The sequence below is a fragment of the Sphaerospermopsis sp. LEGE 08334 genome (genome assembly GCF_015207205.1).
In the GTDB taxonomy this organism is placed as follows: Bacteria; Cyanobacteriota; Cyanobacteriia; order Cyanobacteriales; family Nostocaceae; genus Sphaerospermopsis.
This window is the reverse complement of the sequence record NZ_JADEXH010000015.1, coordinates 1-109,718: the sequence shown is the minus strand read 5'-3', so window position 1 is coordinate 109,718 and position 109,718 is coordinate 1. Positions and strand designations below refer to the sequence as shown.

The 109,718-nt window shown below is 38.0% G+C and carries 91 protein-coding genes and 1 pseudogene; 40 read left to right on the top strand and 52 right to left on the bottom strand.

Going from position 1 to position 109,718, the window contains the following annotated elements; genetic code table 11:
- Positions 1 to 81: 81 nt before the first annotated feature.
- The 9 genes from IQ237_RS10815 to tig all read right to left on the bottom strand — a co-directional run bounded on the left by IQ237_RS10815 (position 82) and on the right by tig (position 7,303).
- On the bottom strand, positions 82 to 342 hold the full coding sequence (locus IQ237_RS10815; RefSeq protein WP_194054941.1) for a hypothetical protein: 261 nt from the start codon (positions 340 to 342) through the stop codon (positions 82 to 84).
- 180 nt (positions 343 to 522) lie between these two features.
- Positions 523 to 978, bottom strand: a complete 456-nt coding sequence (locus tag IQ237_RS10810; protein ID WP_194054938.1) for a DUF29 domain-containing protein — start codon at positions 976 to 978, stop codon at positions 523 to 525.
- A gap of 57 nt (positions 979 to 1,035) precedes the next feature.
- Positions 1,036 to 1,491: a DUF29 domain-containing protein gene (locus IQ237_RS10805; RefSeq protein WP_194054937.1), complete on the bottom strand. Its 456-nt coding sequence runs from the start codon at positions 1,489 to 1,491 to the stop codon at positions 1,036 to 1,038.
- Between the two features lie 57 nt (positions 1,492 to 1,548).
- Complete coding sequence (locus tag IQ237_RS10800) at positions 1,549 to 2,004, bottom strand: DUF29 domain-containing protein (protein WP_194054935.1); 456 nt, start codon at positions 2,002 to 2,004, stop codon at positions 1,549 to 1,551.
- 57 nt (positions 2,005 to 2,061) lie between these two features.
- Positions 2,062 to 2,517, bottom strand: a complete 456-nt coding sequence (locus IQ237_RS10795) for a DUF29 domain-containing protein (RefSeq protein ID WP_194054933.1) — start codon at positions 2,515 to 2,517, stop codon at positions 2,062 to 2,064.
- 41 nt (positions 2,518 to 2,558) lie between these two features.
- A complete protein-coding gene (locus IQ237_RS10790; RefSeq protein ID WP_194054931.1) occupies positions 2,559 to 3,398 on the bottom strand; it encodes an alpha/beta fold hydrolase in 840 nt (279 codons plus the stop codon).
- 187 nt (positions 3,399 to 3,585) lie between these two features.
- On the bottom strand, positions 3,586 to 4,926 hold the full coding sequence (clpX, locus tag IQ237_RS10785; RefSeq protein ID WP_194054929.1) for an ATP-dependent protease ATP-binding subunit ClpX: 1,341 nt from the start codon (positions 4,924 to 4,926) through the stop codon (positions 3,586 to 3,588).
- A 10-nt stretch (positions 4,927 to 4,936) separates the two neighbouring features.
- Entirely contained in the window at positions 4,937 to 5,635 is a 699-nt protein-coding gene (gene clpP / locus IQ237_RS10780) for an ATP-dependent Clp endopeptidase proteolytic subunit ClpP (protein WP_194054927.1), read from the bottom strand.
- A gap of 267 nt (positions 5,636 to 5,902) precedes the next feature.
- Positions 5,903 to 7,303 (bottom strand): trigger factor, encoded by a 1,401-nt coding sequence (tig, locus tag IQ237_RS10775; RefSeq protein ID WP_194054925.1) that lies wholly within the window; start codon positions 7,301 to 7,303, stop codon positions 5,903 to 5,905.
- A 966-nt stretch (positions 7,304 to 8,269) separates the two neighbouring features.
- Here tig and IQ237_RS10770 point away from each other — a divergent pair.
- The 4 genes from IQ237_RS10770 (at position 8,270) to IQ237_RS10755 (ending at position 13,252) form a co-directional block, all read left to right on the top strand.
- Complete coding sequence (locus tag IQ237_RS10770; protein WP_194054923.1) at positions 8,270 to 9,295, top strand: aspartate-semialdehyde dehydrogenase; 1,026 nt, start codon at positions 8,270 to 8,272, stop codon at positions 9,293 to 9,295.
- An 83-nt stretch (positions 9,296 to 9,378) separates the two neighbouring features.
- Complete coding sequence (gene dapA / locus IQ237_RS10765; RefSeq protein WP_194054913.1) at positions 9,379 to 10,263, top strand: 4-hydroxy-tetrahydrodipicolinate synthase; 885 nt, start codon at positions 9,379 to 9,381, stop codon at positions 10,261 to 10,263.
- 304 nt (positions 10,264 to 10,567) lie between these two features.
- The gene (locus IQ237_RS10760; RefSeq protein WP_194054911.1) at positions 10,568 to 12,340 is read left to right on the top strand and encodes a ribonuclease J; all 1,773 of its coding nucleotides are present in this window, start codon (positions 10,568 to 10,570) and stop codon (positions 12,338 to 12,340) included.
- A gap of 531 nt (positions 12,341 to 12,871) precedes the next feature.
- A complete protein-coding gene (locus IQ237_RS10755; protein ID WP_194054909.1) occupies positions 12,872 to 13,252 on the top strand; it encodes a Mo-dependent nitrogenase C-terminal domain-containing protein in 381 nt (126 codons plus the stop codon).
- Between the two features lie 125 nt (positions 13,253 to 13,377).
- Here the strand turns inward: IQ237_RS10755 and IQ237_RS10750 are convergent, their stop codons facing one another.
- Complete coding sequence (locus IQ237_RS10750) at positions 13,378 to 15,258, bottom strand: caspase family protein (RefSeq protein ID WP_194054955.1); 1,881 nt, start codon at positions 15,256 to 15,258, stop codon at positions 13,378 to 13,380.
- A gap of 123 nt (positions 15,259 to 15,381) precedes the next feature.
- On the opposite strand from IQ237_RS10750, the gene IQ237_RS10745 reads away from it, so the two are divergent.
- From IQ237_RS10745 to IQ237_RS10735, 3 genes are all read left to right on the top strand, one after another.
- The gene (locus tag IQ237_RS10745) at positions 15,382 to 15,861 is read left to right on the top strand and encodes a hypothetical protein (protein WP_194054907.1); all 480 of its coding nucleotides are present in this window, start codon (positions 15,382 to 15,384) and stop codon (positions 15,859 to 15,861) included.
- Positions 15,862 to 16,032: 171 nt separating this feature from the next.
- Positions 16,033 to 16,203, top strand: coding sequence for a 50S ribosomal protein L32 (gene rpmF / locus IQ237_RS10740; RefSeq protein ID WP_194054905.1), 171 nt, complete (start codon positions 16,033 to 16,035; stop codon positions 16,201 to 16,203).
- A 247-nt stretch (positions 16,204 to 16,450) separates the two neighbouring features.
- Complete coding sequence (locus tag IQ237_RS10735) at positions 16,451 to 17,038, top strand: sulfite oxidase-like oxidoreductase (RefSeq protein WP_194054903.1); 588 nt, start codon at positions 16,451 to 16,453, stop codon at positions 17,036 to 17,038.
- A gap of 114 nt (positions 17,039 to 17,152) precedes the next feature.
- Here IQ237_RS10735 and IQ237_RS10730 read toward each other — a convergent pair whose 3' ends face one another.
- Together IQ237_RS10730 and IQ237_RS10725 are read right to left on the bottom strand one after the other, a co-directional pair.
- Positions 17,153 to 18,535 (bottom strand): aldehyde dehydrogenase, encoded by a 1,383-nt coding sequence (locus tag IQ237_RS10730; RefSeq protein WP_194054901.1) that lies wholly within the window; start codon positions 18,533 to 18,535, stop codon positions 17,153 to 17,155.
- 321 nt (positions 18,536 to 18,856) lie between these two features.
- Positions 18,857 to 20,023, bottom strand: coding sequence for a hypothetical protein (locus tag IQ237_RS10725; RefSeq protein WP_194054953.1), 1,167 nt, complete (start codon positions 20,021 to 20,023; stop codon positions 18,857 to 18,859).
- Between the two features lie 298 nt (positions 20,024 to 20,321).
- On the opposite strand from IQ237_RS10725, the gene IQ237_RS26905 reads away from it, so the two are divergent.
- On the top strand, positions 20,322 to 20,495 hold the full coding sequence (locus tag IQ237_RS26905) for a hypothetical protein (protein WP_309225752.1): 174 nt from the start codon (positions 20,322 to 20,324) through the stop codon (positions 20,493 to 20,495).
- On the opposite strand, the gene IQ237_RS10720 is transcribed toward IQ237_RS26905, so the two are convergent.
- The 5 genes from IQ237_RS10720 to topA form a co-directional block, all read right to left on the bottom strand.
- Positions 20,479 to 23,130 (bottom strand): HD family phosphohydrolase, encoded by a 2,652-nt coding sequence (locus IQ237_RS10720; protein WP_194054899.1) that lies wholly within the window; start codon positions 23,128 to 23,130, stop codon positions 20,479 to 20,481. The genes IQ237_RS26905 and IQ237_RS10720 overlap by 17 nt on opposite strands.
- A gap of 41 nt (positions 23,131 to 23,171) precedes the next feature.
- A complete protein-coding gene (locus IQ237_RS10715; RefSeq protein ID WP_194054897.1) occupies positions 23,172 to 24,086 on the bottom strand; it encodes an ADP-ribosylglycohydrolase family protein in 915 nt (304 codons plus the stop codon).
- 68 nt (positions 24,087 to 24,154) lie between these two features.
- Positions 24,155 to 24,652: a type II 3-dehydroquinate dehydratase gene (gene aroQ / locus IQ237_RS10710; protein ID WP_194054895.1), complete on the bottom strand. Its 498-nt coding sequence runs from the start codon at positions 24,650 to 24,652 to the stop codon at positions 24,155 to 24,157.
- Positions 24,630 to 24,767: a hypothetical protein gene (locus tag IQ237_RS10705; protein ID WP_187040763.1), complete on the bottom strand. Its 138-nt coding sequence runs from the start codon at positions 24,765 to 24,767 to the stop codon at positions 24,630 to 24,632. The genes aroQ and IQ237_RS10705 overlap by 23 nt, the downstream gene beginning before the upstream one ends.
- A 225-nt stretch (positions 24,768 to 24,992) precedes the next feature.
- Positions 24,993 to 27,668, bottom strand: coding sequence for a type I DNA topoisomerase (topA, locus tag IQ237_RS10700; RefSeq protein ID WP_194054893.1), 2,676 nt, complete (start codon positions 27,666 to 27,668; stop codon positions 24,993 to 24,995).
- A 505-nt stretch (positions 27,669 to 28,173) separates the two neighbouring features.
- On the opposite strand from topA, the gene IQ237_RS10695 reads away from it, so the two are divergent.
- Together IQ237_RS10695 and IQ237_RS10690 are read left to right on the top strand one after the other, a co-directional pair.
- A complete protein-coding gene (locus tag IQ237_RS10695) occupies positions 28,174 to 28,431 on the top strand; it encodes an RNA-binding protein (protein ID WP_194054891.1) in 258 nt (85 codons plus the stop codon).
- A 258-nt stretch (positions 28,432 to 28,689) separates the two neighbouring features.
- Positions 28,690 to 30,252, top strand: coding sequence for an NAD(P)H-quinone oxidoreductase subunit N (locus IQ237_RS10690; RefSeq protein ID WP_194054889.1), 1,563 nt, complete (start codon positions 28,690 to 28,692; stop codon positions 30,250 to 30,252).
- Positions 30,253 to 30,674: 422 nt separating this feature from the next.
- On the opposite strand, the gene IQ237_RS10685 is transcribed toward IQ237_RS10690, so the two are convergent.
- Entirely contained in the window at positions 30,675 to 30,929 is a 255-nt protein-coding gene (locus IQ237_RS10685) for a DUF6761 family protein (protein ID WP_096570112.1), read from the bottom strand.
- A gap of 475 nt (positions 30,930 to 31,404) precedes the next feature.
- Here IQ237_RS10685 and IQ237_RS10680 point away from each other — a divergent pair, with 475 nt between their 5' ends.
- Positions 31,405 to 32,175 (top strand): response regulator transcription factor, encoded by a 771-nt coding sequence (locus IQ237_RS10680; RefSeq protein ID WP_194054887.1) that lies wholly within the window; start codon positions 31,405 to 31,407, stop codon positions 32,173 to 32,175.
- A gap of 83 nt (positions 32,176 to 32,258) precedes the next feature.
- Here IQ237_RS10680 and IQ237_RS10675 read toward each other — a convergent pair whose 3' ends face one another.
- Both IQ237_RS10675 and IQ237_RS10670 read right to left on the bottom strand, forming a co-directional pair.
- Positions 32,259 to 33,020 (bottom strand): energy-coupling factor ABC transporter ATP-binding protein, encoded by a 762-nt coding sequence (locus IQ237_RS10675; RefSeq protein WP_194054884.1) that lies wholly within the window; start codon positions 33,018 to 33,020, stop codon positions 32,259 to 32,261.
- A gap of 76 nt (positions 33,021 to 33,096) precedes the next feature.
- A complete protein-coding gene (locus IQ237_RS10670; protein WP_194054876.1) occupies positions 33,097 to 33,657 on the bottom strand; it encodes a hypothetical protein in 561 nt (186 codons plus the stop codon).
- A gap of 781 nt (positions 33,658 to 34,438) precedes the next feature.
- Here IQ237_RS10670 and IQ237_RS10665 point away from each other — a divergent pair.
- Entirely contained in the window at positions 34,439 to 35,539 is a 1,101-nt protein-coding gene (locus IQ237_RS10665) for a cysteine synthase family protein (RefSeq protein ID WP_194054874.1), read from the top strand.
- A 44-nt stretch (positions 35,540 to 35,583) separates the two neighbouring features.
- Entirely contained in the window at positions 35,584 to 36,888 is a 1,305-nt protein-coding gene (locus tag IQ237_RS10660) for a hypothetical protein (protein WP_194054872.1), read from the top strand.
- Here the strand turns inward: IQ237_RS10660 and rppB are convergent.
- From rppB to IQ237_RS10640, 4 genes are all read right to left on the bottom strand, one after another.
- A complete protein-coding gene (rppB, locus tag IQ237_RS10655; RefSeq protein ID WP_228019994.1) occupies positions 36,848 to 38,266 on the bottom strand; it encodes a two-component system sensor histidine kinase RppB in 1,419 nt (472 codons plus the stop codon). The genes IQ237_RS10660 and rppB overlap by 41 nt on opposite strands.
- Positions 38,267 to 38,361: 95 nt before the next feature.
- Positions 38,362 to 39,063: a two-component system response regulator RppA gene (gene rppA, locus IQ237_RS10650; protein WP_194054870.1), complete on the bottom strand. Its 702-nt coding sequence runs from the start codon at positions 39,061 to 39,063 to the stop codon at positions 38,362 to 38,364.
- Positions 39,064 to 39,215: 152 nt separating this feature from the next.
- The gene (locus IQ237_RS10645; RefSeq protein WP_194054857.1) at positions 39,216 to 39,677 is read right to left on the bottom strand and encodes a DUF4079 domain-containing protein; all 462 of its coding nucleotides are present in this window, start codon (positions 39,675 to 39,677) and stop codon (positions 39,216 to 39,218) included.
- A gap of 667 nt (positions 39,678 to 40,344) precedes the next feature.
- Positions 40,345 to 40,779: a DUF1830 domain-containing protein gene (locus IQ237_RS10640; RefSeq protein WP_194054855.1), complete on the bottom strand. Its 435-nt coding sequence runs from the start codon at positions 40,777 to 40,779 to the stop codon at positions 40,345 to 40,347.
- 601 nt (positions 40,780 to 41,380) lie between these two features.
- Between IQ237_RS10640 and IQ237_RS10635 the strand changes: the two genes are divergently transcribed.
- The 4 genes from IQ237_RS10635 (at position 41,381) to IQ237_RS10620 (ending at position 45,891) form a co-directional block, all read left to right on the top strand.
- A complete protein-coding gene (locus IQ237_RS10635) occupies positions 41,381 to 42,976 on the top strand; it encodes a photosystem II high light acclimation radical SAM protein (RefSeq protein ID WP_194054853.1) in 1,596 nt (531 codons plus the stop codon).
- A gap of 171 nt (positions 42,977 to 43,147) precedes the next feature.
- Positions 43,148 to 44,515: a DICT sensory domain-containing protein gene (locus tag IQ237_RS10630; RefSeq protein ID WP_194054949.1), complete on the top strand. Its 1,368-nt coding sequence runs from the start codon at positions 43,148 to 43,150 to the stop codon at positions 44,513 to 44,515.
- Positions 44,516 to 44,539: 24 nt separating this feature from the next.
- Entirely contained in the window at positions 44,540 to 45,181 is a 642-nt protein-coding gene (locus IQ237_RS10625; RefSeq protein ID WP_194054851.1) for a pentapeptide repeat-containing protein, read from the top strand.
- Positions 45,182 to 45,453: 272 nt separating this feature from the next.
- Positions 45,454 to 45,891: a DUF6918 family protein gene (locus IQ237_RS10620; protein ID WP_194054849.1), complete on the top strand. Its 438-nt coding sequence runs from the start codon at positions 45,454 to 45,456 to the stop codon at positions 45,889 to 45,891.
- Between the two features lie 56 nt (positions 45,892 to 45,947).
- On the opposite strand, the gene IQ237_RS10615 is transcribed toward IQ237_RS10620, so the two are convergent.
- The 3 genes from IQ237_RS10615 to clpS form a co-directional block, all read right to left on the bottom strand.
- Positions 45,948 to 46,247 carry a hypothetical protein gene (locus IQ237_RS10615; RefSeq protein WP_194054847.1) on the bottom strand — a complete coding sequence of 100 codons (300 nt, stop codon included), beginning with the start codon at positions 46,245 to 46,247 and terminating at the stop codon, positions 45,948 to 45,950.
- Between the two features lie 24 nt (positions 46,248 to 46,271).
- On the bottom strand, positions 46,272 to 47,087 hold the full coding sequence (locus IQ237_RS10610) for a CPBP family intramembrane glutamic endopeptidase (RefSeq protein WP_194054844.1): 816 nt from the start codon (positions 47,085 to 47,087) through the stop codon (positions 46,272 to 46,274).
- A gap of 71 nt (positions 47,088 to 47,158) precedes the next feature.
- The gene (gene clpS, locus IQ237_RS10605; protein WP_194054842.1) at positions 47,159 to 47,440 is read right to left on the bottom strand and encodes an ATP-dependent Clp protease adapter ClpS; all 282 of its coding nucleotides are present in this window, start codon (positions 47,438 to 47,440) and stop codon (positions 47,159 to 47,161) included.
- Positions 47,441 to 47,688: 248 nt separating this feature from the next.
- Between clpS and IQ237_RS10600 the strand changes: the two genes are divergently transcribed.
- A complete protein-coding gene (locus IQ237_RS10600; protein WP_194054840.1) occupies positions 47,689 to 48,045 on the top strand; it encodes a hypothetical protein in 357 nt (118 codons plus the stop codon).
- A gap of 25 nt (positions 48,046 to 48,070) precedes the next feature.
- On the opposite strand, the gene IQ237_RS10595 is transcribed toward IQ237_RS10600, so the two are convergent.
- On the bottom strand, positions 48,071 to 48,268 hold the full coding sequence (locus tag IQ237_RS10595) for a hypothetical protein (protein WP_096570148.1): 198 nt from the start codon (positions 48,266 to 48,268) through the stop codon (positions 48,071 to 48,073).
- Between the two features lie 576 nt (positions 48,269 to 48,844).
- On the opposite strand from IQ237_RS10595, the gene IQ237_RS10590 reads away from it, so the two are divergent.
- The 3 genes from IQ237_RS10590 (at position 48,845) to IQ237_RS10580 (ending at position 55,043) form a co-directional block, all read left to right on the top strand.
- On the top strand, positions 48,845 to 51,604 hold the full coding sequence (locus tag IQ237_RS10590) for a TIGR03936 family radical SAM-associated protein (protein WP_194054838.1): 2,760 nt from the start codon (positions 48,845 to 48,847) through the stop codon (positions 51,602 to 51,604).
- Positions 51,605 to 52,236: 632 nt separating this feature from the next.
- Positions 52,237 to 54,357, top strand: a complete 2,121-nt coding sequence (locus IQ237_RS10585; protein ID WP_194054837.1) for an Rne/Rng family ribonuclease — start codon at positions 52,237 to 52,239, stop codon at positions 54,355 to 54,357.
- An 8-nt stretch (positions 54,358 to 54,365) separates the two neighbouring features.
- On the top strand, positions 54,366 to 55,043 hold the full coding sequence (locus IQ237_RS10580; protein ID WP_194054836.1) for a ribonuclease HII: 678 nt from the start codon (positions 54,366 to 54,368) through the stop codon (positions 55,041 to 55,043).
- A gap of 67 nt (positions 55,044 to 55,110) precedes the next feature.
- On the opposite strand, the gene IQ237_RS10575 is transcribed toward IQ237_RS10580, so the two are convergent.
- Positions 55,111 to 55,698 carry a DUF1997 domain-containing protein gene (locus IQ237_RS10575; RefSeq protein ID WP_194054835.1) on the bottom strand — a complete coding sequence of 196 codons (588 nt, stop codon included), beginning with the start codon at positions 55,696 to 55,698 and terminating at the stop codon, positions 55,111 to 55,113.
- A 219-nt stretch (positions 55,699 to 55,917) separates the two neighbouring features.
- Here IQ237_RS10575 and pheA point away from each other — a divergent pair, with 219 nt between their 5' ends.
- Positions 55,918 to 56,787, top strand: coding sequence for a prephenate dehydratase (gene pheA, locus IQ237_RS10570; protein WP_194054834.1), 870 nt, complete (start codon positions 55,918 to 55,920; stop codon positions 56,785 to 56,787).
- A gap of 410 nt (positions 56,788 to 57,197) precedes the next feature.
- Here pheA and IQ237_RS10565 read toward each other — a convergent pair whose 3' ends face one another.
- The 4 genes from IQ237_RS10565 to IQ237_RS10550 all read right to left on the bottom strand — a co-directional run bounded on the left by IQ237_RS10565 (position 57,198) and on the right by IQ237_RS10550 (position 60,589).
- A complete protein-coding gene (locus tag IQ237_RS10565) occupies positions 57,198 to 57,476 on the bottom strand; it encodes a CAP domain-containing protein (RefSeq protein WP_194054833.1) in 279 nt (92 codons plus the stop codon).
- Positions 57,477 to 57,594: 118 nt separating this feature from the next.
- Complete coding sequence (locus IQ237_RS10560) at positions 57,595 to 57,738, bottom strand: DUF5320 domain-containing protein (RefSeq protein ID WP_194054832.1); 144 nt, start codon at positions 57,736 to 57,738, stop codon at positions 57,595 to 57,597.
- Between the two features lie 210 nt (positions 57,739 to 57,948).
- The gene (locus IQ237_RS10555) at positions 57,949 to 59,067 is read right to left on the bottom strand and encodes a transglutaminase domain-containing protein (RefSeq protein WP_194054831.1); all 1,119 of its coding nucleotides are present in this window, start codon (positions 59,065 to 59,067) and stop codon (positions 57,949 to 57,951) included.
- Between the two features lie 850 nt (positions 59,068 to 59,917).
- Positions 59,918 to 60,589 carry a hypothetical protein gene (locus IQ237_RS10550; RefSeq protein WP_194054830.1) on the bottom strand — a complete coding sequence of 224 codons (672 nt, stop codon included), beginning with the start codon at positions 60,587 to 60,589 and terminating at the stop codon, positions 59,918 to 59,920.
- Between the two features lie 965 nt (positions 60,590 to 61,554).
- Here IQ237_RS10550 and IQ237_RS10545 point away from each other — a divergent pair.
- The 3 genes from IQ237_RS10545 to IQ237_RS10535 all read left to right on the top strand — a co-directional run bounded on the left by IQ237_RS10545 (position 61,555) and on the right by IQ237_RS10535 (position 66,829).
- Positions 61,555 to 63,156, top strand: a complete 1,602-nt coding sequence (locus IQ237_RS10545; protein ID WP_194054828.1) for a hypothetical protein — start codon at positions 61,555 to 61,557, stop codon at positions 63,154 to 63,156.
- A 65-nt stretch (positions 63,157 to 63,221) separates the two neighbouring features.
- On the top strand, positions 63,222 to 64,805 hold the full coding sequence (locus tag IQ237_RS10540; protein WP_194054826.1) for a DUF1822 family protein: 1,584 nt from the start codon (positions 63,222 to 63,224) through the stop codon (positions 64,803 to 64,805).
- Positions 64,806 to 64,924: 119 nt separating this feature from the next.
- Positions 64,925 to 66,829: a CHAT domain-containing protein gene (locus IQ237_RS10535; protein WP_194054824.1), complete on the top strand. Its 1,905-nt coding sequence runs from the start codon at positions 64,925 to 64,927 to the stop codon at positions 66,827 to 66,829.
- A 102-nt stretch (positions 66,830 to 66,931) separates the two neighbouring features.
- Here IQ237_RS10535 and IQ237_RS10530 read toward each other — a convergent pair whose 3' ends face one another.
- The gene (locus tag IQ237_RS10530) at positions 66,932 to 68,422 is read right to left on the bottom strand and encodes an extracellular solute-binding protein (RefSeq protein ID WP_194054821.1); all 1,491 of its coding nucleotides are present in this window, start codon (positions 68,420 to 68,422) and stop codon (positions 66,932 to 66,934) included.
- A 14-nt stretch (positions 68,423 to 68,436) separates the two neighbouring features.
- On the opposite strand from IQ237_RS10530, the gene IQ237_RS10525 reads away from it, so the two are divergent.
- The 4 genes from IQ237_RS10525 to IQ237_RS10510 are packed head-to-tail and all read left to right on the top strand — an operon-like array spanning position 68,437 to position 72,720.
- Positions 68,437 to 69,768: an ABC transporter substrate-binding protein gene (locus tag IQ237_RS10525; RefSeq protein WP_228019991.1), complete on the top strand. Its 1,332-nt coding sequence runs from the start codon at positions 68,437 to 68,439 to the stop codon at positions 69,766 to 69,768.
- Positions 69,769 to 69,790: 22 nt separating this feature from the next.
- On the top strand, positions 69,791 to 70,693 hold the full coding sequence (locus IQ237_RS10520) for a carbohydrate ABC transporter permease (protein ID WP_194054819.1): 903 nt from the start codon (positions 69,791 to 69,793) through the stop codon (positions 70,691 to 70,693).
- A gap of 31 nt (positions 70,694 to 70,724) precedes the next feature.
- Complete coding sequence (locus IQ237_RS10515) at positions 70,725 to 71,585, top strand: carbohydrate ABC transporter permease (protein ID WP_194054818.1); 861 nt, start codon at positions 70,725 to 70,727, stop codon at positions 71,583 to 71,585.
- Positions 71,586 to 71,640: 55 nt separating this feature from the next.
- Positions 71,641 to 72,720, top strand: a complete 1,080-nt coding sequence (locus tag IQ237_RS10510) for an ABC transporter ATP-binding protein (protein WP_194054816.1) — start codon at positions 71,641 to 71,643, stop codon at positions 72,718 to 72,720.
- A 708-nt stretch (positions 72,721 to 73,428) separates the two neighbouring features.
- Here the strand turns inward: IQ237_RS10510 and IQ237_RS10505 are convergent.
- The 9 genes from IQ237_RS10505 to IQ237_RS10465 form a co-directional block, all read right to left on the bottom strand.
- Positions 73,429 to 74,079 carry an LON peptidase substrate-binding domain-containing protein gene (locus IQ237_RS10505; protein ID WP_194054814.1) on the bottom strand — a complete coding sequence of 217 codons (651 nt, stop codon included), beginning with the start codon at positions 74,077 to 74,079 and terminating at the stop codon, positions 73,429 to 73,431.
- Positions 74,080 to 74,375: 296 nt separating this feature from the next.
- Positions 74,376 to 74,693 carry a 30S ribosomal protein S10 gene (rpsJ, locus tag IQ237_RS10500; protein WP_010998474.1) on the bottom strand — a complete coding sequence of 106 codons (318 nt, stop codon included), beginning with the start codon at positions 74,691 to 74,693 and terminating at the stop codon, positions 74,376 to 74,378.
- A 186-nt stretch (positions 74,694 to 74,879) separates the two neighbouring features.
- Positions 74,880 to 76,109, bottom strand: a complete 1,230-nt coding sequence (tuf, locus tag IQ237_RS10495; RefSeq protein WP_194054811.1) for an elongation factor Tu — start codon at positions 76,107 to 76,109, stop codon at positions 74,880 to 74,882.
- Between the two features lie 22 nt (positions 76,110 to 76,131).
- A complete protein-coding gene (gene fusA, locus IQ237_RS10490; RefSeq protein ID WP_096570165.1) occupies positions 76,132 to 78,210 on the bottom strand; it encodes an elongation factor G in 2,079 nt (692 codons plus the stop codon).
- A gap of 138 nt (positions 78,211 to 78,348) precedes the next feature.
- Complete coding sequence (gene rpsG, locus IQ237_RS10485) at positions 78,349 to 78,819, bottom strand: 30S ribosomal protein S7 (protein WP_194054809.1); 471 nt, start codon at positions 78,817 to 78,819, stop codon at positions 78,349 to 78,351.
- Positions 78,820 to 79,484: 665 nt separating this feature from the next.
- Positions 79,485 to 79,868, bottom strand: coding sequence for a 30S ribosomal protein S12 (gene rpsL, locus IQ237_RS10480; RefSeq protein ID WP_096570169.1), 384 nt, complete (start codon positions 79,866 to 79,868; stop codon positions 79,485 to 79,487).
- Between the two features lie 243 nt (positions 79,869 to 80,111).
- Positions 80,112 to 80,435 (bottom strand): iron-sulfur cluster assembly accessory protein, encoded by a 324-nt coding sequence (locus IQ237_RS10475; RefSeq protein ID WP_194054807.1) that lies wholly within the window; start codon positions 80,433 to 80,435, stop codon positions 80,112 to 80,114.
- A gap of 142 nt (positions 80,436 to 80,577) precedes the next feature.
- Positions 80,578 to 80,997 carry a cupin domain-containing protein gene (locus IQ237_RS10470; protein WP_194054805.1) on the bottom strand — a complete coding sequence of 140 codons (420 nt, stop codon included), beginning with the start codon at positions 80,995 to 80,997 and terminating at the stop codon, positions 80,578 to 80,580.
- A gap of 655 nt (positions 80,998 to 81,652) precedes the next feature.
- Positions 81,653 to 83,584, bottom strand: coding sequence for a phosphodiester glycosidase family protein (locus IQ237_RS10465; protein ID WP_194054803.1), 1,932 nt, complete (start codon positions 83,582 to 83,584; stop codon positions 81,653 to 81,655).
- Between the two features lie 767 nt (positions 83,585 to 84,351).
- Here IQ237_RS10465 and IQ237_RS10460 point away from each other — a divergent pair.
- Entirely contained in the window at positions 84,352 to 89,052 is a 4,701-nt protein-coding gene (locus tag IQ237_RS10460) for a glutamate synthase-related protein (RefSeq protein ID WP_194054801.1), read from the top strand.
- Positions 89,053 to 89,173: 121 nt separating this feature from the next.
- Here IQ237_RS10460 and IQ237_RS10455 read toward each other — a convergent pair whose 3' ends face one another.
- The 3 genes from IQ237_RS10455 to IQ237_RS10445 form a co-directional block, all read right to left on the bottom strand.
- The gene (locus tag IQ237_RS10455) at positions 89,174 to 90,088 is read right to left on the bottom strand and encodes a polysaccharide deacetylase family protein (RefSeq protein WP_309225750.1); all 915 of its coding nucleotides are present in this window, start codon (positions 90,086 to 90,088) and stop codon (positions 89,174 to 89,176) included.
- Between the two features lie 693 nt (positions 90,089 to 90,781).
- On the bottom strand, positions 90,782 to 91,150 hold the full coding sequence (locus IQ237_RS10450; RefSeq protein ID WP_194054799.1) for an EamA family transporter: 369 nt from the start codon (positions 91,148 to 91,150) through the stop codon (positions 90,782 to 90,784).
- 90 nt (positions 91,151 to 91,240) lie between these two features.
- On the bottom strand, positions 91,241 to 92,185 hold the full coding sequence (locus tag IQ237_RS10445) for a glycosyltransferase family 2 protein (protein WP_194054797.1): 945 nt from the start codon (positions 92,183 to 92,185) through the stop codon (positions 91,241 to 91,243).
- A 166-nt stretch (positions 92,186 to 92,351) separates the two neighbouring features.
- Here IQ237_RS10445 and IQ237_RS10440 point away from each other — a divergent pair, with 166 nt between their 5' ends.
- On the top strand, positions 92,352 to 92,615 hold the full coding sequence (locus IQ237_RS10440; RefSeq protein ID WP_194054795.1) for a type II toxin-antitoxin system Phd/YefM family antitoxin: 264 nt from the start codon (positions 92,352 to 92,354) through the stop codon (positions 92,613 to 92,615).
- Complete coding sequence (locus IQ237_RS10435; protein ID WP_194054793.1) at positions 92,599 to 92,985, top strand: type II toxin-antitoxin system VapC family toxin; 387 nt, start codon at positions 92,599 to 92,601, stop codon at positions 92,983 to 92,985. Before IQ237_RS10440 ends, IQ237_RS10435 begins: the two co-directional genes overlap by 17 nt.
- A gap of 156 nt (positions 92,986 to 93,141) precedes the next feature.
- Here the strand turns inward: IQ237_RS10435 and IQ237_RS10430 are convergent, their stop codons facing one another.
- Entirely contained in the window at positions 93,142 to 94,527 is a 1,386-nt protein-coding gene (locus tag IQ237_RS10430) for a mannosyltransferase (RefSeq protein WP_194054791.1), read from the bottom strand.
- A gap of 245 nt (positions 94,528 to 94,772) precedes the next feature.
- Between IQ237_RS10430 and IQ237_RS10425 the strand changes: the two genes are divergently transcribed.
- The 6 genes from IQ237_RS10425 (at position 94,773) to IQ237_RS10400 (ending at position 101,001) form a co-directional block, all read left to right on the top strand.
- Positions 94,773 to 96,437: a glycosyltransferase family 39 protein gene (locus IQ237_RS10425; RefSeq protein WP_194054789.1), complete on the top strand. Its 1,665-nt coding sequence runs from the start codon at positions 94,773 to 94,775 to the stop codon at positions 96,435 to 96,437.
- 11 nt (positions 96,438 to 96,448) lie between these two features.
- On the top strand, positions 96,449 to 97,909 hold the full coding sequence (locus IQ237_RS10420; RefSeq protein WP_194054786.1) for a glycosyltransferase: 1,461 nt from the start codon (positions 96,449 to 96,451) through the stop codon (positions 97,907 to 97,909).
- Between the two features lie 299 nt (positions 97,910 to 98,208).
- Entirely contained in the window at positions 98,209 to 98,814 is a 606-nt protein-coding gene (locus IQ237_RS10415) for a Uma2 family endonuclease (RefSeq protein ID WP_194054784.1), read from the top strand.
- Positions 98,815 to 98,982: 168 nt separating this feature from the next.
- Positions 98,983 to 100,179, top strand: coding sequence for a 1-deoxy-D-xylulose-5-phosphate reductoisomerase (gene dxr / locus IQ237_RS10410; protein WP_194054782.1), 1,197 nt, complete (start codon positions 98,983 to 98,985; stop codon positions 100,177 to 100,179).
- A gap of 193 nt (positions 100,180 to 100,372) precedes the next feature.
- Positions 100,373 to 100,618: a type II toxin-antitoxin system Phd/YefM family antitoxin gene (locus IQ237_RS10405; RefSeq protein WP_194054780.1), complete on the top strand. Its 246-nt coding sequence runs from the start codon at positions 100,373 to 100,375 to the stop codon at positions 100,616 to 100,618.
- Positions 100,615 to 101,001: a type II toxin-antitoxin system VapC family toxin gene (locus IQ237_RS10400; protein WP_194054778.1), complete on the top strand. Its 387-nt coding sequence runs from the start codon at positions 100,615 to 100,617 to the stop codon at positions 100,999 to 101,001. The genes IQ237_RS10405 and IQ237_RS10400 overlap by 4 nt, the downstream gene beginning before the upstream one ends.
- A gap of 2 nt (positions 101,002 to 101,003) precedes the next feature.
- Here the strand turns inward: IQ237_RS10400 and IQ237_RS10395 are convergent, their stop codons facing one another.
- A complete protein-coding gene (locus tag IQ237_RS10395; RefSeq protein ID WP_194054776.1) occupies positions 101,004 to 104,960 on the bottom strand; it encodes an Eco57I restriction-modification methylase domain-containing protein in 3,957 nt (1,318 codons plus the stop codon).
- 68 nt (positions 104,961 to 105,028) lie between these two features.
- Here IQ237_RS10395 and IQ237_RS10390 point away from each other — a divergent pair.
- Positions 105,029 to 105,232: pseudogene (locus tag IQ237_RS10390) on the top strand (BREX system Lon protease-like protein BrxL); the annotation flags it as partial.
- A 108-nt stretch (positions 105,233 to 105,340) separates the two neighbouring features.
- Positions 105,341 to 105,538, top strand: coding sequence for a hypothetical protein (locus IQ237_RS10385; protein ID WP_194054773.1), 198 nt, complete (start codon positions 105,341 to 105,343; stop codon positions 105,536 to 105,538).
- Between the two features lie 101 nt (positions 105,539 to 105,639).
- Here IQ237_RS10385 and IQ237_RS10380 read toward each other — a convergent pair whose 3' ends face one another.
- The 4 genes from IQ237_RS10380 to IQ237_RS10365 all read right to left on the bottom strand — a co-directional run bounded on the left by IQ237_RS10380 (position 105,640) and on the right by IQ237_RS10365 (position 109,523).
- Positions 105,640 to 106,137 carry a thioesterase family protein gene (locus tag IQ237_RS10380; RefSeq protein ID WP_194054771.1) on the bottom strand — a complete coding sequence of 166 codons (498 nt, stop codon included), beginning with the start codon at positions 106,135 to 106,137 and terminating at the stop codon, positions 105,640 to 105,642.
- 305 nt (positions 106,138 to 106,442) lie between these two features.
- Entirely contained in the window at positions 106,443 to 106,784 is a 342-nt protein-coding gene (locus tag IQ237_RS10375; protein WP_194054768.1) for a DUF1815 family protein, read from the bottom strand.
- 806 nt (positions 106,785 to 107,590) lie between these two features.
- Positions 107,591 to 107,806 carry a DUF2839 domain-containing protein gene (locus IQ237_RS10370; protein ID WP_096570208.1) on the bottom strand — a complete coding sequence of 72 codons (216 nt, stop codon included), beginning with the start codon at positions 107,804 to 107,806 and terminating at the stop codon, positions 107,591 to 107,593.
- 121 nt (positions 107,807 to 107,927) lie between these two features.
- A complete protein-coding gene (locus IQ237_RS10365; RefSeq protein WP_194054766.1) occupies positions 107,928 to 109,523 on the bottom strand; it encodes a helicase C-terminal domain-containing protein in 1,596 nt (531 codons plus the stop codon).
- Positions 109,524 to 109,718: the final 195 nt, after the last annotated feature.

Sequence of the window (109,718 nt, the reverse complement as noted above, 5' to 3'; positions counted from 1 at the left end):
TTGTATGTGTCAACAAATTAGTTATGTTCATTGGATGGAAGATATCATGAGATGTTAACATTTTCACCCTTAATAGGACTACTATAACTGAATATGTAAACTTTTGTAACGACATTCAACATTTCTGGGTAAAATCCCATTTTCAGCCACACAATGATAAACAATTAAACCGCGTTTTTGGGCAACAGCTTCTAAAGTATATTCTAAAGTAGAATTTTCCTCATCTACCGATAAATAAATAGGGAAAATATCAGCATAATCCCAACCTAACTCTTCAATAAATAAAGATGTAAAATCAGAAGATTGCAGATATTTTTTAACTTGATTGCGGTTGAACTTCATAATATTTTTACCAGGTATATATACAGAAAATACAGGTATCTAACCTGTGGTAACAATTGTAGCATATACCAGTAACAAAGATTATGTACTGATTATTTAAGTTTTATTAAAATTATTAATATATTTAAACAATTACTTTAAACCATCTGCGTTTATCTGCGTTCATCTGCGTTTAAAGACTCACCCCAAAAAATCCACATCTAATAATTGTTCCAAATTATAAGGACATTCTTGGGGAAAATCTACTTTAAACTTAGTTTTTACCCGCACAAATTTTAAAGCATCAGCATAAATATCTAACATTTCCTCAGATAAATAATTGCGTAAATTACCCGTTAAACGTCGTTTTAATTGGTTTCTAAAACTGACAATTTCCGCTTGCCAATGATGTCCATTTCTTTCTGTTTCTTCCGTCCAATACTGATATAATAATAAATGTCTAATAATTTGTTCTAAAAGACTAGCAACTGCATTTTTCTTTTCATTCCCCAAATCTGCCAACTCCTCAATTAAATTTACTAAATCCACATCATTAAATTTACCTTGTTTTAATAATTCAATATTAGCTAACAACCATTCATAATCATCACTTTCATAGAGTTTTTGTAAATATTCCAAATTACTAATCACACTCATAAAATCACCTCTTAATTTTGGTAGGGGTAATTCATGAATTACCCCTACAATTGAATATTAACCCAAAAAATCCACATCTAACAACTGTTCCAAAGTGTAAGAACATTCTAAAGGAAAATCTACTTGATAATTAGTTTTTCTTTGCACATATCCTAGCGCCCGTTGATAAATTTTTAATCTTTGTTCAGCTAAATGATTACGTAAATTAGTAGTTAATTTAGCATTTAATTGATCTCGAAAACTATAAATTTCAGCTTGCCAATGTCCCGAATTTCTCTCACTTTCAGCAATCCAATATTGATATAATAATAAATGTCTAATTATTTGCTGTAATAAACTTTCTACAGCATTTTTCTTTTCATTACCCAAATCTGCCAACTCCTCAATTAAATTTTCTAAATCCACATCATTAAATTTACCTTGTTTTAATAATTCAATGTTAGTTAACAACCATTCATAATCATCACTTTCATAGAGTTTTTGTAAATATTCCAAATTACTAATCACACTCATAAAATCACCTCTTAATTTTGGTAGGGGTAATTCATGAATTACCCCTAAAATTGAATATTAACCCAAAAAATCCACATCTAACAACTGTTCCAAAGTATGAGGACATTCTGAAGGAAAACTCACAGTAAACCCAGTTTTTTCCTGTACATAACCCAAAGCATCATGATAAATATCAGCCAAAATAGAACTTAGATAATTAGATAAATTAGTAGTTAATCTATCTTTTAATTGTATCCTAAAACTTCTAATTTCCGCCCGCCAATGATTTTTATTTTTTTCATATTCACTTTTCCAAAAATTTAATAGTAACAGATGTCTAATAATTTGTTCTAACAGACTTTTAACCTGGTGTTTATCTCGCTTGGCCAATGACTCCAACTCCTCAATTAAATTCTCTAAATCCACATCATTAAATTTACGTTGTTTCAATAATTCAATATTAGCTAATAACCATTCATGATCATCAATTTCATAGAGTTGTTGTAAATACTCTAAATTACTAATTACACTCATAAAATCACCTCTTAATTTTGGTATTGGTAATTCATGAATTACCCCTACAATTGAATATTAACCCAAAAAATCCCCATCTAACAACTGTTCCAAACTGTAAGGACATTTTTGAGGAAAATCTACTTTAAACTTAGTTTTTACCTGCACATATTTTAACGCTCTCTGATAAATATGACCAAGTTCATCAGCTAGGAAATTACGTAAATTAGTAGTTAATCTATCCTCCAGTTGATAACGAAAACCTAAAATTTCTGATTGCCAATGATGACCATTATTTTCTATTTCTTCCGTCCAATATTGCAGTAATAAAAGATGTCTAATAACTTGTTCTAATAAACTTTTAACCGCATTTTTCTTTTCATTACCCAAATCTGCCAACTCCTCAATTAAATTCTCTAAATCCACATCATTAAATTTACGTTGTTTTAATAATTCAATATTCGTTAACAACCATTCATAATCATCAATTTCATAGAGTTTTTGTAAATACTCCAAATTACTAATTACACTCATAAAATCACCTCTGATTTATTTCACCAATTACCCATTACCAATTACCAATTACCCAAAAAATCCCGCACCTTCTGTAAATAAGTTTCTGCATCTTCTAACATCGGAAAATGGGCAGTATTAGGAATAATAGAAAACTCAACTTTGTCACTTAATGATGCTGCTTTTCGTCCCATTTCCGCAGGAATAATAATGTCATATTCTCCCGCTACTAGCAAAGTTGGTACAGTCAATTTAGCAAATTCTAAAGGCATTGTTTCCGCTTGTTCTTTACTTACAGAAGTAAAAATTGTCCCTATTGCCGAATCATAATCAGCGTCAATAAAATCTTGTAAAAAAGCTTGTCTTTCAGCTTTCGGAATCGGACGATGTAAAAACCTCGCCATAAACATCCTATCCGCTAAAGGTATTTTCCCCAACCATTGAGGACGAAATTTAACTACCAAACCACCAAATTTATAAAATGCCTCAAAGGCTTTTTTATCATATTCAAAAATACCGCTACAAGTTAAAATTCCCTTGATAACTCTTTGGGGATAACGGTTAAAAAATAACGTAGCAATAGAAGCACCCATAGAATGGGCATTAATATAAACACGCTCCAGATTTAATTCATTTAATAATACTGCTAAATCTTCCGCATATTCTGTTAATTCATAACTCAATTTACTGCCATCTTGGGCTTGACATTGAGAACGCCCAAAACCGCGCATATCATATAATAAACAATCAAAATTATCTGCTACAGCCTCAGCCGTACTGCGCCAATATCTACACGAACCCGCCCACCCATGCAAAAAAACCATCACAGGTTTTACCACATCTGATGGTTTCGTGATCCACTCGTAATAATGCTCAACCCCGCGAACTTTTATATAAGTCATAATTTTTAGAGATAGGTGACAGGTGACAGGTGACAGGTAACAGTAAGAAGGGAATAGGGAACAGGTGACTGGGGACTGGGAAAGATTTTATACTTCTCTCCCCATGTGCCTTCCTTCTCTTCTCTTTCTTCTTCGTGTCCTTCGTGTCTTCGTGGTTCATTAAAACTTCCTGCCTCCTGCCTCCTTCCTATGCTGACTCCGGTTTCGGTAATGAAGAAGGATGTACCAACAGTTCCGCAGTAGAGCGTTTCTCTACCATTTCCCGCGTTACTGTGCAACGAGTTACATCTTTACGAGATGGCAACTCATACATCACATCCAGCATTAATTCTTCCACAATACCCCGTAATGCCCGCGCTCCAGTTTTCCGACGGTAAGCTTCTTGGGCGATCGCCTTCAAAGCATCTGGTTTAAAATCTAACTGGACGTTATCCATCTTCAGCAGTTTTTGATACTGCTTAACTAAAGCACTGCGCGGTTGAGTCAAAATCGCCATCAATGCTTCCTCATCCAAAGGATCAACCACAGCCACCATTGGCATCCGCCCAATAAATTCGGGAATCATGCCAAATTTCACCAAATCATCTGGTTCTAAATGACGTAGTGTATCCGCAGCCCGTTTTTCTTTAGATATCCCTTCTCCAGACTGCACAAAGCCAATTGACTTTTTACCCACTCTCTGATCTACGACTTTTTCTAAACCAACAAAAGCCCCACCACAAATAAACAAGATGTTGCTAGTGTCAATCTGAATACAATCTTGATAGGGATGTTTGCGTCCGCCTTGGGGTGGTACATTAGCAATCGTACCCTCTAACATTTTCAGTAAAGCTTGCTGTACCCCTTCCCCGGAAACATCTCTAGTAATGGATGTGTTTTCACTCTTGCGGGCAATTTTATCAATTTCATCAATATAGATAATTCCCCGCTGTGCTTCCTCTACATCCAAATCTGCCACTTGCAAAAGTCGCAATAAGATATTTTCCACATCTTCCCCTACATAACCCGCTTCTGTCAGAGTTGTGGCATCTGCGACAGCAAAAGGTACATCGAGAATTTTGGCCAGAGTTTGCGCTAACAGGGTTTTACCGCAACCTGTCGGTCCCATTAATAAAATATTCGACTTTTGTAGTTCTACAGCATCATCATGTCCACCTTTGCCATTACCTTTAGACTGAGCAATGGCTAACCGCTTGTAGTGATTGTAAACAGCAACAGACAAAACTTTTTTAGCTTCGTCTTGACCAATTACGTGTTCATCTAAATATTTTTTAATTTCTCTCGGTTTAGGGATTTGGTTAAAAGAGAGATTGGCAGAACTGGTACGGCGTTTTTGAGGTTGTTCTGAACGTGGTGCTGGTTGGGAGGCAGCACTACTGGTATCCAGCAGTTCTTCATCTAGGATTTCATTACACAAGTCAACGCATTCATCGCAGATGTAGACTCCCGGACCTGCGATTAATTTACGCACCTGCTCCTGAGACTTGCCACAAAATGAACATTTTAAATGGGAGTCGTATTTAGACATACCAAGCCTCTTATTTCAGAATGGTGACGTTTTCCCCTGCTGTGGGGAGATTTTGTCTAGAAATAACCTGATCTATTAAACCGTAGTTTTTTGCCTCTTCTGCTGACATAAAAAAGTCGCGTTCCGTATCAGCTTCGATCCTTTCTAAAGGTTGACCAGTGTGCGTGGACATTAATTGATTCAACTTGCCCTTAATGTAAAGAATTTCTCGCGCTTGAATTTCAATATCAATCGCTTGTCCTTGAGCGCCACCAAGGGGCTGGTGAATCATAATCCGGGAGTCAGGTAAAGACATACGCTTCCCTGCTGTTCCCGCAGTTAATAAAAACGCCCCCATGCTGGCAGCTAGACCAAAACAAATGGTAACAACATCAGGACGTATTTGTTGAATTGTATCATAAATTGCCATTCCTGCGTAAACAGATCCGCCTGGTGAATTTATGTAAAGTTGAATATCTTTTTCTGGGTCTTCAGCATCCAAAAACAGCAATTGAGCAACTATGGAATTAGCTACAGTATCATCTATTGGCGTTCCTAAAAAAATAATCCGCTCTCGCAATAGACGGGAGTAGATGTCAAAAGCCCTTTCTCCCATACCGGACTGTTCTACCACCATCGGTACAATGTTGTTAGGGCTGTTGTAGTTACAGCTAATGCTGATGGGATTCAAGCTACTGATTGGGTAATTTCCCGACTGCGATACAAGCATACAAAAATATTTAACAATAAGTGGGACAGATGTTTACAGCCATAAAGGCTGATTTTTCGAGAATTTGAATTTGTATTTGAACTATGTTTTAACCATTATGCCTTATCTTCAGTTGTTCTCGCAGGAGATCAAGGAGTCAGGAGGCAGGGAAGGCAGGAGTTTTTTATTTTGGATTTTGGATTTTGGATTTTGGATTGTTTTTGTGATCTCCAATCTAAAATCTAAAATCTAAAATCTAAAATTTTCCTCCCCAGTCCCCAGTCACCTTTACTCAGGACTGGTGGTTTCTGCTTCTGTAGCCGGTTCTGCTTCTGAATCAGTTTCCTCTTTTTTGCTCAAAGAACCTTCGGGAACAAGTTCTATGGATGAGTTAGCCAGCAACCAATCCATTATTTTCTCATTTACTAGCTGTGCTTCTACCAAAGATTGCAGTCTGACTGCATCTATATCTTCATCAGCGTACTCTTCTAAGAGTTCTTTAACTTTAGCGTTGACTTCCTCAACTGCGACTGTGAGTGATTCCCGTTTACCGATTTCTTCTACAGCTAAAGAACGTTTAAGGCGTTCTATTGCGTCTGGTTCTGAACGATCGCGCAATTGATTCAGAATTTCTTGGGTGAGAAACTTTCTCACATCCATTCCCTGCTCTGACAATTTCATGATTGTCTGTTTGATCATGGCATCAACTTCGTTATCTATCAAAGTTTTTGGCAAATCAATTTCTACGTGCTTGAGCAGTTCCGCTAATAAAGCTTCTTGCTGATTGGCTTTAGTTTGCTCTTGGGCTTCTTTTTGATAACGTTCTTCTAAGGATGTCCGTAATTCTGCTAAAGTCTCAAAATCACTGACTTCTTGAGCGAAGTCGTCATCTAATGGTGGTAATTCTTTTTCTTTGATTTCTTTGAGTGTGACTGTGAATATTGCAGGTTTACCGGCTAATTCTTCACTAGCATAAGGATCTGGGAACTGGGCGGAAATTTCTCTGGTTTCTCCAGGGTTCATTCCTACCATACCGACTACAAAACCAGGGATAAATTTATCTTCCTGCAACTCGACTTGAAAATCTGCTGCTTCTCCTCCCGGAATGGGTGTAGGTTCTGCTGCCTCGTCTTCACCTTCGGCTTTAGCTAACACACCTTTAAAATCTACTACTGCCACATCTCCTATTTGGGCTGCTCTTCCTTCTACGGGAATTAATGTGGACATTTTCTGCCTTTCCTGATCTAACACTGTATCCACCCGTGTTGGATCATGTTTGATTTCTTCAGCTTTGACTTGGAATCCTGTATACTGCTCGATCTTGATTTCTGGTTCTACATCCACCGCCGCAGCAAAGGTCAAGGGTTCTCCAGGTTTATAATTATTAATCAAATCATCAAAGGATGACACTAATCTCGGTTGGCCAATAGCCTTAATGTCTTCCTGTTTGACTGCTTGCTCTACAACTTCGGGAATTAGTTCTTCTAGTACCGATGCTTTGATGCGACTGCTTCCCAGGCGCTGTAATAATACCTGCCGGGGTGCTTTGCCTTTGCGAAACCCAGGAAGATTTACAGTAGCACTTAAATTTTTGATTACCTGTTCGTATTTTTGTTGGGTAACTTCCGCTGTAATTTCTATTTCTAGTCCAATTTGGCTTTTTTCAAGTTTTTCCTGGGTTACTTTCATGCTTTGTCTCAGTTTTTTGGTGTTGTCATTTTTGATAGTACACACAAGCAGCGTTTATCTCGCTTATTAACTTGATGTGCAACACAAAACTTATACCAATCGCTCATATCTAGATTAATAGAGGATTTTTAGGTTATATATCAGTTTTGTGCAGTTGGTGGATTTTTTGACGCAATAAGACAAAATAATTTAGATAACTAGCTATCCAGTAATCGTCTTTTAAGCATCCTCAACTCCGGGCTTGGGGGCGGCGCTCTTCAGCAGATATCTAGTTTACTGCCAATGGCACAGAAATTCACAGATACTTCCAGTTTTTCTGCCATATCTTTAACTGATTAGGATATCTCAGTCAATTTTTCAGAATTTCTCATTTAAACGTTGTTTAGTCATAAAAAATCTGCTTAATTATCTTTAATTGATGGCTGTTGCTGCGGTCATGATAGGTTAAACGCAAAATGGTACTCAGATTGTTCAGGTTGTGATATCCTGTCAACATGGTAGATTCTCATGGTAGCACTGTTGCCTACCCATACTTGTCTGCTCTAAAAAGAGCAGGTAAGAACAAACCCCCAAACTCAAACCCAGTAACCGCTTCCCAAACCTACTCACTATTTTGAGATGCTTAACTAAGCAGTCTGGTGTTGCCAAGGTTGTACTATTGATTCTATCAACCTGATTAATGGTTGACCTATTCATTTTACCCTTAGTTTGGAGTTTGTTGTATGGTAGTGTATAATTCAAAGTAATTCAGGTTAAATAGTAATTATTGTCAAATAAAATCAAAATATAAATAAAATATCCTAAAATCCAAATTCTTTAGATATTATAGATATCTACTAACTTAGAAAGAAGTTCATCACGTATTTAAATTTCTTTGATTGCTAAATATTGCCAGTTTATAGATATTTTGAGTTTTAGAAAAAAAAAGTGAGTAACCCTAGTAACCTCTTAAAGGAGGAGTCGAATTTGTCTAAATCCTATCGTGTAGCTATTTTGGGTGCAACTGGTGCTGTAGGTACAGAGTTGCTGGAATTACTAGAAAGTCGAAATTTCCCCCTGGCTGATTTAAAATTGTTAGCATCAGAACGCAGTGCGGGAAAGACACTCCAATTTAAAGGCGAAAATATTGTCATTGAGGCAGTCAGCGATCGCTCTTTTGATAATGTTGATATCGTCTTAGCTAGTGCTGGCGGTGGAACATCTAAAACTTGGGCTGGGGTAGCTGTAGACAAAGGAGCAGTGGTAATAGATAACTCTAGCGCCTTCCGTATGAACCCGGATGTACCTTTGATAGTTCCAGAGGTGAATCCTCAAGCCGCAGCCCAACATAAAGGCATTATCGCCAATCCTAACTGCACTACCATTTTAATGACCTTGGCAGTTTGGCCACTGCATCAAGTAAAACCAGTAAAAAGGATTGTAGCGTCAACTTATCAATCAGCTAGTGGCGCTGGTGCAAAAGCAATGGAAGAAGTAAAAATTCAATCCAGTGCTATATTACAAGGACAACAACCAGTAGCTGAAGTGTTACCTTATCCGCTGGCGTTTAATTTATTTCCCCATAATTCCCCAATGACTGATATAGGATATTGTGAGGAAGAACTAAAAATGGTCAACGAAACGCGGAAAATATTTGGTAATCAAGACATCAGAATCACTGCCACTTGTGTACGGGTTCCCGTACTCCGCGCCCATTCCGAAGCAATTAACCTAGAGTTTGAAACGCCTTTTAGTCCAGATGAAGCAAGAGCAATTTTAAGCAATGCGCCTGGTGTTAAATTGGTGGAAGATTGGCATAAAAATTATTTTCCCATGCCCATAGAAGCTAGTGGTAAAGATGAGGTTTTAGTCGGCAGAATTAGACAAGACATTTCTCATCCTTGTGGCTTAGAATTATGGTTATGTGGCGATCAAATCCGTAAAGGTGCGGCTTTAAATGCGGTACAAATCGCCGAATTATTAGTAGAAAAAAACCTACTTCAGAATTGGTGATTGGTGATTGGTGATTGGGTAAAATGACTAATGACTAATGACTAATAACTAATAACTAATGACAAATCAGGAGTAAAAAACGGGTGGTAGATTTTGGTACAGTGATAACGGCAATGATCACGCCGTTTAAAGCAGATGGTAGTGTTAACTATGAAGTAGCTGGAAAATTAGCAGCAAATTTAGTTGACAATGGTACAGATACATTAGTGATATGTGGAACAACAGGTGAATCTCCCACGTTAAGCTGGGATGAAGAGTATCAACTGTTTGTGGAAGTGCTGCAAGCTGTAGCAGGGAAAGCAAAAGTAATTGCTGGGTGTGGTTCAAATTCTACCAAAGAAGCGATCGCAGCAACCGAAAAAGCAGCTAGAATAGGAGTACATGGTTCTTTACAAGTTGTACCTTATTACAACAAACCACCCCAAGCGGGACTATACAAACACTTTCAGGCTATAGCCCAAGCCTGTCCCGATTTACCGATGTTGTTATATAATATCCCAGGTAGAACTGGTCAAAACCTGAGTCCAGAAACAGTTGTACAATTAGCACAAATCGACAACATTGTGGGAATTAAAGAAGCCAGTGGTAACTTAGATCAAGCTAGTGAAATTCGCCGCTTGACACCACAGGAATTTCAGATTTACGCTGGAGATGATTCTTTAACCTTGCCTCTGTTAGCGGTTGGGGCTAGAGGTGTGGTAAGTGTGGCTTCTCATCTGGTAGGTAATCAACTAAAACAGATGATAGAGTCCTTTAATGTGGGCAAAATTCAAATTGCTACTGATATTCATCTACAACTATTTCCGTTGTTTAAAAGTTTATTTTTAACAACAAATCCCATTCCTGTTAAACAAGCATTAAAACTTCAAGGTTGGGAAGTTGGTTCAGTTCGTCCACCGCTGTGCGAAGCTGACTCAGAAATCTGTCAGAAGTTAGAGGACGTGTTGCATCAACTCGGCTTAATCTGAGCGCCAATATGTTGGATACTAGCCAGATGCTGGTTTCCCAGATACTTATAAATAAAAAGTAACAATTGCTGCTAGGTTGCAATTTAAACATCTGTGCTACAACTGAACGATATAAGAATCTTTTTTGATAAGAAGCTACAGGAACAGGGTTAATTGCTTTTATTTATTCAATACCAAATTGATTGAATATCAGAAGTCGAAATTGGCTGTTTTGACATTGAATTATATAGACATTTGATGTTGTCTTTCATACAAGAACGCTAACTATCAACTGATTAACAACTCACACAAGATACAGGAGAAAATGGCTAGAAACGAAGCTAACTCAGCCCTGAAAATTATTCCATTGGGCGGTTTACATGAAATAGGAAAAAATACCTGTGTTTTTGAATACGAGGATGAAATTGTCCTCTTAGATGCAGGTTTGGCTTTTCCCACCGAGGCCATGCACGGAGTAAATATTGTACTACCTGATACAACTTATTTACGGGAAAATCGCCATAAAATCAAAGGCATGATCGTTACTCACGGTCATGAAGACCATATTGGTGGTATTGCTTTTCACCTGAAACAATTTGACATCCCCGTAATTTATGGACCAAGATTAGCAATGGCCATGTTAGAGGGGAAATTGGAAGAAGCAGGAGTGCGCGATCGCACAGAGCTAAGAACTGTTCTTCCCCGTGATGTAGTCAGAATTGGCAAAGCCTTTTTTGTCGAATACATCCGCAACACCCACTCTATCGCTGATAGTTTTACTGTTGCTATTCATACTCCATTAGGTGTAGTTATCCATACTGGGGACTTTAAAATTGACCATACCCCTGTGGATGGCGAAAAGTTTGATTTACAGCGCCTAGCGGAACATGGTGAAAAAGGTGTACTTTGCTTGTTAAGTGATTCCACCAACTCAGAAGTACCAGGATTTACACCTTCTGAACGTTCAGTTTATCCTAACCTTGACCGGGTATTCTCCCAAGCTAAAGGGCGTTTATTTGTTACTACCTTTGCTTCCAGTGTGCATCGGATCAATATAGTGTTGCAACTGGCCAAGAAACACAACCGAGTAGTGACAGTTGTGGGACGTTCAATGCTAAATTTGATTGCCCATGCCCGGAATTTAGGTTATATCAAATGTGAAGATAGCCTATTTCAACCCTTGCATACTGTCCGGGGTTTACCGGATGAGAACGTACTGATTTTAACAACAGGTTCTCAGGGTGAGACAATGGCGGCCATGACTCGCATTGCTAACAAAGAACACCCCCATATTAAAATTAGGGAAGGAGATACAGTTGTTTTCTCCGCTAACCCCATTCCTGGTAATACCATTGCGGTGGTAAACACCATTGATAAATTGATGATCCAAGGCGCTCATGTGGTCTATGGACGGGATAAGGGCGTTCACGTTTCTGGCCACGGTTGTCAAGAAGAACAAAAACTCATGCTGGCTTTAACTCGTCCTAAATTCTTTGTCCCTGTTCATGGTGAACATCGGATGTTGGTGAAGCACTCGGAAACTGCTCAAAGTATGGGCATTCCCAAAGAAAATATGGTGATTATTCAGAATGGAGATGTGATAGAACTCACAGAAGAATCTATCCGTGTCGCTGCTAAAGTACCTTCGGGTATTGAACTGGTGGATACAACGAGTTCTGGAATGGTAAGTGCCAAAGTGTTGCAAGAACGGCAAACTATGGCTTCTGAAGGACTGGCGACTATTGCGGCTGCTGTTGATTGGAATGGTAAACTGTTGGCTAGACCAGAAATTCACCTGCGGGGTGTGGTGACAAGTATTGAGCGATCGCTGTTATTGAAATGGGTACAGCAACGCATTGAGGAAATTTTGCGGGTTCGTTGGTCTGAGTTTGTGACGGGAAATGAACCTAATGATATAGACTGGGGCGGTTTACAAGGCACTTTAGAGAAGGAGTTAGCCCGTTCTCTACGTCGAGAGTTACAATGTCAGGCTTCTGTAACTTTGTTGTTGCAAGTTCCTGAAAATCCGCCTGAACCTGCTGTAAAGGTTTCTGATGGTAGAAGACGGCGGACTCGTTCTACTGCTGTGGCTTCTTAAGAGTTAGCTCACGCAAAGACGCAAAGGCGCAAAGGTGTTATTGAACATCTTTGCGTTTTTTCTTAGTTTCAGTAAATCAATATCTATTGAAATGGGAAAATAGCTAAAATAAAAATAGCAACATTACATAATAAGTAAATGCTTATGCGCAGTCGAAGTAAGCGTGGCGTTAGCCATACTCCTGGCCTCTCACAGATAACTTTTTCAGCAAACCCTACTTAGGGCTTGCGGAATAATTGATAGTTATGTTAAGTTTTGTAATAGTTACAGCCGAACCCGTCCAAAGATAGAGGTCTTCATTAAAATTTAAAATGTGTCAAGTCAAGTTATGAAAAAGATTGGCTAAGTTGAGTAGACATTTTAAGGAAATTGAGTTTAACTTGACGTAGTAATACACAGATTCTGATTTTCAGTAGCTACCCGCACTTTTTCCGGAATTTACGTCAAAATACTATTCTCCCGGGCAGAGTAATTGTCATATTGTATATTCATCAGTAAGGTGAATACCCTCATAAAAAGAGATGAGTAACCATGAAGGCATCTGAAGGTACAACAAAAAAAATTTTTTTCGTAAGTTGGATATCACTCCATCCAACACATACTGTTCACCAGACTCAAGTAAGTCATTTACAACCTCTTCATAGTCATTCAGGTTGGGATTTTCTGCGTCCTTTGCGAAATTGGTTGGATACTTTTAAAGTAGACGATCGCCAATTTGCTCATCGGGTGTGTAGATTAATTCCGCCTCAATGTCCTTTTGAACGTGATGTTAAATTATTTGGGAAAGTCTTGTTTCACATTCCCCCAATGTGTAAACTCAATCCTTTATATGAAGAAGTTGTAGGTTTAAGATTTCGCGCCCTGTGCTATCTAGCTGATGAATGTGGCGAAGATATTTCACAATATTGTTAAGTCATGCAACAGGAGTCAGGAGTCAGGAATCAGGAGAATTTTAGATTTTAGATTTTAGATTTTAGATTTGATTCATGAAATACAATCCAAAATCCAAAATCCAAAATCCAAAATAGAATCACCAATCACCTAGTATACTGACTGCGCCATTTTTCAATCGCATCCTGAGCGTCTTCATAAGCGATGGTTTGCTTAGGAACTAAAGTAGCAGTTGCAATGGCAGTGTTAAAATCTCCTTGTGCAGCGCGGTTTTTAGCTAATTCTAAAATTTGTTCACTCCATTGATTAATAGATGTTTGGGCAATTTCAAACCCTGGTTGTCCTGGTGGTACTTTTTTTGCTACTTCAATCGCTCGGTTATAAGTAGAAGCTTGTCCTGGTAGAATTAAAGCCTTAGCAGCATCCAACAAAGTTTGATTACTTAAATACTGCTTGGCTTCTAATTTCCATTTTGTAATTAATGTTTTTGCTTGGGGATAAAAGGCTGTATTTTTATTAATTAATTCCGCAGTAGCTATAGCATCAATATATTCTCTCTTGTTAGCCTTTTCCTGGGCTAAATCTAAAATCATTTGACTCCAAACCTGAATATTTTTTTGTGCTTTTTGATCAAGCGATTCACCGGGTGGAATTTTTTGAGCAGAGGCGATCGCTTGACTCAAATCACTAGGTTTATTCGGACTCAGAGACATTTTCTCTAGTTCCAAAATTGCTTGATTACGCTGTTGGGAATCAAAATTGGAAACTACAGAATTTGCGGGTGATTGAATTGTTTCCACCTTAGCAGGAATAGGAGGTAAATTCTGGGAAAATTCCTGGTTATTAGTAGTATTATTTAGGGATGCTGATAATTTATGGAAGCGAAAACTCGCCTGATTGCGAAGAACAAAAGTTGTAATTAAAGCGACCATAGTCATGCTACTGCCCCCCCACAAAATAAATTGTTTCCAAATGGGGGTTTCTGACTGAATAGCAGGTTTAGCGTAGTCTTTAGCAGCAGCGGGAATAAATCTAGATCCGGTGTTTAATTCTGGGGAAGTTGCCAAGATTTGATTAGTATCTACAGTTGAATTAGTAACAGATTCCTCTGAATTTGTAGACTGATCTAACTGTGAAGAAGTTTTGTTGAGGGTAGTTTCTACAGTTTTATTTTCTGTCAACCAAGCTTTTTCTGTAGTGGAATTTTTAGACTCTTTCTGTGTCACTGAGGAGGTAGCAACGGCAAAGTTTTCTTCAGGAAAAATCAGTGGCTCGGTTTGGGAATCATCATCTAATGTCAAGATGGGAATCATGACTGGCGGACTGTCAGGGATGAAAGTGACAGGATTTTGAATAGGCCGCCAATGATGTTGACATAGTTCTGGGGTGAGATAACTCAGATAGGTGTCTAAATCTGTTAAACTGCTACCTTTACCAGAAAATAAAGCTTCTAATAATGCTGCTGTAAATAAGCCGTGACCTAGTTCGCTAATTTCGTGGGAAAATTGCTCTGGTTGACAAGAAAGCATGACAGAAATTTGCAGTTCTTTGGCGGTGTCAATAATTTCTTGACCTACGGGAGCATCAGCTTGTGTACCAAAGGCGCGGTTAATATCAAATATTAGTAATACATTCAACTTGGCAGCATGGAAACTTTGCATCAGTTGTTTCACAGCTATGCCAGTTTCTAACACTTGTTCGGGATTTCCATCAGCGGGCATTAAATAATCTTTGTCGTTATAGTTGACACCATAACCACTGAAGAAAAACCATAGATAGTCCTCTGGTTGCCAAGATTTTGCTGCTAATTCCTCCAATAAAACTACAATATTGTCTTGGATTGGGTAAGAGGATCTTTCCTCTATCGGTGGTGAAGTATTTGTCATCAGTAGGCAATTTTGGGGTAAAAAACCTACTTCTGTCACCAAAAAATCCTTTAGTGCCTCCGCATCGTTTTGAGCGCAACTTAAAGGTTGAAATAACTCATATTGATTGATGCCAATAGCGATCGCCCAGTAATTTGCCATCCCGCTCATTGTCGGTTTTTGTTTACTTGTTGAAAGTAGTTCTTATGACGTTAAGATATCGGAAAATACCAGCAAAGCATTAGATTAAAATGCTCTGTCATACTTCAGAAGTAGCTCAAGTTTATGAACAGGATTTACAGCTTGTCACCATCATCAATCATCCCCTTTTCATTTATTGGCCAATTTGGCAGGAAAATCCGGATCATTCAAGCTGGATGTTGGCTTTTACTGGCTTTTCCTCTCTGGTTAGCTACGGAGGCGATCACCCCCCAAATTGTGCAAGCTTACACCGCTAGAGTTGACTTAGCTATTGATCGTTTACCAGAGGAAACCTACGAAACGGTTTTACGAAGGGCAGAAATGGTAGCTAGGGCTGCGGCTCAACGCAGTTTTGACCAGGATATTTTAGTTACAGAAGTTTCTATCATTGTCACGGCACAAAATCAGGGAATGATCGCCCCAGTTTTGGCGTTAGATGTCAGTCGTATCCAATGGAGACAACGGCCTGATCCCCAACGGTGGGCGACTTACTTCAAAACAGCGCGATCGCTGCTATTTTTTGATCAACCAACCACAGATGATGCTGCTCAACCAAAACAATAATAGTGTGTGGGGTGATGGGGAGGCTGGGGAAGCAGGGGAAGAAAAATACTTCTTCACTGTCACCTGTCACCTGTCACCTGTCACCAATCCCCTTTGTTTTTGAGAAAGGCGAAAATTGTCAACTGATCGCTTAGAATAAAAAGGTTGTCAAGAATCACGATATCCGCTATCATGGCTGTTCCTAAGAAGAAAACATCCAAATCTAAACGAGACAAGCGCCGCGCTACTTGGAGACATAAGGCTGCTGTTGAAGCTCAAAAAGCTCTTTCTTTGGGCAAATCTATTTTGTCTGGACGTTCTAATTTCGTCTATCCCACTGCTGAAGAAGAAGAAGAAGAGTAATCATCTCTTGCTCAGGAAAAGCACTAACCGCGCAGTTATGGGAGTGCTTTTTCTTTGCTTTGCTGATAGCATCAACTACTACCCGCTAGACGCTGCGCGTTAATAGCGGATGTTTCCAGGAGGGAATACCATTTTGGATTTTGGATTTTAGATTTTGGATTTTAGATTTTAGATTGTAAAAGCCTTGCTATGTAAGCTTTTGTGCTTTCCATCTATCATCTTCATTTTTTGTCAGTGATATAAACTAATGAAATTTTTTCAGAAACCAAGTCCAGAAGAAAGTGCAAAAGTTCCTCCTGGCCAACATTTAGCTAAAGGTTTTCCGGTTTTAACTTATGGTGCAACTCCCCAAGTCAGTATTGAGGAATGGGAGTTTCGCGTTTGGGGTTTGGTAAAACCGACTGTGTTTAAATGGTCAGATTTTCTAGCATTACCCCAATATGAATTTACAGCCGATTTCCATTGTGTCACCCATTGGACAAAACTTGATGTTAAATGGACTGGGATTAAGGTGACAGATTTTATGAGTTTGCTGGAAGTAGATCCCAAAGCTGCTCATATTATGGAACATTGTTATGGTGGTTATACCACAAATATTAGTATTCAAGATTTTGTCAGAGAAGAAAATTTCTTTGCTATTAAATTATTTGATGAACCATTACCCGCAGAACATGGTGGACCGATGCGGCTAGTTGTTCCCCATCTTTATGCTTGGAAAAGTGCAAAGTGGATCAATGGTTTAGATTTTTTAGAACATGAAGAATTAGGTTTTTGGGAACAAACCGGTTATCACCGTCGCGGTGAACCTTGGGCGCAAGAAAGGTATAGTAATTAGGGGTGACTGGGGATACAATTTTAGATTTTAGATTTTAGATTTTAGATTGGAGTTGACAAAAACAATCCAAAATCCAAAATCCAAAATCCAAAATTGAGTGACTTCTGCTATAGTTCAGAATTTTAAAAGTTGCTTTAATATTGACAACTTGCCTTTGTAGGGAGCGTATCTTAATTTTATATCTAACCAAAAGGGATTTTTAAGAACACTCTTGTAATGGGAAAAAGTGTCAAAACTAGCTTTACCATGATAACTACCAATCCCACTATTACCTACACCTCCAAATGGTAAAGATGGTACGCTACAATGAATGACTGTTTCATTCAGACAAACTGCACCAGATGAAGTTGTTTGTAAAATTTTCTGTTGTAGGTTTTTGTTTTGAGAAAATAAGTATAAAGTTAAGGGTTTTGGTTGAGAATTAATCCAAGTGATAGCTTCTTCAATGCCTGTATATTCAATTATTGGCAGGATAGGTCCAAAAATTTCTTCCTGCATGATCGGATCTGTAAAGGAAACATTATTAATAATTGTGGGAGCAATATATAATTCACTTGCTTTGGTTTCTCCACCAATGAGAATTTCACCATCTTGCAATAAATTAACCAATCTTTCAAAGTTAGTTTGATTAATTATTCTAGCATAATCTGGGCTGGTTTCTGGATGATCACCATAAAATTCTTTGAGGCATTTTTCTAAATTCACTAATAATTTATCTTTGATTTTTTGATTCACTAAGATATAATTGGGAGCAATACAAGTTTGTCCAGCATTGATAAATTTACCCCAAATAATTCGTCTGGCTGTATGTTCTAAATGAATATCAACATCGACGATACAGGGATTTTTACCCCCTAATTCTAATGTTACGGGTGTGAGATTTTTGGCAGCAGCAACCATGATTATTTTCCCTACATGAGTGCTACCTGTAAAAAAGATATGATCGAATTTTTCTGTGAGTAGTTTTTGACTGGTTTCTATACCTCCTTCCACTACAGCAATATATTCTTCAGGAAAATATTTAGGAATCAGTTCAGCTATGAGTTTAGAGGTATGGGTGGCAATTTCTGAAGGTTTGAGAATGGCACAATTTCCCGCAGCGATCGCACCAATTAAAGGTACAATTACTAATTGAAAAGGATAATTCCACGCCCCAATAATTAACACTATTCCCAAGGGTTCTGGTTGAATTTTGGCTGAAGCTGGTAATAGTTGCCAAGGAACTCCTACTTTTTTGGGTTTAGTCCATTTTTTCAGGTTCTTGATCGCAAATTCAATTTCTTTAATTGCTAAAATAATTTCGCCAGTAACAGCTTCTAATTCTGGTTTATGTAAGTCCGCTTGTAATGCTTGAATAATTGCTGTTTCATAATCAATTATCAATTGCTTGAGGATGACAAGTTGTTGCCTCCGAAAATCAATTTCTTTAGTTTGATTGGTAGCAAAATATTCACGTTGTTGTTTGATGATTTCTCTAATTGAATATTCGTTTATCATGGTAATTATCGGGATTATCTAAAATGTGTAAGTTGGTTTTTATATAATAATAGAAAATTATACCATAGCTTCATATTATTGAACCGCAAAGAACGCAAAGTACACAAAGGAAAGAGAGTTTCAGAGAGTTTTTGGTGTGGCTGCGGTTATTTTGCCTGTGCGCGGAGATTTTGCTGTCATAGGATAGCTATCAGGGTAAATTTAACCTTTCTTAGATTACCTGTATTTGTACCGATAAACAATATAGATCCCCAACTTCTTAAAGAAGTCGGGGATCTGAGTATTACCTTTTCTAAGGTTGAATTACTTAGTATGCCTACTTTAATATCTCAAAATTGCCGCCACTTTTGCCCCATTTGGCATTTCTTCAGATTTTAAAGTGTAAACTCGACCACCATTTACAAGTGTATGCACAGCCGCAAAATCTAACATATCTTGATCATCTGGTTCTGGTTCTGTGTGCAAATCCACAGTCGTATTTTCAGGATCAAATTTTCCCCATTTCTGCTCATCTATAGATACTAATAAAGAATCAACTCGGTGATAAAAAGCCGCCGGAATAATTTCTTTAATATCACTCACAGCTTTTCCCGTTTCTTCACCAGCTAATTGTTCATAAAGTTCTATGGCTGCTTTTTTATCTTGTTGAAATGAAGGTGCAACAATTCGCCAAGCTTCATCATGTAATTGTTGTAAATTGAGAAGTTCTGGATTGCCATTAATGCTTTCGTCTAACAAATAGGGATAGGTATTTGCAGCTTGGTAAATCGGGAATAAATATTCTACTCCTGCTAACACTAATGGCGCTTTTTCATCTTTTAATTTTTCATGTAATGCTTCATCAACAGCGTAAAAAAATTGTAAAATATCATCTTCATGTTTCTCTCTATCAGGGCTACCTTGTCCATGAAATGAACCTGGATGTTGAGCAGCAGAAGTTCTTCCTCTGGGTGTACCAATTCTGTGCTGAACACCTTTTTGTAACTCGTCTTCTAGAAGAGTTTCTTCTAGACGATGTGGCATATTTTCTACTTCCACTTCTTTCAAACTATGCCCTGTACCTGCAAACAATTTTACATCTTTTTGACTCAAAGCCAAAACATAAAATTTTCCATCATTGTTAATAAAATGCAGTAAAGGTTTGAGGTGCAATTGTTCATCAACTACAACTAATTCTGGAAATTCCATTGGTAAACAATAGTAGCGAAATAAGTTTTGGGAAATAAAAATTACTAATCCTTGATTTTGGTGTTCCCAAAAATCACCTCTGTCTAATTCTCTAGCAGGTTGCAGAAAATCAAGAACTTCAGTATGTCTTATCCCCATTGCTTCTAACCTTTCTTCCGCTTCCCGCATTAAATTTTTGAAACGAATGGGATTTTGGCGAATTTCTGCCCCTGCTTTTTGCGTAGGCATATATATAGATACAGATGGAGATTGGGGATTTTCTACTAATATTTTGAGTTCATCAATAGATAAAAATGCCATATGATTATTCATTCCACGTCAATACTTAGGGTTTGCTGAGAAAGTCTTTTCATTAGGGGATAGGAGTCAGGAGTCAGGAGTCAGGAGGAGGTTTGAAAATTTCTTTCCCATCTCTCGAAATACTAAAAAATAGACAAAAACATACTTTCAACTTTTTCACCTGTCACCTGTCACCTGTCACCTGTTACCTGTCACCTGCTATATATCTTTATTTCAACCTCTGACGCATTATTTCTGCATCTTTCTTTTGATAAGGAATTATCTATTTTTTTTATTTTTTATGTCTTTCTTTTGATAGATTTTTAATACCAATTACCAATTATCAATTACCAATTATCAATTACCCATTACCAATTACCAATTACCCATTACCCATTACCAATTACCCATTACCAATTACCAATTACCCATTACCAATTACCAATTACCCATTATCAATTATCAATTATCAATTATCAATTATCATTACTAGCTTTTGACTTAGGATATGCAATCCGTTTATGATGAAATTGTTGCCAAACTTCCACAAAGATTAAGGCAATTTTTGACATTTCCTCTCTAGTCAAACCAGAATCTACTAATTGCCCTTCTTGCCATTTACCACGAATAATATTATTCAACATATTTAATGCTTGTTCTGGTGTCGCATCTTTGAGACTTCTTAATGCAGCTTCACAGGAATCTGCTAACATGACAATTCCTGTTTCTCTAGATTGAGGAATTGGTCCATCATAGCAAAAATCGGCTTTATCTACTATAATATTAGGGTCATCTTTAGCCATTTGTTGAGCTTGGTGATAAAAATAGGCGATCGCCATTGTTCCTTGATGTTCAGGAATAAAAGCTTGAATCGCTGTCGGTAAACTATGCTTTTTCGCCATCATTAAACCCTCAGTTACGTGCTTTTTAATAATTGCTGCACTTTGCCAAGGATCTTTAATTTCTGTCTCATGTTTATTGGGTCCACCCATTTGATTTTCAATAAATCCTAAAGGGTCGTGCATTTTGCCAATATCATGGTATAATGTACCAGCCCTGACCAATTCAACATTACAGCGTAGTTTTTTTGCCGCAGTTTCCGCCAAAGTGGCCACAAATAAAGTATGTTGAAACGTTCCCGGAGTTTCCGTAGCTAGACGCTTTAACAAAGAACGGTTAGGGTTAGCCAGTTCTGCCAAGCGGATAGGTGTAATTAAATCAAACAATTTCTCCAAATACGGACTTAAACCCAAGGCGATAATACTCCAAGCCAAACCAGATAAACCAAATAACAGCGCATCTTGCAGAACCGTATACCAAGCAGAAACGAATGCAGCACCAGCCAGTAAATTCAGGATTAAATAAATACTACCTTGAGTTAAAGCAATAACTATACCTAATAATGCCAATTCTTCGCGGGATTTGAACCTTTGAGCTAAATAACTGCTTAAAATTCCCCCTGAAGCACCAGCTACCAGACCAATTTTACTAATTTCTATGCTGATTGGTAGTATCAGCGACAACAAACCCACAACTGTCACTCCCAAAGCACCGCCGTAAAAGCTTCCTAGCAATAAACCTATGGCTATCCAGGTAGTATAAGGCACATCAATTGCCAAGACACTAGGAATACTCAGAGTCAGCAGTAATATTAACAGGCGATCGCTGGCTCGCAAATGACTGCCAACCCGCCTTTCTACCCAAACAAAAACACCTATAGCCGCACTCACCAAACCGGCTAAACCCATCAAACCCAGCCAATTCACTTCGCGGCGATTCAGGTGATAATAATCCAGGACATCAAATGTCCATTGTGTAATCTTTTCACCTTTCTTGACAATCACTTCTCCTCGTCGCACCTTTTTGATCACAGATGGAACTTGCTCTGCTGCAAGTTGTGCCTGTTGTTGGGTTTTTTCTGCATCTGTTTGCAGATTTGATCCTAATACAGCCAATAATACTTTAGTGGCTAAGGATTCAGCTTCACCTGGTACAGAAATTTGTACTTGTAGACTCACTGCATCCTGTAAAATACTGGGGGGTAATCCTGGAGCTATACCTTGAGCAAGTATCCTTTCTGCACTTTGTTCGATTCCCGTTTTTGTTATTTTCCAGTCGTCATCTGACAGATCCAAAAACCCAGTTTCCCCATATACTGGTTTTTTGCGTTCCGCCTCCATCTGTAATAATTTAGCAATAGCTTGACCATATTTTTCTCTCACTTGAGATATTTGGGCAACCAGTAAAGACAGATTTTTTTCTGAGTTAGTGACACTGTAAGCTTTTAGTTCTGCTAATGTCTGGTCAAAATTATTTTTGCTAGTCTTGCTTTCCTTAGTAGTTGTATTTGTTGATAATGTTGATCCAGGACTAGGCACAGACCGAGAAAATTGATGTCTGTCTGCTGTCCTCAACTTAGACATTGACTTATTTTCTTTTTGATGCTTTTCTAAAGCTTGTTTTAGCTGTTCCCATTCCGATTCTAAACAAGAACGAAGATATTGCTGGGTAGGAATAGGCAAGATAGAAACATCGAAAAAAGGAAAAGGTTCAGTAATATCACGAATTTCATCCCCATCTTCCAGCAGTTGGCGCAAATTTTCTTTAATTTGCTCATTTTTCTGGGTATTGATCATCAATACAGGGTGAGATTTTTCCTGTGCTGCTTTGCGTTCAGTTTCTGTTTGTTCTCGGTCTTCAATACTGGCAGAATAGGGAGCAATAAATGTTTGTGGTGCAAAAGTCCCGATTTTCATCTGGGGCTGGTTGTATAATTCATGACCTATCACACCTGTTAAAGATACTACAGCAATGACTAAAATCACCGTATAACGCTGTTGATGTACCCAGTTGAAAACAACGGCATAAATACCATGATTACGTTTCCAGGATTTTGGTGTTGATTGAGGAGCTTTTCTACCTTGTAGATGTCCACCTTCCTCACTGGTAGGTAATAAATACAGCAGTATATTTTTGATAATGGTCTTGAAAAGTTTTTGATGACGGCTTTGATTTTGGGAACTGCTCACCGAACCAAGCCACTTTCTTTTCCGGCATAACACTTTGTACTGTCGCCGCCATTGTCTCAATTGCTTGGCCAAGGACTGCAAAAATCGCTGCGTTTTCATTGTGAGTGATTTTTTGACAAATACCTTTTACTTTTGATTTTTCAACGCGGGCGAATTACACGAGGTGCTGCAAAAACGGAAAGTGGAACTAATTCCCAATTGATCTTACATCCTTCTTTTGTCAATTCCTGGATATTTAGACTAATATTATACGCACCTGACCAGACTGCTACAAGTTCATCAGCTAATTCTAGCATCACAGAACCGCTACTCATTCCCCATACTGGCTGATTAAAGGCTGATAATACAACTTGCCAATTAATAGGAATCCCCTCTATGCTGTTATATGCCCCTGATAAAGCTCCTGTCAAAGCACAAAACCAAGAGTTTTGCTCTCTTAAATTGTTCTTATCTCGCAAAACTGTCAATCGGAAATCTTCTAAGGTACTCAAAAAACAGTAAAAGGCTAAGGCAATATTGTTACTGAATTTGTCTTGCTTACTGAATTCAGTTTGCGCTTGTGCTAATCCTGCGCCTTGCTCTAATAAATTATTTACTTTTAATAATTTTTGTGGTATTGATGTTTTACTTTCTCCCACAAAATCAATCGTTTCGGGAATGAGGGTGAAAGGATCAAGTGTTTCTGTGAGAGATTTGGCGATCGCATATCCTAAAACAAAAGCTGCATCTATCACTACTGGGTTAGCATCCCAAATTTGTAATAACTGCCATAGATTATATTTGAGTTTAACAGGATCTTCGTGGAAAAAAATCGCTACTGGCAAGGTGGCTAAAATTATTTTTCCCCAAGCATGATCAGTATCTCCTACATCCAAGGATGCTTGTTTGTAACACTTTAACCAGTCTTCTCCATCTAATTTACCCAATTTAATTAAACTTTTACTACCCAGAATCGCAATTTCCCCTAAATCACTAACATTCTGAGTAGCTAAAATTTCTCCTAACAATGCTCCCAGGAAAATACCTCTAACCCGATTTACGAGAGAATAACGCATAATTGGTGATTGGTGACTGGTGATTGGTGATTGGGAAGAGAAAAAAGAAATTCCGCTTCTAACTCCTGTTAATTGTTGAGTCTTAAATGATTCACCAATGCCTGTAAACCTAACAAATAACTTTGGACACCAAAGCCACTAATTTGGCCAATTACCACTGTGGCAATGTAAGAATGATGACGAAAATCCTCTCGGCGGTAAATGTTGCTTAGATGTACCTCTACTGTTGGTAAGTTTACAGCAGCGATCGCATCTCGTAAAGCTACACTGGTATGGGTATATGCCCCGGCATTAATTATAATTCCCTCGTGTTGTCCTAATGCCCGATGAATCGTATCTATCAAAACACCTTCATGATTTGACTGCAAAGGCGTAACTTTCGCCTCTAATTTCTGGGCTTCTGCTGCTAATAGGCGGTTAATTTCCTCTAGGGTGAGAGAACCGTAAATACCCGGTTCTCGTTGTCCTAACAAATTGAGGTTTGGACCGTGCAGAACTAAAATACTTAAAGGCAGCAAAGTTAACTCCAATATCTTCAGGTCATTAGCGACGACGGGAGCGTTCATTCACAGGAATCGGAATTAGTTCCGGTTCGGGTTCAGCTTCGGGACCTAGTAACGCTTCAACTAGCTTCCGCGCTAATTCTTTCAGCTTTTCCAGTACCTTATCTATATAGTCCATTTAACTGAACGCTCCTGAGATACTACCTCAAATTTAACTAACAGGATCATAGAAACTGGCTATTTGTAGCTTTTTTTGTTTCTTATCAAGTTGATAGATTCCTGTGTTTCCAGACTTAAACCAAGTGAAAATTTGGTTTTGTGTCCTTCCTTACTTATTAGATTATCACAATGATCAGGGAATGGGTAAGAGGTAAAATTTCGTAATTTCCCATCTCCCTCATCCCTAATTTGATGCTTCTTTTTTCTTGCTGCTACTGGTAGATGATTTCGTAGTAGTTGCCTTAGTTTTAGAAGTAGTTGTTTTACTGGTTTTACTGGTGGTTTTGCTAGTGGTTTTACGTGTAGATTTAGTAGATGCTTTAGCTTGCAGCAATTCTAATGCATCTGACAGTGTAATATTTTCTACTGTCTTGCCTTCCGGTAGACCCACATTAGTTTTGCCGTGCTTAATATAATGACCATAAGGACCTTCGTAAATATTTACAGGTGCATCATCATCGGGATGTGTACCCAATTCTCTTAAAGCGGCTTTAGATTTACTGCTGCTAGAACTGCGCCCCTTTTTTGGTTCTGCGAATAACTCCAATGCACGTTCCAGGGAAATTGTCAATACATCATCAGTTGCTTTTAAAGAACGGTAGTCTTTACCTTCTTTACCCTGATCATGAACTACATAAGGTCCAAATCTTCCTAAACTAGCTTTAATTTTTGCTCCTGTTTGTGGATGTTCACCCAAGAGTCGGGGAAGTGCCAACAAACCCACAGCCATCTCTAAAGTCAGATTTTCTGGTGTGACTCCTTTGGGGAGGGAAGCTTGTTTAGGTTTGGGGTTTTCCTCGGTTTTGTCTCCCAACTGTACATAAGGTCCATAAGTGCCAATCTTTACATAAATTGGTTCACCTGTTTCGGGATGTCGTCCCACTTGATCAGGTCCTACTGTTTTTTGTCTGAGTAGGACTTCTACCTGTTTGGGATCTAAATCAGCGGGTGTGAGGTCTTTAGGAATGGAAGCTGTCACCACTCCATCACCATTTTCTACTTCTATGTAAGGTCCAAATTTACCAATGCGAACTTTAGCATCTAAGTTTTCTAATTCTACTGTTTTGGCTTTAGTGGGATCAATTTGATTTTCCTGTTCTTTCACCAAGGTTTCTAAACCTTGTTCTCCGAGATAAAATTTCTGGAGATAGGGTAGCCATTGAGCTTCACCTGTAGCAATATCATCCAGGGTTTGCTCCATTTTTGAGGTAAAGCCTGGATCTACAATATCAGGGAAATGTTTTTCTAGTAAGTCGGTGACAGCAAAGGCGGTAAAAGTAGGAATTAAAGCATTGTTCACCAACTGAGCATAACCTTTGTCGATGATTGTACCAATAATGCTGGCGTAGGTACTAGGACGACCAATACCTTCACTTTCTAAGGTTTTTACCAAACTTGCTTCAGTATATCTAGCGGGGGGTTGGGTTTCATGTCCTATTGCTTCTAGTTCTGCACAGGTAGGATGATCGCCAACTTTCAGGGCTGGTAAAATTACTTCTTGGTCTTCTAATGCGGCTTCTGGATCATCGGACCCTTCCACGTAGGCACGGAGATATCCAGGAAAATCTATCCGCTTACCAGAGGAACGAAAACCCGCATCTTCAACTTGCAATTGTACAGTAATTTGGGTTTGGCGAGAGTCAGCCATTTGTGAAGCTACTGTACGCTTCCAAATTAAATCATAAACTGCAAATTCTCGTCCGCTTAAACCAGTTTCTTGGGGAGTGCGGAAAGTGCTACCAGCAGGGCGGATGGCTTCGTGTGCTTCTTGTGCGCCTTTAGATTTGGTAGTGTATTGTCGGGGTTGGGGACTGAGATATTCTTTACCGTACTTTTGTTCTACACAACTGCGAGCAGCGGCGATCGCCTGATCTGACAAATGCACGGAATCTGTCCGCATATAGGTAATATACCCTTGCTCGTACAAATTTTGAGCAATTCGCATAGTATCCCGTGCTGACAGCCGCAGTTTACGGTTAGATTCTTGTTGTAGCGTCGAAGTAGTAAAGGGTGGTGCTGGTTTGCGAGTTACTGGACGTTCTTCCATATCGGCCACAGTCCAGGTTTTGCCCTGCAAACGCTCCTGAAGTGCTAAAGCTTGCTCCTCATTTAACAACACCACATTCCGCCCAGCGGCTATTTGTCCGGTTGCGGGGTCAAAATCGCTACCTGTGGCAATTTTCGTGCCTCCCAGGGCAATTAACTGGGCGCTAAATGATGTTTTTTCATGTAAGAGACTGGCTTTTAAATCCCAATAACTACCTTCATGAAAAGCTCGGCGTTGACGTTCCTTATTTACCAACAACCGCACCGCCACAGACTGCACTCGACCTGCAGAAAGTCCCCAAGCGATTTTTTTCCACAGCAAAGGTGATAGGGTATATCCGACCAGTCGATCTAAAATGCGTCTGGTTTCTTGGGCGCGAACTACTTGTTCATCAATTTCGCGGCATTGTTTTAAAGCTTTTTTAATCGCGTCCTGGGTAATTTCATGAAACACCATGCGCTTTGTCGGCACTTTGGGTTTCAGCAATTGGTATAAGTGCCAACTGATGCTTTCGCCTTCCCGGTCTTCGTCAGTTGCCAATATTAATTCATCGGCATTTTTGAGGGCATCTTTTAACTGGGTGACAACTTTCTTTTTATCTTTGGGGACAACATACACCGGTTCAAAGTCGGCTTCTATATTTACCCCAAGCTGCGCCCATTTTTCCCCTTTGACAGCAGCAGGAATTTCACTAGCTGACTGGGGTAGGTCGCGCACATGACCCATTGAAGCTTCTACCTGATAGTCTTTTGGCAGGTAGTTGCGAATGGTGCGAGCTTTGGTTGGAGATTCGACAATGACGAGAGTTGACATGGAAATTTCAAAAAAAAGAATAGCTGTGAAGCTAAACAGTCAAGTTGAGATAATTTTGGCGAAATGTCAAGATCAAATATCACGCCTAAGCAGTGATTTTATCCTGACACAAATTGCCCCAAAAGGGGGAAATTGCTCTCAACTTCAGGTGCAGTGCTGCTTTGGAGATTTAAACAAGCAACTGCCAAAAATCAATTACCTGGTATTTCCATCTTTAACTTATCTGAGGCATAATTGGCGAATCAGTACCATCAATTCACCGTTGAAGTTTTAAAAGCCCCAGTCTGTTACAAACTTTATTGATTATCATAAGTGCTTGTGATATTTACCATATTTCATCATAAATAACGACAATAGCCAGATTTTGCCTTGCCTATCTGGCAAATATGTTAGCATAGGGAAGAATTAGAGAAGTAAGTTCGACGATACGGTGCTTGTTGTTAGTAATAATTTCAAGCGGCTCGACGGATCAACATCTCTGCATCAATGGATTCTGGAGATTTTCATGTCAATCTACGTAGGGAACTTATCCTACAGCGTCAAAGAAGAAGACCTGACTAAAGTATTTGCTGAATACGGTGCTGTTAAACGAGTTCAGTTACCTAAAGATCGGGAAACTGGTCGTGTTCGAGGTTTTGGTTTTGTGGAAATGGAAACCGCTGCTGAGGAAGAAGCAGCTATTCAAGCTTTAGACGGTGCTGAATGGATGGGGCGTGTAATGAAAGTTAATAAGGCTCGACCAAAAGACTCACAAGGCTATTAACAGTTAACAGTTAACAGTTCTATATCTATCACAATTTTGGCAGTTCAGTAGATTACTGGACTGTTTGTTTTTATGGGTTAGGACTGACATTTTTTTTCTTTTTTTACCCGGGAAGGGGAGAGGTTTTAAACCTGGAATGAAACAATTGTTAATTGTCAATTGTCAATTATCAATTGATAAATGCAATTTTGGTGAAGAACTATAGATAGAATGAACTCAGTTAGCCTTAATCTCTAATCACCAAAACCTATACATCTCATGGATTTTGCTAATATTGCATCCCAGTTGAATGCGGGAACTATTCTACCAGAGGGAATTGTGATTCTCACCCTCTTGGGGGTTTTGATTGTGGATTTGATATTGGGGCGCACATCTTCTCGCTGGATCGGATATCTGGCGATCGCTGGTTTATTCGCGGCGATTGTCGCCCTATACTTTCAATGGGATTCTACCAATCCTATCGGTTTTACTGGTGGTTTTAATAGTGATGACCTCAGTATTATCTTTCGCGGTATCATTGCTCTATCTGCCGCTGTCACCGTCTTGATGTCTATTCGCTATGTAGAGCAAAGTGGTACGGCTTTAGCGGAATTTATCGCTATTTTATTAACAGCTACCTTGGGAGGAATGTTTGTCTCTGGTGCTAGTGAGTTGGTGATGATTTTCATCTCCCTAGAAACCCTGAGTATTTCCTCTTATTTGTTAACAGGTTATACTAAACGTGACCCCCGTTCTAATGAAGCGGCGCTGAAATACCTGTTAATTGGAGCTTCCAGCACAGCCGTATTTTTATACGGTGTATCATTGTTATATGGTTTATCTGGTGGACAAACGGAACTAAGTGCGATCGCCAACGGTATCGCTACAGCCAATGTAGGTCAATCTCTAGGTTTAGTCATTGCTCTTGTTTTCGTTATTGCTGGTGTGGGTTTCAAAATCTCCGCTGCACCCTTCCACCAATGGACACCAGACGTTTATGAAGGCGCTCCCACCCCTGTAATCGCTTTTCTATCCGTCGGTTCTAAAGCCGCAGGTTTTGCTTTAGCTATCCGGTTATTAACGGTAGTTTTCCCCGTCGTTGCAGACGAGTGGAGATTTGTTTTCACCGCCCTGGCAGTCTTGAGTATGATTTTGGGTAACGTGGTTGCCCTCGCTCAAACCAGTATGAAACGGATGTTAGCTTATTCATCTATTGCCCAAGCTGGCTTTGTGATGATTGGCTTAATCGCTGGTACAGATGCAGGTTATTCCAGTATTATTTTTTACTTGCTCGTTTACCTGTTCATGAACCTGTGCGGTTTTACCTGTATCATTCTCTTCTCCCTGCGGACAGGTACAGATCAAATTGCTGAATATTCAGGTTTATATCAAAAAGACCCATTGCTTACACTAGGTTTAAGTATTTCTCTCTTATCCTTGGGTGGTATTCCCCCATTAGCAGGGTTTTTTGGGAAGATTTACTTATTTTGGGCAGGTTGGCAAGCTGGCCTTTATTGGTTAGTATTGCTAGGTTTAGTGACTAGCGTTGTTTCCATTTATTACTACATTCGTGTAGTGAAAATGATGGTAGTCAAAGAACCACAAGAAATGTCTGACGTAGTGAAGAATTATCCTCAAGTACGTTGGAACTTACCAGGTTTTAGACCTTTACAAGTTGGGTTGATAGTAACTTTAATTGCTACAACTATCTCCGGTATTTTGTCAAATCCGCTGTTTACTTTGGCTAATAATTCTGTTGCTAATACTCCGATTTTGCAAGCAGCAAAAGTTGCGAGTACACAAGCAAGCGTAATTGTTACTGAGGCAGCAGAGAAATTGTAGATTGATTAATGGGTGATGGGTGATTAACTCATTGCCCATTTTTTTAAGGAGTTCAGAAGTTCAGAATTATGATTGTTTAATTTTCTGACAAAAAAATTATAAAAATTAACTCGCTTTTGGTTCTAATTCTTCAATTTCAGAGATATCCAATATAAGGTTTTAGGTAGGGCTTGCTGAATAAATCTGAAAACTTTATAGGTAAAGGATTATTAAAAACCTACCCCTGTGAGGAACCCCTACCCCCTGCCTCTTACCAAAAATCCCCTTAGCCTCATCATGCCAAGGGGATAAACTTTTTTAATACAGTCAATAAATTATTTACAACAAATATCATACCATCGGATACTGTTGACCAAGGCAAAAATTATGCTATGATCAGCGACGGTAATGTAGGTAATTAACTAAAAACCTGCTAGGGTGGTTTAGTAATACCCGTGCTGTCGCTCTGGTTCTGGTTGCACCATTGCAAAGTTTGAGCCATCGTATAAGTAACGGTTTGCTTCTTCCTCTAAACGGTGAATCAGATAGGGTTCTATAGCGTTACTTTGTCGCAGTGCGGCTAAAAATCCATCCAAATACATCCGCATATCATCCATACGATAACCGCGATTCCATAACTCGACGAAGGCGTCAGTCAGTTTTTGGTAATAGCGAATGGTTTGTGTGTCCTGGAGCATAACTGCCGTGTTAATCTCTAAAAAATGAGAATTGTATATGATTCACGCTTGAAAGAGAAGTATGACTTCCTTCTTTAGTATTAACCCAAAGTTAATATTTAGACGTTGGGTCAGACCCCCCAAAGCTGTAAGCATGAACAAATCCTATTTACAAAATTTGATGATAGGATTTTTATCTAAAACTGTCCTTGTAACTTAGCCTCTCACTCAATAGATAGATTTTTAAGGTTTGTTTTTCTAGTTTACTATACTTTTTAAGTTGGATGGTCAAGCCAACAAAATTTTGGTTAATTCTCAGACATAAGCATAAACAGGATCTTTATAACCACGTCCAAAATTAAATTTATCTAAATTTCTTGCAAGGTTTTCTTTGAGCAAATGTAAAGATAATATCAACTGAAGTAACAAAAACTACAAAACCTTGAGCCTGAGATTGTTAATTTGAAAATCATCGACGCTAAGGGGTCTTGCAACTGTGGGATCGGTTTGTATTGAAATTGTTGAGGGGAATCCCCATCTGAGGTCGTTGCTGGGTTGGCACTTGCAACAACTGGAATACAGAGTACATCAAGCCGCCAGTATTTATCAAGCAAGGGAAGTGTTTTTAAGCCATCAGCCAACCTTGGTTATTCTCGATGCGGATTTATCAGATGGTGACGGTATCGAATTTTGCCGTTGGTTAAATCGTCAGGATCAGCCTTTAATTCTCATGTTATCTGCTCGCAATAATGAAGCGGATATTGTCGCTGGTTTAAAAGCGGGAGCAGATGATTATTTAAGCAAACCTTTTGGAATGCAGGAATTTTTGGCGCGGGTAGAAGCACTAATTCGCCGTAAACGCATACCAACTGCACCAGCTTATTTGGATTATGGCAGTTTACAAATTGATTTAGTACAGCGCCGAGTCCGTTTTCAAGGTGAATTTATTGATTTAACACCCCAGGAATTTAGTTTACTTTATGTTTTAGCCCAGGCGGGTGGAGTACCTTTGAGTAGATCGGAGTTACTGCGTCGTGCTTGGCCAGATGCTATTGATAATCCCCGGACTATTGATACTCACGTTTTATCATTGCGGAAAAAGGTGGAACTTGATCCGCGTCAACCCAGTTTAATCCAAACCATCCGTAATGTTGGCTACAGATTTAACATGGAAATTTTAAACGCTACTGTTCCACTTGCACAACCTAAGTTAACGAAAGAGAGATTTACCAATCCGCGTTCTACCCTTGCAACTCAAAGCACTTAGGATGAGGTGACAGGTGACAGGTGACAGGTGACAGTTTATTCTTACCCATTACCCATTACCCATTACCCATTACCCATTACCCATTACCAATCATCTTGATTTTGTGCTGCTATCAAGTTGGTTTTTAGGTCTTCCCAGTTGACTTGTGATGTTGGTAAGTTCGCTAAAATTTGACCTTGCTGAAGATGCAATACACGGTTGCTAAATTCTTGGGCAATGTCAAGTTGATTATTTACCATCAATATCACGGTTTTAAGGGGTTGGGAAGGGTCTTGAACTGGTTGGTTCAGGTGGTTTGACAAAAGAGAAGTTTGTGCGGGGTCTAGGGCGGAAAAAGGCTCATCTAGCAGTAAAATTTGGGGTTGGATGACTAAAGCACGGGCGATCGCAACTAATTGTTTTTGACCTGCTGAAAGTTGTACTTCGGTACGTCCTAACCAATTTTCAGGAATTTGCAGTTGTTCTCTCCAATAACTGACTTTTTCCTGAATTTGCTGCTGCGGCCACTTTCGCAAAACTAAAGGATAAGCTATGGCTTCCCCAACTGTCATCCCCAAAAGTTTAGTTTCTTGGTGTACTAATGTTACTTGTTGACGTAGCTGGATAATGGGAATTTGGTGATATTCCTGATTTTCCAGATAAATTTTACCACTGGTGGGTTCGGTTAAGCGGTTGAGGAGTCGCAGGAGGGAAGTTTTACCAGCACCGGAATGGCCGATAATTGTCATGCGATCGCCACTAAAAACTTCAAAGGAAATATCCTGTAAAATTGGATATCCTGGTAAATTGTTCCTAGCTTGACTTTTGAGTTTTGTAGATAGATTAATTTGCTCTAATTTGAGCATAGGTGATTCATAATTGATAATTGACAATTGATAATTGATAATGGGTAATTGGGAAAAATTAACTAATGACTAATGACTAATGACCAATGACTAATGCTGTATTAATAGTCCAAGCATCTACTAATAATAATAAGATAGTACAAAAAAATAAAATCATATACATCCAAGGTTGAGATAAAGGACGAACATCGGTAGTATCAATACCTGTTTTTGCTTGGACAAAATTCACCAAACGGTTAAAACCAGCAACACGCATAGGTAATAAATATGCTTTTCCATCGTGACTGAGGAAATAATAAACTAAACCTCCTTGACCGGTGCTGCGGGGTTTTAAACTTTTAATATCGGACCAAGATAGAGACCAACCTTTACGAAAGAAGGAAGAAACCCATACAGGGTAACTAACTTTTATTTCCTGATCATTTACAGTTACTCTTTCGGTTAATACTGCATATAATCCCACAAAACCTATCACAATTCCTACCCATAATAATGTCGGTGGTGTGGGTGCTTTTGTCACTTCTGCTAAAAATGGTAGGGGAACTGTTAACGCTATATATAATGTTAACAATGTAATTCTAATCAGGGGAGAAAGACGAAAGGTGGTGGTTGTATTGTTGGGTAAGTTGGTTGTCATTGTTCGATTTTCATAGCATTTCTTTTTTATTATACAGCATTTAGGAGTCAGAAGTCAGGAGTCAGAAGTTCAGAAGTTGCGATTTTTCAGAAGTTTGATTTTTGGGAAGTTCAGATTTTCAGAAGTTCGATTTTTTGAAGGTGCAGATTTTAGGAAGTTCAGATTTTCAGAAGTTCGATTTTTTGAAGGTGCAGTTTTTAGGAAGTTCAGATTTTCAGAAGTTCGATTTTTTGAAGGTGCAGTTTTTAGGAAGTTCGGTTTTTGGGAAGTTGGGATTTTCAGAAGTTCGGTTTTTGGGAAGTTGCGATTTTTAGGAAAGTTCGATTTTCAGAAGTTGGGATTTTCGGAAGTTGCGATTTTTCAGAAGTTGGGATTTTCGGAAGTTGCGATTTTTCGGAAGTTGCAATTTTTCAGAAGTTCAGATTTTCAGAAGTTCGGTTTTTTGAAGTTGCAGTTTTTAGGAAGTTGCGATTTTTAGGAAGTTCGGTTTTTGGGAAGTGCGGTTTTTAGGAAGTTCGGTTTTTGGGAAGTTGCAGTTTTTAGGAAGTTGCGATTTTTAGGAAGTTCGGTTTTTGGGAAGTTTGGTTTTCAGAAGTTGGGATTTTCGGAAGTTCAGATTTTCAGAAGTTCGGTTTTTGGGAAGTTCAGAATTTCATCAGTTTTTTATTAAATCACCCCTTACCCATTATCAATTATCAATTGTCAATTATCAATTATAAATTTCATCTTCATTTCATCTAAGGTTGACATATTGAGAGATGAACAGTATTTAGCTCCTGAAATGCTTACATACTCTCAAAACCCAAACATAAAAAATAGTTTAACATCATCCTTGCTGTCTGCAAACGTGACCGAAGCATTGGGTAAAGTTCCCATTGTGCGGTTAAATAAAATCCATCCCCATTGTCAACATCATCATCTATATTTAAAACTAGAATCTTGTAATCCAGGTGGAAGTATTAAAGAAAAAAACGCCGCTTACCTGGTTCAAGAAGCAGAAAAACAAGGTTTACTGCGTCCTGGTGGTACAATTGTTGAATCTAGTTCTGGTAACTTTGGTATTGGTTTAGCTATTGTCGGTGCAACTAAAGGTTATCGGGTGATGATTGTTATTGATGCAAAAACACCTATAACTATGCGGCGAATGCTTACTGCTTATGGTGCAGAACTCGTTGAAGTACCTTTAAATGCTGCCGATGATCAAGGTTCAATGCAGGTAGCGAGAATGACCAAAGCACAGGAATTAGCCGCAAATATACTTAGTGCTTGGTATCCTTGTCAACATAAAAACCCTATTAATACTGATGCCCATGAAATTTGGACAGCGCGGGAAATTGTTGACGCTTTTGGAGGTGCGCCTGATGCTATAGTTATAGGTGTGAGTACAGCCGGTCAATTAGGGGGTATTAGTCGCTACTTTAAAACATATTATCCCCAAACCAGAATTATTGGTGTTGATGTGGCTGGATCGGCTATTTTTGGTACTCCCAGACACCCCTATAAGATGACTGGACTGGGTTTATCCTTCGTTCCCCCCAATTTTGACCCCCAGGTGTTAGACGCTGCTTATAGCGTCAATGATGCTTTGGCTTTTTCTGTCTGTCATGCTTTAGCTAAGTATGAGGGTATGCTTTTAGGCGCTTCTACAGGGGCGATTGTGGCCGCAGCTTTAGCTAATACCCAAAGATTTTCTCAACCGCAAACTATGTTGTTGCTAAATCCTGATCGGGGCGATCGCTATCTAGAAACAGTTTACAATACTGATTGGTTAACTGCACAAAATATTCACATTTTACAAAGTGACGATCTGGTAACAGCTATTTCTCAGCTTTATTCTGTACCTTTGGATCTTGTTAAATCGCAGGTTAGTTTTAAAAGTTAAATATTTTTTCTCACGCAAAGACGCAAAGACGCAAAGAGTAAAAGATGAAGTTAGAAGAATATACATCTAAAAATATAAGTTTAGGGACTTTATGGCGGGAATTTTTGCCTTTATCCCTGAGTGATGTGACTATGGCCTGTGGTGATCCGATGATGACTACTACTTTAGCTTATCTTCCTGATGCTCAGGTAAATATAGCGGCTGTAGGTGCAGCTAAGTCTTTGGCAATATTTTTTGAAAGTCCTATTATTATGATCCTACACGCTGCTAATGCTTTAGCTGTATCACAAAAATCGAGGGCAGCATTATGGCGTTTTACTTTGTTTGCAGGTGTAGGATTAACTTTTTTATTAGGTTTGTTGGGAATACCTGTCATATTTAATTCTGTTGGTGTGAGTTTGTTAGGTATTCCTTTGGCAATGTTAGCTACAGTCAGTCAAGTATTATTAATAGCTTGTGGTTGGCCGTTTGCGATCGCATGGCGGCGTTATTTCCAAGGTTTATTAATTTACCACGGTAAACCCCGTGCGTTAGCTATAGCTAGTATTTTCAGGCTTTTAACATTGGCTTTAGTTTTAGCAAGTGGTTTTTTTATACAAATATCTGGGGGTATTTTAGCGGGAATAGCTCTGATCAGTGGGGTGATAGTGGAAGCGATGGCTGTAACATTTTTTGCTTATCGCAGTGGAGCAACCATACCCCCGGAAATAGAAACCAAACCTGGTTTACCCCAGAACTTAGCACAGGTATGGAAATTTTACTTCCCCCTCGCAAATACAATGATGGTAGTTTGGGGAGGGAGAGCGATATTAATTAGTATTCTTGCTCGCGCTCAAGATGCTACAATTGCTATTGCTGCTTGGTCTGCTGCGTGGGGTTTAGTATTAGTAATTGCTAATTCTACTCGCATGGTACAACAAATGGTGATTAAATATCGCCATCAAGTAAGCGATCGCCAACTTTTAACATTTGCTATTAGCGTCGGTGCAGTTTGTTCCACATTATTATTATTGATGAGTATAACACCCATAGGCGATCGCATAGTTCAAACTTTTATCGGTAATGATCTTACCCTTGCAAATAGCATTAAACCTGTACTTTTAATATGTGCCATTGTGCCATTATTTGTAGCTTTGCAAAATGCTACACAAGGCTTTTTAGTCAGTGAAAATCGCACAGGTCATGTTAATCTATCCACATGGTTAGCAACAGGAACTTTATTAATAATAGCCAGTTTAGCTATTAATAAAGGAATGAATGGAGCAATAGCCGCAGCTATAGCTATGATCACATCAATGATAGTAGAAATTACTTGTTTACTGTGGAAACGAGTGGTAAAGACAGCGTAAAAGTAGAACCATGATCAACCCGACTTTCTACTTCTAATTTACCTTTATGAGTTTGGGTAATGGCCAAAGCAATAGCTAAACCCAAACCCGAACCCCCAGTATTTCGAGAACGATCAGCATTAACACGATAAAAGCGATCAAAAATATGAGGAATATCCGCAGCAGGAATACCAATTCCTGTATCTATCACATTAATAATAGTATAATTATTATTAGCTAAAAGATTAATTTTTACCTCCCCACCAACAGGAGTATATTTAATTCCATTACTAACCAAATTTAATAATAAACGATAAATTTGACCTTCATTACCTTGAATATAAAAATCAGAATTTTTAGGAATATGACTAGATAATAAAACATCTGCTTTCATCGCTAAAGGTAACAACTCCTCCTCTACATCTGCAACCACATCATTTAAACAAATGTGCTGTAAATTTAAGCTTAATTTTCCTGCTTGTAAACCATTTTCCAACCTAGATAATAATAACAAATCTTGAGTTAAAGAACTTAATCTTTTCACCTGTCGTTGTAGAGCTTGTTTAGTTTCCTGAGTGATAGAATTAGTATCTAGAATAGTTTGTAGAGAAGCAATAGGAGTAAGTAACTCATGAGCAGCATCACCCGTAAATTGTTGTAATTGTTGATATGATTTTTCAATAGGTTGCATAGCGAAACCAGCTAACCACCAACTCGCACCCCCAATAATAAACATAGAAAAAGGAACACCAAAAATTAACAACAAATGTAAACCATTCATATAATGATTTAAACGTTGAACCGATCTTCCCACTTGTAAATAACCCCATAATTGATGATCATTAATAAATAAAGGCATTAAATGTAAATGATATAACTCACCCTGAAGATTTCTGATATCATAGGAATAATTGAGAGCAAGATTATCAGGAAACTGATCAGGAGAATTATAAAAAGCAGCAATAGATTCACCCTTTAAATTTAAAAATCTCACATAATGACCATCCAACAAAAGACTCATCACCGCAGATTCAGATTTTAAAATAGGACAAGATTGTTTTTTAAAACAAATTTCCGGTAAAGAATTTCTAATATTAATAGGTAAAACACCAGGACTTTTTAACCGTGGTTGTAACTTATCTTCAAAAATTCTTCCAAAAACCTCCAACTCACGATCAATAGTGCGAGTAAAAGCTTTAACCATAACCACATGAGCAAAATAACCACATATTAATAAAGTCGCACCCATTACCCCTGCATAAGTAATAGCTAACTTAAAACGAGAATAATGAAAAAGAGAATTATGAAAAATCCCACTTGGGATCTTACCCCTCTTCCTCTCTTCTTTCTTTCCTCTCTTCGTGTTCTTCGTGTCTACCCTTCGGGAAATGCTTCGCATAACGTGGTTCATTAAAAAAAAGAAATAAATGATAATTTTAAAATCATTACTTGTGGATAAAAAAATATTCTGATTCCTGACTCCTTAGAAAATAATTATTTTCCACTTCCCAAAACAGAAAACCGATAACCAAAACCCCGGATAGTTTCAATAACATCAGGAAAACCACATTCAGACAACTTACGTCTTAACAACCTTACTTGAGCAGCAACAACATTACTAACATTATCACTTGCAAAATCCCAAAGTCGAGCGCGGATTTGATCATGAGTTAAAACTTGTTGATAATGCTGCATCAAATATTCTAAAAGTTGAAATTCCTTAGCAGTGAGAACAACAGATAAACAACCTTTAGCAGATAAATTCACCACCGAAAAATTCCCATAATCTAACACTAAATCACCCATTTGTAACTGTGGAGGTTGAAAATTAGGAATCCTTCTTTGTAAAGCTCTTACCCTTGCTAATAACTCCTCCATCCCAAAAGGTTTAACCAAATAATCATCAGCACCCGCATCCAAACCAGTAACCCGATCAATCATACTATCTCTAGCAGTTAAAATCATCACAGGTAAAGGATTTTTTTGTCGTCTCAACTTTTGGCAAATTTCCAAACCTGATAACTTAGGTAACATCCAATCTAAAATAGCAATTTCATATCTTTGGGGTACAGTATTCAAATATTCCCAAGCAGTAACACCATCTTCTACCCAATCTACAATATAATCACGCTGAGTCAGAGCATGATGAATACTACTACCTAAATCTTTTTCATCTTCAACTAATATTAATCGCATATAAATTAAAAGCTAAAAATTAAAAATCCTGAAAACCAAAAGAATATAAAATAAACATAGCCTTCCGAAAAACTCTCTGTAAAACTCTTACCTTTGCGTCCTTTGCGTCCTTCGCGGTTCAATCATATCAAGCCTAGCATAATTTTTTATGGTCATAGTAAATACTTTTGTACAACACTCCAACCAGTCAAAGAAACCCAAGCAAAACCCAAGAAAAGAATCATATTCAAAGTAATATGTAAAGGTCTAGCCCAAAATTGACCTGTACTAATTTGAGTTGCACTAAAAGCAGAAATTAAAACCAAAATTACCACAGATAAACCCGCGAATAAATGTGAAGAATGACCCAAAGAACCAAAATGTCCTAAAGTCCCCACAATACCAATAAATAACAATAATAATACCAAACTTACCATAGTGAAGCCAATAACAAAATGAAAGTTTTTGACTATATTATTCACCCTGGGTAAAACCACACCAATGGGAGAACGTCCAGTATTTCTAACTTGCCATAACCAAAAACCAGACATTGCTAAAATAACATAAGCGAGAATTGCTAAACCCATAGACCAAGCTGCTATTTTCCACAACCATAAAAAAGAAGGTAAGTTCATAGTAAAAAATTAAAAGTCAAAAAACAAGAAACAGGGAACAGGAAGATATGGAGATGGGTAATAAATTTTCATTAGATTGGAGTTGACACAAACAATCCAAAATCCAAAATCCAAAATAAATAAATCCTGCCTCCTAAATATAAAATACCACAGATTGATGAGGAAGTGTACACTCTGTGCATTTGTGATCATTGTTTGTATTTTAGCCTTGAAAGCTGACGGTAAAATTCTTAACTTATTCCCAATTCTCCAATAAAATAAAAAAGGCTGCTGAGTTCAGCAACCCTCAAATTTAATAAACGTGCTTTTTTTTAATCAAAGGATATTAATCCAGGGATTTTTAAAACTTTTGACATTAACTAACCTTCTGCTATATAAAACCTAGACAAAGCTAGACTTTACTTTCTACTTCAACGGGAGCATGGGAGCGGTTATCCCTCTGTAGACCTTCACGCTGTAGCCCAACGCGATTGTGTTCCAATTAAGTTTCTGAAAAAGACTACCACCATCATTGCTTGGTTTTCGCGTCGGCAATAGTCTCAATTCAATACTTGATATCACCGTATTATATATCAAGTAGTTGATTTTTTCCGGAAAATATATTGATTTTTGTCAATATAAGTATAGTTTTGTCTATGAAATTGTCAACTTAGGACAAGCTCAGATGTCACACTCCCAGATTCAGTAAAAACTCATGTTGTGACTGGTAGGTTTTCATGGAGACTGTGGTATTTTGTAAAGGTTTTGTGGTATCTTCAATTTTTGTATTCATTTCCGACACCATCGCATTGGTGTTTGCAACTTCTATTCCTGGATCTGAGTCTTGATCACTCTCATCACTACTAGGTTCACTGAGTGCCAAGCGATCGCACGGTATGGTATCCGACAAAATCGCACTCGCCATCATTCCTGTATGAATTTCCATTTGCGCTTTTTTCGGCGCTTCAAAAACTAGCCTTTGTCCAGGAAACACAACCCTTTCAAAGTACCAGTTAGCAACATTGGAAATACGCGCCACCTGTATTTTACTTGTAGCATTGACGTAGCAGCAGAGAATTTTCCCCGATTGCTCCGGTGGTAGAGAATCTAATATTTGAGCCATAACTGCTGAGGAGCTTTTACGCCACAATTTTACATTACACAACCAAAACTAACATCGGATGATCCCCATTTGCTGTAACTGCGACTACCAACTGAAATTTTCTGCATTATTTCTATCCAAAGTCATGCCAAAGTCATGTTTCTTAGAAAAAACCTACGAATATATCTTAATTTTTGCATTATTATACATTTTCAACTCAATTTCTTCAGTTTTGCTGTTCCCCATCTGTGAACTTAACAACCCTCAAAGCTTGTCAGACAAGGCTACAATCCCCCTGGCTTGTTGAGAAGTTGGTTTTTCAATTTTATCTATCTGCTGATTTACATCTGCTAATTTACAAGCGAAAATCATCGCTGAATTAATAAACTCAATGTTATGGTAAAGATATATGAAATTTTCTTCATAAACTTTATCTATTGCTCACCATCAATAATTTTGATGCCCAGCAATTTTACCTTTTCTCACTCTTCCTGAAAGTAAATTTGCCAATATCAAAAACTGGCTCAAATGTCAAGCAAAATATTGGTAAATTAAGATTAACACCACAAACCCACAGGTTCAGACCAGATATTTCCCTAGTTTTCCCCTACAAATTGGCAAGATGGCAGTCGAAACAACTATGATGGAAAATCGAATCCTTTACGTTCGCCTTCCTTGTAACCCCATCTTTCCCATTGGGGTTGTTTACCTGAGTGATCACGTCCACAAGCAGTTTCCCAACATCGAACAGCGAATTTTTGATTTAGGTACAGTTCCACCCCTTGACTACAGCAGCGCCCTAGATCGGTGTATTGACGAATTTAAACCCACACTTCTAGTCTTTTCTTGGCGAGATATTCAAATCTATGCACCAGTAGGAGGCCGTGGAGGCAACCCCCTACAAAACGCCTTTGAATTTTACTATGCTAAAAACCCCTTGATTAAACTCAGGGGTGCATTAGGCGGTTTACGGATCTTCATCGCTTACTATGTCGAACTATGGCGCAACTTGGGCTTAATCAAACGCGGGCTAAAACGCGCCCAAAGATATCATAACCAAGCCCGTGCAGTGGTTGGTGGTGGTGCAGTCAGCGTATTTTATGAACAGTTAGGAAAAAGCCTACCTTCAGGAACAATAATTTCCGTAGGTGAAGGGGAAACCCTACTCACAAAATACCTCAGTGGCCAAGAATTTCGGGATGAACGTTGTTATGTAGTGGGTGAAAACCAACCCCGTCAACGCCTGATCCATGAACAACCCACACCCCTAGAAAAAACAGCTTGTAACTACGACTACATAGAAACCATCTGGCCAGAAATTAACTACTACCTGCAAGATAAAGATTTCTATATCGGCGTACAAACCAAGCGCGGTTGTCCCCATAACTGCTGTTATTGTGTGTACACCGTAGTTGAAGGTAAGCAGGTACGCATTAATCCCGCCGATGAAGTCGTAGCCGAGATCCGCCAATTATATAATCGCGGTGTCCGTAACTTCTGGTTTACCGATGCTCAATTTATCCCCGCCCGCAGATATATTGATGATGCCATAGAACTATTGCAAAAAATTGTTGATTCTGGCATGACAGATATTAACTGGGCGGCCTATATTAGAGCAGACAACTTAACACCAGAACTGTGTGAGTTGATGGCCAAAACCGGGATGAATTATTTTGAAATCGGCATTACTAGCGGTTCTCAAGAACTGGTACGGAAAATGCGGATGGGTTACAACCTGCGGACTGTACTGCAAAACTGCCGTGACTTGAAAGCAGCAGGTTTTAATGATATGGTTTCCGTCAATTACTCATTTAACGTCATTGATGAGCGTCCCGAAACCATCCGCCAAACCATTGCGTATCATCGAGAACTAGAACGGATTTTTGGCGCGGATAAAGTTGAACCTGCTATCTTCTTCATTGGACTGCAACCCCATACCCACCTGGAAGAATATGCTTTTAAAGAAGGTATCCTCAAACCAGGGTATAATCCTATGAGTCTAATGCCCTGGACTGCCAAAAAACTACTTTGGAATCCAGAACCATTAGGATCATTTTTCGGAGAAGTCTGTTTACAAGCTTGGCAACAAAACCCCAACGACTTCGGTAGGGAAGTAATGAAAATCTTAGAAGCAAGATTAGGTTGCGCTGAGTTGGAAACAGCACTTACAGCCCCAATTGTGGAAAAAACCGAGAAACAATTGGCTAGTGTAAACTGAGTGTGTATAAGGTGACAGGTGAGAGGTGACAGGTGACAGGTGACAGGTGACAGTAAGAAGGCAAAAGGCAAGAGGCAAAAGGCAAGAGTTTATTCTTACCAACTACCAGTCACCAATCCCCAGTCACCAATCCCCAGTCACCAATCACCAATCCCCAATCACCAAAATTCCATGTTACAAGGTTCAATTCTCCAACAATTAGAAACAGCCTATCGTCATAGCACTAGACCTATTCGCTTTGGCGTGTATTATAAAAATACCTTAGTGGCTTTATGTCATGCTTTAGAAGACCATATTTTAAGTAAAGAAGATCAACCAATAGTAATTACCTGCTTTCAAAGAGGCAAATGGTATCTGCAAGAAGCCCAAAGATATGCAGATATTGCCAAGTGCAGCCGGGAAATTGCAATTATGGCTACCAGTGATGCCGGTTTTGCTGAACATCCCACCAGTCAACTAGCAAATGTAGATTTAGTACCACTACAAACATCTGATCCAGTATCCCAAGAATGGCACTTGATGATTCTGTCTCCACAATACACATCAATGGTAATTTGTCAAGAATTATCAGATGAAGATTATGGAGTTACAGGACTACCGGGGTCAGATTTAGAGCGCAAATTCTATGGAATGTGGACATTTGAGCCGGATGTAGTTCTGAAAGCCGCCGAGATAGCGATCGCTCACATCGAAAAATACAACCCAGAACTAGCCCAAAAACTGACCCAGCATAAACAAGCAATCAAGGCAGAAATAGCTTCACCAGAGGAGATTGGTAAAGTCGTTTCCCTGGTTATTGACTACCTAAAAAGTGGTGAAAATACTTTATCCTATCCCACAGCCACACGCCAAAACACTTTGAGTTCCAACCTGGTTTCTAACGAAGTCCAGGCATTTTTGCGGATGGCACAATTAATAGACATAGCAGATATTCAAAATCCCATGGCAGCCGCCGAAGTAGCTGCGATCGCCGAAATCATGGGACAATTACTAGACCTACCCGCATGGCAAATTAAAAGATTACGTCTAGCTGGGTTACTACACCGAATCGATCCACTGCAACAAACCGAAAGCATCCTCACATCCCCCAAAAAGCCCACAGAACAAGTAGCCGGACCAATTTGTCCCTTAGTTCCAGGAGCGCAAGTATTACGCACCATGCCCCAACTCAGAGCGATCGCCCAAATTATTACCCATCAAACCGAATGGTGGAATGGCACAGGAGAACCAGCAGGTTTAACAGGTGAAGAAATTTCTTTAGAATCAAGAATATTAGCCATAGCAGCAGACTTTCAATGGCGAGTTAGTCAGCAAAAATACTCAGCCCAAAGTGACAAAAATATCTTTACTCAGGCATTGGAGCAATGCCGACAACAACAATCTACCCGTTTTGACCCTAAACTAATAGATACCCTCACTTTGTTAGTTATGGGTTTACAACAGGGACTGGACTTACCCATTATGACACCCAAATTCAGCAGCAGTATGTGGTTACTTGATTCTCGCTGGAACAGTCAAGAATTAAAAATTAAAAATTAAAAATTAAAAATTAAAAATTCACCCATGAACATAGAAACCATTAGATTAGGAAAAATTAAACACCTTCCCGGAGCAGACTTAGAAGACGAGGATCTGTCCCAACTCGATTTAAGCCGCATTAACTTAGCCGGTTCCACCCTCGTTGGTACTAACTTTACAGGTTCTCAACTCGAAGGCGCACATTTTGAAGGTGCAAATTTAATGGGTGCAAGCTTGCTAGAAACTGATTTACGGGCTAACTTAATGGGAGCTAACTTAATGCAAGCAGACTTAACCAGCGCCGATTTGCGAGGCAGCAACTTGCGTGGTGCTAACTTAATGGGTGCTACACTTAATGATGCTTCCTTAGTCGGTGCTTTTTTAAGTGGTGCTAATTTGATGAGTGTAAACTTACAAGGTGTTGACTTACGCAGTGCTGACTTACGTGGTGCAAACCTCACAGGTGCAAATCTCAAAGGTGCAGATTTGAGTCGCGCTGATTTGCAAGGGGCAACATTAAGTCAAGCCAATCTGGAAGAAGCCGATTTACGGGGAGCTAACTTAGCAGGGGCAAATTTAACCGGGGCAAATTTACTTTGTGCAGAATTAGAAGCTGCAAATTTAATCGGTGTAAATTTAGATCAGACTTGTTTAGTGGGTACAATCCTAGAAATTCTTCCTGAATAATTTTATTTGCCAAGGAATTTAATTTCAAGTAAACTTCAACTCTAACTCACCAATGACTAGCCAAAAAAGATATTTTCTTATATATTATGAATGATTCATTTAGTCGCCTTCAAGAATGGCTCACAGTATTTGCCTATTTAGGATTTACTTTATTTATTATTTGGCGAATTTTTACGGCACAAAATAAATAATAAATCAGTCCCTAGTTTCCTAATTACGAGATAAACTACCTGAAATATAAACTCAACACATTGATACTAAGGAACATAACAATGGCGCTGATTGATGGTCTTGCTGATGATAATAAAAGACAGACACTAGTAGCTGATTTGACAAATTTATTAGATACTCAAGTTTCTTCCATAGGTGGTGTTTCTGGGATGGCCATCAAAGCTGGATATGCAGCTATTAAAGGAATTAGTCCCAAATATTGTGCTGGAGCAATCGAGCGTCTTTTACCAGAATCTTTCGCTACACTAGAACCTATCTGGGAAGAAGGTTTAAATACAGGTGATGCTGTCGGATATCTTAGTCAAAATCGTTCTCGTACAGCAGATTTATTACTGAGTATTACTGATATTCGGATTCAGAAAAGCAGTAACTCTACTATCAAAGGTGTCTATAATAAACTTCGCAGTTCAGTTAAAAAGCACGTGGAAGAAGCTGTACCTGGTTTAGCTCAAGTTATTGATAAATACACTAAAAACTAAGCTACAACTATTGTGGGGTAGGCATCTGCCCCCACATTTATTAAGAAAATACGCTATCATTTATTAAAAAAACTACAAATCATTTCACCAGGACTATTTCCCTTAAATTGAGTTACATTCCCATCTTTATTTACCTTAAATTTACCCCGACAGTTATAAACTTCCATCGGTGTTTTTTTACCATTAATACTTACAGATGCTCGATATTCCCAATATTTTTTAGCACTGCGTTTAATACTTAAAATACAAATTTCTTGCCCTTGATAATTCCTACATACTGTTGCTAAAGCGGGAGATGTAAAAGAAAAAGAACAAGCAAAAATGAAAACCAGCAGCATCACAAAATATTTAATCATTATTAAATTATCAACTATCAATTATCAATTCTTCCTCATCCACAAAGCTAGTCCACCCATAAATAATACCCCCATTATTCCCTGTAAAGGATTATTATTTACACCAGTCACCCAGTCAGGAACAACTCCCGAATATTTCGTTAATTCTCCCACGTTAATAATATAATAACCCCAAACCAAACCACCATGTAAACCAATCGGTAAACCTAAACGCCCTCTTTTACCAAGCTTTCCCCATACTTGCGTTAACCCTAATAATACTAAAGCCGGAAATTGTGGTAAAGTATGAATGATCGCTTCTAATGGTTTAATAAAATGTGCCACAGCAAATAAAATTGCATTTGTCCACGCTGCTAAATTTAAATTGTAATCTCGCTCTAACTCATCCAATAACCAACCCCGAAATAATAATTCTTCTGCAAAACCAACACCGAAACCTACTAATAAACCTTCTAAAATTATTTTCAATAAAAAAACTTTCGGTTGTTGCCATACCAACCAACCTAACAAACCTTGTAAACTAAATACTATTAAAATACTAATTAATCCAATACTTAAACCCTGTACAAAATCTACACCATTGAGGCGAGAAAATTCCAAACCATAATCACTTAATATTTCCGGTTTTTGATAAACTCGTTTACCCCATAACTTGAGCAGAAAAATAAATTCTGCATATAATATCACCATTGTCAAGATACTTTCTAAATTAGAATCTTCTAAAATTAAATAGATAGGTACTGCAAAAGGCAACCATAAAACCAATAAACACAAGATAAAACAACCCACCCTAACAGGGGCGGGACTTTGGGAAATTTGAGATAGATTAATTTTTTTCATTAATTAGTCAAATATCATTAGTCAACAATATACTACTAATTAACTAATGACCAATAACTAATGACCAATAACTATTCATCTGGTTCAATGGTACTGCTCAAACCATGATTTTTCAAAGTTTCACAATAAAATTCAGCGTGTTCTAAAGCACAGGTAATAACTAGAGCTAACCCATTGTGATGGGCTTCCATCATGATGCTAACAGCTTGAGGCTGAGTAATGCTCGGTACGGTAGTCATGAGAACTTGAACTACATACTCCATAGAGTTGAAATCGTCATTATGGAGCAGAACGCGATACCGAGGCGCGAGCTTGCGAGTTGTGGAAGGCTTTTGAATAGTTTCTACTGACACTGCTCTTTGCTCTTTGATCGTTAATTTACTACAATATTATTTCTGTTAAACATTAGCTTAACAGTTTTTTATTTACATCTTATAACTATTTTATAACATTTTCGTGTTGATGCCACCCAGAAACACCCGACTGGATAGTCATTACTAATGGTTAAAACTAGAAATTTCTGAGCATAATCATAATACTACACCAGTGTTACTTTTAAAATTAAGAACAATACTACTAAATCCTTGCTTCTGCTGCTGCTATGGATATTAGCTTCAACTTTCAACCAGGACAAATAGTGTCTTTAGATTATGGTAACAGAAATCTTTATGCTGAAGTCATTCAAGTTGTGACTGAACGTAATTTGTGCTGGGTACGTCCTTTACTACTAGCTAACTTCACCCACGAACTACCCCTGATAACTGATCTGCGAGATGCGTCTGACTTGTTATGGCCTGTCAATTTATTTCGGACTGCTTTAGATACAGAAGTGATTAGTCTACTGAGTCAACTTTTACCCAAAGAACCAAAAGCTGACACAGATACGGTTGCCCAACAGCAACTAAATCAGTTTATCCACCAGCTTTGGCAAGCGTGCCAAGATGCTCAAGAATTGTGAATTTATTCAGAAAAACTAACAGTTACTAGCCCCAGCGTGGAACTAACTGCACTCGTCCAGCGTCCATCTCTGCCATTAACAATTCTAGAGCTTCGTAGTCCACGTCAGATATATAACCTAATTGAGTCAGTTCTGAGTTAATTTCATTTTCGATTTCTGGCGTTAATTTTTTGATGTGCAACGCTTTCTCTACCAGTTGACGAATGGCATATTGTGTGTTCATAAAAAATCACTCACCTTTAATTGTTACCCATTATCCAAGATTGGTATCGGTATAAAAAGTGATCTAGCTATCTATAAATTAGTGATCTAGATCACGAGCAAACGGTAATTTTGACTTAAATCCACAGAGTTATAGCTATTCCCAGGTTTAGTATCATGACGACAGAAGATTAATCTGCATTTTGGCTGTCTATGTAGATTGTTTTTTAACCCAAAGAAAAAAAATGTATTTATATATACATTTTGCCTTGTAGTTATAACAATCTTTAAACAAAAGTCACAAAGCAATAAAGATTTAATAAAGGATTCAGGATTCAGGAGCCAGGAGATCAAGGAGTCAGGAGTAAGAATTATACAGATAAATGATTAATTCAGATCGGTAATAGGACGTGACGCATGGGTGATTTTTTCCTGCACATACCCTTTGCCTCATGTCCAGCCTAAACTATTTTACGTTTAATTATGTTGATCTACTGAACACAGTTCTAATTTACTGTGAACTATTGACCTGAAAGACGGAATAAATGCTAAGTTGAAAGAGATGAGTCGTAATTTAAGTTAGCTAAAAGATAGCAAAGTGGCTGTTTTAGTAGAGCAATTAATAACATCGGATATTTTAAAACCTGCCCGTTACCTGGGTAATGAGCGTTTAGCAGTACATAAACCTTGGGATGCGGCAACTGTACGTTGGGTGTTAACCTACCCAGAAGTTTATGAAGTTGGTGCTTCTAATTTGGGGCATATCATTTTGTATAACATTTTGAATGCCCAACCAAATCAGTTGTGCGATCGCGCTTATCTGCCAGCACCAGACTTAGGCGCGAAACTTCGCAGCACCCAAACACCCTTGTTTGCAGTAGAGTCAAAACGGGCATTGACAGAGTTTGATATTCTGGGTTTTAGCCTCAGTTATGAACTAGGGGCAACCAACATCCTGGAAATGTTAGATTTAGCAGGAATACCCCTGACTTGGAAAGAAAGGAGTTCAGGAGTCAGGAGTCAGGAGTCAGAAGTCAGGAGTTCAGAAGGTTCTTCTTCCCAGTCACCAGTCACCAGTCACCAATATCCATTAATTTTTGCAGGGGGACAAACTGCCACATCTAACCCTGAACCTTACGCGGATTTTTTTGATTTTATTGCTTTGGGTGATGGTGAGGAACTATTGCCAGAAATTGGTTTAGTGATCGCTGAAGGAAAAGCCGCCGGTTTAAGTCGGGAGCAATTATTATTAGACTTGGCACAGATTCCCGGTGTTTACGTGCCACAATTTTATGAAATGGGCGAAAATGGCGCGGTTAAACCTTTGCGTCCAGATGTTCCAGAACGTATCCTCAGACGAGTTGCTACACCTATTCCCGCTTATTCTATTGGTTTAGTTCCTTATGTGGAAACAGTACACGATCGCCTAACCATAGAAATTAGAAGGGGTTGTACCCGTGGTTGTCGGTTTTGCCAACCAGGAATGTTAACCCGTCCTGCAAGAGATGTAGAACCGGAAAAAGTGGTAGAAGCCATAGAAAAGGGAATGCGGGAAACTGGTTACAATGAATTTTCCCTGCTATCTTTGAGTTGTTCTGATTATCTATCCTTACCCGCAGTGGGGATGGAAATCAAAAACCGTTTAAAGAATGAAAATATTACCTTGTCCTTACCTTCTCAACGAGTCGATAGATTTGATGAGAATATCGCTAATATTTTAGGTGGTACAAGACAAGGCAGTTTGACTTTTGCGCCTGAAGCCGGTACTCAACGGATGCGCGATATTGTTAATAAAGGTTTAACCAACGAGGAATTATTACGAGGAGTAAAAACAGCTTGGGAACAAGGTTGGGATAAAATCAAGCTGTATTTTATGATTGGTTTGCCTGGAGAAACAGACGCGGACGTTTTGGGAATAGCGGAAACAGTCAGATGGTTACAGCGAGAATGTCGGGGTCAAGGGAGAAGACCGATCAATTTTAACTTGACAATTTCCAATTTTACACCCAAACCCCACACACCGTTTCAATGGCATTCCGTTTCTACTGCTGAGTTTGCCCGCAAGCAAGATTTATTAAGACAAGAATTTCGGCGTATTCGTAATGTAAAGGTGAATTTTACGGATATTCGCCTTTCTGCAATGGAAGACTTTATAGGCAGGGGCGATCGCTCTTTAGGAAAAGTCCTCCTTCGTGCTTGGCGACTCGGTGCAGGAATGGACTCTTGGTATGACAGTGTAGAAACGGCTTTCAAGGCTTGGGGAGAAGCAATTTCCGAAGCTGGTCTAGATTGGAAATACCGTAAAGTGGAGAATGGGGAATGGAATCTGTTTTCTTCAGGTAACGAAGAACAAGAAAAACTGTCACCTGTCACCTGTCACCCCTTCGGGGTTCGCCAGTCGCTTATGGGGGAAACCCCCAAGACCGCGCTGGCTCACCTGTCACCTTCTTCACCTCTCGATCTTCCCTTACCTTGGGATCATATTGATACAGGGATTGATAAAAAGTGGCTGCAAGAGGACTTAAAATGCGCTCTAGAAGCTGCTGTTGTTCCTGACTGCTCTTTTGAAGGTTGTTCCCATTGTGGTGTCTGTGGCACTGATTTCGGTCATAATATAGTTATAAAACCACCTGCAATTCCTCAATTTGCCGGTGATTTTGTTCCCAACACCACCAAAGCGCAACGTTTAAGGGTTTGCTTTGGCAAACAAGGTGATATGGCCTTGGTCAGTCACTTGGATTTAATGCGCCTGTTTGATAGAGTGATGCGAAGGGCAGGTTTACCAGTCGCCTTTACTGGTGGGTTTCATCCCCATCCCCGTATTGCTTTAGCTAGTGCTTTATCCTTGGGAAGTACCAGCAGTGGGGAAATAGTTGATTTTGAATTAACTCAACCAATGGATGTGGAAGATTTTCGCACCCAACTGGTAAGTCAACTACCGTCAGATATCCCCATCTACAGAGTAGAAGAGATAGATTTGAAAGCACCCGCAGCAAACCAAGCTATGCAAGCAGCGGAATATTTGCTCACTATTTCTACACCCGGAAATGTGGAAGTTGACAAATGGCAAGATTGGATGGCAGCTATACTAGATAAAGATGAGATTTTGTCAGAACATACAACTAAATCAGGTAAACAGCAGAGCATAAATCTACGCGATCGCTTGTTTGAAATAGATTTAGTGCAGGTGAACCCATCTCCAACCGAGTCTCAAGCTATCTTGCATTATTTGGGTAGCTGTCGTCATGACGGTGTGAACTTGCGTCCTGAGCAAATATTGTCTATACTAGAAATAGTGGCTGGTGCAGAATTTCATCTCTTGCATATCCACCGCAATCGGCTAGTTTTAGAAACATAATTCCTCAAGGGTAACTTGCTAGTAGTTACCCGGAATAAGCATATTCATAGGAATTGATTTTTAGCAAGGTTGCGCTAGAATAAAGTGAAGAGAAATTTTCTGGCGCTGCGTTGAATGATCTGATTCACTACCCTGAGCATCAGGGTTTTTAACAGAGTCTTGTAATCTTTGAAAAAAGTGTCAGATGCTACTTGATAGTGACTTAAAAGCCGCAATTAATTTAGCATCTGCGGGGATTCTGGGAAGGAAGAATGAGACAGATAATCATAAGATTAACTGTGATTATTAGAGACTCTCAGGATCGGAGTGCAAGCAAAAATAATGAGAGTGTAGTTTTCAGGATCGTATCCGAAACAACTAAGGCAGGTTAAAATACACTCGCTATAGCTACTTAGTGAATCAGTTCTTAACGTGAAAATCGCTATTAACAGTGATTTTGGATTGAAACTGGAATAATCAGGCGTGTAAACGCAATTACAGTCTTATTATCGGCTTCCAATTTAGGGAAGCAATGTCAGAGAAAGAAATTTTTATTACCAGTAGCGCCTTGTAGGGCTACCAGTAGGGGGGTAGAGGTATAAAATAAGCTCCTTGTAATCCCCATTGGTGCTGCCAATTTTTGAGGAACTTGAATGCCAAAACAAATTATTATCGCAGAGCAGCATCAAATTGCTGCCGTATTTTCGGAAGATCAAATACAAGAACTCGTTGTTGCCACTGGTCATCATCAAATTGGTGATATATACTTAGGCGTGGTAGAAAATGTATTACCTGGGATAGACGCAGCTTTTGTCAACATCGGTGATCCAGAACGTAACGGTTTTATTCACGTCACAGATTTAGGACCGTTAAAAATCAAACGGAGTTCCGCAGCCATTACTGAACTGCTGACACCACAGCAGAAAGTATTGGTGCAAGTAATGAAAGAGCCAACAGGAACAAAAGGACCAAGGCTCACAGGTAACATCACCCTACCAGGACGTTATGTAGTCTTAATGCCCTATGGTAGAGGTGTAAACCTATCCCGGCGGATTAAAAGTGAAAGTGAACGGAACCGCCTCCGCGCCCTAGCAATTTTAATTAAACCTGCTGGGATGGGTGTACTGGTAAGAACAGAAGCTGAAGGCAAACCAGAAGAAGCAATTATAGAAGACTTAGAATTGTTACAAAGGCAATGGGAAGTTATTCAGCAAGAAGCCCAGTCTACCCGCGCCCCTGCTTTACTCAATCGGGATGATGACTTTATCCAACGGGTGTTAAGGGATATGTACGGTGCGGATGTGAATCGCATTGTAGTGGATTCCAGCACTGGGTTACGAAGAGTCAAGCAATATTTACAAAACTGGAGTGGAGGGCAAACACCACAAGGTGTTTTAATTGACCATCATCGTGATAGATCACCAATTTTAGAATATTTCCGCATCAATGCAGCGATTCGGGAAGCTTTGCGCCCAAGAGTAGATTTACCTTCTGGTGGTTACATTATTATTGAACCCACAGAAGCATTAACAGTAATTGACGTTAACTCTGGTTCTTTCACCCGTTCCGCCACAGCTAGAGAAACCGTACTATGGACTAACTGCGAAGCTGCGACAGAAATTGCCCGTCAACTCAGACTCAGGAATATTGCTGGTGTAATTGTAGTTGATTTCATTGATATGGAATCACGACGCGACCAACTGCAAGTTTTAGAACACTTTAATAAAACCCTTAAAGCAGACAAAGCTCGTCCGCAAATTGCCCAACTAACCGAGTTAGGTTTAGTAGAACTTACCCGCAAACGCCAAGGTCAAAATATTTATGAATTGTTTGGCGAAACTTGCCCCACCTGTGGCGGTTTAGGACATACTGTACGCTTACCAGGGGAAATAGAAAACCGGATGCCTATCCCCGCAGCAGATATCCCAGAGCGGTTGACACCGATACCCCAAAGGGAAGTGAGAACACCATCTGCACGCATCCCAGAAACCAGGGAAACTAGGGACATTTATGATGGCTTTAGCGAGGGTTTTGAAAGTGATTCTGAGGTTGGCCATTTGATCAACCATCCCAGTTATCAAGAATTGGGTGACAACAAACGTCGTACCCGCACCCGTCGCAGTCGCATCGGTATCAATGGCACTAATGGCAAAGATGAAGTCAGGCCTGGTAATTCATTGGGATTTGGCAATGATTTAGATTTAGACTTGGATAGTGACAATGAGCTAACCCCCACATCAGAAATTCCCTCTCTTCTCTCAGATCCTCTCCGGGAAAGAGAAGCTATGCGAACCCCTTCTCTTGGTAAAGGTGGTTGGGAAAGACCAGAGCGCACCAAAGTGAAGATAGAGCCGGTTAAACCAGTTGTAGAACCGCCCCAGATTGTTTCCGTGGAAATGACAGACCAGGAACAAAAGATGTATGCTGAAATGGGCATTTCCCCGGCTGTGAAGTTAGAGTCAGAGGTGAAAAATCCCAAATCTGTGATTTTTAACATTGTTCAACCTGGACAAACACCAAATAGCACAACGGAATCTACCTCAGAATCAACATTTCCCGAAACAACTACATCTGAATTTACCAGAGTCAAAATGCCAACACCAAAAGTTGAGGTAGAAGAACCATCCTTGCCCAAATCCAGAATTGAGCCGCCTTTGGAAGATTCTAGATCCACGGGATTTGACTCTTTGACAGATGATGAGGAAATAATCAATAGCACTTCTATTTCTAATCGCCGTCGTCGCCGTCGTTCTTCCGCACTGGAGGACAGTTAACCGCTTTTATGGTAGAGACACAGCCAACACCTGCATCTGTTTCGTCAACTACACCTTTGGGCGAATCAAGTTGGTGGGAGTTTTCCATCGGTTTAGATATTCATGGGTTGGTTGCTGGTGTGGATGAAGTGGGGCGTGGTACGTTATTTGGTCCTGTAGTTGCGGCCGCAGTGATATTACCGCCAGCAGCTTTGCCACAACTGATGGCTTTGAAAATTAACGACAGTAAAAAGTTGTCTAGTTCTCGCAGAAATCAGTTAGCACAGGAAATTGCTGGGCTTGCTTTGGACTGGAAAATTGGTTATGCTGCTACTGCGGAAATTGACAAGATCAATATTTTGCAAGCAACACTGTTAGCAATGAAGCGGGCTGTACTGAAGCTAAAGGTACAGCCTGAGCTTTGCCTGGTTGATGGCAATCAGATGGTAAAGGATTTGAATATACCGCAACAAACTATTGTCAATGGAGATGGGCGATCGCTCAACATTGCAGCTGCTAGTATTATGGCTAAAGTTTGGCGTGATGATCTGGTGCTGCGTTTAGCATCTAAGTATCCTATGTATGACATAGAAAACAATAAGGGTTATGGCAGCCCGCGACATTTGCTGGCTTTGCAAAAATACGGTCCATCACCCTTACATCGTCTCTCTTTTCGTCCATGTCAATTATCAGGGAATAGGGAATAGGGAACGGGTGACAGTGAAGAAGTTTTTACCAATTACCCATTACCAATTACCCATTACCCATTACCAATCATTCAAAATTTAACAATCCCATTTCTGTATTATCACTAGCAATTTCTTTTGTTTGTGTTTGTGATATTACCCAATGGCGATAATCAGCGAGGAGGTGATGCAATAATCTTTGTTTAATGGTCAACAAAACGCTTTTAAGTAAACCATTCCCTGTGGTTTCCAAAATCGACTTGGGAGTCAGGGAAAATGGATGAGGAATATCTACCAACACTTCTAGATCGGCTTTTCCTTGTAGCCTTGTGTCATTACCATTGTGGTAAGGTGATAAATACCCTTTTAAATTGAGAGCAAAACGCTGGTTAATATACTCAAAACCTCTGATTTCACACCCTACAGAACGTAAATAAATTGTTCCGTGGGCATCCGTCCAAACTCTCATATCTACAGTAGGTTGAATACTTAAGGACATAAAAGCCAGAGGACGCATTTTTAAGCGAAACACTTCCTCAGATAACTGCTGAATCCTACTATTGTCAGCTAAGGTTCTAACTAGACGTTGAGGCTGACGCAAGTAGTGCTGAATAGGGATAGGTTGCTTGGGGACAAGAATTTCGACCGATTGAGAGGCAGTAAACTTGGTAGCCATGAGTAGATTAAAGCAATATTTTTTATTGTAATATTTTTTAATAAACTATATTGGTTTGCATAAAATCAATAAATTTATTCATAATCACTTAAAAGAAGGCAGAAAGTAGGGGTTTAGCACTGCTAAACCCGTACAGGAATCAGGATACAGAGAAGAAAAATTTTTTCCTTACTTTCTGTAATCTAAGTACAAATCTAAAATCTAAAATCTAAAATTGTCATGAATAAATGTAAACATCTGGCGATCGCATATTTAGGACCTCCTGGAACTTACTCAGAACAAGCTGCTTCTTTTTATCTCAACTGGCTAAAAAGCAATCAAGAGATAGAAGCTACCTTATCACCTTATCCTACCATTGCCAAATCATTACAAGCGATAGCTACAGAACAAGCTGATATAGCTGTCGTACCTGTGGAAAATTCCATAGAAGGCAGTGTCAGCATGACAATGGATAGCCTGTGGCAGTTAGACAGATTGCGAATAAAACTGGCTTTGGTTTTACCTATCAATCATGCTTTAATTTCCTGTACTAATCAATTAGAAAATATTAAAACAGTTTATTCCCATCCCCAAGCATTAGCACAATGTCAAAGTTGGTTGGCCAAATTTCTGCCCAATGCCAATTTAATAGCCAGAAATTCTACTACTGAAGCACTACAAGGACTACCGCAAGCACCGGAAACAGCAGCAATTTCTTCTCAGAGAGCCGCCCAACTTTATAATTTACCTATTATTGCTAGTGGAATTAACGACTATCCCGAAAACTGTACACGCTTTTGGGTAGTGGCTAAAGAAAGTACGGGAAATAATGGTTTTAACCCTACTCACACATCCTTAGCTTTTAGTGTACCTGCAAATCTTCCTGGTGCATTAGTTAAAGCTTTAGAAGTATTTGCTCACCTAGGAATCAATCTCAGTCGGATTGAATCTCGTCCTACTAAGCGTTCCTTGGGAGAATATTTATTTTTCATTGATGCAGAGGCGGCAGTCAGTTCACCATTAATGACTTCAGCTTTAGCAGAATTAAACAGTTTTACGGAAGTGCTAAAAATTTTTGGTAGTTATAGTGTCTTGACAGTTACCGATTAATATCATCTTCTGCTAATAATTTAGGACTTACGCACTGTACAAATTCACCATCATGTGCATGAACGAAAATTCGTCGTTTCAGGCTTTTGGCGATTAACTTCCGATCAATAGCGAACTGCTTGCAGCAGCGCTTCGCTATCGCTCAAAAATCATCAAAAAATCATGTTAAAAAGCCTGAGACCCATACCTCATATTTGGTTGATCCTGTCAATGCGTAAGTCCTATTCTATTAATATCATCTACTACTAGAGAATTTTCGTCTACCTATGACAGCTTTGAGCTTTGATTCTGGTTGTAACTGTATCAACAGATAAAATCAACACACTCCGAATAATTAAACAAACAATTAAAGTAGAGACATTATATAAAGCCTCTACTTTGTTATTTAATATACTTTTATTACCTGTGTTTTATCTATTTGGTTTAGCTAAAACCAATACCCAATAATGACTATAGGATGTTCTAGGGGCATTGAGAACAAAACCGACTCCAACTTCTGACACATCAGGATTCAGCATATTTGCACGATGTCCAGGACTATTCATCCATTGTTGAAATACTTGAGATGGGGTTCTGCTTCCTGCTGCAATATTTTCAGCTACAGTTGAGTAAGAATAACCCACACTCCTAACCCTATCCCAAGGTTGAAATTGATACTTGTCCTTGGAGAGTGAGTAAAGAAGTTGCAAAAGCTAAAAATTGAGTTTGTAACATAGAATTATGTCCTTGTTGAAAATCAATAAATGCTTAAATAAAAAATTTGCTTTTGAAACACAAAATAGAACATCATACATATCCAAATTTAATTTACTCTTTGGGTGATGCTGAATCTTGCAATTTTTGTAGTCTTAATTCTGCTTCATTGATTTGTTTCTGGATTAACTGAAGTTGTCCCTCGGCGATTTTTTTTTGTGTTTCCAGTAATTCTGTTTCTTTAATAATTTTTTGCATTCTAACTTTATGTGAATTAGTTCTACCGGGCTGGAAAATAAATCCAACATAGTAGTTAGGACTTTAGTCCTCATCTTATCCGTAGTAATTAGGAATTAACCATAAATAAAAAACATCAATGGCTGAGGTTTTCTCATTAGGGAGTTTGAGAAATTTGTTTTCTCAAGTATTAACTTGATACTGGGATAAAACAGGAAATAAACACTAAAGTTATCGGTGTCCATATCTGTCCGGACTTTGGTAATTTTGGGTAAGTTTTCTAGAACGGTCGAGAGCCTGTTTTTCAAAGCTATCTCTATTTTTCTGTTCAGAAAAAGGTAAAAGCTGCCAATTTAAAAAATGTAAAAGCGGCAAGTTTATTTGATCAGGAAAATGGCTTTCGATCATTAATTTAGGGGACCGCATCAGATAATTTGATCTATATGAAGTATCATCATCATCCCAGGTTGTATCAACAAATTGCCAATTCCCTTCAATCTCAACTGCATTCCAAGCGTGACCTGTCAAACTATCTTTAGACTCAGTAAGTTTTTTCCAAAAAGGAATTGAATCTTGGATTAGTTCTAGACGAACTCTTCCTTCAATGTAAACAACATTGGCATCAATTTGTCTTGCTAATGCCTCGAAAAGACGTGCATATCCTTCGCAAACTGCTTTGCGAGTGTGAAAAACTGTTCGTGGGTCTTGGGGATGTCTTATCCCTTTATTCAAAGCTTCTTCATCATAAGTAAGCCAGTTAATCACAAAGTCATGTACAGCTTTAATTCTTAAATAGGAATCTGGCTCATTTTCAACAATATACTTAGCCACTGATTGGATGTTTTTTTCCGCACTAGATGGCATATTAGCAATAAGTGGATGAATTGTTGTATAATTTTTATGGAGCAAGGCTGTCTTTACTTGAGGAGGTTTGGGTCTGTGTATTAGATAACTGACTAAATTACCCCATCCATAGGGATTAGTATAGTGAATCAAAACTATTAATACTGAAATAACCGTTAACTTTTTATGTTTTAGATTTTTCCAGTAACTAAACTTATCAAGTTGTATTGATTGACAATACTTTCTGAATGACGGATGTTTAATGGTACGAAAAATAATGACAACTGCCAAAATTAATATGACGGTTGTTATTAAGTTCGGAATCATGCTAGTAGTTAAATGGGCTGTTCTGAGGATTATTTTTCCTTGCAACCATAAGTAGATAAACCATATAATTAAGAACAGAGTTAGTAAACTAACTCCGATTATTAGGACTATTTGTTTTTTCTTTCGCTGCTTACGTTTACGGACTTCTTGACGAAAAAGTTCTGCAAAATTTTTACGCATAAAACTCTCCCTGATCTCTAAAATGTGCTTTGATTACTATAGGCGGGCTCAATGTGTTGAGAAAACTCCCCCGCAGTGAAATACCCTCAATTATTTATTTTCAGATGGGGTATTTTGTAGTTGTTTTAATTTTAATTCTGCTTCATAAATTTGGCTTTGAACTAACTGAAGTTGCCCTTGAGCTAGATTTTTTGTATTTCCAATAATTCTGTTTCTTTGATAATTTTTTGCATTCTGATTTTATGTGAATTAACCCTGTTCTGTCAAAAATACAACCAAACTCTGTAAAGAAAAGTAAACAAGGCTAAAACCCTTTTTCCCCTGCCTTATCCCAACCACAATTTTTAACGCCAACCTACTTATATCATTTTACTTTGAAGCTGCACATAATTAAGACAACTCCAAACTATTGCTATATCTGAATTTTAAGATTTTCAATTCTGTGCAAGCTCAATGAAAATTGATATTAACTAACTTCAATAAAACTAGGACTTACGCACTGTACAAATTGACCATGATGTGAATCAACGAAAATTCGTCGTTTCAGGCTTTTGGTAATTAACTTCCGATCAATAGTGATAGCGAGGTACTGCTGCAAGCAGTTCACTAAAAAATCATCGAAAAATCGGGTTTAAATCCCTGAAAGTCATACCCCCTATTTGGTACTTCCTGTCAATGCGTAAGTCCTAAAAACCAGCAATTCTCATTTTGAAATAAGTTTGCGTTATTTCAACAATACCCGGATTCATTAAGAATTGTAAAATCCTATGAATACAAGGGTTTTAATGTCATGAAACCTTAAAATGAGAATTGCTGCAATAAAATAATGAAGCTAGACAAAAAAGCTATTTTATCTTTGAAACGTAACGTTTGTAATCAAGGAGTTATTACTGCGAAAATCTATTTTTAATCCACGCTGATCACCGGTAATCATCGCTCTATCGAAAGTTCCACATCCGGGTACGCATACAACATTTTCAAACGCAGCACCCTCGTAAGAGGTTGATTTTATATTTCCTCCATCATAGTAACTATGAACCATTTCGACCAACCTGGGTCTAAAATTAATTGGCACTCTAGCTGTTTGAACTGTGTTACCGTTAATAACAAGTCTAACTGTGTTGCCAACAGTTTGTAGAGCTATATTCAAACTGCCACCAGTTACGTTTCGCAATTCTTGCCCTGGAGATCCCGTATTCTGACCACAGTTCATAAAGCTACGCCATATTCCCTCTTTACGTCCTTTTTTGCCATACGAAACACCAGCCCCACACCCCTCGCCTAAATTGAAATAAAAAGCAGCATAACCATATGGAGAGGTCTCTATAGTTCGAGGTAATTTGAGAACTCCTCTAATTGATTGATAGGGCTGACTGCTTGATGAAACTGCTTGTCGCTTGGCGGCAGCAGTAGTTTGAGCGTAAGATTCAGAATGTGAAATTAAGACCGAACCAATAGCAATAGAACTAACCAGTAATGAAGTGCTTAAAACACGGTGTGTTAATAGTAAGATGTCAGCCATTTTTGTTTACCTCAATTGATGATTTTGAGTGTTGTTTACTGAGGGATATGGAAGAGCAAAAAATACTTATGGAATAATCAGATGTTATTGGGAGTAAAGTTCGGTAAATATGAAATTCACTACCCAGTTGACAATGACTTACAAGTTTTTATTGGGAGTAAAATCCGGTAAATATGAAATTCACTACCCGGTTGAGAATGACCTACAAGTTTTTATTGGGAGTAAAATCCGGTAAATATGAAATTCACTACCCGGTTGACAATGACTTACAAGTTTTTATTGGGAGTAAAGTTCGGTAAATATGAAATTATCCACTTTTCGAGATATCTAATAACAAAAGGAATCCATATCTACTTGTGATAAATACAATCATCATGAGGGATTATAATTTTAAATTAGGAGCGATCACACGGATAACAAAGATGTGATAAAATAAAAATTAGTTACTTAAAATGCTGATTACTGCGGTGTTTCTGATATGTGGTAGCACGGTTCTTGAAGTTGAGTTAACGGTTTTTCTTGAGATGGTAGTACATTGATATTAAATACAGCACTTTGCGTAACGATTAGGTACAAAAATTTAGGGCATATCATTACATCAAATTGAAAATGAGATATAACCTGTACCAGATAGACGCGCAAAATGCTGTATACGTGACAAAATACTACATACACCAACGGCAGAAACAGCGATCGCCGATGATATGATCTTACTCATGTCAATTCTCCTTTTATTAATTAGTAACAAAGGATTTACCGTAAATCCCATCAACTAATTGGGAGTAAATTTAGATAAATATGAAATTATCCGCTTTTGGGGATAAACAATATCTCAATTCATAAATTGCCCATTATGATCCCAATATCAGATAGAAAGACTAAATTTAATGGAGTGTGCAAACCATACAGTCACGCTCTAAATTCTGCATAAATTTAAATAAGTATAAACTATTGCCAGGGTTATCATGTCTAATAACATACTTGAGGCTAAGTTCTACACGCGAATAATAGGCATCAATCCAGATTTCAGTCCGCAAATACAAGTGGATAACAAATTAAAGCGTAATCTTGAATCATATCAAAGGAGGACTCAAGAATTTGAATCATTATACCAACACGATGATCCTCAACAACTAGTAATTTATTGGATGCAAATAATTTTTGATAACCAAGTGGAAACACAAACAGTAGAAATGGCATGGCAGTATTTACAATGTTTTTGTGAAGAAAGCATCTACAAAGCCACAAGAAAAGTATTTGATAACGATAAGTATCAGCAAGACAAAAAATATGAATTAATGTTGAGTGGCTTATTTATTGCTCGTCAATTTGTTTATAATTCAGAGGAATTTAAAGTTGTGATTAATAAATATGATCACAAAAAAGGACTGTTTGAATACTATATTAAAGCAGTTTTAGAAAATGTTATTAAAGATAAGTTGGGGCTGAAATTTTCTACGTGGCGTATGTTGATTAAATGTAGTAAAAAACAATTAAATCAAGCTCTGGCAAATAATGGAATAAATAATGGTTTAATAACCAAAATTCAATTTGCACGTACTTTTTTCAAAGATGTTTATACTCATCATAGGATTGCCAATAATGTAGCCAGGAAGTTGGGAGATAAATACCCAGATCCACAGGAATCTGACTATGAAGAGTCTGTGAAAATATACAATGAAAATAGAGTGCTTCCTTCTTCCCCCGACGAAGTTTTTATCAGTCAAAATATTACCACTGAAACATTGAAAGAATGGATAGAAATTTGCAATACATCTCTATCTAATTATTTTAATCCACAATCAAATGTTTATAATTACCAAGACAATTATACTAATAGTCAAAAAAGGAAAGATGCAGATAAAATTAACCCACTGGGGTTAGATTTGCAATTAGTTATCCAAAGATTCAGTAATTTAAACACAACTGATAAAAAAATAGTAATTCTCACTTATGGTTTCAAAATGAAACAGCAAGACATAGGCAATATTTTTTCACTTACCCAAACTGCAATTTCCCACCGTGTTAAAAACATCAAAATCGAGTTTATGGATATATTGATTGAAAGTTTATACCAATCTGTAACCCCTGAAACGTGGATAAATAACTATATAGATAATTGGTTAAATAGGTTGGGTGATAGTTATCATAAACCTTTGGACTCTAATTATCTACGTCGTATTTTAATAGAGGTTGTAAAAACATTAGATACTTCAGAAAATCGGTTATTAGAATTGAAATATGGACAAAGAATAGATGATTGTCAACTTACTATGAAGTTGAATATGACTGAGGAAGATTTACTAAAAATGATCAATCAAATTCAAGGTAAACTAGAACAAGGGTTGCTTAAAAAACTGGAAAAACTTGTTCACGACAGTTTAGAATTAGCATTGTCCGCTTTTTCTCAAAAATTAATTGACAATGCTTGTTTAAATTTAAATATTTGTGAAACCGACAGAAATAGATTAAAGTTAAGCATTTCCGAAAGAAAATGGCAGAATCCAACTATAGATATAGCTAATTCAATATTAGATAAAATAATATGTACATATAGAAAAACATAATTTCTATTATTGTCTTCAGGCATTTTCATGACAGAAGTTAAATTTACCCCAATTACGAGGCAATTATGATTTACAAATTAGCCGAACACAAGAACGAATACTTACACTTACCTATCTTACCATCTATTCAAGAACAGGCATGGGAACAATCACAGCACCATTCTCATACTATAGCTCGTCATAATTCCTATATAAATTACCTGAGTTTATATACATTAATTGACTGGTTTAGAAATGAACAAACTCTAGCCGAACCTGTAATATATCCCAGTGCAAAAAGTTTATCTAGTATATGGGAAGTGGTAAATGGTGCGGGTATTAAATTAGGGGAAAGACAAATAGTAATTATTCCCTGTGAAATAAGTGAATTTGAGGAGTTTTCTGTTCCCCAAGAATGGGTAGATATTCCCGAATGGGTAGGAGACTATTATCTAGCTATTCAAGTAAATTTAGAACCAGAGGAAGATGAATGTTGGATAGAAGTATGTGGTTTCACAACCCATAGTTATTTAAAAAACCTGGGTAAGTATAATTTCCATGATAGAACCTATGCAATTACAGTAGATAATTTAATCCAAGACATCACAGTCATGGAAATAACATTACCACTAGAGATGAAAGCAGAAATTCCCGAATTACCACATCTATCAGCAGTAAAAGCTGAAGAATTGTTACAAATGTTCGCTAATTCATCCATCTATTCGCCTAGACTGCGCGTTAATGATATAACATTTGAGGAGTGGGCTGCATTATTAGTTAATGACTCTTGGAGGCAAAAACTCTACGAGCAACGTATGGGTAAATTAGTAACATCGTCTAATCTTGTATCTACTAATACAACTAAAGCGGCTCAAGGTATCAGTAGTAAAATAGACCATATCGTGGCATGGATTACAACCACATTAAAAAATATCCGTGATTTAGTAGAACCAATTTTTGAACATGATTCAGAAATTTTGATCCCAGAACTTAAAAATGCACATTTACCTATTGCTTATGAAGCAGAACCAATTACCTATTTTCAGCCCCTTGATGCCTTTTTAGAATATTTAATACCAGATCCAGTAATAGACGATCCAGTAATAGTAAAACTTGGTAATTGGGTTCAGGGTAAATTTGAACTTGATTGGCAACCTCAATGGGATTTACTGGAGAGAATGACAGTAATAAGTAAAAAAACTCCAAGTCCAGTGATGAGAGATATAAATCTGGTTTTGGAAACCCCTAGCGAAAAGGATTTAGTCAATAATATCCGCAATACCCAGGATGATAACAAGCGTTGGCAATCGGCTGAGTTGTTATGGCAAAACAATCCCCAACATTCCGCTTGTCCTATTATCAGCGCTAAGGATTTAGGGGTTTATCTACTGGGTTATTCTCTAGCTTTGATGGTGGGAATTATACCCAAGTCAGACGGCGAGATACTAATCATTCTGCGTGTTTATTCCTTGGATGAAGAACCGTATTTACTACCAACTGGATTAAATCTGACCATAACGGATCTAAGGGACAATATTGTAGTAACAACAATGGAATCACAGACAGGAGACATTTATATCGAGTCTAAAATAAATGGAAGTTCAGGCGAATATTTCAGTGTCACAGTAACTCTGAATGATAGCAGTTTTACCCAAGAGTTTGTAATTTAAACAACAACTAAGTTTCTCGGTAACTATGTTCTGAAATAATCCTGAGATATTTGTGATAAATCATGCTTAAATAGGAAAATAGGCATGATTTTTCCTCCATCTACCTCATTTGTTGTTCTATGCTTAACCTTGTACTTAAAGTTAATTCAGGTAGTTTTGATACAGGATTTTCGGGAGAATTACTTGATGACAGTAGTCCAGCGACTACGGAATTTACATTTCCCGCATCACCGGAAATGCCACAGCTATATAAAAAATGGCAAGATGGATCACGAGAAAACACTAGGCTTCGTTTAACTAAAGCTGGAGATGCACGTTTAACATCGCACTCAAAAAAGTGTGAAGAAGCTAAAAGAGCATTAGAAGATTGTAGTCAAAAATGGTTTAGAGATGGAAATTTCTCTGCGCTGAGTGAAAAAATTAAAAAGAAAATTCCACCTAATACAACTGTTGTCCGTATTAATCTTGTTTTTAGTCACTTTGATGTAAATAATGATGATAATGATATCCTCCGTAGACTTCCCTGGCAATTATGGACAGACTCATTGAATTTAAGTAAGACTAGTAATACTATTAAGAGTACGTTTGCTTTATCAGGATATGCTTTATCAGAATGTTTCTCTCAATCTAAAAAAAATAGTCATGGTTATGTTTTAAAATCACCCGTAAAAATTTTAGCGATTTTCGGTAGCGATGAAAATGGCTTAAATCAACAGCCTGAGAAAGAACAATTGTATAAGTTAAAAAATAATAATGGTGTAAGGGTTCAAATTGAAGAACAACCAAATAGAGATAGAGTGAATGAATTATTATGGCATTCCAAGTGGGATATTTTATTTTTTTCAGGACATAGTTCTAGTCAGGAAAGAACTGGAACAATTCAAATTAATGATAGCGATTCTTTATCTTTAAATGATCTTAAGTCAGCACTAAAAGAATCCGTAGAAAAAGGTTTAAAAATAGCAATATTCAATTCTTGTGATGGGTTAGGAATTGCAAATGTTTTGACACAGGTAAAAGTTCCGGCTGTAATTGTCATGAAAGAACCTGTCCCAGATAGTTTTGCCTCTAAATTTTTCTTAAACTTTGGGGAAGAGTTTCTTAAAGGAGGTCAGCAGTTGTCTTTAGCAGTTCTTAAAGCTACGGAAATGTTAAACATAAAAGAAAATGACTTTCCCGGAGCAACATGGTTACCTGTGATTTATTATTCCCATCGAAATCAGCCGGACTATATTTGTCCGACTCCAGGTGTAATAACCCGTTTGTTGACTTTCTTATTTAAGTTTTTCTCCCCACGACCAAATGTAATTAAAACCGGGGTTTCTAAAATAATTAACACTTTTAAATCAAAAAAGACTTTGACATCAAAAAAGATATTATTTGGTTTAACTGTAATTGTTACCGCTTCCATAATTGTTGTATTAAATCTAATTCGACAAGCAGACTGTAGTGGTTGGAAGTGTACCCTCAGGTCTATAGAATTTAGTTCTGATGGTAAATACTTAGCTATTGTCACTCTCGATGGGACAGGGCAACTATTTGAAACAGATAAATTACCTCTAAAAGGAACAAAAGATGAGAACATAATAGGTGAATTACGGAAAACAACTCCTTACTGTAAATTAACATCAGATGATAGAAAAGAGGCAACTGATTTAGAGTATGTTAAATTTGATAATAACAGTAATTATCTTATCACCGGTAAAAACACATCACAATCAAAGCCACGTTTTTCAATTTATCAAATAAATAACAATTTCTTTGAGCAGTTAATAGGAAAAGATCCATGTCATAAACTTCCTGATGATTTTAAATTTGGAGGTGAAAAAGTTAGCTTTCATATTTCAGGAAACCCGAAGCAAACTATAAAAGTTGACAAAGAAAACAATAATATAACTATAACAACAGATGAAGAAACGATACCTGATAAAATAAACAAAAATAATATGAAGCTAGTAGCTACTTTTAATAACGGTAAGGGAGAGTTAAAAATTGAATCGGCGAACAACAATCGAGATAAATAGAGCAATACCTTGTCCATTTTCTGTAGGTTGGGTTAAGCGACAGCGCAACCCAACGCATTTGTTGGGTTTCATGCTTCAACCCAACCTACAAATCTATTAGGGTCAGACTGTGCATTTTTTTTCATCTTTCAGACATTTTTCAGTGTCTTCCGACGCTTTTTTCATAATACCTTCAACATCATCATCCTTTGTTTTAGTATCAAATGCTTTTTGGAGACTTTTTTGTAAAATCTTAGATACTTTCTCATATCTAGCAAGACGTGGACGTGAAACCCGTTTGTGCAACTTCACCATGTTGAAAAGTTTTGGATAATGACTATATCTAGAAACAATTAAGGGATCAAAAAACAAGTCTTCACGAGTAGGAACAGACCCATGGGACAAAGTAAAGAGTAACTGAGATTCACGACTAGTGAGAAATTTGACTGCTTTTATAGCTGCTTCTTGACGTTTTTTTCCTATATTCTTAGCAATTGCTAAACCCCATCCACCGTGACAACCTTTTCCACCAGGCACGGGTGCAATACCAACCCTGTCTTTAATATCTTGGAATTCAGCCCACGCAGCAGGCCAATTACGTAAAAAAACAGCGTTGCTCTCTTTAAAACTTTTGATAGCTTCTTGTTCATCCTGGAAGTCAGAGCGCGAAATTTTATCAGCCATAGTTTGTTTTAAAAATTTAACTGCCTTGATAGCTTTTGGTTCGCCTAATCCAGCTTTACCATTGTCTACCCAAAAACCACCATGAGCATGAAGGACTTCTACAAACATAGCTACTAATCCTTCTTCATTAGCTTGCCACAAGTAACCGTAATGATGTTTTTCCAAGTTTAAGGTTCCGACAGTTTCTATCAAGTTTTCAGGAGTAGTTGGTACTTTTTCCTTCCCTATCCCTAGTAACCTCTTATTGTAGTAAAGTACGCCTACATCAGTCCGAAAAGGAATACGATAAAGTTTAGGTGAAGTTTGATTGGAGTTGTTTTTTGGTGGATACTTGCCATGCTCAATTTCAGTATTAAGAAAATATTGCTCCTCTTCTTTAAAGTAGTCATCAAGAGGGAGAAGATACTTTTTATGTGCAAACTCAGGCAACCAAATAATGTCAGTGTAAACTAAGTCATAGTGTCCATCTTTTCCATTACAATTAGTGTTCTTAGTTTTTTCTGACCGTTTGAGACTGTTTGAATAGTTATATTTTAATTGTTCGGGTGTTAATTTTTCGGTTGTGGATTTCTGGTTTAGTTCAATTTTAATCTTACCCTCATTATCATGATTAAACTTTTTGGTTAAGTGTTCCCAATCTTCTATTTCGCCGTCAGGTACAGCAAAACATAGGGTAATTTCTTTCTGCGCCGATGACTGACAGGCATATAATGTTACACTCAAACCTAAAGCAACAGTAAACAATGGTACAGTCAACTTATGTGGTCTGGGTCTAATTCTCTGTAATAACCCTGATAACTGGTTTAAAAAATTGGGATTCTTCATAATCAAAATCAACGTATTAAAGCTAGAAAAATTGAAGTAAAAAGTAAAGTCTGGTTTTATCCAGGTTTTATATAGTAGATGATAACAACCTGCAAAATCCAGCAAAAAATTGTTATATTATGGTTTTTACCATGAAACCCTTTGAGTTTAACAAAACAAACCCGCAAAAAAAGGTATTGCCAAATCTTAAACATTACACAGGCATATTCCTGATTGTTTTACTCAGCATTATCTTATTTTCCGTGCCGCAAGCTTTATCAAACCAACCGGTAGTCCTGAATTTATTATTAACTGCTTCCGATGCCCAACCTTGGAAGCAAGGTATAATCAAAGACTTTGAAGCCAAAAATCCAGGGATTCGTATCAATTTAATCGAAGGTCCAAACGCTACAAATTTAGTGGAGGACCTATATACTTCAGCATTTATCTTAGGTGAATCCCCTTATGATTTGGTCAACATGGATGTTATTTGGACACCTAAGTTTGCTGCTGCTGGTTGGTTATTAGACTTGAGTAATGGACTTAGCGCAGAAGAGTTAGCCAAATTTTCGCCCACAGATATAGAAGCGGGACGTTACGAAGGAAAACTTTACAGAATTCCAATCCGAAGTGATTTAGGAGTCCTTTACTACCGGAAAGACCTACTAAATCAAGGGGGATTTGAACCACCAGAAAGCTTTACAGAGTTATTCAAAATTTCTAAGTCTTTAAAAGACCAAGGAAAAATTAATTGGGGATATCTTTGGCAGGGAAAGCAGTACGAAGGACTAGCTGCTATGTTTGTAGAAGTTTTGCAAGGTTTTGGTGGATTTTGGGTGAATCCTGAGAACTTGGAAGTGGGTTTAGATAAACCTGAGACATTAAAGGCGATCTCTTTTCTAAAAGATACCATTGAACAGGAAATTTCTCCACCTGGAACTACAACATATATGGAGGAGGATACAAGACGTATATTTCAAAGCGGTCAAGCGGCATTTTTACGCAGTTGGCCTTATGTTTGGCCTTTAGCCAATGGTGAAGATTCTCCCATTAAAGATAAAATTGGGATCAAACTTATGGTTGGTAGTCCTGGTAACATGGGAGGAACTTGTTTAGGTGGTTGGGGATTGGGAATCGCCAAATTTTCTAAACATCCTCAAGAAGCTTGGAAGGCAATTCAATACTTTACCAGTGAAGAAGTACAGCGCCAATTTATTTTGCAAGGGGGTTTTGTGCCAAGCAGACGCTCATTATTTACAGATCCAGAAATTGTCAGTAAATACCCTCATTATTCTCAGTTACTTAAAATAGCTGATAAAGCCGTTTTACGTCCACCCATTCCCCAGTATGCCCAAGTATCAGATATTTTACAGCGTTACCTTAGTGCTGCACTCACAAATCGGATGACCCCGGAAACAGCAATGGAAACTGCTGCTAATGAAACTCGAAGATTACTGGGGACTGAAGATTAACGATAAAAAAACTTTATGAGCTATGAATACCAAAGAAACCATCAGAAGTCAAGAACAACGAACAGCATGGATTTTGCTACTACCTGCCTTACTGTTGCTGCTATTTGTCTTTGGCTATCCAATAGTCCGAGCCTTTTGGTTAAGTTTTTTTACTCAAAACTTAGGAACGAAACTACAACCGGTCTTTTGTGGTTTTAGCAATTACCTGCGAATGGTGGGGGATGGTCGTTTTTGGGAAAGTTTCAGGACAACAACAGTATTCACTTTATCAACAGTGTTGTTAGAGTTACTGCTGGGATTGGGTATTGCCCTAGTCCTAAATAAGCAGTTTTTTGGCAGGGGTGGAGTACGAACAATAGCTATTCTACCTTGGGCTTTGCCCACCGCCCTCATAGGTATCGCTTGGGCTTGGATTTTTAATGACCAATTTGGAGTTGTTAATGATATTCTGTTACGGTTAGGTTTAATTCAAACTGGTATTAATTGGTTGGGAGAACCGACATTAGCAATGATAGCCGTGATAGTTGCAGATGTGTGGAAAACGACTCCATTTATTAGTATTTTGCTATTAGCTGGTTTGCAGTCAATTTCACCTGACTTGTATGAAGCTCATCTGATGGACGGTGCAACACCCTGGCAAAGTTTCTACCAGATTACCCTACCCCTATTGAGTCCGCAAATACTCATTGCTACCTTGTTTCGGTTTGCTCAGTCCTTTGGAGTTTTTGACTTGATTTCTGTTATGACTGGTGGAGGTCCAGGTGGTGCAACGGAAGTGGTATCACTGTATATCTACTCTACCGTGATGCGTTACTTAGATTTTGGATATGGAGCAGCTTTAGTTGTGGTGACATTTCTTTTGTTGATTACAGCAGTAGTTATTGCTAGTTTGTTACTGAAAAAATTTTCTGTAAAGGGCATTTAGTAAGTCTTATACTGTCACTGAGAAAAAATTTATGACTAGTCCCAAACTACAAACAAAAGTAAAAAATTCAGGCCAACAAATCTTAATTTGGGTACTTATTTCCCCAATAGTGGTTTTCTGTTTAGCTCCACTGATGTGGCAGATACTCACCTCATTTAAACTCAATCAAGATATTGCCAAAATTCCTACTGTTTATTTTCCTGCTCGAATTACTTTCAATCACTACATCGAATTATTTACTAGTCGTCCGTTTTGGCTTTATATATTGAATAGTGCTTTTGTCTCCATTGTTTCTACAGTTTTATCTTTGGTAGTGGGTGCGCCTGCGGCCTATGTCTTAGCAAGGTTGCATCCTTGGGGTAGCACAGCCATCATAGCAGCTATCTTGATTGTTACTTTATTCCCAGGAATTTTATTATTTTTGGGGCTTTTAGAAGTTATCAAGGGGTTACATCTAGGTAATAACTATTTATCGCTGATTATTCCTTATACAGCTATTAATTTACCATTAACGATTTTGGTATTACGCAGTTATTTCCAGCAATTACCAAAAGACTTGGAAGATGCTGCCAGAGTGGATGGCTACAATACTGTGCAAATGTTACTGCAAATACTACTACCATTGACAATTCCTGCTTTGGTAACAACTGGAATTATCACCTTTATTTTTGCCTGGAATGAGTTTATCTTTGCTCTGACATTTATTACTCGTGACGAGATGAAAACGATTCCTGTGGCAGTGGCACAATTAGGAGGTGCTACAGTATTTGAGATTCCTTATGGACCTATTGCTGCGGCTACGGTGGTTGGTACATTGCCCTTAGTTTTACTCCTTTTGTTCTTTCAGCGTCAGATCATTCAAGGTCTTACGGCTGGTGCTGTTAAGCAATAACAAAGGAAGAAGTAAGAATAGTCAAAAAATAACATCATTAATTAAAAGCAGAACAATGGTAAAACTGGAACTAAAAAACCTCAATAAAGCCTATAGTTCTAAAATTATTCCAGTTAAAAACATTAATTTAACTGTAAATGACAATGAATTTCTCACTTTATTAGGTCCGAGTGGTTGTGGTAAGTCAACGATACTACGAATGATTGCAGGGTTAGAGGAACCAACTAGCGGACAGATACTGCTTGGAGGTGAGAATATCACATTTAAACGTCCCGGCGATCGCAATATGGCGATGGTATTTCAAAGTTATGCCCTTTACCCACATATGACCGTATCTGAAAACTTAGCCTCTGGACTCAAGTTGAGAAAAACCCCTTCTGTTGAAATTCAGCGTCGCGTAACAGCAGTTTCAGAACTGTTGGGATTAGAGGAATTGCTACAGCGCAAACCCGGACAACTATCAGGGGGGCAAAGACAGAGAGTCGCTGTCGGTCGAGCTTTAGTGCGTCATGCTGAAGTTTACTTGCTGGATGAACCACTGAGTAACCTGGATGCAGTTCTGCGCGAACAAGTCCGTGCTGATATTAAACAAATATTTGCTTTCCAAAAAGCTCCGGTGGTCTACGTTACACACGATCAAACAGAAGCAATGACACTTTCAACCAAAGTGGCTGTGCTTAATCATGGTTTTGTCCAGCAACTCGACTCACCAGAACGCATATACAATGAGCCAGCCAATTTATTTGTAGCTGGATTTGTTGGTAGTCCAAAAATGAATTTGCTAACTTTATCATGTCAGGGACACTATGCAATGTTAGGTGATGCAAAAATACTGTTGCCAGATATACCAACAGTACCATCCAAAATTGTGTTAGGTATCCGTCCAGAACACATCAGGATTGCACAACCAGGGGATACACAGACTATTCAAGGCCGAGTGTATCTAGTTGAAAACTTAGGTATGTACAATTTAGTAAGTGTGCGTATTGATAATTATGAAGCAGAAGCTTTGACCGTGCGTGTTTTGTTAACTCCAGACGAGAAATTGAATCATGAACAGATGAGATTAACTTTGCTGTCTCAAAATCTTCACTGGTTTGATGTTCAATCTAGTAATCAGCTATTAAGCAGATAAATAGGGGTTGCTGAATAAAAGCAAAACCCAGATAGGGTTTGCTGAAAAAGTCTTTTCGTGGAGACAGTGAACTCTTAACAGGGAACAGGGAACAGTTTTAGCTATCCGTCATCCCCAAGATTTCTGATTTCTCAGACCCAAAATGCACACTTTTGATGCTATACCCTTCAAACCCACATTCCGCACCCCCCAGTGTCACAATCGGTAATTTCGGATTTTTTAACCAAGTTGAGGAGAATTTTGATCCAAAATGTTCTAAATCTTAGATCCTACCTTCCGCACCCCCCGGTGTCACAATCGGTTTTTTCGTAATTTCATTACGACTAAATGTTGTATTTTGTACCAAAGATAATGAATATTGGTAGGCGATCGCTAATTCTAAATCTCCAAACGACCAATTTTCGTTATGTGACAGTTTAGGGTGCGGAAGATGGGTTCAAAAACCTCGCATTTATTTTCCTTTTTATTAGGTTCAAACCTTTTATTTATCAAGGTTTCTGTTTTATTCAGCAAAACCCAGATAGAACCAAGGTTACAGGTGGTCAATGAGCTTGCGGTAATAGAGCTTGCGGAAGTGTCGAAATATTATGTTGCGTGCTTTGAGGGATTCTTCCTTTACTGTCAGTAATGATGGTATTGCTATCGTTACAGTTCGAGCTTTGTCAATCAATGCTCAGAATTGTTCAGCGTCAATGAATCAGTGGATGATTAACCCATATTACTAAATGTGTCTTTAAGAACAGAACGTGCTGCCAGATGATTGCGAGTAGAAGTCAAAATTTCTGCTTCTCTTTGTAAGCGAGCCGATGTATCTTGTAGTTCCAACAATGCTTGTTGTTCAGGAGCGACACCATAAAGATTACTAGCTACCCAGTAAGATAACTCGGTAGGTAAATCAGGTAAATCTTCTGGTAATTCGATATCTTTTTCGGTTAACTTAGCAGAAAGCCTGACAACATCCCTGAGTAGCTGTTCTACATCAGCTGCTAAAGGTCGCAAGTCCTGAGATGGGGGATGGTCTTCAATCCATTCTACCAAACCTACACGGTAAGGCTTTTCCCGTACATACTCTAAAACCCGAAATCTTTGCTGTCCCAAAGTTAACATTTCCATTCGATCATCTGGTAATCGCTGACAATGGATAATTTCCGCACAGCAACCGACGTTAGCGATAGTTCCTTTGATCGGATCGACCATTAAAACCCCAAACCTGCGATCGCCTGCCAAAATCGTGTTCATCATGATTCGGTAGCGAAATTCAAATATATGTAAAGGTAATGGTCTAGTGGGAAATAGAACCACTTCAGGTAACGGGAACAGAGGTAATTCACGGACGGCAATTTTAGAAGAAGATGTCATTGTTAGTTGAGTATAAATGAGTATAAATTTTTTTTATTGATTCTTAAAGTATATTATTCCCTACTTTCCCCGTACTTTGTTTATATTTTATCATTTGTTTTATCGCTATTGAAAAACCCTAAGAAAATTTCTCTTAGGGCTGGGTTAATATTCATACCTAAAAATATTCCATGTAGATTTTCAGTTATCAGTTGGAAAAGGCAACAGGCAAAAGGAAAAAGAAGACTAATATTGATCTCTCTTCCCTATTCCCTATTCCCTATTCCCTATTCCCTATTCTCTATTTCCTGTTCTCATTAAAGTTTGACTTCGATATCTACACCAGATGGTAAATCCAACTTCATCAGCGCATCAATAGTTTTAGAAGAAGGCTGGTAAATATCAATAATCCGACGATGGGTGCGGGTTTCAAAATGCTCACGGGAATCTTTATCTACGTGAGGTGAGCGCAGCACGCAATATATCTTCCGTTTTGTGGGTAAAGGAATCGGTCCGATAGCTGTAGCGTTAGTACGGTTAGCTGTATCTACAATCTTCTCGCAAGATGTATCCAATAAACGTCGGTCAAAAGCCTGTAAGCGAATTCTAATCTTCTGCTGCTGTAAAGTTGCCATCTTTAGTTTTCCAGGTTCTGTGAATTTTAGATTTTAGATTTTAGATTTTAGATTTTAGATTTTAGATTTTAGATTTGAGAAACAAACAAGAATCATAAATTAAAATCCAAAATTGCTAAAGGGAAGATAAAAGAGCAGAGACGTACTTTTCCAATCTCTGCTCTTAATTACAAAGACAAAAAGGTACTACTTGATGATTTTAGAAACGACACCAGCACCAATAGTCCGGCCACCTTCGCGAATCGCAAAGCGCATACCTTGTTCAATCGCGATCGCGTTGATTAGTTCCACTGTCATTTTGATGCGATCGCCTGGCATTACCATTTCTACGGCGCTACCATCATCAGATGTGTAGCTTTGAATAGTACCAGTTACATCAGTTGTCCGTACATAGAACTGAGGACGATAACCTGCGAAAAATGGTGTTTTCCGACCACCTTCTTTCTCAGTCAAAACGTAAACTTCACCTTCAAATTGAGTGTGAGGTGTAATTGAACCGGGTTTAGCGATTACCATACCGCGTTCAATATCTTCTTTTTTCATACCGCGCAGTAGTACACCGGCATTGTCTCCAGCTAGACCTTCCTCAAGGCTCTTCTTAAACATTTCAATCCCGGTTACAGCCGTACTCCGGGTATCTTTGAGTCCAATTAGCTCAACTGTATCGCCAACCTTAACTTTACCGCGTTCAATCCGGCCAGTAGCCACTGTACCACGACCTGTGATGGTGAATACGTCTTCTACTGCCATCAAGAAGGGTTTATCAACATCACGCTCAGGAGTGGGGATGTAGGAATCTACAGCATCCATCAATTCGTAGATTTTATCTACCCAGGGATTTTCTCCTTTTTGGAGTTTAGGATTCTTAGTCATTGCTTCCAAAGCTTGTAGACCAGACCCTTTGATAATGGGGATGTCATCACCGGGGAAATCGTAGCTAGTAAGTAGTTCCCGCAGTTCCAGTTCTACTAATTCCAGAAGTTCTTCGTCATCCATCAAATCTTCTTTGTTCAAGAAGACAACCAAGCTGGGAACACCCACCTGTTTTGCCAACAGGATGTGTTCACGAGTTTGGGGCATAGGACCGTCCGTAGCAGCAACTACGAGGATACCACCGTCCATTTGTGCCGCACCAGTGATCATGTTTTTCACATAGTCAGCGTGTCCGGGGCAGTCTACGTGAGCATAGTGCCGAGATTCGGTTTCATACTCAACGTGAGCGGTGTTGATTGTAATACCCCGTGCCTTTTCTTCGGGTGCGTTGTCAATTTGGTCGTAACCCTTAGCTGTAGCCTGACCCATAGCTGCCAAGGTCATGGTAATGGCTGCTGTTAAAGTAGTTTTGCCGTGGTCAACGTGGCCAACAGTACCGATATTAACGTGAGGTTTTTTTCTTTCAAACTTTTCGCGTGCCATGTATACTCGTTTCCTTTTTTAATTATGCGTTCCCTTTGCTTTTGGCGATGATAGTTTCAGCCACACTGCGAGGCACCTCTTCATAGTGGCTGAATTCCATCGTAAATATACCTCGGCCTTGGGTTTTAGACCGGATATCTGTGGCGTAACCAAACATTGTCGCTAGTGGAACTTTGGATGTCACCTTAGCGATTCCCTGTTCAGTGATTTGGTTTTCAATCTGTCCTCTACGGGAGATTAAGTCACCTATGACAGTTCCCATAAAGTCTTCGGGAACTTCTACTGCAACTTTCATCATAGGCTCTAAGAGGACTGGTGAAGCTTTCAGCACTGCCTCTTTCATCGCCATTGAACCGGCAATTTTGAAAGCCATTTCCGAAGAGTCTACATCGTGGTAGGAGCCGTGAACTAACGTTGCTTTCACGTCAATTAGTGGATATCCAGCTAAAATACCAGATTCGCAGCTTTCTTTCATACCCTGCTCTGCGGGGCCTATATACTCTTTAGGTACTACGCCACCGACAATTTTAGAGACGAATTCAAAGCCAGTACCTGGGTCTCCTGGTTCTAAATTGATCACAACGTGACCGTATTGACCTTTACCACCACTTTGACGGATGAATTTGCCTTCTACGTTGGTAACTGTTTTCCGAATGGTTTCGCGGTAAGCTACCTGTGGCGCACCAACATTCGCTTCTACCTTGAATTCCCGTAACATCCGGTCCACTAGAATTTCCAGGTGTAACTCTCCCATCCCCGCAATCACGGTTTGGTTAGTTTCTGGATCAACACTGACACGGAAGGTAGGATCTTCTTCTGACAAAGATTGTAGTGCCTTTGACAGCTTATCCATGTCGTTCTTGGTTTTGGGTTCAACCGCTACGGAGATCACAGGCTCAGGAATGAACAGGGATTCCAGAATAACTGGTGATCCTTCATCACATAAAGTGTCACCCGTCAAGGTGTCTTTTAGTCCCAAAGCTGCACCTAAGTCACCTGCACGCAGTTCTTCGACATCTTGTCGTTCATCTGCTTTCATCAGCACTAGGCGGGAAATCCGTTCTTTCTTGTCTTTACTGGCGTTCAGGACGTAGCTGCCTTTTTTCAATACACCAGAATAAACACGCACAAAGGTGAGGCGACCGTAGGGGTCAGCCATGATCTTGAATGCTAGAGCAGCTAGAGGTTCGCTGTCATCAGCCCGGCGCTCCACTGTCTCGCCATTTGGCAATAAGCCTTGAATTGGTGGTACTTCAATTGGTGCTGGCAGGTAATCTACAACTGCATCTAGCATCAACTGCACACCTTTATTTTTAAAGGCTGAACCACAAAGCACGGGTACAATTTTTCCCTCAATTGTACCTTTACGCAGGGCTGTACGGATTTCTTCTTCTGTAAGTTCTTCGCCCTCGAAGTACTTAGTCATCAGATCATCACTAGTTTCTGCTACCGCTTCTATTAACTTAGTGCGGTATTCTGCTACCTGTTCTTGTAGTTCAGCCGGAATTTCTGTTTCTTGAATATCGGTTCCTTGGTCGTTGGTGTAAATGTATGCACACATCCGCACCAAGTCAATGATGCCTTTAAAATCACTTTCGCTACCGATGGGCAATTGAATGGCGATCGCATTTGCTCTCAGGCGATCGCGCATTTGCTCATGAACTCTATAAAAGTTCGCTCCTGTGCGATCCATCTTGTTGATGAAGGCAATGCGAGGTACTTTGTAGCGGTCAGCTTGCCGCCATACTGTCTCAGACTGCGGTTGAACACCACCAACGGAACAAAAGACAGCGATTACACCATCTAACACCCGCATGGAACGTTCAACTTCAATTGTGAAGTCCACGTGACCGGGAGTGTCAATAATGTTAATTTGATGATCTTTCCAGCTGGTACTAATCGCAGCGGCAGTAATGGTAATTCCTCGCTCCCGCTCCTGATCCATCCAGTCTGTTACAGCAGTTCCTTCGTGAACTTCACCAATTTTATGAATTATCCCAGAGTAAAATAATATTCTCTCTGTTGTTGTCGTTTTTCCCGCATCTATATGCGCCGCAATACCGATATTGCGTACTTTCTCTAGCGGGTTTGTGCGTGCCACAGTTACCTCCTATAATTTAGGACTCATGATATCTTGTATATTACTCTTTGTTAAGATTCTATACTTTTACGGAAAACCGTCTTGGGCAGAAAGTTGCCGATATACCGCTGGTAATTAGGCGATATATCGTTGCTCCACTTAGTAACGGTAGTGTGCAAATGCTTTGTTGGCTTCAGCCATGCGGTGAGTTTCTTCACGTTTGCGAATGGAACTGCCTGTTTCGTTAGCTGCGTCCATTAACTCATTTGCTAGTCTACTAGCCATCGTACGACCTGGCCTAGACCTAGAAAATTGTACTAACCACCGCAGTGCTAGGGTAGTACCCCGATCAGAACGTACTTCCATTGGTACTTGATAAGTTGCACCACCTACTCTTCGAGCTTTGACCTCTACTAAAGGTGTGGCGTTGCGGACTGCTCTTTCAAATGTTTCCAGAGGATTGCCGCCTGTCCGTTCCTCAATAGTTTTTAAAGCATCATAAACAATTCTGGCAGCGAGAGATTTTTTGCCATGACGCATTATCCGTCGCATCATCATACTAACGAGGCGACTATTATACACTGAGTCAGGCGGAACAGGCCGCCTTTGACTAACACCACGACGAGACATACTTCATCCTTGAATTCGGAATTTGGCAACGAAATTATATGTTATCAGAACATAGAAATCTAAAAGCGGTGTAAGCAACCGCTTGAATTTCCTTGAGTTTTGGCTTTAGTTGCTTTTAAGCTCAACTCATTAGTTTTTTTACCCATACAAAAAAGCTAACTAATGCTAACAAGCCTTGCTGCTTTTTCTTCCTGCTTCATCAGTTCGACTACGCTCACTGAAATCCTAGAAGTGTCGGCACTGTCCAGTCCACAGGCTATCAGATTGGGTGTATCTCACCCTAATATTGAGTATTTAGGCTTGGTTATCACCTAAAATACCTATCAATAATGGCCTTTTTTCGGGTCTTCAAGTCTCAAGTTTTTCTGTTCATGAGCAGACGTAAATCTTGAGCAAATGTGATCATTTGTTAGCTTTCGTTAGTAAAACACTAACCTGCTGTTAACTCTATACCAGAAACAGAAGGCGACAACACTATCAACTCTAATATTTACATTAAAGTGTTGCCATTGCTTACAGTATTCTGCTTTTAAACTCTTACACTTGCTCGCTTAGTGCAAGTTATAGCTTAATTTCTTAAACAAGAATACACCGCTAGATTCTGTGCTTTATGGGGGCTGAAATTAGACGATTAATCGTTATTCATGCGATTAATCGCCTATTTCCTATTTTTTCGCTTCTTTTGGGCGCTTAGTTCCATATTTGGAACGTCCTTGTTTCCGGTCTTTAACTCCGGCTGTATCTAAGGTTCCACGAATAATGTGGTATCTCACGCCTGGTAAGTCTTTTACCCGACCACCACGAATCATCACAACAGAGTGTTCTTGCAAGTTATGGCCAATACCTGGAATGTAAGCTGTGACTTCAAATCCAGAAGTTAATCTGACCCTTGCTACTTTGCGGAGGGCTGAGTTTGGTTTTTTAGGGGTAGTCGTATATACTCTGGTGCATACTCCTCGACGTTGAGGACATTGTTTCAGAGCAGGAGACTTGGTTTTTTGACGCGCTAGTTCGCGTTCACTACGGATTAGCTGCTGTATTGTTGGCATGAGTGACAGCGCGTTAAGCTGGTTATGTTCTATTTTAACAAATCCTGATTATAGCGTTTTTTTTGTTTTTACGTCAATTATTTTTTAGGAGTTCAGGAGTTCAGGAGGCAGGGGAAGCAGGGGGAAAATATTTATCTTTTATCTTTTATCTTTTATCTCTTGCCTTTTGCCTTTTGCCTTTTGCCTTTTGCCTTTTGCCTTCTGTTACCTGTTACCTGTTACCTGTTCCCTGTTCCCTATTCCCTATGCAATAGAAAAAGAATTACCACAGCTACAGGTAGAAATGGCTATGGGGTTGTAGAAGCGAAAACCTCCACCCATAAGATCCTCTGAATAGTCCAGGGTCAAACCGTTAATATATTTTATGCTTTCTTTGTCTATGACTAATTGAATATTGTTAACGTCAAAAACCTGATCTTCAACTTTAACCGCTTCATCAAAGGAAATATCGTATAACCAACCCGAACAGCCACCTGGTTTCACCTGCAAGCGAAACAAGATATTTGGCTGTTGTTTGGATTTTAATCGCTCCATCTCATTGGTAGCTGCTGGACTTAATTGAATCATGGAATTTTTGTAGCAATCAGAAAATCCATATTCAATATTACAGGAGTTCAGGAGGCAGGGGAGCAGGGGGGCAGGGGGAAGTTAATAACCCAATGCCCAGTCACCAGTCACCAGTCACCAGTCACCAGTCACCAATCACCAATCACTTATCACTACGAGCGTAGTCATCTTGGTAGCGAATAATATCATCTTCTCCTAAATATTCGCCGTTTTGAACTTCTATCAAAACCAAGGGAATAACACCCGGATTTTCTAAACGATGAACTGTACATTGTGGTACGTAGGTTGATTGATTGTTACTGAGTAAAATTTCACTCTCACCACACACGACTTTAGCAGTACCGGAAACAACTATCCAGTGTTCACTGCGGTGATGGTGCATTTGCAAACTGAGGCGATGTCCTGGTTTAACTTCAATACGTTTAATTTTATAACCTTTACCTTCTTCTAAAACTGTAAACGAACCCCAAGGACGCATTTCACTGGCTGCTATGCCTTTTGTGCTAATGCTTGCACTTAAAGACAGTGTATTATTTGTGACTTTTTCATTAAGTTGAGCCATAATGACCTCGTTGTACAATGTACAAAATTTTAAGATTCTTAATATTTAGTGAAAAAATTTAATGAACTTTTTAAGAAATAAAATTAATCCATTAATTTCACTGTTATTACCATAGCAAAGATAACTCCGATCAAGTACCCCTTAATTATTCAAAATCAGCTTTCTACATTAATTCTTCATGAATGAAATATTAACTTATTCTCAACTTTAAATAGGGCTTGCTGAAAAAGTTATCTGTGAGGGGACAGTAGTAGGGCTAATGTCACGCTTCGCTATCAAGAAGTCAGGAGTTCAAGGAGTATGGCTATGCCACGCTGCGCGAACAAGGAGTTTTTTTGATTTGGAAATTAATTGTGCAAACACTAACAAAGTGCAAGCTTTCTGAGGCTCACAGTACCTAAAACCTTGCACAATTTTAATTTTAATCATCCTCAATCCATTGATTTATCTAGGTTTTACATTTATTCAGCAAGCCCTATGTAAATGCAAAACTTAATAAGCTGTTATACAGCTAAATTGTATAATCCTAATATTCTGAACTCTTGTGGAACAGGCAAGATGCCTGTTCCAGTTATACAAATTAAATGCACAACAGCTTAATATCTATTCAGAAATATTATTGAAAATTTTGCATTTTTTACGTGGGATTGACCGTTTACCTAGGGTTAATAAAGATACCTATACCGTTATGAACACGGGCGGCTGTATTTGGTGAACGGTCAAGTAATTGTCCTCCCAAATATAAACTTGTGGAACTGCCTCCGTCGAGGTTGAGGGCGTTAACACAACCCATGACCTGCATTAATTGGGCGTGTTCTGCTAGGGTGGGTCCGTGTCCTCCGGCGCGGTTGTGGACTGCTGCTATGATTAAATTACCTGTACTGGTGGTACAAATGGCACTGCGGGCAGCTCTTTCGATGATAAAGGCGTTGCTAAATTTTTCGCTTTGAGCATCGAGGACTATTTGGCGGTTTTGGATTAAAAGCGGACCTGCGCCGATAATATGGGGATAACGGTTATATTCAGCAGGTGTGGTGGAACTGGTGAGATTAACCTTTGTACCTACAGGTAATTGTGCAGCATTGGTGGTAGCAGTACCCCGTAAGGTGAGGATGTAGCCGTCTCTGGGGATGGTAACAGATGTGACACCTGCTTTTCCTACTCGTGTTTGGTTGGTGATTTGGTTATTTTGAACTGTGAGGATAATTTCGTTATCTAGTAAGGGTGTATAAGTTTGTCCCCAGGTGGGTGTATAACGAGCGATGCCGTTTTGTACGTAGGCACTGTTAAGAAAGAGTATGGGTAGGGTTTGGTTATTACTGGTGTTTAAAGTTTCGTTTAAAGTGAGACGACCAAAATAAAATTCTCCGTTGTTATTCCAGGCGATCGCACCTCTGTTAAGAATAGGTCCTGATAACCATTGATTGTCTCTTTTAACTGCCCCTAGTGGTAATTTATTATTGCGGTTAAAATAACCACCATTAATTCCTGCTACCGCTAAATCCCGTGGTGCTGTTTGGATTAAGGGCGCTATACCTGTTTGACTGTCCAAACTGGAAGTTATTGGTTTTAAAGTTAACCCAGATTGACGGGGATTAATTTCTAGCCAAACGACGGGAAACCTATCTTTACCAACATTTATAAATTTTTGTTGCCAGCGTAATCCCTGAGTCCATGTGATATCTTTTGCTACTAAAGCATCGGGGATAATATCAACGACTAAACGATTTGGGTTAGCTAAGGTAGTAATGCGGGGAGATGAACCAAAGGGAACACTGAGAGTAATCCTAGTTTGATTATTAGTTTGATTATTTACTGTTTCTACTTTTTGGATCAGTGCGTCCGGGTCTGGTGTGGTTGGTAGTTGTTTTGTTTGGTCTGGTGGTGTAGTTGGGGGTTGGGGTGGATAACGTTGAATTAAGCTATTATCAGCCATACTATCTAGGGTGATGATCCATTCTCGGTTGGGTGGTCCTGGAGGTGTAGAACTGAGATTTTTGGGATCTGCTGATTTTCTAATTATTTGACCTGGTGCAGCTTTCCAAGGTGTGGGACGATCTAAATCAAAGACTAGGCGATCGCCTGTAGGTCTTTTCCCCTGACGAATATTATTGATTTTCGCAGGAGGGGTAGAAATTACTAGCTGATTTCCGTTAACTTGGATTTGCCAGCCGTTAGTTTGGGCAAAATTAGAAATATCTAAATAACGATATCCAGGAGAAAATTTAGCTTTGAGGGTAGTAGATGATTGAGAAAACCAGTCTATTGGTTGTAATTCAGGATTCGTGGTATTTAATAAATCTATTCCTATTAATTGTCTAAGTGCGCCATCACTGACATAAGTTACAGTTCCAGATGTTCCTGGTTGTTGTATCCAAGCACCTGGTAAAGTTTTACCATTGAGAAAAATTTGATTACCTGATGATGGTGTTGGTAGTTGAGAAATCATCAGGGGGAGAGATTGAGAAGTGATGGGAGGTTGTTTGGCGTTAGTACCATCGGTAGCAATCAAACTTATTGCTGTTACTAGCATTGAAGATATAGAGTAGCGGAAAAACCGTAGCTTGTTAATTTCAATCATGAGCATTTTTACTATTTTAGGGGAATAGGGAATAGGGAATAGGGAACAGGTAAATAAGTTTCATCCCAGTCCCCAGTCCCCAATTATCAGGGAATCTTAAAAAATTGTAATTTTCTTGGTCAATAAAGGTGATAATATGTATGTTCCCTATCTATACTATTGAAAAACCCAGTCACTAATCATTCTGCTAATCATCACGCTAAAATTACCAACACCCAAAGTTCTCAATAATACATACAAATTAGATATTGCTAGAACTTCTCAGAAAAACACAAAATAAGAGAAGCTCAAAGTAGATTTGAGCAGGTTTCACATAACGGCATATAGTGTTATATTTTGTAATACACTGTGCCTGTTGCTGCAAAAGGATAGTCGCTGTTTGAAAAAAAAGCAGTACATCCCATTGATATTAAATCTCAGGTAAATCCCAAATGATGATCCTGAACCAAGACTAGATCAGGCTAAACGGGGATAAAAAGCAATTAGCTTCACTATCTAAAAATAAACGTAATGTCAGGTAAAGCAGATTATTTAGATCAAGGTACTTTTTCTAAGAGTGCGGTGCATAAACACTTAAAAAAATAACGCGGCTATTTTAACATAGGTGAGCAAAAATGTAAACCTCAAGTTAAAATTTTTTTTCCCTAATTTTCCCTTAACTTTTCGTGATTATGTATTTTGCGATCGCTAAATCTTAGATTTTTTTTCTTTGCAGTAGCAACAGTTGTCACATTCATAACTCAGAAATTTCACTATTATTTCAGGAATAAAATATGAGTCATCAATCATTGAATCAGGGTCAAAACATCACAATGAAAAATACGGAAAATACTGAAACTTATTTAGGACAAAGATGGTTGGTTGAAGAGCGGGATGCTTGTGGTGTAGGCTTTATTGCCCATCGCTGCAATATTGCTAACCATGAAATTTTGGCGAAAGCTTTAGATGCGCTGACTTGTTTAGAACATCGGGGTGGATGTAGTGCGGATCAAGACTCTGGAGATGGGGCGGGTATTTTGACGGCGATTCCTTGGGAATTGTTGCAACAAGAAGGATTTAAAGTTGCTAATACTGGTAACATGGCTGTAGGAATGATCTTCTTACCCCAAGACCAGGAATCAGCCAAAAAAGCTAAAGAAATCTTTGAACAAGTAGCAAAAGAAGAAAATTTAACTGTACTGGGTTGGCGTAAAGTTCCCGTACGTCCAGAGGTTTTGGGGATACAAGCAAGAGAAAACCAACCTTACATAGAACAGGTTTTCCTCAGTTCTGCGGATAAGAGTGGTGATGAACTAGAACGGGAAATGTATCTTACCCGTCGTCGTGTGGTGAAAGCAGCGAAAAATATTTCTGAAGAATTTTATGTCTGCTCCCTTTCCAGCCGTACCATTGTTTATAAAGGTATGGTGCGATCGGCGGTATTGGGAGATTTTTACGAAGATTTAAAAAACCCAGCTTTTAAATGTGCCTTTGCTGTTTATCATCGCCGCTTTAGTACCAACACCATGCCCAAGTGGCCTTTAGCTCAACCCATGCGGTTACTAGGTCACAATGGAGAAATTAACACTCTGTTGGGTAACATTAACTGGATGATGGCGCGGGAAGCAACTTTAGATCATCCGATTTGGAAAGGACGTGCTGAAGAATTTAAACCTTTGGTAAATACTGAAAGCAGTGATTCTGCGACTCTTGATAACGTACTAGAGTTATTGGTGCGTTCAGGCCGCAGTCCTTTGGAAGCTTTAATGATGATGGTTCCAGAGGCTTATAAAAATCAACCTTCTTTAAAAGATCATCCTGAAATCGTTGATTTTTATGAATATTACAGTGGTTTACAGGAAGCTTGGGATGGTCCGGCGCTGTTAGTATTCAGTGATGGTAAAAGAGTTGGTGCGACTTTAGATAGAAATGGTTTAAGACCTGCTCGTTATGTGATTACTAATGATGACTATATCGTAGTTGCTTCCGAAGCGGGTGTAGTTGATTTCCCAGAAACCAGTATTATCGAAAAAGGTAGACTCGGACCAGGACAAATGATTGCTGTAGATTTAAACAGCAATGAAATTTTGAAGAACTGGGAAATTAAACAACGTATTGCTAAGTTACATCCTTACGGCGATTGGTTGCAAAAATATCGTCAAGAGTTGCAAGATTTGGTAAAACCGTCAGCTAATGGTAATGGTAACGGTAACGGTCATTATGTAACTGAAAGTTTTGAAATCCCCGATAAAAAAACCTTACTGCAACAACAGATCGCTTTTGGTTACACTAGCGAAGATGCAGAAATGATTATTCAGCCGATGGCGAATACTGGTGCTGAACCGACTTTCTCTATGGGTGATGATATTCCTTTGGCGGTTTTATCAGAAAAACCCCATCTGCTGTACAACTACTTTAAGCAGCGTTTTGCCCAAGTAACAAACCCACCCATTGATCCGTTAAGAGAAAAATTGGTAATGTCTTTGACGGTGGAACTGGGAGAAAGAGGTAATTTATTAGATCCGCAACCAGAACACGCGAGAAGATTAAAGTTAGATTCTCCTGTTTTGACTGATGCTGAGTTAGAAGCGATTAAATTATCTGGTTTTGGCACTGCTGAGTTATCAACTCTGTTTTCTATTGATGCTGGTCCTGATGGTTTAAAAGCGGCGGTAGAATCTTTACAAAAACAAGCTGTGGAGTCGGTGCGGGCTGGTGCGAAAATTTTGATTTTGAGTGATAAGATCCCCCCAACCCCCCTTGAAAAGCGGGGCAAAGAAGCGGGTATCAGTGCTGATTTTACCTATATTCCACCTTTGTTGGCTGTGGGTGCAGTTCACCATTATTTGATCCGCGAAGGTGTGCGGATGAAGACTTCTTTAGTTGTGCATACCGCCCAATGTTGGAGTACACACCATTTTGCGTGTTTGTTGGGCTATGGTGCGGGTGCGGTTTGCCCTTATATGGCTTTGGATACGGTGCGTGACTGGTGGGCTGATCCGAAAACTCAACAGTTCAGGGAACGAGGTAAACTGAATAATATTACTCTGGATCAAGCGATCGCTAATTATCGTCAAGCTGTAGAATCAGGTTTGTTGAAAATTCTCTCAAAAATGGGAATTTCCCTGCTTTCTAGCTATCAAGCGGCGCAAATCTTTGAGGCGATCGGTATTGGTGGCGATTTGTTAAATTTGGCTTTCCGGGGTACTACTTCCCGCATCGGTGGTTTAAGTTGTGCTGAACTGGCTCAAGAAGTGCTTTCTTTCCACAGTAAGGCTTTCCCAGAGTTGTCTGCTAAGAAGTTGGAAAATCTGGGTTTTGTTCAGTATCGTCCCGGTGGTGAATATCACAGCAATAGCCCGGAACTGGTGAAGGCGCTGCATAAGGCTGTTGATGGTAAGCAGTATGACCATTATGAAGTTTATAAACAGCATTTACAAGGTAGACCAACAACGGCTTTAAGAGATTTATTGGATTTCCAAAGCGGCAGACAATCTATTCCTTTAGAAGAAGTAGAGTCTGTCAGCGAAATCGCTCAACGCTTCTGTACTGGTGGTATGTCTTTAGGTGCTTTATCACGGGAAGCACATGAAACTTTAGCCATTGCCATGAACCGCATCGGTGGGAAATCTAACTCTGGTGAAGGTGGCGAAGATCCAGTTCGTTACAATGTGTTAAATGATGTTGACGAAAACGGACATTCACCCACTCTCCCCCATTTGAACGGTTTGAGAAATGGTGATACCGCTTCCAGTGCCATCAAACAAGTCGCTTCTGGACGTTTTGGTGTGACACCGGGATATTTAGCCAGTGCTAAACAAATCGAAATCAAAATTGCTCAAGGTGCAAAACCCGGTGAAGGTGGACAGTTACCTGGTCCCAAGGTTAGCCCTTACATTGCGATGTTACGCCGTTCTAAACCCGGTGTAACTTTAATTTCACCCCCTCCCCATCATGATATTTACTCAATTGAAGATTTAGCGCAGTTAATTTTTGACCTGCATCAAATTAACCCCAAAGCCCAAGTTTCCGTGAAGTTGGTGTCAGAAATAGGTATTGGTACGATTGCTGCCGGTGTAGCAAAAGCTAATGCTGATATTATTCAGATTTCCGGACATGATGGCGGTACTGGTGCATCTCCTTTGAGTTCTATTAAACACGCAGGTAGTCCGTGGGAATTCGGATTGTCAGAAGTGCATCGGGTGTTGATGGATAATGGATTGCGCGATCGCGTGATTCTCAGAGTTGATGGCGGTTTAAAGAGTGGTTGGGATGTCCTGATCGCTGCTTTAATGGGTGCTGAGGAGTTCGGTTTTGGTTCTATCGCCATGATCGCCGAAGGTTGTATTATGGCGCGGGTGTGTCATTTAAACACCTGTCCCAAAGGTGTAGCGACTCAGAAAGAAGAACTGCGTCTACGCTTTACAGGTATTCCTGATCATGTTGTTAACTTCTTCTATTTCATCGCGGAAGAAGTGCGGAGTCTGTTAGCGAAACTGGGATATCGTTCTCTAAGCGAGTTGACTGGTAGGGCGGATCTGTTAACTGTGCGTTCTGATGTGAAGTTGACAAAAACCCAATCTGTGAATTTAGATTGTTTAACTAAGTTACCAGATGCTAAATCCAATCGTACCTGGTTAAACCATGAAGAAGTTCATAGCAATGGACTTGTTTTAGATGATCAGATTTTAGCGGATGGGGAAATTCAAGCAACCATCAAAAATCAATCTACTGTCACCAAGACTTACAAAGTTGTGAATACTGATAGAACCGTAGGATCAAGGTTAGCGGGTGCTATTGCTTCTCAATACGGTGATAGTGGTTTTGAAGGTCAAATTAACTTGAACTTCCAAGGTAGCGTCGGACAAAGCTTTGGGGCGTTTATCTTACCTGGTTTAACCTTAACCTTACATGGGGAGGCTAACGACTATGTAGGTAAGGGGATGCACGGTGGGGAGATTATTATTAAACCACCCGCAGATGCGACTTATAACTCAGCCGAAAATGTGATTGTTGGGAATACCTGTTTGTATGGTGCGACTGGTGGGGTGTTGTTCGCTAGAGGTTTAGCGGGTGAACGCTTTGCAGTGCGTAATTCTAAAGGTACGGCAGTTATTGAAGGGGCTGGTGATCACTGCTGCGAATATATGACTGGTGGTGTAGTTGTAGTTTTGGGTAAAGTTGGCCGTAACGTGGGCGCTGGTATGACTGGAGGACTGGGTTACTTCTTGGATGAAGATGGTTCTTTCCCTGAGTTGGTGAATAAGACCATTGTGAAAATCCAGCGTGTAGCAACGGAAGCTGGTGAGAAGCAATTGTATGATTTGATTAAAGCTCATGGCGATCGCACTGGTTCACCAAAAGCGCAGTTAATTTTACAGAACTGGTCAGAGTATTTACTGAAGTTCTGGCAAGTTGTACCACCTTCAGAAGCAGACAGTGCAGAAGCTAATGCGGAAACTGAAAAGGCTGGTAAACAGTTGAGTTCTGTGTAGTAGGTGACTGGGGACAGGTGACAGGTGACAGTAAGAAGGGAATAGGGAACAGATTTTTTTCTTCTGCCTCCTGACTCCTGACTCCTGCCTCAAGAGGGCAACCACGGGGGGTTTGCCCCTACTACTTCTTATTAGCCGCTAACTGTTGCTGCTGATCTTGCATTTCCAAGAGTTCGGGAACAGTAACAAATTTATAGCCTTGTTTGCGGAATCTACTGATAATTTCTGGTAAGGCTTGGACGGTGTGAGTGCGATCGCCTCCACCGTCGTGCATTAACACAATACCCCCTGATTTTGCGGTTTTGAATATATTGTTAATCAGTCTAGGTACAGCAGGACGGGAATAGTCTATAGAGTCAGATGACCACATAATAATTGCATACTTATTATTTCTGGCGTAGGATACGACACCATTAGTCATAATTCCACCAGGTGGACGAAATAAACCGGATTTCACCCCTGTAGTTTTAAAAATAATATCTGTGGTATTGGCAACTTCATAAGCTGCGGTTTGCGGGTTCATGTGATGATACCAGTGATGCCAGGTATGATTAGCAATAGAATGGCCTTCAGCAACTATACGTCTAGTTAAATCAGGATAATTTTTTACATTTTGCCCAACGACAAAAAATGTACCTTGAATATTATTTTTTTTGAGAATATCTAGAACCTGGGCAGTGCTTTTTGGCCAGGGACCATCATCAAAAGTTAGTGCAATTACTTTTTGATCTGGGGGAAGTGTAGCAGCTTTTATTGTTACCCCTTGAAAGCGTGATGGTACATCAGTGATAATACCTTTTGCCTGTGCTTCCTTTTGCCAGGTAGTGAGCATTGCAGCCTTAAATTTTTCAATCCGTTGCTGAGTGACTGTATTAGCAGCAATTTCATTGAAATTGATACGCTGGTTATTTTGAGCTTCAGAGGTATTTGCCCTCACAAGCATCATTAACCCAATACCCAAAGTACCAGTTAAACAAAGCAATACAATCAATATTCCCTGCGTCCAAAAAAATGACTTATTATTTTTATTTTCCACTGCATAGCTCCTTCAAGGGTTGAACCGTCAATTAGGTTTCTGACGGTAGGTTATAACACATTTTTTCTAGATGTTTAGATACTCAGTTATGTACTGGTAATCATCAAAAGCATAAGACAAAATTACAGAAATGACGAAATTTCCAATGATAAATTCTACTTACAGCAGATTTCGTTATTATGAGGTACAAATTATCATCATGAAACTCTTGTGGGGTGGGCATACTTCGACATAGTTCGACTGCGCTCACTAACCGCTCATTACAAGTCTTGCCCGCCCAAAGTGTACCTCATTACACCGGAAAGTGCTGTATTTGCTAAAAACTTAGCATTTACCATTCAGTTTCTCCTTTAAGTATGTAATCTGTAGCTTTTGTACTTTTGCAAAATTGTCGGATAATAAATCGTCGGATAATAAATCAATGATTATTCCACACAAGCAGTCTTTAGGAATAGAGTATCTACCCCAAAAGACGGACACACACTATCATTAACATTACTAGAGATGTATATTTTACGGCTGAAGTTCCTGCCTTTTTTTTGGAAGAAAAAATTAAATTTTGCAATAAATTTTGTTGTTTTTTGCAACATATTGAATAGATTGACAAAAAACAACTAATGATAGTTTCCCATGATTGAGTGGAATTTATTTGTTAATCTAGATACTGCTGTATAAATAATTCTGAATTTGATTTTATTTGCGCCAAACTACTAATATTACTCCTGTAACAATAAAACCTAATCCCACAAGACGGATCAAAGGAATAGGTTCTTTTAAAATAAAGTAACCCAACAATACGGAAAATATATAACCAACGGATACCGCAGGTGCAGCAACGCTGAGGTTTACTCTTGTGAGAAGTAATATGTATGCTATAGCACCAATACCATAACAGGTTAGTCCTAATAATAGTTCTGGTATGGTGATCATGTTGAGGATGAGATTAATAATGTTACCTGCATGAACTTTTCCTAGTTTCATTGCTCCTGTTTTTAGGAAAAATTGTCCAGCAACGCTGATGAGGACTGAGAAGAGAAGTAAACTAAATTCTTGGGGTGACACTGGTATTACCTTTGTATATGAATGGTGATTTTTTAGTTACCAAAAAGATAGAAAAATTATGAAATTAAATAAGTAGGTTATTTAAGGCAATTAAGTTTTTTTCAAACCTCCAGTTTCCTTGACTGTATAAAGAGGACGACCTTTGACTTCTTCATAAATTCGACCAATGTATTCACCTAAAATACCAATACAAATTAACTGGACTGAACCTAAGAAAAACATAGCGATAGTAATTAATGTGTAACCAATGAGGTGAGAGACTGGTGCAAATATTCGCCAATAAAGAACTAACAAGATCATAATTAAGGCAATAGTAGCTGATATGATACCTAAATAGGTTGCCAGTCTTAAAGGAACTGTAGAAAATGAGATAATACCATCAATTGCTAAGGATAAAGATTTCCCGAAAGTATATTTTACATCTCCAGCATAACGGGGACTTCTTTCAAAAAGTACGGATGTTTGTCGAAAACCTACCCAAGCACGTAAACCACGAATATAACGGTTACGTTCTGGCATGGTATTGAGGATATCTACTACCTGTCTATCCATTAAACAAAAGTCTCCTGTATCCACAGGGATGTCAACTTTAGCCAAACGTTTGAGAATGCGATAAAAAAGATATGCAGTCAACCGTTTTAACCAAGTTTCTTTTTGACGGGACTTGCGCTGGGCGTAAACTACTTGATATCCTTGATGCCATTCGTCAATCATTGTTAAAATTAGCTCTGGTGGGTCTTGTAAGTCAGCATCCATGACAATGATACTTTTACCTTGGACAAAGTTTAAACCTGCTGTGACTGCGACTTGATGACCAAAATTTCTGGCTAGACTTAGGTAACGGACTCGACTATCATGATGGTGTAATTCACGGATCATACTCAAAGAGCGATCGCGGCTACCGTCATCAATTAAAATCAGTTCAACTTCACCGTCTAATTGTTCCATGACATAAGTGAGACGGCGATACATCTCAGTGATGTTTTCTTCTTCGTTGTAAATGGGGATGAATAGTGAGTAGATGGGCTGATTCACGGTGATAATTGATTTGATGGATAATTTATAATTACGGTTGGTTAAGTTGAGAAGTTAAGAGTACAGAGATAGTTTGCAGAAAATTAAGAAAATAAGTTTAAAGTATAGTAAAATTGGAGTATAAGCTAAAGAATTAACATTAATTTTACCACTAATTAACTTAACAATGTATAATGCAGAACTCCCAGATAACTTAGGTGATTTTGGAGAATTACTCCGTATAGTTTTTTCAGGAGAAGAAGTTATTCTTTCTCAAGGTGGTACTCCTGTGGCTCGTATTTTACCTTTTTCCCAGCAGCCATTACCGCGAATACCGGGTTTAGATCGTGGTAAGGTGGTGATTGCTTCTGACTTTAATTCACCTTTACCAGAAGATATTTTAAAAGATTTTCTTAATCCCCTAGACATTGAGAATGAAAGTATTACTTGATACCCATGCTTTTATTTGGTGGGTTACAGACGACTTGCAACTTTCATCTACTGCTTACAAAATTATTACTGATCCTAGTAATGAGTTATTTTTAAGTTCTGCAAGTGCGTGGGAAATTGTGATTAAGGTACGTTTAGGAAAACTCAGTTTACCTGAACCTCCAGAAATATATATTCCTAGTCGGTTAAAAATAAATCGTTTCCAGAGTTTACCAATTCAAATGGTTCATGCTTTACAAGTAGTATATTTACCTGATTTACATCGTGATCCATTTGATAGGATTATTATTGCCCAAAGTCAGGTGGAAAAAATGCCAATTTTAACTGTAGATAGTCAGATTATGCAATACCCTGTTGATGTAATTTGGTAGTTATTGCATATTTTAACCCATCCACTTATCTTGACCATTTATAGTTGCTAATGCCATGACATGAGTAGGACGGCGGATACATTTCTCTGATATTTTCTTCTTCGTTGTAAATGGGGATAACTAGGGAGTCGATGGGCTGATTCATTATATTATTTATTAACCTAACCATTTATCTTGACCATATTTAATCCATTGTTCTACTAACATAAAAGCAGAAATCAAACTCATGAAGAGTAAAGTTTGATATTTAACTTTACCAGGAATACAACGATACAAATATCCTAATGAAACAAAAAAGAATGGAGTCGCAAATGTATGTCTAGCTAAACTCATTAAACGGTCAAATGTGAGAAAATTAATCAATGAATGAGCAGTAGCAAAGTAAATACAAAACCAAAAAATATATTTTACAGCTAAATTGTTAGTATAATCTGTAAGTGTAATTGGATCTAGTAGAACTTGATCTAAATTAATTTTACTTTTTATTGACTTCATGAAGTTGTAGGCATATACCAAGATTAGTAACGGCGGATACAGATATAATATATTCCACCAAAATCTGTATTTAGGAACGCATATAATATTAATTCGTTGAGTAAACTTGTAATATGTAAAAACTAAAGATAATAACAAAATTATTACAGGTAGATAAAGTCCTATTATATCCACCAAAGGTGATTTGGGAAATAATAGTAATTCTAAATGTATACCTAATGTTCTACCCCACAGACTCTGATCATCAAAAGGTGCAAAAAAATTACCTCTAGTTTTTAGACAAAAGCTACCATAAACAGCATAACCTAGTAAAGATGCAACCCATATAGTTAAAGTGATTTTTGTTTCATTTCGATATTTTTGCAGATTAATTAATAAATTATTCCAAGAATATCTCTTGATTTTCAGCATTTCCAAACCAATAATAGTTATTAAAGTTAATATGGTTGCAAAAAATACTTGAATTAATATAGGTCTAGTTAAGCTCATTAAAAATGTGATAATGAATAAAAAACAAAGTTTTAAATTTAGATTAATTTTGAGATTAGGTAAACAAACCCAGATAAATAACGTACTCAACAAAGAAAATATGCTTTCTGTATAACCAATAACTCTAAATATTGCCATTGGGTTAACAGTATAAATCAAAAGAATTAAATAAGCCAAGTATAAACGATTTAAACATATTTTTAGAATTCGATAGAGCAAAAAATTATTAATCAAAAATATAACAGTAGCTACGACTAAAAAGTAATGTGCAGCTTGTTCTATAGTTTGGGGATGAAATAGATTACGAATAATAAATGGCCATAGGGGATAAAATGCTTTACAACTTGGGTTAAGAGCCATTTCTGAATAATGTTCAACATCCCAGTAATAACTTCTGTGAGGTAGTTGAGGAGGTATTTCTCGATATAATTGAGTTGCTGAAAAGAATTTATGAAAAGCATCTTGATTGAATAGCATTCCTATGGCAGCACACAGAATAAATGCACCACAGATAATGAAAGGAATTGTCCATTGAATGTTTTTACGGTGTTGGATCATTATTATTGTTATTAAGTCGGGAATGTAATTATTTTTAACATCCAATAAGAATTTATCTTGGTTCTATGATTTCTGGAATATTTGATTAATTAGATAGCAACAGCAGCAAATAGTGGTATAATTTGTCTTGTTTCTTAAGACACGTATTAAATTTTACCCTATTCCCAGTTACTTTAGCTTGATGATCCTGTGCTTACTAACAAAAATATACAAGCTTTTAATCTGAATCACAAGGCTATGCTGCAATGGTGCAACTAAAATTATCCAGTGCTATCCATAAACATCCACAGTTCATCTTACTACTATTAAGTGCATTATTGTTATTTGCGAGCAATGGCAATAATAGTTTATTGGCACATGATGAAGCGTATTATGCTATACAAGCCCGTTGGATTTTAGAAACACAAGACTGGTTAACACCCCAATGGTGGGGTACACCTAATTATGATCGCACGGTTGGTATCCAATGGTTAATAGCTTTAACTTATCAAATATTTGGCATCAGTGAATTTAGCGCCCGTTTACCTAGCATTATTAGTTGTATTGTTAGCGTTATACTGACATATCAAATTGGTAAAATTCTCCTAAATCGCCAAGTTGCTTTTTTAGCAGCAATAATTCTATGTTTAATGCCAATATGGATATTTGAAGGACGTTCTGCAACTCAAAATACTCCGTTAGTTTGTGTTGAACTACTGGGAATTTGGGCTTTATTACGTGCTGAGGAATTAGGAAATAAGCAGAAACAGCAAAAAATCCTCTGGGGAATTTTAGCAGGTGCTACTTTTGGTTTAGGATTTCTGATTAAAAGTTTCATGATTATTTTACCAGGAGTAGCAATTGTCCCTTATTTAATATTCAGGAATAAACAACATCAGCATTTAAAAAATATCGGTATTTATTTAGGGTTAATTATTGGGTTTCTCCCTGTAATTATTTGGTTAATATTGAGTTGTCTGAAATATAATAGTTTATTTCCTGTCACAGATTTATTTGGGAAATTGCTTTATTTATCTGCTGATGACACATACAACCCAGGAAGGTTTTATTATTTTTGGAATATACCTTTAAATACCTTTCCTTGGGCATTATTTAGCGTCATTGGGTTGTTGTTATGTATTTGCTTTTATCGCAATAACCGTATATCTCTGTTGCTGGGTTATCCAATCATCTTATTTATTTTATTATGTAGTTTTAGAACTCGCACACCTTATTATCCTTTGCAAATATTACCATTTATGGCTTTGTTTGCATCTGTAGCACTAACAAGAATTGAAGATATTTACAAACTTCGCAAACACCGAGTAAATCAAATCATATCTTATTTATTGTCTGCCTTTACAACTTTGGGTATTTTATTATTAATCTTAGGTTTATTAATAACTTTAAATATTCAATTACCTGGAATCTCTCTCACTCCAGAAATTAAGCAATATGGTATATTAGGAATTATTTTAGGTGCAGGTTGGGCAGCAATTAATACTGTTTGGAAAAATCGTAAATTCTTGCCTAATAAATATTGGCTTGCTAGTTGGGTTATATCTCCTTATTTAACAATAGCTACCTTGGGTTTTACAGGTGTTTTAGGTGATAGAAATCCAGTGTTCAGAACTGAATTACAACAACCGCAAATTAACCAAATCCTTTCTGTTGAACCCATTAACTTTGTTATAGATAACCCAGTCAATAATCAATCGGATGCTGACGTTGTTAATTATTCAGATGTAGAAATTTCTAAAAATTTTCTTTTGCTAAGTTTTTATACACCAAAATTAGGTAAAATAACACCAATACAGGATTTACGTACTAATAGTTATGCTTGGATAACTCCTAAGATACCCACAAACACTTTAAATAAATATGAGATTATGGGTACAGTCAAAGGTTGGAAACTCATTTACAAAAATTAATCTTGATCATCATGAAAAATAACGCATTCAAAGCAGAAATAAAACAATATTTTGATAAAATTGCCTTTAACTTAGATTGGTGGAATCGTCGCAATAAATATTATTATCAAGATATCCAAAAATTACATAATTTTATTATCCCATCAGGTAGTAATGTTTTAGAAATAGGATGTGGTACTGGAGATTTATTAGCAGCGACTAAACCAAAATTAGGTGTAGGTATTGATTTTTCGGAAACAGTAATTGCTATTGCCAAGGATAAATATCCTGATTTAGATTTTTATTGTCTTGATGCTGAGAATATTCATCCAGATTTTTTTAGTAATACTCCTATCTCATCTTGTAAATTTGACTTTATTATTTTAGCTGGGGTGCTTGGTTATCTCACAGATATTCAAGTAGTCATGGAACGTTTAAAGATGTTTTGTCATCCTAGAACGAGAATTATTTTAGTATTTCATAATTTTCTCTGGGAACCTGTGCTGCGTTGTGCTGAAAAAATTAATCAACGTCGTCTCCAACCTCCACAAAACTGGTTATCAATGAATGATATGATTAATTTTTTATCTATTACAGGTTATCAACCCGTAAAAATAGGTAGGCGGTTTTTAATACCTAAACAAATACCAATTATTGCTAATTTTATCAATCATTATATTTGTCAATTACCAATAATTAATCATCTGTGTTTAACTAATTATGTAGTGGCACGTCCCGCTTGGTATGAAAATATTAATGAAGTCAAAAAATATAATGTTAGTGTAATTATTCCTGCAAGAAATGAAGCGGGAAATATTGTTGCTGCGGTAGAACGTTTACCAGAGTTAGGTAAAAGTACAGAAGTCATATTTATTGAAGGAAATTCCCATGATGACACTTGGGATAAAATTCAAGAAGTGGTGAATAACTATCAAGGAAATTTTACACTTAAAGCATTTCAACAAACAGGTAAAGGTAAAGCAGATGCGGTAAGATTAGGTTTTGCAGAAGCAACGGGAGATATTTTAATTATTCTTGATGCTGACTTGACTGTACAACCAGAAGATTTACCAAAATTTGTAGAAGTTATAGCTACAAATCACGGTGAATTTATTAATGGTTCGCGTTTAGTGTATCCTTATTCTTATCAAGCAATGCCTTGGTTAAATTCTGTTGCTAATAAATTTTTTGCTTTGTTGATATCTTTTTTGTTGGATTGTAATATTAAAGATACTCTGTGTGGAACTAAGGTTTTATGGCGAGAAGATTATGAGAAAATAGCCAATAATCGCAGTTATTTTGGAGATTTTGATCCTTTTGGCGATTTTGATTTATTGTTTGGTGCAGCCAAGTTAAATTTACATATTGTGGAAGTACCTGTTATATATCAAGAAAGGACTTATGGTAAATCTAATATTTCTCATTTTCGAGAAGGTTTGATTTTATTGGGTATGTGTTTATATGCTGCCAAGAAAATTAAGTTTATATTGTAGTTTTATTGTTTTGATTGAGGTATTCCTTTTGAAATAGATATTTTCCTAAATTGCGATTATTTAATAGTAATTACAAAATGCTAAAATTGCATTGGTATTTGTAAATGGTGGTAAAAATATAGGTGTTAAAATTTAAAATCTACCTAAGCTATTCACATGAGGATATAAATTAAAGAAAGTAGAAAAATACCATACTAATCCAATATACTATAAATATAATAAACTTAATAGTTTACGTACCTATTACTAACTCTTGCTAATATGTTAAATTAACATACATAGCTTTCTAATCAAAAAATATGCAACTCACCCAAAAGCAATATTACACCCCAGAGGAATATCTAGAATTAGAAGCAACTGCGGACTACAAAAGCGAATATATTGAAGGACAAATCATTCCAATGGCTGGTGCATCTATAAATCATAACCGCATTACCGGTAATTTTTACGCCGAGCTAAATTTTGCCTTTAAACAACAAGACAAATATGAAGTTTTTAACAGTGATATGCGTCTATGGATACCCCAAAGATTAATCTACACCTATCCAGATGTGATGATTATTGCAGATGAACCAGAATTTTTCAATAATCGGACAGATACAATTACAAACCCCCAGGTAATTATTGAGGTTTTATCTAAATCAACCAAAGGTTACGATAGAGAAGATAAATTTGCAGCTTATAGAACAATTCCCAGTTTTCAAGAATATTTATTAATTGATCAAAACCGGATTCATGTAGAACAATTTTCTAAAACTGGCAAGAAAAGATGGAATTTATTTGAGTACGATGAAGAAGATGAAAATATATCTCTGGTAACTGTACCTTTGGAAATTTCTTTACGGGATTTATATAATAAAGTAAAGTTTGGAGTTGTGGAATCTGAACCAGAAAATAATAGTTAAATCTCGTCAAATTTATCAGTATACTATACTTTGGTTCAGCTTATATCCAACGCAATAACAATATAATAAATTCAATTTTGACATAAGTGCAAATTAGACAGTGGTGAGTGTTAAAAGTGAGTCCTTAACAATTTATAGTTAAGAGTATCCGTAAATTGTTAAATCATTGTGAAAGCTATTACTCTTCTTGGTTCTACCGGTTCTATTGGTACTCAGACCTTAGATATCGTCTCTGAACACCCCGATAAATTCCGCATAGTTGGTTTAGCTGCTGGGCGCAATGTGGAGTTATTCGCAGCGCAAATTCGCCAGTTTCGCCCCCAAATAGCCGCAATTTCTGACGCTGATAAGTTACCAGAACTGCGGGAAGCTATTAAAGACGTTGATCCCCAACCTATTTTACTCGCTGGTGAAGAGGGTGTGATTGAGGTTGCCCGCTATGGGGATTCAAAAAGTGTTGTTACTGGTATTGTTGGTTGTGCGGGTTTACTTCCTACTATCGCAGCGATTGAAGCGGGTAAGGATATTGCTTTAGCAAACAAAGAAACTCTCATTGCTGGGGGTCCTGTGGTTTTACCTTTGGTGGAAAAACACGGAGTGAAACTATTACCCGCAGATTCGGAACATTCGGCAATTTTTCAATGTTTGCAAGGTGTTCCTAAAGATGGGTTAAAAAAGATATTGCTCACTGCTTCTGGTGGTGCTTTTCGAGATTGGCCTGTGGAAAAGTTACCCACAGTTAAAGTTGCGGATGCTCTTAAACATCCTAACTGGTCAATGGGTAAAAAAATTACTGTTGACTCTGCAACTTTGATGAACAAGGGTTTAGAAGTAATTGAAGCTCATTATTTGTTTGGGATGGATTATGATGATATTGAAATTGTCATTCATCCTCAAAGTATTATTCACTCTTTAATTGAGTTACAAGATACTTCTGTTTTAGCTCAGTTAGGTTGGCCAGATATGCGTTTACCTTTGCTTTATGCGATGTCTTGGCCAGAAAGAATTTACACAAATTGGGAAAGATTGAATTTAGTAAAATGCGGTAATTTAACATTCCGTGAACCGGATCATCAAAAATATCCTTGCATGAATTTAGCTTATGCTGCGGGTAGGGCGGGCGGTTCAATGCCAGCGGTTTTAAATGCTGCAAATGAACAAGCTGTAGCACTATTTTTAGAAGAGAAAATTGGCTATTTGGATATTGCTCGTTGTATTGAATGGGTGTGCGATCGCCATCAAAATGATAACAAACAAAATCCTTCTTTAGATGACATTTTAGCAGCAGATCAATGGGCTAGACAAGAAGTTTTTACTGCAACTGAAAAGTTAGCAAGTCAACCACAATTTGTTTCTGTGGGTTAAGTTCTATATCCCCGAATTCTTAAAGAAGTCGGGGATCTAAATTTTTCTTAATTTTTATTTTTTATTTTCTGATAAAGCAACTGCAATTAAATGTTCTGCACTGTGAATTTCTCCATGATCGCTACTCTTTCATGATATAATTAGAGCTAATAAAAATAATATTGCCGCAATTGAAGCTATGGAGATAAATGCCATGATTACCCTAAATATAGATGAGATTCAACACAATTTATCAGAATTTATCAAATTGATTCAAGAAGGTAATAGCTTGATCATTACTCAAGCAGATAAACCTATTGCTGAAATTAAACCCATACCAACAAAACCACCTCAAAAAGAACGCCGTCCTATTGGTTTATGTGAAGGTGAATTTGTTGTACCTGATAATTTTAATGATCCCCTTCCTGAAGAAATTATTAACTTATTTACAAATCCATGAAAATTATCTTAGATACTCATATATTTTTGTGGTTTATTACTAATAATAAACGACTAGCAGACCAATATTATGATGCTATTAGTAATCAAGATAACGGGATTTATCTCAGTGTAGTTTCTGTTTGGGAAGCAACAATTAAATATCAATTAGGAAAATTACCATTACCAGAATCTCCTGAAATTTACCTTCCCCGACAGCGTGAAAAACATTTAATTTCCAGTTTATCTATTACTGAAACTACAATTACTCAATTAGCTAAATTACCACCGTTACATAATGATCCCTTTGATCGTCTTTTACTTTGTCAATCTTTAGAGCATGATTTAATCATTATGACAGAAGATAAAGCGATTCTCTCCTATTCAATGGTAAAGTTTTTCTAAACTTAACTATTTTCTCCCTCAATTATCGCTTTTTCTTCCTCTGTTAACCCATATAATTGATAAATAATTTCATCAATTAACCAATCACATCGGTTTAATTGCTGTTTGATAGGTAAGAGAATATTTAAACTTGCTTGATATTCTTTACCTAATGTTTCCTGTTCTTTTCTGGTAGTAATATCAATTTTAATTTTCTTCTTATTTTTCTTGAGAATATCAATTAATTCATCTAAGGTTAAATGATTATCTCCTTGTTTTTGTTTATAATAATCACCTAAATAATTTTGAATTTTCGATTTATGGGTTAAGTTATCAAGATCAGTACCAATAAATCTTTCTAACCATGAGATAAATCCTTTTGTTTCTGTTTGTTTTTGTTTATTTAATTCTATCATTTGTTCCGCTAAATATGCAAGTAAATCATGAATTACATCCGCTGCTGATGGTTGTTGGTTAAGGTGGTTTTCAACTTGGGTAAGTAGGTTATTAGGGTTATGATTGATTTGATATTCTTCGTAATGTTTGATCAGATTTTGCAGATATTCTTGACGTTTTTGTGGGGTAGTTGTAAAGGATATTTGACGGATAGGTAGCTGACGTAAATCATATAACTTGACTTGAGCAAAAGTTCTACCTTTTTCTCCTGTTTGACAACGATAAATATAAGTTAATAATTTGCTATTTAAAAGAGAAATAATATACCAAGGAGAATAATTTGTATCTTTAATAATTGTTGTATGAATAGATTTAGAAGTGATAAATTGCTGATCATCTACTGATGCTTGAATTGCATCGGAAGTTTGACGGGTGATAATTTTAGTAGGTACAATATTTAGATCAAGATAAACAGCAACAACAGTTTGAGAGTTTTTATACTTTTTAAAATCATAAATTAAATAGTTATCTTGATATTCTATTGCATACCGATTTATGTTTTCTCCTTTTAATAATTGATAATCTTGTTGATTTCTGATTTTTCCATGATAAAATAATAATTCAGATAATGAAACTTTTTCTCCTCGATTTTGCCAACCTACATTTTTCCACTTGTAATCTACCCCTGCATCATGACAAGTAGCTATTTCTGGTTCTAAATTCACACAAATATTGGCATTTTCAATCTTTGATATAATTGCATTAAAAGAGCGCCAAGGATGTTCAGAATTTATCAAAATTTTCATGTTGTCCACGGAAAACATTTGATGATCTTCATCCCAAATATCATACTTGGTTAGATAATATAGCTGTTGAGTATCTCCAATGTTTTTAATCACAATAATCATTGTCTTAACTTCAGCGTCATTAAAAACATTCTTGTTTCTAAAGTCCACAATATTAACTATTTCTGTAGAATTGCTAATAATCTTTCTAAAAACACTAAATTGTAATCCATCTAAACAAGTATTAGGGATAATAAATGATTGATATCCATAGGATTTTGTAATATGTGTTGACAATACTATAAAATTAGCGTAAATTTCTGCTCTTCCACCTGTTTTCATTCCAGTCATAGTAATTAAATAATCTTTAGATTTCTTATCTAAGATATCTCCATAAGGAGGATTTCCAATAACAACATCAAAACCCGAATTATCTTTCCAACTGGCATTTTCTAAATCAATAAATACCTCTGGAAATTCCAAATCCCAATGAAAAAACCGCTTCTCCTCAAATAATTTCCTTGCATTTTCATAAACCGCAAAATCATCATCCTTGAGATTTTCAACATTCACAGAAATTGCATTTGTACCCCATCTTTCTAACCAATTCTTAGCTTGTTTCACACCAAAAAACTGAGAAACATAAACATCCAACAATCTTTTATAAGGTTTTGCAGCTTGATCAAACTCCTTAAATAACCTTTCGCTGGTTTCCACTTCCGCAAAAGTCGCATCACTTAATGTACTCACACCGCGCATAATTTCCGCAGCACGCAATAACCCCACAAAAGGACCAGTTAATAAACTCAACTGGCCACTTTCTTCCTGCTGCATTTTCTCTTCCGCTTCCTTTGCAGTTGTACCAATAAGGGAATTTCCACAACGTAAATGATGATCTAAAAAACTCAAAGGAGCGCCAATTGTGAAAGAATGTAACCATAAACTCACCTTTGCTAATTCTACCGCCATTGGGTTTAAATCCACACCATAAATACAGCGTTTCATCACCACCCTTTGCAAAAGTTGAGTGTCTTCTAATTTATTGACATCAATAGTAATTCCCTGGTTTTGCAAATTCTCTAAAATACTATTGCGGGTAATTTCTAACATCTCCAAAACAGGGTTATGTTCAGGATATTCATTTAAAATATTAATTAATTCATCAGTTAAAAAATCTACAGCTTCCACTAAAAAATGTCCGCTTCCCATAGCAGGATCACAAATTTTAATATCTAACAGTGTATTTTGTGCAGTTTTTTCTAAACGTTGTAAATCTTTTTGTAAACCGTTACGACTTTGTACACCTAACCTACCATCTTTGAGATTTTCTTGTATTTGATTAATTTGCGTCATTAAATCTGCAAATTTTTGTTTTCTCTCCTCTAAAATTGGTTTGAGGGTATGACGAACAATGTATTTAACAATATAATCTGGTGTGTAATAAGAACCTGTAGCTTTCCGTTCACCTTTATCATTTTCTAAATGAACTTTTCCTGTATTTCCATCTTCAACAACTACCCGATATTCTAATAAACCTTCATAAATTGATCCTAATTGTCGCACACCTAAAAAGCTGTAGTCAATGGGTAATTTTTCAAATCTTGCTAATTTATCTAAAGCACGTGCTAATATGGCATCTGATAATTGATGTTCATACAAAAACTGATTATCTGGATAATCTTTAATATCTTGATTTTGATGAAATTCAAAATGAAATAAACCGCCATTATAACGAGGTACTTCTAACGCTGCATCACCTCTATCTACTATTTCAAATAAACTCAAAATACCTTTATAAATTTTGGTAGAAGTTTGACTTAATGTTCTTTGTTTATCAACACTTTCTGCTATTTCTTGGGTAATTTTAATCAAACTATAATCACGGTAAGCTGTGGTAATGGGTAATAAATTTCTAGCTTCGGCATATAATAGAAATAACAACTTATATAAAAATGATAAAGTTGCCGCATAAACTTGTTTTTCGTTGATAGTTTTTCCCCGTCGTGCTGCATCTGCAACAAAACCTCCTGCTAAGTCAGGAAATATCTGCTCAAATACTAATTTTTTTAACTCGTTTCCTACTTGAGTCGCGTAGGTTGTACTTCCTTCTCTAACTCGTTCTAAAAAGTTTTTATTATAGCTATCTTTTTCAAAAGCTGCACGTCTAAAAAATAACCAAAAATATTTGAATTTCTCTAATTTATCTACATCTTTACTTTCTAATAATTCTACCAAATCAATGGGATAAAATTCTGTTGCGGTGGAAGATGCTAAACGATAATATAACCGCCATTCTCTCCCGTTGGTTAAAATTCCCCAGTCAACATTTGTACCTGTTAAATAACTGGAAATCTGAAAAGATGGGTTTTCATTTTTGAAAATATCCCGCTTATCATTAGCAGAAACTTTACTTAATTGTCTTTCCCAATATTTAGCTTCTGCTATAGCTAATACTTGACTATAAAACGCGGTTTCATTAGTTTGTAATGTGTAAGCTGTATTGCGTTCATTGTCATTAGCAAACAACGCATAATCTGGACGCTGGGATCTACCTTTACCACGAGTGCTTACTTGAGTAATATATTTAAAACCTAATATTTCTAAAACAGGTTTAATAAACTCTTCTTCTGTTTGGGATTCGTTTAATGTGGGTAAAATTGCTTTTTTGGCAACATAGAGTTTATTTAATTGCTCAAATTCTGAGGTAATATCTAATTGCCATTCTGGTAATTCTTGAATCCGAAATCTTAAATAATGTTGAGAAAATAAGGGTTTATTGGGTTTTTGTGTATCTGTCATGATTCCCACTCCTAAATAATGGTCATTTTAACTTATCTGCCACTGATTTTAATCATAAAACTGTTACAGGTAGAGATGAAACAGCAATTCTTAAAACTGCATCCGGTTTATTAAAAATCCTTTATCCCCATCTGCAATTAACTTTACAAGATTATCAACGAGACTATCTAGAACCTGCTAGAGAAATCCGTCAACAAATTCGCAATATTTTATACAACCTCGATGATGAATTTAAGCCATACGGCAAAGATATTTATGTTGATGTTAAATAATTTTCATTGTCCGATTATTAAAAAATATTCACAAAATAAATTATCTGGTCATTTTCAGATATAATGTATACCTTATTTAACCACAATGGCTTTTAAATCCCTAACGTTATGATCATTACCTTAATAGTCGCATGGATAATATTTATCATCCTGTGGAAATTAGTCAAAACCACCATCAAAACTGCTGTTACTTTTGCAGCGATAGTGGTTTTATTATACTTTGGTTTTGGGATTACACCTCAAGATATTTTACAGAAAATCTCTGAAATTACTCAAAATATCTCCCAAATACCTGTGCGTAATTAAACTTAACTTTGCGGAAAATAAATTTTTAATTGCTGATACTGTTAACTAACATTTCCAAAGATTCCCCATCTAAAATCCAAAATCTAAAATCCAAAATTGTATTACTTGTATGATGCGGAAATTTTCGCCAGTGCATCCTTCATTGCAGGAGGTAACTGACGCATTATTTTACCTCTTTCTCTGTCTAATGCCACTAGGGTGACTTGAGCAGAAACATATAATTCTTGCTCATCAGTGGAAACAATTTTATAATCCCAGTTCATCCGCACACCGGTTACTTCCAACATCCGGGTTTTTACCAGTGCCATCATTCCTAATTGCAGTGAACGATGATAGCGTACTGATAATTCTACCACTGGTAAGTCACAACCTAAAGCTACCAAATCAGCAAAATCAATACCTATAGAGCGCAAACATTCTACCCGCGCTTCTTCCATCCAAGTTAAATATGTACCATGCCAAGTAATGCCAGCATAATCTGTATGATGAGGCTGCACTCTGATCGGATATTCAAACCAAGTATCAAATTCAGTTTTTGTTAACTTGTCGATCGCACTCGTGGGTGGTAATTTTGGTTGACTTGGCGTTTCTTTAGTCATCTTCAATCTTCTGAATAATTGGTTTTCTTACCCATCAGATTTTAACAGACCCTGCAAAACTCTTGACAAAACCGCAAAAACAAGGTTCATTGTCGGTAATGGTGAAAAGGTGGTAGGCGTTGAACAAACAAAGCCGCTATCACCAATTACCAATTACCAAAAAACAATTTCCTCTTTACCACAGGATATTGCCGGTAAATGAGGTACAAACAAGATCATATACAAGATCGTAAAACAGTTTTGCACCAGTTTTACACCAAGGCATTTTTACTGCTGAACACTTCTCTATCTTATTAGGCAATTTATCACTTATTAACAAGAGTTTTATGACTTGTAGAAGTTTCTATAGATTGCTTGACAAGATTAGCTAGTTCCTGCAATTGGCTAATTGCTTCTGCTCCTTCTAACTTCATCAATTCGCGGTCATCCCGCATTTCAGTCCAAGTAATTCCGTAATCTGATACTAAAAAGCGAATAAGATGATTATCTCCTAAGCTTACCATGAACGAAGCACTGTTCATTTGGTCGCCACAGGTGTAGCAAGAAGCTGGGTAGCCATTACGCTCTAAAACTATTGCCAATGCTTGCAAGTTCATTACCAAGTCTTGGACAAATTCCCTATGTTGATGTGCCAGTCTCAGAAACACTTTTTTCCTCCAGACACCACAGTCATTTGAGTATCTTTTATATTTTCTTTAGATTTTCCCATCCTTTGGTATTGTAAACTATACAATTCCTAATAGATAGTTAAGTCTGTAATTAGTTACCCTGCTTAGGGTAGTGGATAACTATTCTGTATGTCGTATCAAACAATTCAGTTTGCAATATATAAATCTCAGATAAAACTAGCAAAGTTAACATTGTCTTTATATGTTTAGCACTAGTCTCCTAAGTTTAGTGAGCAATCAGCTTTCAGCCTAACTCAAATCTCCTGCTAGTCAACCCGGTAACAGTTGCATATTACACCTTTATAAGTAGTGTTTAACCGAATTAGCAGTATTTATTAACTCTAGCGTAAGTTTTCGCCTTTTTCTTGCCATCTCTATTTTGGTGAATTTATGCTTCATCTACTATTGATTAACAAAGTGCAAGCTTTCTGAGGCTCACAGTACCTAAAACCTTGCACAATTTTAATTTTAATCATCCTCAATCCCTTGATTTATCTGGGTTTTACGTTTATTCAGCAAACCCTAAGTAAATTTTGTTAAATTTTATACTAAATTTTGGACACAGAAAACCCCAAATCTACAGACTTCCTCTGAAGATAGCTGAATTAAGGATCAGGTAGTAGCCATTTAGGCAATAGTTTCGATGTGACTGGGGACTGGAACCATATCTTAGATTTTAGATTTTAGATTTTAGATTTTAGATTGGAGTTCATGAAATATAATCCAAAAACCAAAATTGTATTACCAATCACCAATCACCAATCACCAATTACCAATTACCTACTTTAAGCCACTACTTGCCACCAACCAAAAGCAGGACCGATAAAACGGATTGTTACCCATACTACTACCATAGCACCAATACCAATCCAAGCTCCGCGAGTAGTGATTTTCACAAACAATTCCGCTTGAGATTTGGTGATGGGAACCCAGGGTAAGATGCGAGTTTCCTGGCCGTATTGTTCCCCCAGCGTGCTTTTACGACGTTTTGCTTCACCCATAATCAATAATTTAAAATTCGGTTTAGGTTCTTAATCTATGTTCGCAGGAATAACGGCGATTTTGGAAAGAAGTCAGGAGTGAGAATTTTTAGTTTTCCAATCACCAATCACCCATTACCCATTACCCATTTGAATTGTCTTCATTATTGGGAGAAAACAGGCTGGGATCGAGATAATTTAAGCGTGCTAGAGGACCCAGAGCAGCGAGAATTTGAGCGCCATAACTGCGGTTCACAACACGACTATCAAGTAAAGCCACAATACCTTGATTTTCCCGGACTGGGGCGATCGCTCGTTGCAGTTCACTTAAAGCAGTAGGTAATAAATATAACCTAAACCAATCTTGGTGCGATCGCTTGTAATGAGCTACCCTACCAGCCACCAAAGGATTTTCCAAAGATGGTAAAGGCAAAGTTGCAATTATTAACAACCGGGGTGCTGGTAAAACATCTTGATGCGATCGCCAAAATTCCCAACCACTCACCAAAATTCCATTTTCATCCAAACAAGTTTTTTCCACCTGTACCCGTGAACCAAACTCCGAAGCCAAAATTGCCCCCACCCTTGCTTTCAGCGGCACATCCCCCACCAAAACCACAGTCATACCTGGAGATGTAGCACTTAAACAAACCAAAGTACGAACTTGATGAATAAACGCCCCTTGAAATTCCGGTGTATTAGGTAAAGGCAACTTATAGGGTGCATAAAGTTGAATTGCCTCCCCTTGACTATCACTAGAAAACTTCAAACAAGTCACATCCTCCAACCCCAAACGCTGACGAAATAGAGGAACTTCCGTTTCTGGTTCTACCGCACTACCAATCAATACCACAGGTTGCCGCTGCCAAATAGGGGCGAGTATTTTAGCCAATTCCATCGGGGCATAATGTAAAGAAAATAATCCTTGACGACGAGCAATAGTAGCCCAGAAAAGAGCAGAAGATAGGGTAATAGGGTGATGGGGTGATGGAGTGATGGTAGTAGGAGAAAAATCCTCGGTCAAGTTTTGGAACAGCAGCCAAAATTCCTGCCAGCTTTTTGGTAGATTACTTATAGACTCGAAGCTAGAATACAAACCTTGTAAAATTTCAATTTCCCTTTGAGAAATCAGATAACAGTGGTACGGGTTTTCTGGATGTTGGAATAATTCATGTGTCAATTGTACCCTAGCTTCCCGAATCACCTCAGCTTCCTGGGGACAAGCCAACATCAGTTGCTCCCAGTCATGAGGTTGAATATCTTGAGTTAGCTGATCACGTACCCAATCTTCCAAATCATCAACACCATCAATAATAGTAGGAATATTAGGGGGAAAACTACCATTATCAGCCAACTGCCCTCTTAACCAAGCTTGGGGGGAAGTTAACAGCAACCCTTGAAAATCAGAACCAGGCCAAACTTCACCTGTTCTAATGGGTTTATTAGCTGATAACCACTGCTGTAACCTGGGAATTTCTATATTTAGTAAACGCTGCTGGACAGTTGCCGATGCCACAATAATTACAGGACCATGCCACATCAAAGCAGACGCAATAAAACTGGTGCGATATCGACCCTGGTAGCCACAAACAGCCCCGACTTGAATTAAAGCACTACGTCCCAAACGCAAAGCCCGTGCTACCAACCGTGCCATCGTCAAGTGGTGAGGCCAAGTTGGAAAACCCTCTTGCGATCGCAGAAAGTTATGTAGTGATAAATGAACTTCAGCCTCAATCACGCGCTTTTCATCCCATAACAAATGACTTTTTTCCGAACTGCCACACTTTTATTATGTTGTCAGGGAACAGGGAATTGGTAATTGGTAATTGGTAATTGGTAATTGGTAATTGGGAAAAATACAAATAACTTCCCCCTGCTCCCTGCTAGAAAGCTCCCCTGCTTCTTCCCCAGTCCCCAATCACCACTCCCCAAT

What these genes read in the sequence shown, in the direction of transcription:
- IQ237_RS10505 (WP_194054814.1), bottom strand. Translation starts at nt 74,079, where the DNA reads ATGACATCTTCTTCTAAAATTGCCGTCCGTGAATTACCTCTGTTCCCG.
- IQ237_RS10675 (WP_194054884.1), bottom strand. Translation starts at nt 33,020, where the DNA reads ATGCTCAAATTAGAGCAAATTAATCTATCTACAAAACTCAAAAGTCAA.
- clpX (WP_194054929.1), bottom strand. Translation starts at nt 4,926, where the DNA reads ATGTCTAAATACGACTCCCATTTAAAATGTTCATTTTGTGGCAAGTCT.
- IQ237_RS10705 (WP_187040763.1), bottom strand. Translation starts at nt 24,767, where the DNA reads ATGGACTATATAGATAAGGTACTGGAAAAGCTGAAAGAATTAGCGCGG.
- IQ237_RS10725 (WP_194054953.1), bottom strand. Translation starts at nt 20,023, where the DNA reads ATGGCATTTTTATCTATTGATGAACTCAAAATATTAGTAGAAAATCCC.
- IQ237_RS10695 (WP_194054891.1), top strand. Translation starts at nt 28,174, where the DNA reads ATGTCAATCTACGTAGGGAACTTATCCTACAGCGTCAAAGAAGAAGAC.
- IQ237_RS10660 (WP_194054872.1), top strand. Translation starts at nt 35,584, where the DNA reads ATGAAGTTAGAAGAATATACATCTAAAAATATAAGTTTAGGGACTTTA.
- IQ237_RS10715 (WP_194054897.1), bottom strand. Translation starts at nt 24,086, where the DNA reads ATGCGTTATTCTCTCGTAAATCGGGTTAGAGGTATTTTCCTGGGAGCA.
- IQ237_RS10670 (WP_194054876.1), bottom strand. Translation starts at nt 33,657, where the DNA reads ATGACAACCAACTTACCCAACAATACAACCACCACCTTTCGTCTTTCT.
- IQ237_RS10685 (WP_096570112.1), bottom strand. Translation starts at nt 30,929, where the DNA reads ATGCTCCAGGACACACAAACCATTCGCTATTACCAAAAACTGACTGAC.
- IQ237_RS10585 (WP_194054837.1), top strand. Translation starts at nt 52,237, where the DNA reads ATGCCAAAACAAATTATTATCGCAGAGCAGCATCAAATTGCTGCCGTA.
- tig (WP_194054925.1), bottom strand. Translation starts at nt 7,303, where the DNA reads ATGAAAGTAACCCAGGAAAAACTTGAAAAAAGCCAAATTGGACTAGAA.
- IQ237_RS10370 (WP_096570208.1), bottom strand. Translation starts at nt 107,806, where the DNA reads ATGGGTGAAGCAAAACGTCGTAAAAGCACGCTGGGGGAACAATACGGC.
- IQ237_RS10380 (WP_194054771.1), bottom strand. Translation starts at nt 106,137, where the DNA reads ATGACTAAAGAAACGCCAAGTCAACCAAAATTACCACCCACGAGTGCG.
- IQ237_RS10440 (WP_194054795.1), top strand. Translation starts at nt 92,352, where the DNA reads ATGTATAATGCAGAACTCCCAGATAACTTAGGTGATTTTGGAGAATTA.
- IQ237_RS10385 (WP_194054773.1), top strand. Translation starts at nt 105,341, where the DNA reads ATGATCATTACCTTAATAGTCGCATGGATAATATTTATCATCCTGTGG.
- IQ237_RS10550 (WP_194054830.1), bottom strand. Translation starts at nt 60,589, where the DNA reads ATGGCTGACATCTTACTATTAACACACCGTGTTTTAAGCACTTCATTA.
- rppB (WP_228019994.1), bottom strand. Translation starts at nt 38,266, where the DNA reads ATGCGAAGCATTTCCCGAAGGGTAGACACGAAGAACACGAAGAGAGGA.
- rpsG (WP_194054809.1), bottom strand. Translation starts at nt 78,819, where the DNA reads ATGTCTCGTCGTGGTGTTAGTCAAAGGCGGCCTGTTCCGCCTGACTCA.
- IQ237_RS10760 (WP_194054911.1), top strand. Translation starts at nt 10,568, where the DNA reads ATGGCTAGAAACGAAGCTAACTCAGCCCTGAAAATTATTCCATTGGGC.
- rpsL (WP_096570169.1), bottom strand. Translation starts at nt 79,868, where the DNA reads ATGCCAACAATACAGCAGCTAATCCGTAGTGAACGCGAACTAGCGCGT.
- IQ237_RS10435 (WP_194054793.1), top strand. Translation starts at nt 92,599, where the DNA reads ATGAAAGTATTACTTGATACCCATGCTTTTATTTGGTGGGTTACAGAC.
- IQ237_RS10525 (WP_228019991.1), top strand. Translation starts at nt 68,437, where the DNA reads ATGGTTTTTACCATGAAACCCTTTGAGTTTAACAAAACAAACCCGCAA.
- IQ237_RS10520 (WP_194054819.1), top strand. Translation starts at nt 69,791, where the DNA reads ATGAATACCAAAGAAACCATCAGAAGTCAAGAACAACGAACAGCATGG.
- IQ237_RS10625 (WP_194054851.1), top strand. Translation starts at nt 44,540, where the DNA reads ATGAACATAGAAACCATTAGATTAGGAAAAATTAAACACCTTCCCGGA.
- IQ237_RS10430 (WP_194054791.1), bottom strand. Translation starts at nt 94,527, where the DNA reads ATGATCCAACACCGTAAAAACATTCAATGGACAATTCCTTTCATTATC.
- topA (WP_194054893.1), bottom strand. Translation starts at nt 27,668, where the DNA reads ATGTCAACTCTCGTCATTGTCGAATCTCCAACCAAAGCTCGCACCATT.
- IQ237_RS10745 (WP_194054907.1), top strand. Translation starts at nt 15,382, where the DNA reads ATGAACAGGATTTACAGCTTGTCACCATCATCAATCATCCCCTTTTCA.
- IQ237_RS10730 (WP_194054901.1), bottom strand. Translation starts at nt 18,535, where the DNA reads ATGATAAACGAATATTCAATTAGAGAAATCATCAAACAACAACGTGAA.
- IQ237_RS10610 (WP_194054844.1), bottom strand. Translation starts at nt 47,087, where the DNA reads ATGAAAAAAATTAATCTATCTCAAATTTCCCAAAGTCCCGCCCCTGTT.
- rpmF (WP_194054905.1), top strand. Translation starts at nt 16,033, where the DNA reads ATGGCTGTTCCTAAGAAGAAAACATCCAAATCTAAACGAGACAAGCGC.
- IQ237_RS10750 (WP_194054955.1), bottom strand. Translation starts at nt 15,258, where the DNA reads ATGGCAAATTACTGGGCGATCGCTATTGGCATCAATCAATATGAGTTA.
- aroQ (WP_194054895.1), bottom strand. Translation starts at nt 24,652, where the DNA reads ATGAACGCTCCCGTCGTCGCTAATGACCTGAAGATATTGGAGTTAACT.
- IQ237_RS10755 (WP_194054909.1), top strand. Translation starts at nt 12,872, where the DNA reads ATGAAGGCATCTGAAGGTACAACAAAAAAAATTTTTTTCGTAAGTTGG.
- IQ237_RS10690 (WP_194054889.1), top strand. Translation starts at nt 28,690, where the DNA reads ATGGATTTTGCTAATATTGCATCCCAGTTGAATGCGGGAACTATTCTA.
- IQ237_RS10635 (WP_194054853.1), top strand. Translation starts at nt 41,381, where the DNA reads ATGGCAGTCGAAACAACTATGATGGAAAATCGAATCCTTTACGTTCGC.
- IQ237_RS10510 (WP_194054816.1), top strand. Translation starts at nt 71,641, where the DNA reads ATGGTAAAACTGGAACTAAAAAACCTCAATAAAGCCTATAGTTCTAAA.
- IQ237_RS10790 (WP_194054931.1), bottom strand. Translation starts at nt 3,398, where the DNA reads ATGACTTATATAAAAGTTCGCGGGGTTGAGCATTATTACGAGTGGATC.
- IQ237_RS10810 (WP_194054938.1), bottom strand. Translation starts at nt 978, where the DNA reads ATGAGTGTGATTAGTAATTTGGAATATTTACAAAAACTCTATGAAAGT.
- IQ237_RS10805 (WP_194054937.1), bottom strand. Translation starts at nt 1,491, where the DNA reads ATGAGTGTGATTAGTAATTTGGAATATTTACAAAAACTCTATGAAAGT.
- IQ237_RS10475 (WP_194054807.1), bottom strand. Translation starts at nt 80,435, where the DNA reads ATGATTCAATTAAGTCCAGCAGCTACCAATGAGATGGAGCGATTAAAA.
- IQ237_RS10470 (WP_194054805.1), bottom strand. Translation starts at nt 80,997, where the DNA reads ATGGCTCAACTTAATGAAAAAGTCACAAATAATACACTGTCTTTAAGT.
- IQ237_RS10555 (WP_194054831.1), bottom strand. Translation starts at nt 59,067, where the DNA reads ATGCGTAAAAATTTTGCAGAACTTTTTCGTCAAGAAGTCCGTAAACGT.
- IQ237_RS10615 (WP_194054847.1), bottom strand. Translation starts at nt 46,247, where the DNA reads ATGATTAAATATTTTGTGATGCTGCTGGTTTTCATTTTTGCTTGTTCT.
- IQ237_RS10630 (WP_194054949.1), top strand. Translation starts at nt 43,148, where the DNA reads ATGTTACAAGGTTCAATTCTCCAACAATTAGAAACAGCCTATCGTCAT.
- IQ237_RS10420 (WP_194054786.1), top strand. Translation starts at nt 96,449, where the DNA reads ATGAAAAATAACGCATTCAAAGCAGAAATAAAACAATATTTTGATAAA.
- IQ237_RS10405 (WP_194054780.1), top strand. Translation starts at nt 100,373, where the DNA reads ATGATTACCCTAAATATAGATGAGATTCAACACAATTTATCAGAATTT.
- tuf (WP_194054811.1), bottom strand. Translation starts at nt 76,109, where the DNA reads ATGGCACGCGAAAAGTTTGAAAGAAAAAAACCTCACGTTAATATCGGT.
- IQ237_RS10425 (WP_194054789.1), top strand. Translation starts at nt 94,773, where the DNA reads ATGGTGCAACTAAAATTATCCAGTGCTATCCATAAACATCCACAGTTC.
- clpP (WP_194054927.1), bottom strand. Translation starts at nt 5,635, where the DNA reads ATGCTTGTATCGCAGTCGGGAAATTACCCAATCAGTAGCTTGAATCCC.
- IQ237_RS10735 (WP_194054903.1), top strand. Translation starts at nt 16,451, where the DNA reads ATGAAATTTTTTCAGAAACCAAGTCCAGAAGAAAGTGCAAAAGTTCCT.
- IQ237_RS10415 (WP_194054784.1), top strand. Translation starts at nt 98,209, where the DNA reads ATGCAACTCACCCAAAAGCAATATTACACCCCAGAGGAATATCTAGAA.
- IQ237_RS10815 (WP_194054941.1), bottom strand. Translation starts at nt 342, where the DNA reads ATGAAGTTCAACCGCAATCAAGTTAAAAAATATCTGCAATCTTCTGAT.
- IQ237_RS10535 (WP_194054824.1), top strand. Translation starts at nt 64,925, where the DNA reads ATGCTTAACCTTGTACTTAAAGTTAATTCAGGTAGTTTTGATACAGGA.
- IQ237_RS10580 (WP_194054836.1), top strand. Translation starts at nt 54,366, where the DNA reads ATGGTAGAGACACAGCCAACACCTGCATCTGTTTCGTCAACTACACCT.
- IQ237_RS10395 (WP_194054776.1), bottom strand. Translation starts at nt 104,960, where the DNA reads ATGACAGATACACAAAAACCCAATAAACCCTTATTTTCTCAACATTAT.
- IQ237_RS10560 (WP_194054832.1), bottom strand. Translation starts at nt 57,738, where the DNA reads ATGCAAAAAATTATTAAAGAAACAGAATTACTGGAAACACAAAAAAAA.
- IQ237_RS10540 (WP_194054826.1), top strand. Translation starts at nt 63,222, where the DNA reads ATGATTTACAAATTAGCCGAACACAAGAACGAATACTTACACTTACCT.
- pheA (WP_194054834.1), top strand. Translation starts at nt 55,918, where the DNA reads ATGAATAAATGTAAACATCTGGCGATCGCATATTTAGGACCTCCTGGA.
- rppA (WP_194054870.1), bottom strand. Translation starts at nt 39,063, where the DNA reads ATGCGATTAATATTAGTTGAAGATGAAAAAGATTTAGGTAGTAGTATT.
- IQ237_RS10665 (WP_194054874.1), top strand. Translation starts at nt 34,439, where the DNA reads ATGCTTACATACTCTCAAAACCCAAACATAAAAAATAGTTTAACATCA.
- IQ237_RS10465 (WP_194054803.1), bottom strand. Translation starts at nt 83,584, where the DNA reads ATGCTCATGATTGAAATTAACAAGCTACGGTTTTTCCGCTACTCTATA.
- IQ237_RS10795 (WP_194054933.1), bottom strand. Translation starts at nt 2,517, where the DNA reads ATGAGTGTAATTAGTAATTTGGAGTATTTACAAAAACTCTATGAAATT.
- IQ237_RS10400 (WP_194054778.1), top strand. Translation starts at nt 100,615, where the DNA reads ATGAAAATTATCTTAGATACTCATATATTTTTGTGGTTTATTACTAAT.
- IQ237_RS10595 (WP_096570148.1), bottom strand. Translation starts at nt 48,268, where the DNA reads ATGAACACACAATATGCCATTCGTCAACTGGTAGAGAAAGCGTTGCAC.
- IQ237_RS10720 (WP_194054899.1), bottom strand. Translation starts at nt 23,130, where the DNA reads ATGAAAACGCAGCGATTTTTGCAGTCCTTGGCCAAGCAATTGAGACAA.
- IQ237_RS10640 (WP_194054855.1), bottom strand. Translation starts at nt 40,779, where the DNA reads ATGGCTCAAATATTAGATTCTCTACCACCGGAGCAATCGGGGAAAATT.
- IQ237_RS10460 (WP_194054801.1), top strand. Translation starts at nt 84,352, where the DNA reads ATGAGTCATCAATCATTGAATCAGGGTCAAAACATCACAATGAAAAAT.
- rpsJ (WP_010998474.1), bottom strand. Translation starts at nt 74,693, where the DNA reads ATGGCAACTTTACAGCAGCAGAAGATTAGAATTCGCTTACAGGCTTTT.
- IQ237_RS10545 (WP_194054828.1), top strand. Translation starts at nt 61,555, where the DNA reads ATGTCTAATAACATACTTGAGGCTAAGTTCTACACGCGAATAATAGGC.
- IQ237_RS10515 (WP_194054818.1), top strand. Translation starts at nt 70,725, where the DNA reads ATGACTAGTCCCAAACTACAAACAAAAGTAAAAAATTCAGGCCAACAA.
- IQ237_RS10645 (WP_194054857.1), bottom strand. Translation starts at nt 39,677, where the DNA reads ATGAACTTACCTTCTTTTTTATGGTTGTGGAAAATAGCAGCTTGGTCT.
- IQ237_RS10620 (WP_194054849.1), top strand. Translation starts at nt 45,454, where the DNA reads ATGGCGCTGATTGATGGTCTTGCTGATGATAATAAAAGACAGACACTA.
- IQ237_RS10600 (WP_194054840.1), top strand. Translation starts at nt 47,689, where the DNA reads ATGGATATTAGCTTCAACTTTCAACCAGGACAAATAGTGTCTTTAGAT.
- IQ237_RS10800 (WP_194054935.1), bottom strand. Translation starts at nt 2,004, where the DNA reads ATGAGTGTAATTAGTAATTTAGAGTATTTACAACAACTCTATGAAATT.
- IQ237_RS10575 (WP_194054835.1), bottom strand. Translation starts at nt 55,698, where the DNA reads ATGGCTACCAAGTTTACTGCCTCTCAATCGGTCGAAATTCTTGTCCCC.